The organism is Bradyrhizobium sp. UFLA05-109, assembly GCF_054185165.1.
On the sequence record NZ_JBBIAR010000002.1, the window covers coordinates 55,070 to 168,052 of the forward strand.

Annotated in this window: 107 protein-coding genes and 1 tRNA gene (2 of these 108 only partly in view); 68 read left to right on the forward strand and 40 right to left on the reverse strand. The window is 64.0% G+C overall.

Annotated features, from left to right (window positions below; translation table 11 throughout):
• The 3 genes in view from Q3C01_RS01580 to Q3C01_RS01590 are tightly spaced (at most 10 nt apart) and all read left to right on the forward strand, a layout consistent with a single transcriptional unit that may run on beyond the window.
• Nucleotides 1-194, forward strand: partial view of a hypothetical protein gene (locus Q3C01_RS01580; RefSeq protein ID WP_458143292.1) — the 3' portion only. 103 nt of this gene lie to the left of the window's left edge; only the last 194 of its 297 coding nucleotides appear in the window; the start codon falls outside the window, past its left edge; its stop codon occupies nt 192-194.
• Nucleotides 191-379 (forward strand): CbtB domain-containing protein, encoded by a 189-nt coding sequence (locus Q3C01_RS01585; protein WP_458143294.1) that lies wholly within the window; start codon nt 191-193, stop codon nt 377-379. Before Q3C01_RS01580 ends, Q3C01_RS01585 begins: the two co-directional genes overlap by 4 nt.
• A gap of 10 nt (nt 380-389) precedes the next feature.
• The gene (locus Q3C01_RS01590) at nt 390-1,154 is read left to right on the forward strand and encodes a CbtA family protein (RefSeq protein ID WP_458143295.1); all 765 of its coding nucleotides are present in this window, start codon (nt 390-392) and stop codon (nt 1,152-1,154) included.
• A 32-nt stretch (nt 1,155-1,186) separates the two neighbouring features.
• Here Q3C01_RS01590 and Q3C01_RS01595 read toward each other — a convergent pair whose 3' ends face one another.
• The gene (locus Q3C01_RS01595) at nt 1,187-2,083 is read right to left on the reverse strand and encodes an alpha/beta hydrolase family protein (protein ID WP_458143296.1); all 897 of its coding nucleotides are present in this window, start codon (nt 2,081-2,083) and stop codon (nt 1,187-1,189) included.
• 183 nt (nt 2,084-2,266) lie between these two features.
• Here Q3C01_RS01595 and Q3C01_RS01600 point away from each other — a divergent pair, with 183 nt between their 5' ends.
• The 3 genes from Q3C01_RS01600 to Q3C01_RS01610 all read left to right on the forward strand — a co-directional run bounded on the left by Q3C01_RS01600 (nt 2,267) and on the right by Q3C01_RS01610 (nt 5,944).
• Nucleotides 2,267-3,655 carry a class II 3-deoxy-7-phosphoheptulonate synthase gene (locus tag Q3C01_RS01600; RefSeq protein ID WP_458143297.1) on the forward strand — a complete coding sequence of 463 codons (1,389 nt, stop codon included), beginning with the start codon at nt 2,267-2,269 and terminating at the stop codon, nt 3,653-3,655.
• Between the two features lie 4 nt (nt 3,656-3,659).
• The gene (locus Q3C01_RS01605; RefSeq protein WP_458143299.1) at nt 3,660-4,013 is read left to right on the forward strand and encodes a diacylglycerol kinase; all 354 of its coding nucleotides are present in this window, start codon (nt 3,660-3,662) and stop codon (nt 4,011-4,013) included.
• A 173-nt stretch (nt 4,014-4,186) separates the two neighbouring features.
• The gene (locus Q3C01_RS01610; protein ID WP_458143300.1) at nt 4,187-5,944 is read left to right on the forward strand and encodes an NAD+ synthase; all 1,758 of its coding nucleotides are present in this window, start codon (nt 4,187-4,189) and stop codon (nt 5,942-5,944) included.
• 226 nt (nt 5,945-6,170) lie between these two features.
• Here the strand turns inward: Q3C01_RS01610 and Q3C01_RS01615 are convergent, their stop codons facing one another.
• Both Q3C01_RS01615 and Q3C01_RS01620 read right to left on the reverse strand, forming a co-directional pair.
• Nucleotides 6,171-7,358 (reverse strand): DUF2865 domain-containing protein, encoded by a 1,188-nt coding sequence (locus tag Q3C01_RS01615; protein WP_458143302.1) that lies wholly within the window; start codon nt 7,356-7,358, stop codon nt 6,171-6,173.
• Nucleotides 7,359-7,483: 125 nt separating this feature from the next.
• Nucleotides 7,484-7,789, reverse strand: coding sequence for a hypothetical protein (locus tag Q3C01_RS01620; RefSeq protein WP_458143303.1), 306 nt, complete (start codon nt 7,787-7,789; stop codon nt 7,484-7,486).
• Nucleotides 7,790-8,080: 291 nt separating this feature from the next.
• Here Q3C01_RS01620 and cysS point away from each other — a divergent pair, with 291 nt between their 5' ends.
• The 4 genes from cysS to Q3C01_RS01640 all read left to right on the forward strand — a co-directional run bounded on the left by cysS (nt 8,081) and on the right by Q3C01_RS01640 (nt 12,051).
• The gene (gene cysS, locus Q3C01_RS01625; protein ID WP_458143305.1) at nt 8,081-9,478 is read left to right on the forward strand and encodes a cysteine--tRNA ligase; all 1,398 of its coding nucleotides are present in this window, start codon (nt 8,081-8,083) and stop codon (nt 9,476-9,478) included.
• Nucleotides 9,478-9,969 carry a GNAT family N-acetyltransferase gene (locus Q3C01_RS01630; protein WP_458143306.1) on the forward strand — a complete coding sequence of 164 codons (492 nt, stop codon included), beginning with the start codon at nt 9,478-9,480 and terminating at the stop codon, nt 9,967-9,969. Before cysS ends, Q3C01_RS01630 begins: the two co-directional genes overlap by 1 nt.
• A complete protein-coding gene (cimA, locus tag Q3C01_RS01635; RefSeq protein WP_458143307.1) occupies nt 9,966-11,564 on the forward strand; it encodes a citramalate synthase in 1,599 nt (532 codons plus the stop codon). Before Q3C01_RS01630 ends, cimA begins: the two co-directional genes overlap by 4 nt.
• A gap of 109 nt (nt 11,565-11,673) precedes the next feature.
• A complete protein-coding gene (locus tag Q3C01_RS01640) occupies nt 11,674-12,051 on the forward strand; it encodes a VOC family protein (protein ID WP_458143308.1) in 378 nt (125 codons plus the stop codon).
• 3 nt (nt 12,052-12,054) lie between these two features.
• On the opposite strand, the gene Q3C01_RS01645 is transcribed toward Q3C01_RS01640, so the two are convergent.
• A complete protein-coding gene (locus Q3C01_RS01645; protein WP_458143310.1) occupies nt 12,055-12,660 on the reverse strand; it encodes an LOG family protein in 606 nt (201 codons plus the stop codon).
• A 202-nt stretch (nt 12,661-12,862) separates the two neighbouring features.
• Between Q3C01_RS01645 and Q3C01_RS01650 the strand changes: the two genes are divergently transcribed.
• The 12 genes from Q3C01_RS01650 (at nt 12,863) to Q3C01_RS01705 (ending at nt 27,020) form a co-directional block, all read left to right on the forward strand.
• The gene (locus tag Q3C01_RS01650) at nt 12,863-14,821 is read left to right on the forward strand and encodes an ABCB family ABC transporter ATP-binding protein/permease (protein ID WP_458143311.1); all 1,959 of its coding nucleotides are present in this window, start codon (nt 12,863-12,865) and stop codon (nt 14,819-14,821) included.
• Between the two features lie 78 nt (nt 14,822-14,899).
• Complete coding sequence (locus Q3C01_RS01655) at nt 14,900-15,604, forward strand: phosphatidylserine decarboxylase (RefSeq protein ID WP_458143567.1); 705 nt, start codon at nt 14,900-14,902, stop codon at nt 15,602-15,604.
• An 84-nt stretch (nt 15,605-15,688) separates the two neighbouring features.
• Entirely contained in the window at nt 15,689-16,570 is an 882-nt protein-coding gene (locus Q3C01_RS01660) for a CDP-alcohol phosphatidyltransferase family protein (RefSeq protein ID WP_458143312.1), read from the forward strand.
• Between the two features lie 118 nt (nt 16,571-16,688).
• Nucleotides 16,689-17,408 (forward strand): RraA family protein, encoded by a 720-nt coding sequence (locus Q3C01_RS01665; RefSeq protein ID WP_458143313.1) that lies wholly within the window; start codon nt 16,689-16,691, stop codon nt 17,406-17,408.
• A 13-nt stretch (nt 17,409-17,421) separates the two neighbouring features.
• A complete protein-coding gene (locus Q3C01_RS01670) occupies nt 17,422-18,246 on the forward strand; it encodes an SDR family NAD(P)-dependent oxidoreductase (RefSeq protein WP_458143314.1) in 825 nt (274 codons plus the stop codon).
• 218 nt (nt 18,247-18,464) lie between these two features.
• Nucleotides 18,465-19,238: a motility protein A gene (locus Q3C01_RS01675; protein ID WP_458143315.1), complete on the forward strand. Its 774-nt coding sequence runs from the start codon at nt 18,465-18,467 to the stop codon at nt 19,236-19,238.
• Nucleotides 19,239-19,259: 21 nt separating this feature from the next.
• Nucleotides 19,260-20,090: a flagellar motor protein MotB gene (locus Q3C01_RS01680; protein WP_458143316.1), complete on the forward strand. Its 831-nt coding sequence runs from the start codon at nt 19,260-19,262 to the stop codon at nt 20,088-20,090.
• A 169-nt stretch (nt 20,091-20,259) separates the two neighbouring features.
• Nucleotides 20,260-22,158: a potassium transporter Kup gene (locus Q3C01_RS01685; RefSeq protein ID WP_458143317.1), complete on the forward strand. Its 1,899-nt coding sequence runs from the start codon at nt 20,260-20,262 to the stop codon at nt 22,156-22,158.
• Between the two features lie 142 nt (nt 22,159-22,300).
• Nucleotides 22,301-24,229, forward strand: coding sequence for a potassium transporter Kup (locus Q3C01_RS01690; protein WP_458143319.1), 1,929 nt, complete (start codon nt 22,301-22,303; stop codon nt 24,227-24,229).
• 157 nt (nt 24,230-24,386) lie between these two features.
• A complete protein-coding gene (locus Q3C01_RS01695; RefSeq protein WP_458143321.1) occupies nt 24,387-24,713 on the forward strand; it encodes a rhodanese-like domain-containing protein in 327 nt (108 codons plus the stop codon).
• 9 nt (nt 24,714-24,722) lie between these two features.
• Nucleotides 24,723-25,904, forward strand: a complete 1,182-nt coding sequence (locus tag Q3C01_RS01700; protein WP_458143322.1) for an aminotransferase — start codon at nt 24,723-24,725, stop codon at nt 25,902-25,904.
• 6 nt (nt 25,905-25,910) lie between these two features.
• The gene (locus tag Q3C01_RS01705; protein WP_458143323.1) at nt 25,911-27,020 is read left to right on the forward strand and encodes a polyamine ABC transporter substrate-binding protein; all 1,110 of its coding nucleotides are present in this window, start codon (nt 25,911-25,913) and stop codon (nt 27,018-27,020) included.
• A gap of 124 nt (nt 27,021-27,144) precedes the next feature.
• On the opposite strand, the gene Q3C01_RS01710 is transcribed toward Q3C01_RS01705, so the two are convergent.
• Entirely contained in the window at nt 27,145-27,621 is a 477-nt protein-coding gene (locus Q3C01_RS01710) for a hypothetical protein (protein ID WP_458143325.1), read from the reverse strand.
• 178 nt (nt 27,622-27,799) lie between these two features.
• Here Q3C01_RS01710 and Q3C01_RS01715 point away from each other — a divergent pair, with 178 nt between their 5' ends.
• Nucleotides 27,800-29,530 (forward strand): winged helix-turn-helix domain-containing protein, encoded by a 1,731-nt coding sequence (locus tag Q3C01_RS01715; RefSeq protein ID WP_458143327.1) that lies wholly within the window; start codon nt 27,800-27,802, stop codon nt 29,528-29,530.
• A 339-nt stretch (nt 29,531-29,869) separates the two neighbouring features.
• The gene (locus tag Q3C01_RS01720; RefSeq protein ID WP_458143329.1) at nt 29,870-31,642 is read left to right on the forward strand and encodes a phosphatase PAP2 family protein; all 1,773 of its coding nucleotides are present in this window, start codon (nt 29,870-29,872) and stop codon (nt 31,640-31,642) included.
• A 181-nt stretch (nt 31,643-31,823) separates the two neighbouring features.
• On the opposite strand, the gene Q3C01_RS01725 is transcribed toward Q3C01_RS01720, so the two are convergent.
• From Q3C01_RS01725 to Q3C01_RS01755, 7 genes are all read right to left on the reverse strand, one after another.
• Nucleotides 31,824-32,756, reverse strand: a complete 933-nt coding sequence (locus Q3C01_RS01725) for a lipid A biosynthesis lauroyl acyltransferase (RefSeq protein ID WP_458143331.1) — start codon at nt 32,754-32,756, stop codon at nt 31,824-31,826.
• 8 nt (nt 32,757-32,764) lie between these two features.
• Nucleotides 32,765-34,042 (reverse strand): beta-ketoacyl-ACP synthase, encoded by a 1,278-nt coding sequence (locus Q3C01_RS01730; protein WP_458143332.1) that lies wholly within the window; start codon nt 34,040-34,042, stop codon nt 32,765-32,767.
• 51 nt (nt 34,043-34,093) lie between these two features.
• On the reverse strand, nt 34,094-35,299 hold the full coding sequence (locus Q3C01_RS01735) for a beta-ketoacyl-ACP synthase (protein ID WP_458143333.1): 1,206 nt from the start codon (nt 35,297-35,299) through the stop codon (nt 34,094-34,096).
• Nucleotides 35,296-35,766, reverse strand: a complete 471-nt coding sequence (locus Q3C01_RS01740; protein ID WP_458143335.1) for a 3-hydroxyacyl-ACP dehydratase FabZ family protein — start codon at nt 35,764-35,766, stop codon at nt 35,296-35,298. Before Q3C01_RS01740 ends, Q3C01_RS01735 begins: the two co-directional genes overlap by 4 nt.
• A 10-nt stretch (nt 35,767-35,776) precedes the next feature.
• Entirely contained in the window at nt 35,777-36,064 is a 288-nt protein-coding gene (locus Q3C01_RS01745; RefSeq protein ID WP_254094404.1) for an acyl carrier protein, read from the reverse strand.
• 220 nt (nt 36,065-36,284) lie between these two features.
• Nucleotides 36,285-36,632: a hypothetical protein gene (locus tag Q3C01_RS01750; protein WP_458143336.1), complete on the reverse strand. Its 348-nt coding sequence runs from the start codon at nt 36,630-36,632 to the stop codon at nt 36,285-36,287.
• A 114-nt stretch (nt 36,633-36,746) separates the two neighbouring features.
• Nucleotides 36,747-37,658, reverse strand: a complete 912-nt coding sequence (locus Q3C01_RS01755) for an ion channel (protein ID WP_458143338.1) — start codon at nt 37,656-37,658, stop codon at nt 36,747-36,749.
• 107 nt (nt 37,659-37,765) lie between these two features.
• Here Q3C01_RS01755 and Q3C01_RS01760 point away from each other — a divergent pair, with 107 nt between their 5' ends.
• Complete coding sequence (locus Q3C01_RS01760) at nt 37,766-38,389, forward strand: ParB-like protein (protein WP_458143340.1); 624 nt, start codon at nt 37,766-37,768, stop codon at nt 38,387-38,389.
• Nucleotides 38,390-38,532: 143 nt separating this feature from the next.
• On the opposite strand, the gene Q3C01_RS01765 is transcribed toward Q3C01_RS01760, so the two are convergent.
• Complete coding sequence (locus Q3C01_RS01765) at nt 38,533-38,688, reverse strand: hypothetical protein (RefSeq protein ID WP_458143341.1); 156 nt, start codon at nt 38,686-38,688, stop codon at nt 38,533-38,535.
• A gap of 416 nt (nt 38,689-39,104) precedes the next feature.
• Between Q3C01_RS01765 and Q3C01_RS01770 the strand changes: the two genes are divergently transcribed.
• Nucleotides 39,105-39,260, forward strand: a complete 156-nt coding sequence (locus Q3C01_RS01770; RefSeq protein ID WP_458143342.1) for a hypothetical protein — start codon at nt 39,105-39,107, stop codon at nt 39,258-39,260.
• Nucleotides 39,261-39,497: 237 nt separating this feature from the next.
• Nucleotides 39,498-40,361 carry a hypothetical protein gene (locus Q3C01_RS01775; protein WP_458143343.1) on the forward strand — a complete coding sequence of 288 codons (864 nt, stop codon included), beginning with the start codon at nt 39,498-39,500 and terminating at the stop codon, nt 40,359-40,361.
• Nucleotides 40,362-40,460: 99 nt separating this feature from the next.
• Here Q3C01_RS01775 and Q3C01_RS01780 read toward each other — a convergent pair whose 3' ends face one another.
• The 3 genes from Q3C01_RS01780 to Q3C01_RS01790 form a co-directional block, all read right to left on the reverse strand.
• Nucleotides 40,461-40,961, reverse strand: a complete 501-nt coding sequence (locus tag Q3C01_RS01780; protein ID WP_458143568.1) for an MgtC/SapB family protein — start codon at nt 40,959-40,961, stop codon at nt 40,461-40,463.
• The gene (locus Q3C01_RS01785) at nt 40,961-41,542 is read right to left on the reverse strand and encodes a peroxidase-related enzyme (protein WP_458143345.1); all 582 of its coding nucleotides are present in this window, start codon (nt 41,540-41,542) and stop codon (nt 40,961-40,963) included. The genes Q3C01_RS01780 and Q3C01_RS01785 overlap by 1 nt, the downstream gene beginning before the upstream one ends.
• Nucleotides 41,543-41,737: 195 nt before the next feature.
• Complete coding sequence (locus Q3C01_RS01790) at nt 41,738-43,474, reverse strand: ATP-binding protein (protein ID WP_458143347.1); 1,737 nt, start codon at nt 43,472-43,474, stop codon at nt 41,738-41,740.
• Between the two features lie 451 nt (nt 43,475-43,925).
• On the opposite strand from Q3C01_RS01790, the gene Q3C01_RS01795 reads away from it, so the two are divergent.
• Nucleotides 43,926-44,894 carry a catechol 2,3-dioxygenase gene (locus Q3C01_RS01795; RefSeq protein ID WP_458143349.1) on the forward strand — a complete coding sequence of 323 codons (969 nt, stop codon included), beginning with the start codon at nt 43,926-43,928 and terminating at the stop codon, nt 44,892-44,894.
• A gap of 56 nt (nt 44,895-44,950) precedes the next feature.
• Here Q3C01_RS01795 and Q3C01_RS01800 read toward each other — a convergent pair whose 3' ends face one another.
• Together Q3C01_RS01800 and Q3C01_RS01805 are read right to left on the reverse strand one after the other, a co-directional pair.
• Nucleotides 44,951-48,475: a molybdopterin cofactor-binding domain-containing protein gene (locus tag Q3C01_RS01800; protein ID WP_458143350.1), complete on the reverse strand. Its 3,525-nt coding sequence runs from the start codon at nt 48,473-48,475 to the stop codon at nt 44,951-44,953.
• Entirely contained in the window at nt 48,475-48,957 is a 483-nt protein-coding gene (locus tag Q3C01_RS01805; RefSeq protein WP_458143352.1) for a (2Fe-2S)-binding protein, read from the reverse strand. Before Q3C01_RS01805 ends, Q3C01_RS01800 begins: the two co-directional genes overlap by 1 nt.
• A 249-nt stretch (nt 48,958-49,206) precedes the next feature.
• Between Q3C01_RS01805 and Q3C01_RS01810 the strand changes: the two genes are divergently transcribed.
• The 8 genes from Q3C01_RS01810 (at nt 49,207) to Q3C01_RS01845 (ending at nt 57,458) form a co-directional block, all read left to right on the forward strand.
• A complete protein-coding gene (locus Q3C01_RS01810; RefSeq protein ID WP_458143354.1) occupies nt 49,207-50,664 on the forward strand; it encodes a 6-hydroxynicotinate reductase in 1,458 nt (485 codons plus the stop codon).
• On the forward strand, nt 50,661-51,560 hold the full coding sequence (locus tag Q3C01_RS01815; protein WP_458143356.1) for a UPF0280 family protein: 900 nt from the start codon (nt 50,661-50,663) through the stop codon (nt 51,558-51,560). The genes Q3C01_RS01810 and Q3C01_RS01815 overlap by 4 nt, the downstream gene beginning before the upstream one ends.
• A gap of 27 nt (nt 51,561-51,587) precedes the next feature.
• Nucleotides 51,588-52,172, forward strand: a complete 585-nt coding sequence (locus Q3C01_RS01820; RefSeq protein WP_458143357.1) for an amino acid synthesis family protein — start codon at nt 51,588-51,590, stop codon at nt 52,170-52,172.
• A gap of 81 nt (nt 52,173-52,253) precedes the next feature.
• Entirely contained in the window at nt 52,254-53,456 is a 1,203-nt protein-coding gene (locus tag Q3C01_RS01825; protein ID WP_458143359.1) for an ABC transporter substrate-binding protein, read from the forward strand.
• A gap of 151 nt (nt 53,457-53,607) precedes the next feature.
• On the forward strand, nt 53,608-55,497 hold the full coding sequence (locus tag Q3C01_RS01830; RefSeq protein WP_458143360.1) for an ABC transporter permease: 1,890 nt from the start codon (nt 53,608-53,610) through the stop codon (nt 55,495-55,497).
• Nucleotides 55,494-56,285 carry an ABC transporter ATP-binding protein gene (locus Q3C01_RS01835; protein ID WP_458143362.1) on the forward strand — a complete coding sequence of 264 codons (792 nt, stop codon included), beginning with the start codon at nt 55,494-55,496 and terminating at the stop codon, nt 56,283-56,285. The genes Q3C01_RS01830 and Q3C01_RS01835 overlap by 4 nt, the downstream gene beginning before the upstream one ends.
• Complete coding sequence (locus tag Q3C01_RS01840) at nt 56,282-56,986, forward strand: ABC transporter ATP-binding protein (RefSeq protein ID WP_458143363.1); 705 nt, start codon at nt 56,282-56,284, stop codon at nt 56,984-56,986. The genes Q3C01_RS01835 and Q3C01_RS01840 overlap by 4 nt, the downstream gene beginning before the upstream one ends.
• Before the next feature lie 16 nt (nt 56,987-57,002).
• Nucleotides 57,003-57,458 carry a MarR family winged helix-turn-helix transcriptional regulator gene (locus Q3C01_RS01845; RefSeq protein ID WP_458143364.1) on the forward strand — a complete coding sequence of 152 codons (456 nt, stop codon included), beginning with the start codon at nt 57,003-57,005 and terminating at the stop codon, nt 57,456-57,458.
• Nucleotides 57,459-57,597: 139 nt separating this feature from the next.
• On the opposite strand, the gene Q3C01_RS01850 is transcribed toward Q3C01_RS01845, so the two are convergent.
• Nucleotides 57,598-58,794 (reverse strand): amidohydrolase family protein, encoded by a 1,197-nt coding sequence (locus Q3C01_RS01850; protein WP_458143366.1) that lies wholly within the window; start codon nt 58,792-58,794, stop codon nt 57,598-57,600.
• A gap of 150 nt (nt 58,795-58,944) precedes the next feature.
• Here Q3C01_RS01850 and Q3C01_RS01855 point away from each other — a divergent pair, with 150 nt between their 5' ends.
• The 4 genes from Q3C01_RS01855 (at nt 58,945) to Q3C01_RS01870 (ending at nt 61,944) form a co-directional block, all read left to right on the forward strand.
• The gene (locus Q3C01_RS01855) at nt 58,945-59,718 is read left to right on the forward strand and encodes a ferredoxin--NADP reductase (protein WP_458143368.1); all 774 of its coding nucleotides are present in this window, start codon (nt 58,945-58,947) and stop codon (nt 59,716-59,718) included.
• Between the two features lie 207 nt (nt 59,719-59,925).
• A complete protein-coding gene (locus tag Q3C01_RS01860; RefSeq protein WP_458143569.1) occupies nt 59,926-60,246 on the forward strand; it encodes a hypothetical protein in 321 nt (106 codons plus the stop codon).
• Between the two features lie 89 nt (nt 60,247-60,335).
• Nucleotides 60,336-61,601, forward strand: coding sequence for a cytochrome P450 (locus Q3C01_RS01865; RefSeq protein ID WP_458143370.1), 1,266 nt, complete (start codon nt 60,336-60,338; stop codon nt 61,599-61,601).
• A 112-nt stretch (nt 61,602-61,713) separates the two neighbouring features.
• Nucleotides 61,714-61,944, forward strand: coding sequence for a hypothetical protein (locus Q3C01_RS01870; protein WP_458143371.1), 231 nt, complete (start codon nt 61,714-61,716; stop codon nt 61,942-61,944).
• Between the two features lie 4 nt (nt 61,945-61,948).
• Here Q3C01_RS01870 and Q3C01_RS01875 read toward each other — a convergent pair whose 3' ends face one another.
• The 3 genes from Q3C01_RS01875 to Q3C01_RS01885 all read right to left on the reverse strand — a co-directional run bounded on the left by Q3C01_RS01875 (nt 61,949) and on the right by Q3C01_RS01885 (nt 65,052).
• Nucleotides 61,949-63,196, reverse strand: coding sequence for a DUF763 domain-containing protein (locus tag Q3C01_RS01875; protein WP_458143373.1), 1,248 nt, complete (start codon nt 63,194-63,196; stop codon nt 61,949-61,951).
• Nucleotides 63,197-63,269: 73 nt separating this feature from the next.
• Complete coding sequence (locus tag Q3C01_RS01880; RefSeq protein ID WP_458143374.1) at nt 63,270-64,073, reverse strand: ABC transporter substrate-binding protein; 804 nt, start codon at nt 64,071-64,073, stop codon at nt 63,270-63,272.
• A gap of 1 nt (nt 64,074) precedes the next feature.
• The gene (locus Q3C01_RS01885) at nt 64,075-65,052 is read right to left on the reverse strand and encodes a tripartite tricarboxylate transporter substrate binding protein (RefSeq protein ID WP_458143375.1); all 978 of its coding nucleotides are present in this window, start codon (nt 65,050-65,052) and stop codon (nt 64,075-64,077) included.
• Nucleotides 65,053-65,165: 113 nt separating this feature from the next.
• Here Q3C01_RS01885 and Q3C01_RS01890 point away from each other — a divergent pair, with 113 nt between their 5' ends.
• From Q3C01_RS01890 to Q3C01_RS01925, 8 genes are all read left to right on the forward strand, one after another.
• Nucleotides 65,166-65,876 carry a TetR/AcrR family transcriptional regulator gene (locus Q3C01_RS01890; protein ID WP_458143376.1) on the forward strand — a complete coding sequence of 237 codons (711 nt, stop codon included), beginning with the start codon at nt 65,166-65,168 and terminating at the stop codon, nt 65,874-65,876.
• A gap of 72 nt (nt 65,877-65,948) precedes the next feature.
• Complete coding sequence (locus Q3C01_RS01895) at nt 65,949-66,911, forward strand: amidohydrolase family protein (RefSeq protein ID WP_458143378.1); 963 nt, start codon at nt 65,949-65,951, stop codon at nt 66,909-66,911.
• A 9-nt stretch (nt 66,912-66,920) separates the two neighbouring features.
• Nucleotides 66,921-67,796 carry an amidohydrolase family protein gene (locus tag Q3C01_RS01900; RefSeq protein ID WP_458143379.1) on the forward strand — a complete coding sequence of 292 codons (876 nt, stop codon included), beginning with the start codon at nt 66,921-66,923 and terminating at the stop codon, nt 67,794-67,796.
• The gene (gene dctA, locus Q3C01_RS01905; protein WP_458143380.1) at nt 67,793-69,094 is read left to right on the forward strand and encodes a C4-dicarboxylate transporter DctA; all 1,302 of its coding nucleotides are present in this window, start codon (nt 67,793-67,795) and stop codon (nt 69,092-69,094) included. Before Q3C01_RS01900 ends, dctA begins: the two co-directional genes overlap by 4 nt.
• A gap of 68 nt (nt 69,095-69,162) precedes the next feature.
• Nucleotides 69,163-69,876, forward strand: a complete 714-nt coding sequence (locus Q3C01_RS01910; RefSeq protein ID WP_449378815.1) for a PIG-L deacetylase family protein — start codon at nt 69,163-69,165, stop codon at nt 69,874-69,876.
• The gene (locus Q3C01_RS01915) at nt 69,873-70,556 is read left to right on the forward strand and encodes a 4-carboxy-4-hydroxy-2-oxoadipate aldolase/oxaloacetate decarboxylase (protein WP_458143382.1); all 684 of its coding nucleotides are present in this window, start codon (nt 69,873-69,875) and stop codon (nt 70,554-70,556) included. The genes Q3C01_RS01910 and Q3C01_RS01915 overlap by 4 nt, the downstream gene beginning before the upstream one ends.
• A gap of 24 nt (nt 70,557-70,580) precedes the next feature.
• Nucleotides 70,581-71,450, forward strand: coding sequence for a substrate-binding domain-containing protein (locus Q3C01_RS01920; protein WP_458143383.1), 870 nt, complete (start codon nt 70,581-70,583; stop codon nt 71,448-71,450).
• Nucleotides 71,450-72,373: a DUF1932 domain-containing protein gene (locus tag Q3C01_RS01925; RefSeq protein WP_458143384.1), complete on the forward strand. Its 924-nt coding sequence runs from the start codon at nt 71,450-71,452 to the stop codon at nt 72,371-72,373. Before Q3C01_RS01920 ends, Q3C01_RS01925 begins: the two co-directional genes overlap by 1 nt.
• Here the strand turns inward: Q3C01_RS01925 and Q3C01_RS01930 are convergent.
• Complete coding sequence (locus tag Q3C01_RS01930; RefSeq protein ID WP_458143385.1) at nt 72,357-73,631, reverse strand: amidohydrolase family protein; 1,275 nt, start codon at nt 73,629-73,631, stop codon at nt 72,357-72,359. The genes Q3C01_RS01925 and Q3C01_RS01930 overlap by 17 nt on opposite strands.
• 149 nt (nt 73,632-73,780) lie before the next feature.
• Between Q3C01_RS01930 and Q3C01_RS01935 the strand changes: the two genes are divergently transcribed.
• Nucleotides 73,781-74,200 carry a nuclear transport factor 2 family protein gene (locus Q3C01_RS01935; RefSeq protein ID WP_458143386.1) on the forward strand — a complete coding sequence of 140 codons (420 nt, stop codon included), beginning with the start codon at nt 73,781-73,783 and terminating at the stop codon, nt 74,198-74,200.
• Nucleotides 74,201-74,215: 15 nt separating this feature from the next.
• Here the strand turns inward: Q3C01_RS01935 and Q3C01_RS01940 are convergent, their stop codons facing one another.
• The 10 genes from Q3C01_RS01940 to Q3C01_RS01985 all read right to left on the reverse strand — a co-directional run bounded on the left by Q3C01_RS01940 (nt 74,216) and on the right by Q3C01_RS01985 (nt 83,669).
• Nucleotides 74,216-74,503, reverse strand: coding sequence for a YciI family protein (locus Q3C01_RS01940; protein ID WP_458143387.1), 288 nt, complete (start codon nt 74,501-74,503; stop codon nt 74,216-74,218).
• A 59-nt stretch (nt 74,504-74,562) separates the two neighbouring features.
• Nucleotides 74,563-75,537 carry a sugar ABC transporter substrate-binding protein gene (locus tag Q3C01_RS01945; protein WP_458143388.1) on the reverse strand — a complete coding sequence of 325 codons (975 nt, stop codon included), beginning with the start codon at nt 75,535-75,537 and terminating at the stop codon, nt 74,563-74,565.
• Between the two features lie 46 nt (nt 75,538-75,583).
• Complete coding sequence (locus Q3C01_RS01950; RefSeq protein WP_458143389.1) at nt 75,584-76,561, reverse strand: ABC transporter permease; 978 nt, start codon at nt 76,559-76,561, stop codon at nt 75,584-75,586.
• Complete coding sequence (locus tag Q3C01_RS01955) at nt 76,558-77,508, reverse strand: ABC transporter permease (RefSeq protein ID WP_458143391.1); 951 nt, start codon at nt 77,506-77,508, stop codon at nt 76,558-76,560. The genes Q3C01_RS01950 and Q3C01_RS01955 overlap by 4 nt, the downstream gene beginning before the upstream one ends.
• Entirely contained in the window at nt 77,501-79,003 is a 1,503-nt protein-coding gene (locus Q3C01_RS01960; protein ID WP_458143392.1) for a sugar ABC transporter ATP-binding protein, read from the reverse strand. The genes Q3C01_RS01955 and Q3C01_RS01960 overlap by 8 nt, the downstream gene beginning before the upstream one ends.
• A 65-nt stretch (nt 79,004-79,068) precedes the next feature.
• Entirely contained in the window at nt 79,069-79,953 is an 885-nt protein-coding gene (locus Q3C01_RS01965) for an intradiol ring-cleavage dioxygenase (RefSeq protein ID WP_458143393.1), read from the reverse strand.
• Nucleotides 79,954-79,968: 15 nt separating this feature from the next.
• Entirely contained in the window at nt 79,969-80,871 is a 903-nt protein-coding gene (locus Q3C01_RS01970) for an NAD(P)-dependent oxidoreductase (RefSeq protein WP_458143395.1), read from the reverse strand.
• Between the two features lie 20 nt (nt 80,872-80,891).
• A complete protein-coding gene (locus Q3C01_RS01975; protein ID WP_458143396.1) occupies nt 80,892-82,265 on the reverse strand; it encodes an amidohydrolase family protein in 1,374 nt (457 codons plus the stop codon).
• Nucleotides 82,266-82,269: 4 nt separating this feature from the next.
• Nucleotides 82,270-83,349 (reverse strand): maleylacetate reductase, encoded by a 1,080-nt coding sequence (locus tag Q3C01_RS01980; protein ID WP_458143397.1) that lies wholly within the window; start codon nt 83,347-83,349, stop codon nt 82,270-82,272.
• Entirely contained in the window at nt 83,346-83,669 is a 324-nt protein-coding gene (locus Q3C01_RS01985; protein ID WP_458143399.1) for a Dabb family protein, read from the reverse strand. Before Q3C01_RS01985 ends, Q3C01_RS01980 begins: the two co-directional genes overlap by 4 nt.
• A 108-nt stretch (nt 83,670-83,777) precedes the next feature.
• Between Q3C01_RS01985 and Q3C01_RS01990 the strand changes: the two genes are divergently transcribed.
• Together Q3C01_RS01990 and Q3C01_RS01995 are read left to right on the forward strand one after the other, a co-directional pair.
• The gene (locus tag Q3C01_RS01990) at nt 83,778-84,728 is read left to right on the forward strand and encodes a LysR family transcriptional regulator (RefSeq protein ID WP_458143400.1); all 951 of its coding nucleotides are present in this window, start codon (nt 83,778-83,780) and stop codon (nt 84,726-84,728) included.
• A 144-nt stretch (nt 84,729-84,872) separates the two neighbouring features.
• A complete protein-coding gene (locus Q3C01_RS01995; RefSeq protein WP_458143402.1) occupies nt 84,873-85,781 on the forward strand; it encodes an amino acid ABC transporter substrate-binding protein in 909 nt (302 codons plus the stop codon).
• 9 nt (nt 85,782-85,790) lie between these two features.
• Here Q3C01_RS01995 and Q3C01_RS02000 read toward each other — a convergent pair whose 3' ends face one another.
• Nucleotides 85,791-87,017, reverse strand: coding sequence for an MFS transporter (locus Q3C01_RS02000; RefSeq protein ID WP_458143404.1), 1,227 nt, complete (start codon nt 87,015-87,017; stop codon nt 85,791-85,793).
• 93 nt (nt 87,018-87,110) lie between these two features.
• Between Q3C01_RS02000 and Q3C01_RS02005 the strand changes: the two genes are divergently transcribed.
• The 4 genes from Q3C01_RS02005 to Q3C01_RS02020 are packed head-to-tail and all read left to right on the forward strand — an operon-like array spanning nt 87,111 to nt 90,698.
• Entirely contained in the window at nt 87,111-87,584 is a 474-nt protein-coding gene (locus Q3C01_RS02005; RefSeq protein WP_458143406.1) for a MarR family winged helix-turn-helix transcriptional regulator, read from the forward strand.
• Nucleotides 87,585-87,586: 2 nt separating this feature from the next.
• Nucleotides 87,587-89,632: an FUSC family protein gene (locus tag Q3C01_RS02010; protein WP_458143408.1), complete on the forward strand. Its 2,046-nt coding sequence runs from the start codon at nt 87,587-87,589 to the stop codon at nt 89,630-89,632.
• Complete coding sequence (locus Q3C01_RS02015) at nt 89,629-89,835, forward strand: DUF1656 domain-containing protein (protein WP_254094511.1); 207 nt, start codon at nt 89,629-89,631, stop codon at nt 89,833-89,835. Before Q3C01_RS02010 ends, Q3C01_RS02015 begins: the two co-directional genes overlap by 4 nt.
• Nucleotides 89,832-90,698, forward strand: a complete 867-nt coding sequence (locus Q3C01_RS02020) for an efflux RND transporter periplasmic adaptor subunit (RefSeq protein WP_458143410.1) — start codon at nt 89,832-89,834, stop codon at nt 90,696-90,698. The genes Q3C01_RS02015 and Q3C01_RS02020 overlap by 4 nt, the downstream gene beginning before the upstream one ends.
• Here the strand turns inward: Q3C01_RS02020 and Q3C01_RS02025 are convergent, their stop codons facing one another.
• The gene (locus tag Q3C01_RS02025) at nt 90,699-91,820 is read right to left on the reverse strand and encodes an asparaginase (protein WP_458143411.1); all 1,122 of its coding nucleotides are present in this window, start codon (nt 91,818-91,820) and stop codon (nt 90,699-90,701) included.
• Between the two features lie 282 nt (nt 91,821-92,102).
• Between Q3C01_RS02025 and Q3C01_RS02030 the strand changes: the two genes are divergently transcribed.
• From Q3C01_RS02030 to Q3C01_RS02040, 3 genes are all read left to right on the forward strand, one after another.
• Complete coding sequence (locus tag Q3C01_RS02030; protein WP_458143412.1) at nt 92,103-93,962, forward strand: flavin-containing monooxygenase; 1,860 nt, start codon at nt 92,103-92,105, stop codon at nt 93,960-93,962.
• Between the two features lie 5 nt (nt 93,963-93,967).
• Entirely contained in the window at nt 93,968-94,762 is a 795-nt protein-coding gene (locus tag Q3C01_RS02035) for a shikimate dehydrogenase family protein (RefSeq protein ID WP_458143414.1), read from the forward strand.
• Nucleotides 94,763-94,914: 152 nt separating this feature from the next.
• The gene (locus Q3C01_RS02040) at nt 94,915-95,718 is read left to right on the forward strand and encodes a lytic murein transglycosylase (protein ID WP_458143415.1); all 804 of its coding nucleotides are present in this window, start codon (nt 94,915-94,917) and stop codon (nt 95,716-95,718) included.
• Nucleotides 95,719-96,158: 440 nt separating this feature from the next.
• On the opposite strand, the gene Q3C01_RS02045 is transcribed toward Q3C01_RS02040, so the two are convergent.
• On the reverse strand, nt 96,159-97,754 hold the full coding sequence (locus tag Q3C01_RS02045) for a M14 family metallopeptidase (RefSeq protein WP_458143417.1): 1,596 nt from the start codon (nt 97,752-97,754) through the stop codon (nt 96,159-96,161).
• 108 nt (nt 97,755-97,862) lie between these two features.
• Nucleotides 97,863-97,936 (reverse strand) — tRNA-Gln (locus Q3C01_RS02050).
• A 313-nt stretch (nt 97,937-98,249) separates the two neighbouring features.
• Between Q3C01_RS02050 and Q3C01_RS02055 the strand changes: the two genes are divergently transcribed.
• The 6 genes from Q3C01_RS02055 to Q3C01_RS02080 all read left to right on the forward strand — a co-directional run bounded on the left by Q3C01_RS02055 (nt 98,250) and on the right by Q3C01_RS02080 (nt 103,470).
• Nucleotides 98,250-98,615 carry a DUF1428 domain-containing protein gene (locus Q3C01_RS02055; RefSeq protein ID WP_458143418.1) on the forward strand — a complete coding sequence of 122 codons (366 nt, stop codon included), beginning with the start codon at nt 98,250-98,252 and terminating at the stop codon, nt 98,613-98,615.
• 233 nt (nt 98,616-98,848) lie between these two features.
• Entirely contained in the window at nt 98,849-100,102 is a 1,254-nt protein-coding gene (locus Q3C01_RS02060; protein WP_458143419.1) for an ABC transporter substrate-binding protein, read from the forward strand.
• Between the two features lie 63 nt (nt 100,103-100,165).
• Nucleotides 100,166-101,029, forward strand: a complete 864-nt coding sequence (locus Q3C01_RS02065) for a branched-chain amino acid ABC transporter permease (RefSeq protein WP_458143420.1) — start codon at nt 100,166-100,168, stop codon at nt 101,027-101,029.
• Nucleotides 101,029-102,000: a branched-chain amino acid ABC transporter permease gene (locus Q3C01_RS02070; RefSeq protein WP_458143422.1), complete on the forward strand. Its 972-nt coding sequence runs from the start codon at nt 101,029-101,031 to the stop codon at nt 101,998-102,000. The genes Q3C01_RS02065 and Q3C01_RS02070 overlap by 1 nt, the downstream gene beginning before the upstream one ends.
• Nucleotides 101,990-102,754: an ABC transporter ATP-binding protein gene (locus tag Q3C01_RS02075; protein ID WP_458143423.1), complete on the forward strand. Its 765-nt coding sequence runs from the start codon at nt 101,990-101,992 to the stop codon at nt 102,752-102,754. The genes Q3C01_RS02070 and Q3C01_RS02075 overlap by 11 nt, the downstream gene beginning before the upstream one ends.
• Nucleotides 102,751-103,470, forward strand: a complete 720-nt coding sequence (locus Q3C01_RS02080; RefSeq protein ID WP_458143425.1) for an ABC transporter ATP-binding protein — start codon at nt 102,751-102,753, stop codon at nt 103,468-103,470. The genes Q3C01_RS02075 and Q3C01_RS02080 overlap by 4 nt, the downstream gene beginning before the upstream one ends.
• Before the next feature lie 12 nt (nt 103,471-103,482).
• Here Q3C01_RS02080 and Q3C01_RS02085 read toward each other — a convergent pair whose 3' ends face one another.
• Genes Q3C01_RS02085 through Q3C01_RS02095 form a run of 3 tightly spaced genes read right to left on the reverse strand, consistent with a single transcriptional unit; the run spans nt 103,483 to nt 108,422 of the window.
• A complete protein-coding gene (locus Q3C01_RS02085) occupies nt 103,483-104,049 on the reverse strand; it encodes an invasion associated locus B family protein (RefSeq protein ID WP_458143426.1) in 567 nt (188 codons plus the stop codon).
• 60 nt (nt 104,050-104,109) lie between these two features.
• Entirely contained in the window at nt 104,110-107,253 is a 3,144-nt protein-coding gene (locus Q3C01_RS02090; protein WP_458143428.1) for a multidrug efflux RND transporter permease subunit, read from the reverse strand.
• Nucleotides 107,250-108,422, reverse strand: coding sequence for an efflux RND transporter periplasmic adaptor subunit (locus Q3C01_RS02095; protein WP_458143429.1), 1,173 nt, complete (start codon nt 108,420-108,422; stop codon nt 107,250-107,252). The genes Q3C01_RS02090 and Q3C01_RS02095 overlap by 4 nt, the downstream gene beginning before the upstream one ends.
• A 402-nt stretch (nt 108,423-108,824) precedes the next feature.
• Here Q3C01_RS02095 and Q3C01_RS02100 point away from each other — a divergent pair, with 402 nt between their 5' ends.
• From Q3C01_RS02100 to exbB, 4 genes are all read left to right on the forward strand, one after another.
• Nucleotides 108,825-109,064, forward strand: a complete 240-nt coding sequence (locus tag Q3C01_RS02100; protein ID WP_458143430.1) for a hypothetical protein — start codon at nt 108,825-108,827, stop codon at nt 109,062-109,064.
• Between the two features lie 309 nt (nt 109,065-109,373).
• Nucleotides 109,374-111,929, forward strand: a complete 2,556-nt coding sequence (locus Q3C01_RS02105) for a TonB-dependent receptor (protein ID WP_458143432.1) — start codon at nt 109,374-109,376, stop codon at nt 111,927-111,929.
• A 19-nt stretch (nt 111,930-111,948) separates the two neighbouring features.
• Nucleotides 111,949-112,638 (forward strand): Fe2+-dependent dioxygenase, encoded by a 690-nt coding sequence (locus Q3C01_RS02110; RefSeq protein WP_458143434.1) that lies wholly within the window; start codon nt 111,949-111,951, stop codon nt 112,636-112,638.
• Nucleotides 112,635-112,983, forward strand: the beginning of a protein-coding gene (gene exbB, locus Q3C01_RS02115; RefSeq protein WP_458143436.1) for a tonB-system energizer ExbB. The gene runs 638 nt beyond the window's last position; the window shows 349 of its 987 coding nt (coding positions 1-349); the start codon lies at nt 112,635-112,637; its stop codon lies off the right edge, out of view. Before Q3C01_RS02110 ends, exbB begins: the two co-directional genes overlap by 4 nt.

The following is a 112,983-nucleotide window of genomic DNA, read 5'->3' on the forward strand; positions in this document are numbered from 1 at the left end:
TGCTTGGCGCGGACCCGTCACCGGCGGAGTGCCTCGGCTATTTCGAACGCTTTGAAGATGCATTCAGGTCGGCAGCGAGCGCCAAGGTCGTGCAAAAACGCATTCCGGCCGGCAGAAACCTGCATCTAACCAGTCGCGACATCGCGCGGAAGCTGCTAGAAGGCGGTCAAATCAGAGGTGGAGCACAGCCATGAGCCAGTCACACGCACAGGTCACGCACTTCCCGGTCGCTGCCGCGCAGGCCGGGCGGCTGACCCAGGCCATGATGGCGATGGTGCTCGGCCTCTTTATCGTCGGTGTCGTCGGTTTCTCCCATATCGACGTCGTCCACAACGCCGCGCACGACGTCCGGCATTCGAACGCATTTCCCTGCCACTGACCGGGGTGGCATGAGCACGTTTCGCTCGATCGTCTTTTCGTCGGTCATTTCGGGTTTCATCGTCGGCCTGATCGTCACGGCCGCGCAGCAGTTCGGCACGGTGCCCCTCATCCTGAAGGCGGAAGTCTTCGAGAAGGCGGCGGAAACGCACCATCACGAGGCCGCCGCGGCACCACAGGACGCGGCAACCGGCCACGATCACGCCGACCACGACCACGCCGGCCACGATCATGGCGCGGAGGCCTGGGAGCCGCGCGACGGTTTTGAGCGGAACGCCTATACGGCGGCCGCGAATGTGCTGACGGCGATCGGCTTTGCGTTGCTTCTCGCCGGCTTCTTTGCCGTCCGCAGCGGCGCGACGGGCGGGCCTGTCTCCTGGCATGAAGGATTGATGTGGGGGCTTGCGGGCTTTGCCGTGTTCACGATCGCCCCGGGCCTCGGCCTGTCGCCGGAACTGCCGGGCGTGCCGGCCGCGCCGCTGCTGTCTCGCCAGATCTGGTGGACGGCAGCAGTGCTCGCGACGGCCACGGGCCTGGCGCTGATCGTGTTCCGCCGCTCGGTGCCGGCGGCCATCGCCGGCGTGATCTTGCTCCTGTTGCCGCATCTGATCGGCGCACCGGAGCTCGAGCACGTCGAGACCAACGTGCCGTCCTCCTTGTCGCATCAGTTCGTGGTCGCCGTCACGCTCACGAGCCTGGTCTTCTGGTCTCTGCTGGGGGCGGTGACGAGCGCCGCGTTTGCCCGCTTTGACACGGGCGCTGGCGGGCGCCCGTAACGCTGCCATTTTTCTCCAGGGCTGCAGCCGGATCACTCTGCCTGGATCCACTCGGCCCCGCCGCGCCAGAGCGTGTCGCGGTGGTCGGGGCGGAAGAAGCCGAAATGGCCTATTCCCTTGATGCCGACGTCGGACGGTTTGACCGTGAGCACTTCCGCCTTGGTCGCGGTGAAGCCGGAGCAGAGCAGTTCGACCGCGGGCCGCGTCGCCCAGGGATCGTCGGAGAAGGTGAGGGCGCGCAGCTCGCCCTTGTAACTTGCGAAGTTTGCCAGCGCCGGCAACCCGGAATCAAAGAGGTGGCGTGGGCTGCTCACCCATTTGGCGCCTTGCAGGAACACACCCTTGGGCAAATCTTCGCCGATGCCGAGCCAGCCTGGCGCGTAGCCGAGCAGATGAGCCACGGGCACGCCAATGAAGTTCATGAACGCGAACACGCGGTAGTTTTCCGGCGGCGGGATCAGTTTCCACGTCGCGGCTTGCGACGCCACGAACAGCGCGCGCGAAATCTCGCTGTTGTTCGCGATCAGCCCGAGCGCCTGGCCACCGAAGGAATGGCCGACATAGCTGAGGGGCAGCGTGTGATAGCGCTCTCGCATCCATTTGACCGCCGCCGTGACGTCGAGCGCGGCCCAGTCGGACATCGAGGCCTCGAAGCCGACCAGCGATTTCCGCTGGTTATAGCCGACCAGCGCCGGCAGGCGGGAGTCGCCGATGCCGCGATAGTCGTAGGTGAGGACCGCAGAGCCGCGGTTGGCCAGGTAGGAGGCAAAGCCGCGATAGATCTTTCGCGGGACACCGGTGGCAGAATTGATCAGGACGGCATGACGCTCGGCGCTACGCGGCAGGAACAGGGTGCCGCCTAGCGAATACCCGTCGACGGCCGGGAAAGTGATGTCGTCGATAAAGACGTCGTCGAGTGCCGCGTCCATGGGCAACGCATATCCCGCAGTTTTCTCCCGCAGAGCCAGCAAATGCGAATTCGGCTGTGCCCGCAAGGGCTTGCATGCGAAAATGGATTTACGACTGGCGAGGCGATGCTAGCCTGTGTATAAGGCGGCTCGCGCAACCCACAGATCAGGTTGCAGTTTTCGCTTTAGGAAAGAGGATTTGCGATGTCCGAGCGGTGGACACCCGAGAGCTGGCGCAGCAAGCCCGTGCTGCAGGTCCCCGACTATCCCGACGCCAAGGCGTTGGCCGATGTCGAGGCGCAGCTTGCGAGCTTTCCGCCGCTGGTGTTCGCGGGCGAAGCGCGCAATCTGAAGAAGGCGCTGGCCCGCGTCGCAGCCGGTGAGGCCTTCCTGCTCCAGGGCGGCGACTGTGCCGAAAGCTTTGCCGAGCACGGCGCCAACAACATCCGCGACTTCTTCCGCGTACTGCTCCAGATGGCGGTCGTGCTCACCTATGCGGGCGCCGTCCCCGTCGTGAAGGTCGGCCGCATCGCCGGGCAGTTCGCAAAACCGCGCTCCTCGCCGACGGAGAAGGTTGATGGCGTCGAGCTGCCGAGCTATCGCGGCGATATCGTCAACGACATCGCCTTTACCAAGGAAGCGCGTGTACCCGATCCGCAGCGGCAGTTGATGGCGTACCGCCAGTCGGCGGCGACGCTGAACCTGCTCCGCGCGTTCGCCACCGGCGGTTTCGCCAATCTCGGCAGCGTGCATCAGTGGATGCTCGGGTTCCTGAAGGATTCTCCGCAGTCCCGCCGCTACAAGGAGCTGGCCGACCGCATCTCGGACGCGCTGAACTTCATGCGCGCCTGCGGCCTCGATCTCGAAAGCCATCCCGAGCTGCGCGCGACCGATTTCTACACCAGCCACGAGGCGCTGCTGCTCGGCTATGAGCAGGCGATGACCCGCGTCGATTCCACCACCGGCGACTGGTACGCGACATCGGGCCACATGATCTGGATCGGCGATCGCACCCGCCAGCTCGACCACGGCCATGTCGAATATTTCCGCGGCATCAAGAACCCGATCGGGCTGAAGTGCGGCCCGTCGCTGAAGGCCGACGAACTGCTCAAGCTGATCGACGTGCTCAACCCCGACAACGAGCCCGGCCGGCTGACGCTGATCGGCCGCTTCGGCTCCGACAAGGTCGGCGAGCATCTGCCGAACATGATCCGCGCCGTGCAGCGCGAGGGCAGGGTGGTGGTCTGGTCCTGCGATCCCATGCACGGCAACACCATCACCTCGACCACCGGCTACAAGACACGTCCGTTCGACCGCATCCTGTCGGAGGTGAAGTCGTTCTTCGCGATCCACGCGGCCGAAGGAACGCATGCCGGCGGCGTGCATCTGGAGATGACCGGCAAGGACGTCACCGAATGCCTCGGCGGCGCGCGCGCGATCACGGATGAGGATCTCAACGACCGCTACCACACGGTCTGCGATCCCCGCCTCAATGCCGAGCAATCGATCGACATGGCTTTCCTGGTCGCGGAGCTGCTCAAGCAGGAACGCGTCGGCAAGGCCAAGCCGATGCCGTTCGCAGCGGGGCTCTAAGACCTTGCTGCGGATTTGGAAGGCCACGATCAATTCCCGTAACGGTCTGGCCTTTGCGTTCCGCTCGGAACAGGCCATCCGCGAGGAGATCTTTGCGCTCCTGCTGTCGCTGCCGCTCGCCTGGTTCATCGGCGCGACCGCGATGCGCGCAGTCGAGCTGGTCTGTGCCGTCGGGTTCGTGCTGGTGGTCGAGCTGCTCAATACCGCGATCGAGAAGCTCGCCGACCGCCTCACCATGGACCACGACAAGCAGATCGGCCGGGTCAAGGATATGGGTTCGGCCGCGGTCGGCGTGGCGCTGCTGATGGCTGGCGCCTTCTGGATCTTTGCGCTCGTCGAGCGATTGGGTTTCGTCTAATGCGCGATGAGATTAGGATGATCGTCATCGCGCTTTAGGTTGTTGTCTGCGCATGATCTCCGCGCAAACGCGTTCCGCGTTTGTCGCGAGGGAAAACCGCTTCGCACTTTGCGCTAACGCGGCCCTTCGGGTCCGGATCATGCTTTAGCCACAGGATTGGACAACGGGCGACCATGACCGAACGTCTCAACGAATTCGCGGTCACGCTCGCCCAGCTCAATCCGACCGTGGGCGACATCGAGGGCAATGCCGCGAAGGCGCGTGCCGCGCGCGTGCAGGCGATCGCCGACGGCGCCGATCTCGTGCTGTTCCCGGAATTGTTCATCGCCGGCTATCCGCCGGAGGACCTGGTGCAGAAGCCGGCCTTCCAGGCCGCCTGCCGCGCAGCGATCGAAAAACTTGCGCGCGAAACCGCCGATGGCGGCCCCGCCATGCTGGTCGGCACCCCCTGGGTCGAGGACGGCAAGCTCTACAATGCCTGCGCGCTGCTCGACGGCGGCCGTATCGCGGGCCTGCGTTTCAAGGCCAACCTGCCGAACTACGGCGTGTTCGACGAGAAGCGGCTGTTTGCGCGCGGCCCTGCGGCGGGCCCAGTGACCGTGCGCGGCGTGCGGATCGGTGTGCCGATCTGCGAGGACATCTGGCTGGAGGAATCGGAGGACTACGAAAACGTCGTCGAGACGCTGGCCGAGACCGGCGCCGAGATCATCCTCGTGCCCAACGGCTCGCCTTATGCCCGCGACAAGGGCGACGTTCGCTTGTCGGTCGCGGTTGCGCGCGTGACCGAAAGCGGCCTGCCGCTGGTGTATCTCAATCAGGTCTGCGGCCAGGACGAGCTGGTGTTCGACGGCGCTTCGTTCGCGCTGAACGGCGATCTCTCACTTGCCGCGCAACTGCCGGCATTCGAGGAGAGCGTCACCACGCTGCACTTCACCAAGACCGGCGACGATTGGCGCTGCACGGGTCCGATTGCGCAACTGCCCGAAGGCGACAGGGCCGACTATGCAGCCTGCGTGCTGGGCCTGCGCGATTATGTCGGCAAGAACGGTTTCCCCGGCGTGCTGCTCGGCATTTCCGGCGGCATCGACTCAGCCCTGTGCGCGGCGATCGCCGTCGATGCGCTCGGCGCGGATCAGGTGCATGGCGTGATGCTGCCTTATCGCTTCACGGCGCCGAGCTCGATCGCGGATGCCGGCGAGCTCGCAGGCCACCTCGGGATACGCTACGAGGTGCTGCCCATCGCAGAGGCGGTGAACGGTTTTGGGACCATCCTCTCCGACATCTTCAAAAATTTGCCGCCTGATATCACCGAGGAAAACCTCCAGGCGCGCACCCGCGGCACGCTGCTGATGGCGATCTCCAACAAGACCGGCCTGATGGTGGTGACCACCGGCAACAAGTCGGAAATGTCGGTCGGCTACGCCACGCTCTATGGCGATATGAACGGCGGCTTCAACCCGATCAAGGATATCTACAAGACGCAGGTATTTCGGCTGGCGGCCCTGCGCAATGCCTGGAAGCCGGACGGCGCGCTTGGCCCCTCCGGCGAGGTCATTCCGCCCGACATCATCACGCGCCCACCGACGGCGGAGCTGCGCGAGAACCAGCTAGATCAGGATTCGCTGCCGCCTTACGATCTGCTCGACGCGGTGCTGGAACGCCTGGTCGAGCGCGAGGAGCCGCTGGAAGAGATCATCGCCGCCGGCTTCGATCGCGCGATGGTGACGCGGATCGATAACCTCCTCAACATTGCCGAATACAAGCGCCGCCAGGCCGCGCCGGGCGTGAAGGTGACGCGCAAGAACTTCGGCCGCGACCGCCGCTATCCCATCACCAACCGCTTCCGCGACAAAGGCGAGCCCTTGCCCGCGCCGGACGAGACGCTCGTCTCGCGCGGCAGCCGCGCCTCGATCGACGCGTTCGAGGGGTGAGGGCGAGCGCAAGCTGGACGGGCAGTCGCGCCGTTTAGAGCGCTGTCATCATCCGCGACCCGGCTACGCCAAGGCTTCGCCAGGCTGAGGTCTAGGCGCGCCGAAGCTTTAGCGTAGGCGGCAGGCGGATGATCCAGTACTCCGCGGCGGACGTTGTCGGAAACGACTTCTGCCGCGGAGTACTGGATGCCCCGCCTTCGCGGGGCATGACGGTGCTGGATCAGCCTTACTTCTGCTGCTGCGGCAGGAAGGTCGGCCCGACCGAGCGGATCGGTTTGTTCTCGTTCGTGGTCGTGGTGTCCGCAGGCGCTGTTGCGGCTGGCGCAGTCGCTGTCGTCTCCGGCGGCGGCGTCGCGCCCTTCTTGCTGCTCGTCGGCGCCCCCTTGGTGAGCTGCCGTTGCTGCATCTTCTTGGCGCTCTCCTCGGTGACGATGATGTCACCCTGCTGCTGGACTGCCGCCTTGTCGTCGGCCGATTTCAGCGCATCCGCCCAGCTCTGGCCGGCGGCCTTGCACGAGCAGGACGGGTTGAACTCGCTGCGGAATTTGAAGGCGTTCGGTAGCGCGGTGTAGGGCTGGCCGCTGACCGAGACTGCCGCATTCATGTCCTCGCCGGGATTGCGATAGGCGTAGAGCGCAGCGTCCGCCGCCGGGCACAGCGCCTTGCAGGTCTTCTCGTCATCGGGGAAGCGCGCCGGGACGGTGGCGAACGAAACCGGGAAGTAGGCGCCGTCGCAGGTACGGACACAGACCGTACGATACGTGCCAGATTGCGGGCCAAGATCTGCGGGCGGCGCGCCGGGCGGAGGATTATTAGGGTTGTTGCCGCCGCCGAACAGATTGCTGAGGAAATTGCCGGCGCCTTGCGACTGCGCGGCGTTGGCATATTGCGGGCCGCAATTGTTCTGCGCAAGCGAGACCAGCACCGAGCGGCGCTGGTTGTCGCGGTCCGGGTTGTAGCTGCCCGGGCCGCCTGCACGCAGCCGCTCAAGGTTTGAGGTGATCTGGTCGAGGTTGGCCCGCATCTGCTGGATCTGGGTGTTGACCGGACCGCATTGCGCCGACTGGTTGTTGAACAGCGAGAAGAAGCCGGAGCTGTCGCAGCCCATGCGCTTGGCCTGCGCCGTCACGCGGTCGAGCTCGGCCTGCTGGCGGGTCGCCGAATCCTGGTAGCGGCGGATCTGGTCGTCCTTGGCCGGATCGCCGCTTCCGCCGCGGTCGAGCGCGGCAAGCTGGCCCTCCAGCCGCGAGCAGATCGGGTTCGCTCCGGGTGCGGCTTGCGCGGGCGGCGGCGGTCCCGGGGGGCCTGCTTGTGCGAGAGCGTCAGTACCGAGGGCGAGCGCGCTGATCAGCGCTGCGCTGGCAAGGATCGAACGGGAGCGAGAGAGAGATAAAAATTCCGGCATATCCGCCATTCTAGCGATGTCACGGCCCCAACCAGGGGGCCGATGCGCGCCCTCCAATACCCGCTTCTCGGGGCATCGTCACGTCGTTTTCGGGAACGTAGATCGGGCCTAAAGTCAGCCAGTTCCGAGCGAATTCAGCGCTGGCAGGTGATTGCGACATATTCGTCGCAATGGCCATGGGAGCAGTTTGCGCCGGATTTGGGGACGGAGCCGGTAATTTCGTCGGGATCGACCCGGCGATAGGACGAGGCCTGGGCAAAGTCGCGGGACTGGCAATAGGAGCGCGCGGCGTGCGCGCCGCACTGTTCACCCTTGGCCAGGCACTGATCGACGCCGTAGCCGTCTGCCTGGTTGGCGATGATGAAGACGCGGGTCTCCGCCGAAGCGCTGGAGGCGGCGACGATGAAGGCACAGCAAAGGAGTGCCGGGAGAGATCGCATGACATGCACCGTAGCTTGGGAGGAACCGCCATCACACGAATAAACTCAAAAGCTTAAGGATGATTAACCCTGATGGCGGGACGCGGGCGCTTTGAGCAGAGAAAGCGGCTTTTTCGCGGCTCACTTGACGGCAGGCCCGCTTGTGGCCCATATGTTCCGCATGAACGGTCTCCTCGCCATTTGTGCCATTTGCCGCGAGATTACGAGCTAGCGATTCGCTGGCTGGAGCCGTCTTTTCTCAAAACACATTGAGAGCACTGGACGCCCGGCCAACAGCCGATGGGTATCCATATGGAATTGCGTCTTTACGATACGCTGACGAAGGAAAAGCGCACATTCGTGCCGCTGAACCCTCAAGACGTCCGCATGTATGTCTGCGGACCGACCGTCTATGACTTCGCGCATATCGGCAATGCGCGGCCAGTGATCGTGTTCGACGTGCTGTTTCGGCTGCTCCGCCACCTCTATGGCGAGGCGCACGTCAAATATGTCCGCAACATCACCGACGTCGACGACAAGATCAACGACCGCGCTGCGCGGGATTTTCCTGGCCTGCCACTCAACGAGGCGATCCGCAAGGTCACCGAGGAGACGGGCCGGCAGTTTCACGCCGACGTCGACGCGCTCGGGAGCTTGCGGCCGAGCGTCGAGCCGCGCGCGACCGAGCATATCGGCGAGATGCGCGAGATCATCGAGAAACTCGTCGCCGGCGGCTTTGCCTATGTCGCCGAGGACCACGTGCTGTTCTCGCCGCAGGCGATGAACGCGGCTAATTCCGAGCTGCCGCGCTATGGCGCGCTGTCCAATCGCTCGCTGGACGAGATGGTCGCCGGTGCCCGTGTCGATGTTGCGCCCTACAAGCGAGGCAACACGGACTTCGTGCTTTGGAAGCCGTCAAAGCCCGGCGAACCGTCATGGCCGTCGCCGGCCGGCATCAAGGCAGAGGGGCGTCCGGGCTGGCACATCGAGTGCTCGGCGATGGCCTGGAAGCATCTCGGCACGCATTTCGACATTCACGGCGGCGGCATCGATCTCGTGTTTCCGCATCACGAGAACGAGGTCGCGCAGACCTGCTGCGCGTTCCACCAGTCGCGCATGGCGAACTACTGGATGCACAACGGCTTCCTGCAGGTCGAGAGCGAGAAGATGTCGAAGAGCCTCGGCAACTTCATCACCATCCGTGACCTGCTTGCGGACTGGCCCGGTGAGGTGCTGCGCCTGAACATGCTTAAGACGCATTACCGCTCGCCGATGGACTGGACCTTGAAGTCGCTGGAGGAGAGCGGCAAGACGCTCGACGACTGGTATCGCGTTGCCGCGGACAGTCCGGCAGGGAAGCCGGCTGCGTCGGTGATCGAGCCGTTGCTGGACGACCTCAACACGCCGCAGACGATCGCGGCGCTGCATGGTCTGCGCAACAATTCCGATGCCGACGGCTTGGCGGCGTCGCTGCGGCTGCTCGGCTTCCTCTCCGAAAGCGCGGCGCAGTGGGAGGGACGGAAGCGGCAGGCAAGCGGCGTCGATGCGGGCGAGATCGATCGTTTGATCGCGGAGCGCACAGCAGCGCGGGCGCGCAAGGACTTCAAGGAATCCGACCGCATCCGCGACGAGCTCGCCGCCAAGGGCGTCGTGCTCAAGGACGGCAAGGACGCCGACGGCAAGCCGGTGACGACGTGGGAGCTCGCGTGATGGCCCGAGCACTTCCCAAGCCCGCGCTGCGGCCATTCCTGCCGGCCGACCTGCCGGTCCTTGCCGCGATCTTCGCATCAGCGATCGAGGAATTGACCGGCGACGACTACAGCGAAGCGCAGCAAGAAGCCTGGATGGGGGCAGCGGAGGACGACGAGTTCGGCCGCCGCCTCGCCTCCGACCTGACGCTGGTCGCAACGCTGGACGGCTCGCCCGTCGGCTTTGCCTCGCTGCGCGGCAATGATCACATCCGCATGCTCTATGTGCATCCGGCCGTGGGCGGGCAGGGCATCGCGACCCTGCTGGTCGATGCGCTGGAGAAGCTTGCCGGCGGCCGCGGTGCCACGAGCCTGACGGTCGATGCCAGCGACACCGCGCAGGGCTTCTTCGCCAAGCGCGGCTACACCGCCCAGCAGCGCAACAGCGTCACCATCAACGACGAATGGCTCGCCAACACCACCATGAAGAAGACGCTCGGAGCGCCACAATGAGCAAGGAGCGCCTGTATCTTTTCGATACCACGCTGCGCGATGGCGCGCAGACCAATGGCGTCGACTTCACGCTGGCCGACAAACAGGTCATTGCGCAGATGCTGGACGAGCTCGGCATCGACTATGTCGAGGGCGGCTATCCCGGCGCGAATCCGCAAGATACGGAATTCTTCGCCGGGAAGCCGAAGTTCGAGCACGCTTGCTTTACCGCGTTCGGTATGACGCGGCGGGCGGGGCGGTCGGTCTCCAACGATCCCGGTGTTGCCGCGCTGCTGGAGGCGAAGGCCGATGCGATCTGCTTCGTCGCAAAATCCTCCGCCTACCAGGTGCGCGTCGCGCTCGAGACCACGAAGGAGGAAAACCTCGCCTCGATCCGCGACAGCGTCAGCGCCGCGAGGAAGGCCGGCCGTGAGGTGATGCTCGATTGCGAACATTTCTTTGACGGTTACAAGGAAGACGCGGCCTTCGCGCTCGCCTGCGCCAAGGCAGCCTATGAGGCCGGCGCGCGCTGGGTCGTGCTCTGCGACACCAATGGCGGCACCATGCCGAACGAGGTCGAGAGCATCGTCACTGAAGTGATCAAGCACATCCCCGGCGATCACGTCGGCATCCACGCCCATAACGACACCGAGCAGGCGGTGGCGAACTCGCTCGCTGCCGTGCGCGCCGGGGCGCGGCAGATCCAGGGTACGCTCAATGGGCTCGGGGAACGCTGCGGCAACGCCAATCTCTGTTCGCTGATCCCGACGCTGAAGTTGAAGCAGGAATTTGCTGATATCTTCGAGATCGGCGTGACGGGTGAGAAACTTGCGAGCCTCGTCAAGGTCTCGCGCACGCTCGACGACATGCTCAACCGTGCGCCGAACCGGCACGCGCCTTATGTCGGCGAGAGCGCCTTCGTTACCAAGACCGGCATCCATGCCTCCGCCGTGCTGAAGGACCCGCAGACCTATGAGCACGTGGCGCCGGAAGCCGTCGGCAATCATCGCAAGGTGCTGGTGTCCGACCAGGCTGGGCGCTCCAACGTGATCGCCGAGCTCGACCGCGCCGGCATCGCCTACGAGAAAAGTGATCCCAAGCTGACGCGCCTCGTCGAGGAGCTGAAGGAGCGCGAGGCCCTGGGTTACGCCTATGAGTCTGCCAATGCGTCGTTCGAACTCCTGGCGCGCCGCACGCTCGGCAAGGTGCCGCACTATTTCGAGGTCGAGCAGTTCGACGTCAATGTCGAGCAGCGCTACAACGCGCTCGGCGAGCGCGTCACCGTCGCGCTGGCGGTGGTCAAGGTCGACGTCGCCGGCGAGCACCTGATCTCCGCGGCAGAAGGCAACGGCCCCGTCAACGCGCTCGACGTTGCCTTGCGCAAGGACCTCGGCAAATACCAGAAATACATCGAAGGCCTGAAGCTGATCGACTACCGCGTGCGTATCCTCAATGGCGGTACCGGCGCGGTGACGCGCGTGCTGATCGAGAGCGAGGATGAGAACGGCGATAGCTGGACCACGGTCGGCGTGTCGCCCAACATCATCGACGCCTCGTTCCAGGCGCTGATGGATTCGGTGATCTACAAGCTCGTGAAATCAGGCGCGCCGGCGTAGGGCTGGCGCTGTCATTCCGGGGCGATGCGTTAGCATCGAACCCGGAATCTCGAGATTCCGGGTTCGCGCGATGCGCGCCCCGGAATGACAGGGAGAGAGAAGCGCAAAAATGATCGATCACATCTCCGTCGGAGTCAGCGATCTCGATCGCTCCGCAAAATTCTACGAGGCCATGCTCGCAACGCTCGGGCTCGCGCGGCTCGTCACGCGGCCGGGGACGGTCGGTTTCGGCAAGGCCTATCCGGAGTTCTGGATCAACTATCGCGCCGGCATGCCCCGCGTCTCGCCTGGGAGCGGTGTCCACATCTGCCTGCGGGCGAAGACGACTGCGGAAATCGATGCGTTTCATGCCGCGGCGCTTGCGGCAGGCGGCGCCTCCGACGGTGCGCCGGGCCTCCGCCCGCACGACCGCGTGCGCTATTACGCGGCCTTCGTCACCGATCCCGACGGCAATCGCATCGAGGCGGTGACGTTTCCGAGCGAATAGAGGTTAGAGCTTCCGAGCAACCTCGGGCGCGAGGTTCTTCTCCGCCTCGGCGACTTGCGCCGCGGCCGTCTTCAGCATCGGCATGATATCCTCGACGTGGTCGGCCTTGAGGACGTCGACGTTGAAACTGGCGCGGATGAATTCCGTCTGGCGCATGTGCGACAACAGCGAGAACAGCGGCTCCCAGAAATTGTCGATATTGGCGAGCAGCACAGGCTTGGCATGACGGCCGAGCTGCTTCCAGGTGAGTTGCTCAACCAGCTCTTCGAGCGTACCGACGCCGCCCGGCATCGCCACGAAAGCGTCGGAGCGTTCGAACATCAGCCGCTTGCGCTCGTGCATGTCGGGCGTGACGACCATCTCCTGCACGCGGGTCAGCGCGTTCTCGCGCATCCGGAGGAAATCAGGGATGATGCCGGTGACGGTGCCGCCGTGATCGAGCACGGAGGTCGCGACTGCGCCCATCATGCCGACCGAGCCGCCGCCATAGACGAGCCGGACGTTGTTCTCGGCGAGCGCCTTGCCGAGCGCCTTGGCGCTTTCGATGAAACGGGGATTGGTTCCTGGGCCGGAGCCACAATAGACACAGACGGTTTTGATAGTGCTCATTGAACCCATGATGCATTGCAGCGAAAGGGCGTCAAGTCCAATCGGTGATTCGCAAGCCCCCGTGAGTCTACCGGTAAATCACGACAAACAATCGAGAATAGCCGTCTGGCGGGGTGCGCGGCCGGCCCGAAGCCTCTATATGACAGACGAAATCGGCTAATCGCAAACGGGCTCGCAACCGGCGGGCGTTCCAAGGCTGTCTATGGCTCACCCTCATTCGTCCCCCGCCGGCGGCGACGTCCTTGATGCCGCGCGTAACTCCGCGGAGCGGGCGACCCTCGCCGGAACGCTGGCACATCTGTGGCCCTATATCTGGCCGAGCGACCGCTTCGACCTGAAGATGCGCGTGGTCTGGTCGATGGTGCTGCTGCTCATCGCCAAGCTCATCACGCTGTCGGTGCCGTTCACCTTCAAATGGGCCACCGATGCGCTGACCGGCGCAAACACGGCGCCCGTGGAAGCCTCCAACTGGCATCTCTGGGTGATCGCTTCGCCACTGGTCCTCACCGCAAGCTACGGCGCGACGCGTATCCTGATGGCGGTGCTGACGCAGTGGCGCGACGGCATCTTTGCCCGCGTCGCCATGCACGCGGTGCGCAAGCTCGCGACCATCACCTTCGTCCACATGCACGAATTGTCGCTGCGCTTTCACCTCGAGCGCAAGACCGGCGGGCTGACGCGCGTCCTGGAGCGCGGCCGCGAGGGCATCGAGGTGATCGTGCGCATGGTGATCCTTCAGCTCATCCCGACCATCGTCGAGGTGTCGCTGCTGATGGGCGTGCTGTTCTGGCAGTTCGACTGGCGCTACGTAGTCGCGACCCTGATCACCGTCGTGATCTATATGTACTACACCTACATCGCGACCGAATGGCGGATCGGCATCCGCCGCAAGATGAACGATTCCGACACCGAGGCGAACACCAAGGCAATCGACTCGCTGCTCAACTACGAGACCGTGAAATATTTCGGCGCCGAGGCGCGCGAGGCGCAGCGCTACGACAGGTCAGTCGAGCGCTACGAGGAGGCGAGCGTCAAGACCTACACCTCGCTTGCGGTGCTCAACACAGGGCAAGCCGTGATCTTCACGCTCGGGCTCACCGCGACCATGCTGATGTGCGCGATCGGCGTACGAAGCGGGCGCAACACTGTCGGCGATTTCGTGCTGGTCAACGCCATGATGATCCAGCTCTACCAGCCCCTGAACTTCATGGGCATGGTCTATCGCGAGATCAAGCAGGCGATCATCGACATCGAGAAGATGTTCAACGTGCTGTCGCGCGAGGCCGAGATCAAGGACGCCCCGGACGCCAAGCCGCTGGTGGTGTCTGCAGGCTCGGTCCGCTTCGAGGACGTGCGCTTTGCCTATGAGACGGCGCGGCCGATCCTCAAAGGCATCAGCTTCGAGGTGCCGGCCGGCAAGACCGTCGCGATCGTCGGGCCATCAGGGGCTGGCAAGTCGACGATCTCGCGCCTCCTGTTCCGCCTCTACGACGTCTCCGGCGGCAAGATCCTGATCGACGGCCAGGACATCCGCGACGTCACCCAGGGCTCGCTGCGCGCCTCCATCGGCATGGTGCCGCAGGACACCGTGCTGTTCAACGACACCATCCGCTACAACATCCGCTACGGCCGCTGGGACGCGAGCGATGCGGACGTCGAGCAGGCGGCGCGGCTCGCGCAGATCGACAATTTCATCCGCATGGCGCCAAAGGGCTATGAGACCCAGGTCGGCGAGCGCGGCTTGAAGCTTTCCGGCGGCGAGAAGCAGCGCGTGGCGATCGCGCGCACCGTGCTGAAGGCGCCGCCGATCCTGGTGCTGGACGAGGCGACCTCGGCGCTCGACAGCCATACCGAGCACGAGATCAAGGGCGCGCTCGATCGTGTCTCGAAGAATCGCACCTCGCTGGTGATCGCGCACCGGCTTTCGACCATCGTCAGCGCCGACGAGATCATCGTGCTCGACCAGGGCCGCATCGCGGAGCGGGGGACGCATGCCAGCCTGCTGGCGTTCGGCGGGCTCTATGCCAGCATGTGGAACAGGCAGCGCGAGGCGCAGGCCGCGCGCGAAAAGCTCGCCAAGATCGCCGAGTCCAGCGAGGCGCCGAACCGCGAGCCGCCGCCGGTCGATGACGTCCTCACCACACCGGCGGCCGCCGAGTGACCTTGTCTATGGTCCCAACTCTGGCCTAAACCTCTCCCGCGCGCGAGGTGACCGCGCGCCATCAACCCCAGGCGGCAGATAGCGATGTCCATTCTCGATTCGATCCAACGGCAGATCCCGCCGATCCACAAGGAGGGCTATCCCTTCATCGGCATCTTCGCGGCGGTGAGCTTCTTCCTGTTCTGGCTCTGGTCGCCCCTGGGGTGGATCGGCACCATTCTCACGGTGTGGTGTGCGCTGTTCTTCCGCGACCCTGTCAGGGTGACGCCGGTGCGCGAGGGGCTCGTGGTCTCGCCGGCCGACGGGCGGGTCTCGATGATCACGATGGCGCTGCCGCCGGCCGAGCTCGGGCTCGGCGACCGGCCACTGCCGCGGGTCTCGATCTTCATGAGCGTGTTCAACTGCCACGTGAATCGCGCTCCGATCGCGGGGCGGATCGACCGCATCGCCTACCGGCCTGGCTTGTTCATCAATGCCGAGCTCGACAAGGCGAGCGAGGACAATGAGCGCAACTCGCTGGTGATCTCCTCGGCGCAGGGCCGGATTGGCGTCGTCCAGATCGCTGGCCTCATCGCCAAGCGCATCGTCTGCTTCGTCAAGGAGGGCCAGTCGATCGGCGCCGGCGAGCGGTTCGGCCTGATCCGCTTCGGCTCGCGGCTCGACGTCTATCTGCCGCTCGGCACCCGGGCGCTGGTCTCGGAAGGCCAGACCGCGATCGCCGGCGAGACGATTCTGGCCGATATCGTCGCAGAGGACACCGTCCGATCCTATCGCGCCAGTTAACTATTACATCGGCGAAAGGTCCCTCGAGCGCATTGGCGGGAGGCGGGGCGGCTTGCTATATCTCGGGGAAGCGAGGCCAAAGCCATGACGCCCTACGACTTCAAGAACCCTGACGTGCGCCGCCGGCGCTTCCGCCCGATTCCGGTGCGGATGCTGGTGCCCAACGTCATCACGCTGCTGGCGATCTGCGCCGGATTGACCTCGATCCGGCTCTCGATCGAAGGGCGGATGACGCTTGCCGTCTATGCGATCGTGTTCGCCGCGGCGCTCGACGGCATCGACGGCCGCATCGCGCGGCTGATCAAGGGCCAGTCGAAATTCGGCGCCGAGCTCGACAGCCTCGCCGACTTCGTCAATTTCGGCGTGGCGCCCGGTCTGATGCTGTATTTCTGGCAGCTCCATGAGCTGCGCAACGCGGGCTGGATCGCGGCCATGGTGTTCGCGATCTCAATGGGCTTGAGGCTGGCGCGCTTCAACGCCACCTTGGACGATCCCAACAAGCCGCCTTTCGCGTCAAACTATTTTACTGGCATACCGGCGCCCGCCGGTGCGATTACCGTGCTGCTGCCGATCTATGCGGCGTTCCTGGATCTCGGGCGCTGGCCCGCAGCAGTGACGGCAGGCTACACGCTGCTGATCGCCTTCCTGATGGTGTCGCGGCTGCCGGTGTTCTCCGGCAAGTCGGTGCGCATGCGCGTGCCGCCGGAGCTGGTGCTGCCGATGTTCGTCGGCGTGGTCTTCTTCATCGCGCTCCTGATCAGCTATCCCTGGTACATCCTGCTGGCTGGCTCGGTGCTTTATCTCCTGGCCCTGCCATTGGGCTGGAGGTCCTATCAGAAGCAGGCGCGCGCATTCGCCGCGGCCTCACCCGCGCCGGTTGGCGTCACGCCGCCCGGACCCGCGTCGACGCTGTCGCCGAACCTGCCGGAACCCCCGCACGACGACCGGCCCGAGCGGCTGCATTAAGCCGCGCGTACGGATATCAGCCATGAAGGTGCGCGCGTTGGGTTGACGCCCGATCTCGGCTATATCGCGTTGGGTCTGCGGCTTGCGAACAGCCGCGGCCAACAGGGGAGAGAACGCCGTGACGACATCCGCAACCGGGCCGCTGCCTGCATCCGTCCTCGAAGCGCTTGGCCGCTACGACACGCCCACGATCTGCAATGCCATGGAGCTCGTGGCGCCCGAGCGGCGGCTGATCGGCTTCACCACCAAGCCGCTGGTCTGCCCGTTCCCGGATCTGCCGCCGATCGTCGGTTATGCGCGCACGGTGACGATCCGCTCGGTGCTGAAATCATCGCTTCCTGCTGAGGAGCAGGCCAAGCGCCGCATCGAGTATTACGAGTATGTCGGCACGGGCCACGGGCCCCGCATCGCAGTGATCCAAGATATCGACGGTGCCGACGTCGGCTACGGCGCGTTCTGGGGCGAGGTACAGAGCAACGTGCACAAGGCGCTCGGCTGCCTCGGTGTCGTTACCGACGGCTCGATCCGCGATATCCCGCAATGGGCCCCGGGCTTTCAGGCGCTCGCCGGCTCGATCGGCCCGTCGCATGCCTGGGTGCATGCCGAAAGCTTTGGCGGCGAGGTGAGGGTCGCCGGCATGACCGTGAAGTCCGACGATCTGATCCACGCCGACCAGCACGGCGCGATCGTGATCCCGCTCGATGTCGCCGCAAAACTGCCGGAGGCCGCCGAGCTCTGCGGCCGCCGCGAAACGCCGATCCTGGAGATCGCGCGCAGCCCCGACTTCTCGCTGGAGAAGCTGAAGGCCGCGCTGAAGCGCTCGGCGGAGATTCACTAGCATGGAGTGAGCCATGGACATGCGCGGCAAGACGGTGCTGATCACGGGCTCGACCGACGGGGTCGGTCGCTATGTCGCAAGCCGTCTCGCCGCCGAGGGCGCGAAAGTCCTCATCCATGGGCGCGACGCCGCGCGTGCGAAAACGCTGATCGACGAGATCGTGAAGGCCGGCCACGCTGCGCCGACCTTCTACCGAGCCGACCTGTCGTCGATGGCGGGCACGCAGGAGCTCGCGGCGGCTGTGGCCGTTAATCATCGGCGTCTCGACGTCTTCATCAGCAATGCCGGCATCGGCTCGCAGACGGGCGGACCGCAACGGCAGGAGAGTGCAGACGGCTACGAGCTACGTTTCGCCGTGAACTATCTCTCCGGTTTCCTTCTCGCGCACCTCCTGCTGCCGCCGCTGGAGGCTGCAGCACCTTCGCGCATCGTGAACGTTGCTTCGCTCGGCCAGCATCCGATCGATTTCGACGATGTGATGATCACGAAAGGCTACAACGGCTCGCGGGCCTATGCGCAGAGCAAGCTCGCGCAGATCATGTTCACCATCGATTTCGCGGAGGAGCAGAGGGTCAGAGGCATCACCGTGAATTCCCTGCATCCGGCGACCTACATGAACACCACGATGGTGCGCGCCGGAGGCATCACGCCGATCTCAACGGTGGAGCAGGGCGGCGACGCGATCCTGCACCTTGTGAGCGGTGACGACGTCGCAGGCAAGAGTGGCCGGTTCTTCAACGGCATGAACGAGGCACGCGCCAATCCGCAGGCTTACGACGCGGAGGCACGCAAGCGCCTGCGCGCGCTCAGCCTGAAGCTGACGGGGCTGTCGGGATAGCTCGCCCCAATTATGGTTAGCGAAATCTTGAGATCGCTATCGCGGCGCGGCAATTCGCTCGCGCGATGAACCCTGCGATGTGGCCCGATCGAGGCAGGCCGCACTTAACCTTTACGCGTCTTTAATGGCAGCTCTTTAGGGTTCCTCCCACGCGGTTCGGGGTTGGGCTGCGCCGCCGGCCAGGACGGCCGGTGTGTGGCGTGCGGTTGGAGTCTCCCATGGATATCATGACGGGCGTTGGGCTCGTGGCCGGCCTCATCGTCATCTCGGTGATGATGATCATGGGTGGCGATCTCCACATGTTCATCTCCGAACATGCGATGATCATCATCTTCGGCGGTTCGATCTCCGCCACCATGATCCGCTTTCCGCTCAGCGCGCTGATGCACGGCCTTCCGCTCGGCGCCAAGTTCGCCTTCACCATGAGCCGGCTGTCGGCGCACGATCTCGTCGACGAGCTCGCCCGCATCGCCGAGATCGCCCGCAAGCAGGGCCCGGTGGGCCTGGAAAAGGTTGAGACCGACGAGCCGTTCCTCGCCAAGGGCATCCGCTACGTCGCCGACGGTTACGACCTCGACTTCATCCGCGACAATCTCGAGCGCGATCGCGACAACTTCCTCATGCATCTGGACGAGGGCAGCAAGATCTACCGCGCCATCGGCGACTGCGCCCCGGCCTTCGGCATGATCGGCACCCTGATCGGCATGGTGCAGATGTTCGCCAACATGACCGACCCCTCCAAGCTCGGCCCGTTCATGGCGACCGCGCTGCTCGCCACGCTCTACGGCGCGCTGGTCGCGAACCTGTTCTGTCTGCCGATCGCCGACAAGCTGCACGGCAAGCTGCTCGACGAGGAGACCAACCGCACGCTGATCATCGACGGCATCCTGATGATACGCGACTCCAAGAGCCCGACCCTGGTGCGCGAAATGCTGCTGGCTTACCTGCCGGAGAAGCATCGCCATGCCGAGGGCGAGCCGGTGCCGGCCTGATCGCCACGCCGGGTCTAGGACATGGCCAAGAAGAAGCGCGGCGATGCACATGGAGGCGGTCACGGCTGGTTCGTGACCTTCGCCGACCTGATGGGCCTGATGATGAGCTTCTTCGTGATGCTCGTCGCGTTCTCCACGCAGGACGCCAACAAGCTCAAGATCGTCGCAGGCTCCATGCGCGACGCCTTCGGCATCCAGAGCGAGGCGCGCTATGCCGGCATCATCGAATCCGACGGCCTGCCCACCCGTCCCAAGCTGAAAAACGTCGACCACATCGAGCCCGAGGAAGCCTCCAACACGCCGACTCCGGATCAGCAGGATCGCGACCGCACCTCGGGCGCGAAGATCAAGGTCGATCGCGACTTCGCGCTTGCCGCGGCCTCGCTCCGCCAGGCGCTCCAGGATCTGCCCGAGCTCACCGAGATGTCCAAGCACATCATGTTCGAGGAGACCAAGCAGGGCCTCAATCTCGAGATCGTCGACCAGGATGGCCGCTCGATGTTTGCCGACGGCTCCAAGGTGCCCTACGACCGCACCCGCCGCCTGATCGAGAAGCTGGCGGTCCCGCTCAAGGCGACGCCGCTGCGCGTCTCCATCGTCGGCCATACCGCCGCGGGCTTCGTGCCGAGCCGCAGCGACTACGGCGCATTCGACCTCTCGGCCGACCGTGCCAATGCGGTACGCCAGATCCTCGAGCGGGAGGGGCTGCCGCCCTCGCACATCTTCGCCGTCTCCGGCAAGGCGGACACCCAGCCGCTGTTTCCTGACGATCCGTCCCTGGCCGCCAATCGCCGAGTGACCATCACCCTGATGCGCGAAGATCCGCCGCTGCCGCCGAATCTGAAGCCGTAACTCCCTTGCGTTACCATCTTACCTGAGGCATGTCGTCGCGCGGCGACGAACGTGGCTGCGCCGTCACAGCATCCGCGCCGGTGCCTGCTATGTTGGAGCGATTGACAGGCGTGCAGGAAGCGTCAGAAGGCGCCGGATCAATTCCTGGGAAGAAGCGTTTTCCACCCTCATGACCGCGAGCATCACCACGACTGAAGGCCAGGAGGCGACGGCCCATGCGGGCTTTTGGGCCCTGACGCTCGGAAGCATCGGCGTGGTCTTCGGCGATATCGGCACCTCGCCGCTCTACGCATTCCACGAGGCGGTCAGGGGTGCGGCCCATGGCGAGCCGGTCACGCGGATCATCGTGCTCGGTGTGCTCTCGCTGATCCTGTGGGCGCTCCTGATCGTCGTTACCGCCAAATATGTCCTGCTGCTGCTGCGCGCCGACAACAACGGCGAGGGTGGCACGCTTTCGCTGATGGCGCTCGGCCAGCGTGCGCTGGGGCGTCGAAGCTGGTTCCTGCTGGCGCTCGGCGTCGTAGGCGCCTCCATGTTCATCGGCGATTCCATGATCACGCCGGCGATCTCGGTGTTGTCGGCCGTCGACGGTCTGAAGCTTGCGACGCCTGCCTTCGAGCACTACGTCGTGCCGCTCACCGTCTTCATCCTCGTGGTGCTGTTCGCAGTCCAGAGCAAGGGCACCGCGCTGGTCGCTTCCGCCTTCGGGCCGGTGATGGTGGTCTGGTTCACCTGCCTCGCGGTGATGGGCCTCGTTCACATCGCCGACGATCCGTCGGTGCTGGCGGCGATCAATCCCTATTACGCGCTGCAATTCCTGCTGACGCACGGCACGATCGGGCTTGTGACCCTCGGCGCGGTCTTTCTCGCGGTCACTGGCGGCGAGGCGCTCTACGCCGATCTCGGCCATTTCGGCCGCAAACCGATCCAATCAGCCTGGCTGTTCTTCGTGCTGCCCGCACTGCTGACCAACTATTTCGGACAGGGCGCACTGGTGCTGTCCGATCCCAGCGCGATCGAACATTCCTTCTATCGCATGGTGCCCGAGCATCTGGTGCTGCCGCTGGTCGGACTTGCGACCGCGGCGACCGTGATCGCGAGCCAGGCCGTGATCACGGGCGCTTATTCGCTGGTCTATCAGGCGGTACAACTTGGCCTCTTGCCGCGCTTCGCGGTCCGCTACACCTCCGAGTCTCACGCCGGCCAGATCTATCTGCCGCGCGTGAACCGGTTGCTGCTGATCGGTGTGATGCTGCTGGTGCTGCTGTTCCGCACCCCCGGCGGGCTCGCCTCGGCCTATGGCATCGCGGTCTCCACCACCATGGTGGCCGACGGCATCATGGGCTTCGTCGTGATCTGGAAACTCTGGAACTGGCGCGCCGCAACTGCGGCGGCGGTGATCCTGCCCTTCGTTGTGGTCGACATGACCTTCTTTGGCGCCAATCTGCTCAAGCTGCTCGAAGGCGCCTGGGTGCCGCTGTTGTTCGGCGTCTGCATGGCCGCAACGATTTGGACGTGGCGGCGCGGCACGGGAATTCTGCTCCAGAAGACTCGCCGCATCGAGGTGCCCTTGGACGACCTGATCCGGAGCCTGGAGAAGCGGCCCCCGCACATCGTCAGGGGTACCGCAGTGTTCCTCACCAGCGATCCCGCCTTCGTGCCGACCGCGCTGCTGCACAATCTCAAGCACAACAAGGTGCTGCACGAGCACAACGTGATCCTGACCATCGAGACCGCGCACACGCCGCGGGTCGATCTCTCGGAGCGGTTCCGGATGGAGAAGATCAGCGACAAGTTCTCCAAGGTGCGGCTGCGTTTCGGCTTCATGGAACAGCCGAACGTGCCCAAGGCGCTGGCGATTGCGCGCAAGCAGGGCTGGCAGTTCGACATCATGTCGACGTCGTTCTTCGTGTCGCGCCGGTCGCTGAAGGCCTCGGCGCAATCGGGGATGCCACTGTGGCAGGACCACATGTTCATCGCGCTCAGCCGGTCCGCCAACGACGCCACCGATTACTTCCAGATTCCGACTGGACGGGTGGTTGAAGTCGGCACCCAAGTCACTATTTGACCCAAATTGGCGGGCCTATGCGATTTTTGCATGGCAAAGCCCCAAAATCGCGCTAGGCTATGCCGGTAGCGCAGGACTATAAGCCCGCGCGCTCTGCCGCCATTGTGCAGTGAAGCATTTTTAGAGGCCAGTAGTCTCTCCCATGACAAGTGAAGTCGCAGTTCCCGCCCCGGAAACGGTGGCGGCCAATGGGCATGCGGATGCCCACACCACCGCCGGTTTCGGCGCCTTGACGCTGGGCAGCATCGGCGTCGTCTATGGCGATATCGGCACCAGCCCCCTCTATGCGTTCCGCGAGGCGGTGACGGCGGCATCGGGAGCGGAGGGCGCGCCGACAATCGCAGCCGTGCTGGGGGTAGTCTCGCTGATCCTGTGGGCGCTCGTCATCGTGGTGACCCTGAAATACGTCGTGATCCTGCTCCGGGCCGACAATAATGGCGAGGGCGGCACGCTCGCCCTGATGGCGCTGGCCCAGCGCGCGGTCGGCACCGGCGGGGCGACCATCGTCATGCTCGGCATCATTTCCGGCGCCCTGTTCTACGGTGATGCCGTGATCACGCCGGCGGTCTCGGTGCTGTCAGCCATCGAAGGTATGAAGGACGTCACGCTGACGTTCGAGCCCTACATCGTTCCGCTGACCGTGGTGATCCTGGTCTGCCTGTTCGCCGTGCAATCGCGCGGTACGGCCCGCGTCGCGGCCTTCTTCGGTCCGGTGATGTGCATCTGGTTCGCGGTGATCGCGGTGGCGGCGATCGGTCCGATCATCCGGCAGCCGCAGGTGCTGTTCGCGCTGAATCCGCTCTACGCGGTGTCCTTCATGCTCCACCACGGCATCATCGGCTTCGTCACGCTGGGTGCGGTGTTCCTGGCGGTCACCGGTGCCGAGGCGCTCTATGCCGACCTCGGCCATTTCGGCAAGCGGCCGATCCAGACCGCCTGGCTGTTCATCGTACTGCCGTCGCTGGCGCTGAATTACCTGGGGCAGGGGGCTCTCGTCTTGGATGATCCCGGGGCGATCGTGAGCCCGTTCTTCCAGCTGTTTCCGCAAGGCTGGCTCCGCGGCAGCATGGTCGTGCTTGCCACTTTGGCGACCGTGATCGCCAGCCAGGCCGTCATCACCGGCGCTTATTCGCTGACGCGGCAGGCGATCCAGCTCGGGCTTCTGCCGCGATTTGAAATTCGCCATACCTCCGAGGCACATTCCGGCCAGATCTTCATCCCGCGCATCAATCAGCTCCTGCTGGTTGCCGTGATCCTCATGGTGCTTTTGTTCCGTTCTTCCAGCGCGCTGGCGTCAGCCTATGGCATCGCGGTCACCGGCACGATGGTGGTCACGGGGATGATGGGTTTTGTCGTGATCTGGAAGGCCTGGAGATGGTCGCCGCTTGCCGCCGCAGCACTGATCGCCCCGTTCCTGTGCCTCGACCTGACCTTCCTGGCGGCGAACCTGCTCAAGGTGTTCGAGGGTGGCTGGGTGCCGCTCGCGCTCGGCGCCCTCATGATCCTTCTGATGTACACGTGGCGGCGCGGCAGCCGGCTCTTGTTCGAGAAGTCGCGCAAGCTCGAGTTCCCGCTCGCCGACCTCGTGGCGATGCTGGAGAAGCGGCCGCCGCAGCGGGTGCCAGGCACCGCCGTTTTCCTCACGTCCGATCCGCTCAGCGCCCCGACAGCGCTCATGCATAGTCTGAAGCACTACAAAGTGTTGCATGAGAAGAATGTCATTCTCACCATCGAGACCGCGACGACGCCGCGCATCGATCCGTCCGAGCGCGTCAAGCTGGAGCAGGTCAGCCCGACCTTCTCGAAGGTGACGCTAAAGTTCGGCTTCATGGAATCGCCCAACGTGCCGAAGGCGCTGGCGATTGCCCGCAAGCTCGGCTGGCAGTTCGACATCATGTCGACCTCGTTCTTCCTGTCGCGCAGGGCGCTGAAGCCCGCCGCGCATTCCGGCATGCCGCGCTGGCAGGATCGCCTGTTCATCTCGCTGAGCCGCTCGGCGAACGATGCCACCGACTATTTCCAGATTCCGAGCGGGCGGGTGGTCGAGGTCGGTACGCAGGTAACGATCTAGACTGACGATCCCAAAGCGCTTCAATGCCCTGCGATTTAGCTTTAAGTTCCGGGATATCGCTCAAGCCTTTGTAGCGCTTGATTTTCGCGAGCCGAGAGGCGAGGTTGCCGCCGGCCGGGGCAGCCCGGCCTAACACGCGGCCGTTCTGGAGGATGAAGTGGCAAACCAGGTGCAGGATCTGACCCCGGACGAGGTCGCCAAGGGTGTGAGCGAGGGGCGCTATCTGCTCGTCGACGTGCGTGAGCCCAACGAAGTTGCCGTGGAGGCCTACCCCTATGGGGTCGTCGTGCCGCTCTCGACCTTCGATCCCAACGCAATCCCCGATCCGCAGGGCAAGGACGTCGTGTTCGCCTGCCGCTCCGGCAAGCGCTCGGTGACGGCGTCGCTCGCCGCGCAGACGGCGGGACTTGCCTACGACAAGCATCTTGCGGGCGGCATGCTCGGCTGGAAGGCTGCAGGACTCCCGACCAAGGTCGGTGGCTGATCTAAGCCGATGACGTCCAAGAGCTCCTCCTTGAACAAGGTCTTCGCCGACCTGCCCGTCACCATCTTCGAGGCGATGTCGCAGGCTGCGCGCGACAATAGCGCCATCAATCTCGGCCAGGGTTTTCCTGACGATCCCGGCCCTGAGGACATCCGCCGCGCCGCGGCCGACGCCTCCGTGAACGGCTACAACCAGTACCCGTCGATGATGGGCATCCCAGAGCTGCGCCAGGCGATCGCGACGCATTACGGGCACTGGCATGGTCTGAAGCTCGATCCGATGAGCGAGGTCATGGTGACCTCCGGCGGCACGGAGGCGCTGACCTCGGCGATCCTCGCGGTGGTGCAGCCCGGCGACGAGGTGGTCTGCTTCCAGCCGGTCTATGATTCCTACCTGCCGATCATCCGCCAGGCCGGCGGCATTCCGCGCCTCGTACGGCTCGAGCCGCCGCACTGGCGACTCAATGAGGACATGCTGAAAAGCGTGTTCAATTCAAAGACCAAGGCGGTCCTGTTCAACAACCCCTTGAATCCCTCCGCCGTCGTCTTTCCGCGCGAGGATCTCGAACTCCTGGCGCGCTACTGCCAGGAGTTCGACGTCATCGCGATCTGCGACGAGGTCTGGGAGCACGTCACCTTCGACGAGCACAAGCACATTCCGCTGATCACTATTCCCGGCATGCGCGAGCGCACCATCAAGGTCGGCTCGGCCGGCAAGATCTTCTCGCTCACCGGCTGGAAAGTCGGCTTCGTCTGCGCGGCGCCGCCGCTGCTGCGGGTCGCGGCCAAGGTGCACCAGTTCCTGACCTTTACCACCGCGCCCAATCTCCAGGCCGCAGTCGCCTATGGCCTCGGAAAGCCGGACGAGTATTTCGTCTCGATGCGCAAGGATCTGGCGCGGAGCCGGGACCGTCTGACGAAGGGGCTCGAAAGCCTCGGCTTCCCGGTGCTGAAGTCGCAAGGCACATACTTCCTCACCGTCGACCTGTCGCCGCTCGGCCTCAACGAGAGCGACACCGAGTTCTGCTGGCGGATCGTGAAAGACTACAAGGTTGCGGCGATCCCGGTCTCGGCGTTCTACGAGCAGGATCCCGTGACCTCGGTGGTGCGCTTCTGCTTCGCCAAGAAGGACGAGACGCTCGACACCGCACTGGAGCGGCTGTCGGACGCGGTGCGCGGGCGCAAGAGGTAGACGAAGATGACGAACGTCAGCCGCTCGAGGTTTTGCCTCAGTATTGCAATCGCCGCGCTGACGTTGCTTTCGCCTCCGGCCGGGGCCGAGGAGCGCGTCGTCAACTTCTACAACTGGTCCAACTACATGGCGCCGGATGTCCTTGAGGCCTTCACCAAGGAGACCGGCATCAAGGTGGTCTACGACACCTTCGACGCCAACGAGACGCTGGAGACGCGCCTGATGGCCGGCAAGTCCGGCTACGACGTCGTGGTGCCCACGGCCTACTTCCTGCAGCGCCAGATCAAGGCGAACATCTTCCAGAAGCTCGACAAGTCGAAGCTGCCGAACCTCGCCAACGCCTGGCCGATGGTGAACCAGCACCTTGCGACCTACGATCCCGGCAACGTCTTCGCAGCCAACTACATGTGGGGCACGACGGGCATAGGCTACAACGTCAAGAAGGTGAGGGAGATCCTCGGGCCGGACGCGAAGATCGATAGCTGGGACATCGTCTTCAAGCCGGAGAATCTCGCCAAGTTCAAAGACTGCGGCGTGCACATGCTCGATTCCGCCGACGACATCTTTCCGGCGGCGCTGAACTATCTCGGGCTCGATCCGAACTCGACCAAGCAGGCCGACCTCGAGAAGGCCGCCGATGTCGTGACAAAAGTTCGCCCGTCCGTGCGCAAGTTCCACTCTTCCGAATATCTGAGCGCGCTCGCGACCGGCGAGATCTGCTTCGTGGTCGGCTGGTCCGGCGACATCATGCAGGCGAGGGCGCGTGCCGCCGAAGCCAAGAGCGGCATCGAGATCGGCTATGCCATCCCGAAGGAGGGCGCGCAGATGTTCTTCGACAATCTCGCGATCCCCGCGGATGCCAAGAACGTCGCGGAAGCCTATGAACTGATCAACTATCTCTACCGCCCGGATGTCGCGGCAAAGAACTCCGACTTCCTGTCCTACGCCAACGGCAACCTCGCCAGCCAGAAGTTGATCGACCCAAAGATCCTGAACGACAGGAACATCTATCCGGACGAGGCGACGCTCGCAAAGCTGTTCGTCATCACGGCCCGCGACCCCGCGACCCAGCGCATCATCAACCGGCTCTGGACCAAGGTGAAGACGGGGCGCTGAGGGGCGGTGGTCCTTCCCAGGATCGACCCGGCAAGTCATTTCTGCAAAACAACCCCATGCACAGTAGAACCGCCACCTGCTGGTTTACCGGGGCGGCGGCGCCTAAGTTGCGATGAAGCTTGGCTTAATCGACGCGCGGGCGCAAAACCTGAAGAACGACAGCTGATTGGTGTTGGTGATGAGCGTTGCCGGCCGTGCCGCTGTCGAACTCGAGCACGCCGTTGTTTGTGATGGTTGCGCTGCCACCGTTGATGGTGATGCCTGCGCCAAGGAAGGTCAGCGAGGCGGTGACGTTAAAGGTGTAGTTCGAGGCGCCTGTATTGAAGGTCCAGTCGTAGGCCGACGAGGCGCCCGAAATCGACAGGCTGGTGGTGTTCGAGGTGCTGAAGGAGGCAAAGCCCGCCGGGACAAAGCCGCCGCTCCAGTTGGAGCCGGTGCCATGGTCGTTGCTGCCGGGAGAGGCGAGCCAGGTGCCATTCGACACGGCGCGCGAGGGCGCGGCCGGTAGCATCCAGGCCAAGACCAGCGCCGACGACGTCAGCAGTGCGGCCCGCATGCAGCGGGTCGCCACGAAACAGTCTTTCTTCAACTCGTCCCCCATTCCGCGATCGCGAGTCCGTCTCCGGCACGACTCTTCTCATTGGCTGGGGGTGGTGTCCTGATAAGCGGTCGGCAAGTTTCTGAAAGTTTCTGATATTTCCGTTTCAGACCCGCTTTTCGGGCATTTTCGACAGACTTCCGCTATATGAGCGGGCCGGAGAGACGCTTTGGGGGATAACGTGCTTCGTTTCGCCGGCTTCGAGCTGGACCGGCCGCGCGCGGAGCTGCGCGGGGCCGATGGTGTCGCGATCAAGCTCCGACCCAAGACCTTCGAGATGCTACGGGTTTTCGCCACCAGCGGCGGCCGGGTGCTCAGCAAGCAGGAGCTGATGGAGGCGGTCTGGCCGAACGTCCATGTCGGCGAGGACAATCTCTTCCAGTGCATCCGCGAGCTTCGCACCGCCCTCGGCGACGAGCGACGGCAGCTGATCAAGCTCGCCTCTGGCGGCGGCTATCTGCTGACGGCGGAGGTTGAAGCAGAGGCGGAGGTCACGGCGGACGCCGAGGAGCCTTCGCTCGCCCAGGCTGCGGAAGCCGGGCCTGCGACGCCGGCTGAAGGTGTTCCGCTGCAGGTGAGCTCGCAGCGCTCCATCTTCGGCTTCAGCCGGCGGGCCATGGTCGCCGCAGTGGCCGTGACAGGTGTGATCGCCATGGGGCTTGCTGTGGCCGCGCCGGTGCTGAAGCCGGACCTCCTGTTCCGGCGAACGCCGCCTCGCATCGCCGTGATGCCGATCGTTGATGCCAGCAACGACCAGGGCGGCGCAGCGATGGCGGAGGAGGTCACCGGTCGCCTCACGGACGGCTTTGCGAAGATCCAGAGTATCAGCGTGGTTGCGCCGCGATCGCCAGCGCTCGCGGGCGTCGAAAGCACAAGTGCGCTGGCCGCATCACCCGATTACGAAATCCGCGGTGAGTTAGCGCACGGTGATCAATCCTGGACGCTGCGGGCGCGCATGATCAAGATAGCCACCGGCGAGGTTCAGTCGGTCGCTACCGCTTCGGTCAACGCGGATGAGGCGGATGCGCAGCTTGCGCAGTCGCGGCTTGCCGCGGGCGTGGGTCACGTGCTTGCGCGCCGCCTCAACGACATGCTGGAGCCCAGCGCGTCTTCGAGCCGCCGACAGTCCGCGGGCGGCGACAAGGTCGCCGTCGAGCAGGCGCTCGCCTCGATCAACCAGACGACGCGCGAGCGTTTCGGCGTGGCACAGACCATGCTGCAGAAGGCGCTGACTGACGATCCTGACAATGTCGATCTCGCCGTCGCGCTCGCCTCGCTGCAGATGCGCGGCATCCAGATGGTCTGGTTCAGCCCGGAGGAGGCGGTCGCGGTCGAGGCGAAGGCCAATGCGACGCTCGAGCGGGCATTGCGGTCGAAGCCGAATTCCATTCCGGTGCTCGAGGCCACTTGCCGCTTCCTCAGCGCGACCAACCATTTCGTGGAAAGTCTCGTCACCTGCGCCAAGGCACTGAGCTTCGATCCGTGGAACGGGTCCGCGCTCTATCTGATTGGCCTCGGCCAGATCTATCTCGGCCGCTTCGACGATGCGCTCGCGACATTCCTCCAGTCCGATCGTTACGACACGCCGCCGGCCTCGCGCTGGACCTGGCTGCTCGGCGCGGGCCTGGCGAATCTCGCGATGGGGCGCGACGAGGAGGCACTGCCGTGGCTGCAGCGTTCGATCGCCATCACGCCAGCGACCGGGCGCTCGCACCTGCTGCTCGCCGCCGCCTACCAGAGATCGGGCCGGTTCGAGGAGGCGAGGGCGGCGATCGCGGAGGGACTGAGGCTGCGGCCCGGCACGACCAGGCTCAGCGTCTGGCCGCCGATGAAGAACGCAAGTCCGGTTTGTATCGCAGCCTGGGATCGCATCGTTCAGGCCGAGGTCGACGCAGGGTTGCCGGAGCGGTGAGGGCGAAAACTCGCTGTCATGCCCCGGCTTGACCGGGGCATCCAGTACGCCGCGGCTTCTCCGTATTCGTTACCGTCTCTGAAATACTGGATCGCCCGCTTTCTCGGGCGATGACAGCGGAGTATGAGGAAAACGCGCTCCGAACCTGATCCAGCTCTCGATGCGCCACGCAATCGCACGACGCTCTCGTTATCATGCCGCATCACGCTCTCGTTATCAGAATGTAACGATCGAGAAATACTCCAAGCGCGGGGACGGCATCAGACAGTAGGGCTTGCCCCCACCCGTATGCGTGCGCACCGGGTGCATTCAGCAAGCGTAGGGTCTGGGGCCTTTCACATGACATACTCGCCGTCCTCAAAATTCTGGAGATATGCGGCGCTCGGCGCTGCTCTGCTGCCGGTCGCCGCGCACGCCCAGGTCATTCCTACGACCCCGCCGGTGAATTTCACCAACAGCTCCAGCGCGTCGGTCGGATCTACGATCGTCAATCTGCTGGATGCATACGCTCGTCTCATGCTCGTCGATCCCAAGCTGAGGAATGGTGCGGGGGTCATGGAGCACAACTATCAGACTGTCATCAGGATGACGCAAGAACGTACGCAGGCGCAGACGCTCGCAGCGATCCACGACGATCGTACCTCGCAGCCCTACAGCGTTCTCAACGGCCTCGGTCCGCTGACGTCATATTTCATGACGGGAATCGGGTCTTCCACGACGGCGACGCCGCCAACCAGCCTGACGCCGACCTCGTACGTGGTCACCACTTTGCAGGACTACGATACGGCCGCGCACGGCATCAACTATCTCAACAGCGCGACCATCGGCTTTTCGAACTTCGGTGACGGCACCGCAACGCCATTGGCCGATGCCGCGAACTTCCTCAACAACACCATCCGCAACAACGCCTCGACCGAGCCGCCGAAGCGCACGTTCGAGCGCTACATGGGCTCGACGGCTCCAGTCGTAAATCCCGCTTCAATCACCGCCGGCACGATCAGCCCGTTGGATGCGCGCTACGGCAACTACAATGCGGTGAGCAACAAGGCCGGTCTCACCGCTACGGACACCGCGCAATTCGTCGTTCCCACCTATCTCAGCAGTTTTTCAGTCCCGACCGCCTACTACAACACCGTCAACTGGGTACGCGGTTATACCGTGACGGCAGCCCTGGTGGCCGCCAATGGAGGCCAGCCGATCACGGTCCCCGATGTCGGAAGCTTCGACGCGGCGGGCAATTTCACGCCCACTCAATTCAATGCGGGTGACTACGTCCCTGGCATCGGCACGGCGCCGCGTCCGTTCAGACTCTCGACCAAAGTCAAGGTTCCGACGCTGCTCTGGCAGATCGCAAACGGCACCAACCCCTACGGCGACGGCGCCTTCGTCAGTGGCCACACCAATCTGGCTTACAATCAGGCGCTCGGGCTGGCCTTCCTGGTACCGCAGGAATATGAAAGCCTCCTGGTCCGCGCTGCCGACCTCGGCAACAATCGCATCTTTGCCGGCATGCATTCGCCGCTGGATGTGATCGGCGGCCGTATGGAGGCGACCGCGATCGTCGCGACCAACATCTACGGCGCGCTCTATGGTCAGTATGGCAATCGGTTGGATTGGACCAACCCCGCCAATGCCTCCGCCTATGCGGTCTATCAGGCCTACACGAAAACCCAGAAATATCTGGCGCAGGCGTGCGGCGAGAGCACGCTGGAAGCCTGCCTCAAGCGAGCGGGTGGTGGTCGCGACGACGATCGTGACCATCGCGACGGTCGGGATCATGACCGCGATGACCGGCACGGACGTGATTTCAACCTCGATCCGGATGACATCAAGGGTTACACCTATCGCATGACCTACGGGCTCGCCTTGGCGGCGGCATCGATGAAATTGCCCGAGACCGTTCCGGTGCAGGCGCAGGTGTTGCTGTTGACCCGATTCCCCTATGCCACCGATCAACAGCGCACGGAAATCCTGCGGAACACGGCGCTACCATCTGGCTTCGCATTGCTCGACGGCAATACCTGGGATGGGTGGGGTCGGCTCAACCTGTATGCCGCCGTCAAGGGGCAAGACTCGTTCTTCCGCGCCGTCAGGGCAGCAACGGCGCAGTGACGCCCGAAGCTTGGCGCTCGGGATCGTCAGCGGTCCCGAGCTGAGAAAGAGTGACCCTCGCCCTGAGGAGCGCGCCCTTTGTGCGCGTCTCGAAGGGCGAGGCCACTAGCCGGGCCTTCAGCCTTCGAGACGCGCGTTCCGCGCTCCTCAGGATGAGGGGCTGGCAGATCAGAACTGTTCGCTACCGCCACCTTCGATGCAGCCACAGCCACTGCTCCGGATGCTCGCGCACCCAGCCTTCCACCACGTTGGTGATTGCCTGCGTCGTGCCCTGGACGTCGATCTTGCCCTCGGCGTCGCGCACCGGCGGGATCTCCTCGGTCAGCTCGGCGCGGAAGCGATAGCCGGGCAGGCGGATAATGCGCACGCCGTGGATGGGGCATTCGACCTGGCGCAGGAGCCGCGCCAGCATCGGGTTGGCGCGGGTCTTGCGGCCGAAGAAGGTGACCTCGACGCCGCCGGTCAGATACTGGTCGACCAGCATGGCGACGTGCTGGCCGTTCCTGAGCGCTTCGCCAAGACGGAACGGCGCGTCGCGCCCCGCAGGGATCAGCGTGCCCATGTTGACCTGGCGCATCTCCTGGATGATGCGGTCGGCAGACGCAATGTTGGGGCGGCGATAGAGGATCGCAGCGTCGAGGCCGTGAGCGACGGCGGCGAGCGCCGGTAGTTCCCACATGGCAAGATGGGAGGTGAAGATCAGCGCCGGCTTGCCATCATCCCTGATCTGGTCGAACAGCTCGATTGTCCGCGGCGGCAGCTCGATGCGGCTGTTCTCCGGGTGGGCGCGATCATAGTCCCAGACTCGATCGATATGGGCGAACTCGGCGCCGTAGCGACCGAGACTGTCCCACACGCCCATCAGGATTGTTTCGATCTCCTCGGGCGATTTCTCCGGGAAAGCCGCCGACAGATTGGCACGCGCGATCTTGTGCTCGCGCAGGCGAGGGCCGATCAGGCGGGTGACGCGCGAAAAGAAATTCGAGGTCTTGAGCGGATCGAAATAGCGCGTGGTGCGCAGCATGCCGACGGTCGCGGCGCCGATCAGGCTCCCGCTGATCGATTTCGCAGCCTCCCGCGCGCGGGCCTTCGTGCTCGCAGGAAGCAGCGTCATGCGTCGGATCAGGCCGGTTCGCGGGTCAGAATCAGCGAGGCGTTCTGGCCGCCGAAGCCGAACGAGTTCGACATCACCGCGGTGACGCGGGCATCGCGCGCGGTGTTGCCGACGACGTCGAACAGGATCGTGGGATCCGGATTGTCGTAGTTGATGGTCGGCGGGATGCGCTGATGCTCGAGCGTGAGCAGCGAGAAGATCGCCTCGACCGCGCCGGCGGCGGAGATGGTGTGGCCGACCATCGACTTGTTGGATGTGACCGGGATCTTTTGCGCGAGCTCGCCGAACACGGCTGACGTCGTGTTGAATTCCATCTTGTCGTTTTCGGGCGTCGCGGTGCCGTGGGCATTGATATGGTCGATCTGGTCCGGCGTCATGCCGGCATCGGCCAGTGTCTTGTTCATGCAGCCGATGATCGGCTTCCCATCCGGAGAAGAGCGGGTACGGTGGAAGGAATCGGTGAGCTCGCCGCAGCCGGCGATCACGCCGAGGATTTTTGCGCCGCGCGCGGTCGCAGCCTCGTAGCTTTCGAGCACGAGGGCGCCTGCACCTTCAGCCATGACGAAGCCGTCGCGATTCTTCGAGAACGGACGCGAGGCGGCCTGCGGCGGTTCGTTCTGGGTCGAGAGCGCGGAGAGCAGCGAGAAGCGCACCAGCGCTTCCGGATTCACGGTGCCGTCAGTCGCCACGCACAGCGCAGCATCGGTCTCACCGCGGCGGATCGCCTCGACGCCGAGCTGGATCGAGGTCGCGCCCGAGGCGCAAGCCGTCGACAGCGAAATCGGCGAGCCCTTGGTGCCGAAGGTCTCGGCGAGATGCGCGGCCACCGAGCCGAACATGAAGCGGTGATGATAGGCGTTGTACTTGCCGCCGCCGGAGATGCGCAGCAGATCATCATAGGTGAAGTCGGGCTTGCCGACGGCGCGGCCGAGCTCGCGGCGCTGCGGCCATTCCACCTCTACCGGCGCGACCGCGAGGAAGAGGGGGCCCGGGAAGTCGTCCCTCGCGCCGATGCCGGCCTGATCCAGCGCTTCCTCCGTGACCATCTCGGCCATCCGCTCGGAGAGGCCGGTGGAGGAGAACGGATCGACGCTGACGAAATCGACCGTGCCGGCCATCGTCGTCTTCAGCCCGTCGGTCGGAAAGCGCGTGATGGTGCGAATGCCGGATTGCCCGGCGACCAGCTTTGACCAGTTGTCGGCCTTGCCGGCGCCGAGCGAGGTCATGATGCCCATGCCGGTGACGACGACGACGGGCCGTCCGAATTTATCGCGTGGTGCTGTCATGTTTTCCCCCGCTCGTCTCAATCGTATCAAACAATCAGCCGAACGCGCGGTTCAGCTGACCGCTTCCACCAGCGCCATGCCTTCGCCGCGCCAGTGTCCGGCTCCCACCACCACAATCTGGGTCGGAGCCGACTGCATTTCAATCTCGAGGCCAGTCGAATCGTTCGGCGGGAACAGGGCTCCGCGCGAGAGCGACAGTGCGGCGAGCGCAATTCCGAGCGGGAACTGCGTCTCCATGGTGTGGCCGAACATGGTACCGGTGGCGCGAACCGGGAAGTCCGCATGGCTCTCGAGGAAGGCACGCTCCTCGGCTGTCGCCGGCTCCGCGCCGGTTACCCCCGTGATGATCGCGCCCTTGCCCTCGCGCCTGGGCAGGTTCGACCACAGCTTCTCGAGCGTCGCGGTCAACTCGCCCGGCTGCTTGCGCCTGGCCAGATCGGCCACCACGCTCGTCAGCTTCGCGAACGGTTTTGCGCCGCGCGCTTCCGCATGGGCCTTCGATTCCAGCACCAGGAACGCGCCCGCCGAGCCGAGCGCGAAGCCGGCGTGGTCCTTGCGCGCCCAGACGGGAGCGAACTTGTCCTTCAGGTTGAAGTCGCCGAACTCGTAGAGGACCATGAGGTCCTTGCGCTCGCCATTATGCGAGCCGCCGACCAGCGCAATGTCGCTCTCGCCCGAGGCGATCCGTGCCAGCGCGATGCGCGTCGCATCCGCGCCCGCTACCTCTTCACCCATGAAGGTGCGCGAGGTGCCCCCTAAGCCATGCACGATGGCGATGTTGCCGGCGAGCAGGTTGGAGAGCTGGGCCAAAAACAGCGTCGGCCGCAGATCGCTCATCAGCCGCTCGTTGAGGAAGCCGGGCGCATTGGCGCCCTTGGCCTCGGCCGTGAGCACGCCGGTATCGACGTTGAGATCGCGCTCGCCACCGCCGGCCGCGACCACCATGTCGATCTTGGACAGGATGTCCTTGTTGCCTTTAATCCCGGCCGAGTCGAGCGCCAGCCCCGCGGCATAGGTGCCGATGCGCTGCCAGGCTTCCATCTGGCGCTGGTCGCCCTTCTTCGGGATCTGGCTGTCGAAACTGACCGGCATCAGGGGATGCACGATGAAGGGGGCAAACCCCTTCTCGTCGACGTTGATACGCCGCTCGCCGAGTGCGGCCCAGTTGGCGTCCAGCCCTTCGCCGAGCGAAGTGGCGAGCCCAATACCGGTGATCCAGACTTCCGTCTGGCCGGGCTTCGAAGCAGTCTCAGTCATGACGATGCGGCCTGTTGCGGAAAGCCGATGCGCTTGGCGAACGCGTCCATGTAGCTGCGCATATCCGCATTGGGGAAGGGAATCTGCGTGAAGGTGAGCGTCGAATTCGCACGCAGCTTGCCGCCGACCCTGATCCTGGCTTCGGTCATGGCATAGCCCGAGCCCTCATGGGCGAGGGTTGCCTCGATGCTCATGAGATCGCCGGGGAAGACGGAGCCGCGGACCTTGGCCTCCTTCACGGCGGCGAGGATCGGCATGCGCTCGAACTTCAACACGCCGAGCTGCAGCCAGCCTGAGGCCTGCGCCATCGATTCGATCAGGAGCACGCCGGGCATCAGGGGATAGCCCGGAAAGTGTCCCTCGAAGATGGTGCTTTCCTTCGGGACGAGCGCCTCGACGACGATCCGCTTCTCGTCGACGTTGAGGTCGACGATGCGATCGATCATGTGGAAGTATTCGAGTTGCATGGTCGCGCGATCAGGTGCTCGCGCCTTTGGCTGCCACCAGCTCGTCGATGCGCGCACACAGGTTCTTCAGCACGAAATATTGCTCGGTGGTCGCCTTGCCGTCGTTGACCTCTTGGGTCCACTTCTCCAGCGGCAGCTTGATGCCGAACTGCTTGTCGATCGCGAACGCGATGTCCAGGAAATCGAGACTGTCGATGCCCAGATCGTCGATGGCGTGGCTATCCGGCGTGATCGTGTCGCGCGGGATGTCGCAGGTTTCAGCGATGATCGTGGCGACCTGATCGAATGTGGAGGACATCACTAAGCCTTTGATATATTGCGGGTATTTTTCAGATGTTCCAGAGGGGCACGGTGGGCGGGCATCGCGCCCCGAGTGATGCCCTCAAACGCCCTCTGGCCGGGTCGAGTGCCCGTATATCGGAGGGCAGCCCTGAGTTCAATGGAGCCGGGCAGGGCCCAAGAACAGGGCTGGGGATGCCGGTCGGAGCCCCGCGAACCGGGGTCTTGGGGCTGGGTGCCTAGATATGCGGCGTTGCGATCTTCACGCAGTCGCGCCGGCCCATCAGCACGCAATCCTGGGTCCGGCGCAGGTCCGCAATGCTGACCGCGAGCCAGATCCCGATCGCGGTGAGCGCGATGGTGAAGGCGAGGGCTGCGATGTTGGCGAGCATGCGGTGGCGGAAGTCGTCCGGCTCGTCGCGGGGCTGCTCGTAACGCGAGAGGTCGAGCGGTTCCGGCGCGGGCTGGGCGTGCAGCGGCTGTACGGTCCCGTTCTCCCGCCGGGGCGCGGCCTGGAGCTGGCTGCGCGGCCTGAACTGGAGCACCCGGTGCTCGCCGTCCGAGGTTATGGGCCGCTGGGTTTTCATGCCAAAGGGATCGGTCGCGGATCAGCTTTCAAAGCAGCGAAATTTAGATAGCACAGGGCTGCGAAGCGTTGCAGAAAATCTTCACGAGTGCAGCGTGCATCTCTTGCTTCGGAATTATGCTTCGCCGGTCGTTTCCAGTGTCTGGTGGAACTTGCCGTAGTCGATGCGCAGCCGTCCATCGTCCTGCGTATCGAGGATATCGGCATAGCGGTGGCCGAACCTGATCTCGAAATGCTCGTAGGATTTGCGGGCATGGACGGTTTGCGCTGCAACAACATCATGGCCCGACAGCACCACGATGAGCGCGACGGTCGCAGCTTCCATGTCTTCCGCCGACAAGCCATGCAACGGGCTCGTCTCGTCCAGCGAGTGATAGAGCGTCCAGCTCAAGGCAAGGCCGGGTATCTCGTTGCGGTCGAGCGCAAGCTCGTAAAAGCGCCGCAGCGGCTGGCCTTCCTTCGTCACCACGCTCTTGAACGCCCAGACGCGCGCATTGGCATTGGCGATGATGTTGTGCCGCTCGTTGGCAAGGCGGATCATCAGCGTCGGCTTGCCCTCATGCAGCGAGATCACCGGATTTTCGGCGAACAGCAGCCGCGCGCTTGGCCGCGAGAAGCGGGCGAAGATCAGCCCGGTCATCAGCGACATCGAGAAGATACCGGTAAATAATTCGACGGTCGCAATGAGGTGGCCGTAATGGCTCTGCGGGTGCATGTCGCCATAGCCCGCGGTCGAGAGCGTCTCGATCGAGAAATAGAAATAGTCGATATAGGCACCACCGGGGACGTTCGAGATCGGCAGGTCGCCGATCCAGTAGAAGAAGGCGAAGAACGCATTGAAGGCGAGAAAGACCAGCGCGGCGCTCGCGATGAAGACCGGCCAGGACGCCGTCATGCAGCGATGGCTGATGTCGGCCCAGAAATTCAGCGTCAACCCCTCGGCGATGATCTCGCGCCCGCCGAGCCTGACGACCCGCGCCTTGCCGGTCCGTCCATTGGCCGTCCGTTCATTCTGGATTTTAAGCATCCGCTTTTGGTCTCTCCGCGCCGCATCGGCATTTGCCGTCCCGGCCGTCATGGCATAATCGTACGGAGTTCAGGACGTTCTTTGCAACCGTAGAGAGGTTTTCGACCATGACCAACACGCGCGAGCCCAGAGTGCACCCGGTGCCGATTCTGTCGCTGAGGCCGACGCAGATGACGGTCGGCATGCGCGAGGTCAAGGAGAAGCGCAAGCGCTGGCGTGAGCAGGACAAGGAGAAGCAGGCGGACACGCTGGGCAGGCACATGATCCCCGTGGTCTACGGGCCGGACCAGCGCTACTACGTCATCGACCATCATCATCTCGCCCGCGCGCTACATGACGAAGGCGTCAAGGACGTGCTGGTCACGATCGTCGGCGACCTCAGGATGGTCGAGCGCGAGGCCTTTTGGGGCGTGATGGACAACAAGCGCTGGGTCTACCCCTACGATGCCAAGGGGGAGCGGCGGCATTTCAAGGATCTGCCGAAATCGGTCGCCGATCTCAAGGACGATCCGTTCCGCAGCCTCGCCGGCGAACTCCGCCGCATGGGCGGCTTCGCCAAGGACACCACGCCGTTCTCGGAATTCCTGTGGGCCGACTATTTGCGCCGCAAGCTGTCGCGCAAGGCCGTCGATGCCAATTTTGACAAGGCGCTGGAGAAGGCGCTGTCTGCCGCAAAGATCAAGGACGCGATCTATCTGCCCGGCTGGTGCGGACCTGCGGCGGACGACTAGGGCGCGACGCTCATACTAAAGCGCGATGAGACTGGGATGAATCGTCATTGCGCTTCGAGGCTTTGTTTGAGCATGATCTTCGCGCAAACGCGTTCCGCGTTTGTCGCGAGGGATAACCGCTTCACACTTTTCCGGATCATGCTCTAGTTGCGCTCGAAGATCTTGGCGCCGGGGTAGACGCGTCGGGCGTAAGTCACGACCAGCTCGCGATCCTGGGTTTCCAGGAAAGGAGTTCGGATGTGACACGACCCGACGATCAGGTGCCACAGGCCATTGAGCTTCTGAATGACGATGTTCATTTGAGCATTCCTCGAAGACCCTGCACTCCAGCAAGCTGCCTGTCGCGGCAGTCTTGCGATTCACTACCGTGGTCCCGAGCGCAAAATTCCCAACACGACTCCCGCCAACTGTAAAACGACCGTGACTATTGTTAGGTGCGCCGTTCGAGCGTGAAGTTCGCGCGGTTCATTCGTCGCTTCGGACTAGTCGCGAGCATAGGGATCTCTCGCCGTTGCTCAATTGTACGAGCTGATGCGGAGGCCATAAGAAGGGATGAGCGCCCTAAACTAAGGTATTCCGTTGTCTGCCGGAGTGCCCTTGCCGACCGGACCTCATCACGGTCTCTTGAGCGAAGTCATTTTCCGGCCGCACGAAAAGGTCCTGAAACAAAGCCGTTCCATGCTTTGGCGTAGTCGAGCCCACAAAGGAGGGAGGAATGCGTCGTCTGGTTTTCGCCGCCGCCTTGCTCGCGGTCGCCGCAGTAGGGTTTCACAGTTTCATCGCGGCTTCACTCGCTGCAGCTCGCGAAGCCAAGGCAGCGACGTTTGCCGAACGCTTTGCTCCGGTGCTCGAGTTGAGGACGAAGCACTGATGATGCAGCGCTAAAGCGCCGGAAGAGGCCCTTGCCCCGCGCGCCAAGAGGAAGGGCGCGATCAATCTGTCCGGCTGGTGCCGATCAAGACTCCCGCTTGTGACCGAGGACGACATCAAAGCGAAGGCTGGCGGTTAGAGGAGCCGGAGGTTCCGATTTACCGGGCATTCACCACGGTTCAGGGGAAACCGGGACCTTTACTTCGCTAAAAGGGAGCCGATTTTATGGTTCGCAACCATGAATTGCGATCCAGAGAGTGTCGAAAATTCGGTCGCCGCACTACGACGCGAAGCCACCGTCCTCGCGGGAGGGCTCCGCGACCTCGCTCAACGAGCGAGTGTCTACCATCATCTGTTTGAACACTCCGGGGCTAATCATTGTTTCCCGCTGCTTGCCGCGCACGGCGCGCTTTGGGCCGGCGGTTATTTCAGATCAGGAATGCGCCTTGGAGCCGTTATCGCATGGGGTCATGCCCTCGCAGGGCATCATCAGATCCGCCAAGAGCTGATGAGGCGACTAGCAAAGTTTGCTGATGACTTTCGCGATATCAATCGGCGTGTCTGTGTAGAGACGTACTTCATCTACCATCTCAGCGGCACGGATTTCCTGGCGTCTGCGGCGCAAAGGTCGATTCCGCCCGATCTCCTGGATCACATGGCGCGCTGTCATGCGGCACGTCGGTCGGGGCGAACCATGTCTCATCGCGAGCGCCGCTCGCTTTTCGAGGCCTTCTTCCTGTGGGAACAGGCAACCATTGTCGGGCCCGCCGTCCATCGGGCGTTTGCCGAATTCGATTGGCCCGCCATCAAGGCAATGGCGCTCAGACCCAAAATTTCGTTCGCATACTTCCCCCGTTCCTCACCGTTGGCGTTCTCCGATTTCTCCGATACTGAGGAGCGCATTGAAAAGGGCATCCAGGCATTTGATCTTGCTGCATCGGTGGGGTGGAAAAACGTCGAGGTCAAACTTCGTAGCTACGGAATCTTGCCTTCGGGATTCTCCAGCGATCCGCAGCGTCATTTCAGCAATCTGGTTCGTAGTCTCGGATTGTTTGAGCGGGCCCGCGGCGGAGGACTAGCGTATCCGCTCCTGGATACCTGAAATCGATTTGAGGCGCAGAGCCGTACGCGGTCGGCCGTCAGGCTCCGGGCGGCGGCGATGATGGCATCTTGCGGAACGTCGGCAGCCCCTCGGCCGAGGCTAGCGCTCCCGCGCGTCTCGCCGGGCCGTTGTCTCGGCATCATGCGGCTCCTCCTCACCGCCGAGCGCGCGGTGCAGCCAGTTCTCGGTGCGGTTGCCCATCGTGAGGATCAGGAACGCCAACGCCAGCGCAGTGCCAACGATGAGCCACTCGCCTGCACCGCAGGCGATGCCGAGGCAGGCGGCGAAGAAGGTGCAGGCGGCGCTGGTGAGGCCGCGCACCCGAATATGCTGGCTTTCGTGGACGATCACGCCGGCGCCAAGAAAGCCGATGCCGGTGAGTATGCCCTGGATGACGCGGCTGGTCGCGTCCGAGATCTTGCCGGGCTCGGCGAACTGGACCGCGAGCAACACCACGGTCGCGGTCGACAGGCCGACGATGCCGAGCGTCTTCAGCCCGATCGGCTTGCCTTGCAGGTCACGGTTCAAGCCGATGGCGCAGCCCGCCAGCGTGGCGGTGCCGAGCCGCAGTACGATCTCCGGCCAGTCGAGCGGCGCGATCATTGTTTCGGCAGGCGTCCCATCAGATAAAACTCGTCGTTCGGTCGCATGCCCGTGAAGTTCGCGAGGCGGTTCGACAGCGCGAAGAACGCCGAGATCGCGGCAATATCCCAGATGTCGTCGTCGCTGAAGCCGTGGGGGGCAAGCGCGGCGAAATCCTCCTCCGAAATCCGTTGTGCGTCGGCCGAGACCTTCATCGCGAAATCGAGCATCGCTTTCTGCCGCGGCGTGATGTCGGCCTTGCGGTAGTTCACCGCGACCTGGTCGGCGATGAGCGGGTTCTTGGCGCGGATGCGCAGGATCGCGCCGTGCGCGATCACGCAATACTGGCACTGGTTGGCCGCCGAAGTCGCCACCACGATCATTTCGCGATCGGCCTTGGTGAGTCCGGAGTCCTTCTCCATCAGCGCATCGTGATAGGCGAAGAAGGCGCGAAACTCGTCGGGCCGGTAGGCCAGGGTCAGGAACACGTTCGGCACGAAGCCGCTCTTCTCCTGCACGGCGAGCAGGCGCGTGCGGATGTCCTCGGGCAGCGTGTCGAGGGCCGGCGCGGGAAAGCGATTTGAAGATGGCTGGGTCATGGGCATCATTCCTGGTCGGGGGTGGCAACCATAGTCGATGCGAGAGAGACGCTCCAGAGGCGCCGCAAGGTCTCGTGCCCCGGACGCAGCGCAGCGCTTCTGTAGCGGTGCGCTGCAGAGACGGGGCCCATGCTTGAGAGAGTGCAGTTTGTGTGTGGGGCGTGGGTCCCGGCGCGTCCGGGACACGAGAGTGCGTTACCGCAGCGGCTTCTTCAGCAGGGAGAAGCGGTCGGGGTCGAGCCCCATCGATGGCTGGAGCATCGGAGCGTCGAGGCTGGAGAGCGCCTTCGCAGGCGGCGCCGAGAACACCGGATCGTTCGGCGTGTCGCGCTGCGAGGTGGCCCCGCGCCAGCGCTCGAGCACGGCGCCGACGAAATGCATGTCGTGACCGGCGGTGACCGAGGGAACGCTGCTGATGGTCGCCTCGCCGCGCGGCAATTGATGCGGCGGCACCTCCTTGAAGCGCAACCGCGTCGGCAGTGCTACGCCTTCGCCGAACGCCAGCACCTCACGGGTGCCGAGCGAAGGCACGAAGGAGAGCAGGTTCGCGGCTGCATCCGACACCGCGGCGCGGAGCAGCGCCTGGTCGCGGTCGTTGGCCAGGCGCATCGTGAACAGCGTGTTGCACTGGGAGATGATGGTGGCGTCGAGCTCGGCCGGGCGCTGGGTGATGAGACCGAGATAGACACCGTATTTGCGGCCTTCCTTGGCGATGCGCGACACGGCCTTGCGGGTCGGCCCGAAACCGATGTTGCGGTCGGCGGACGCATAGCGATGCGCCTCCTCGCAGACGAAGAGCAGCGGCGAGACGCCGTCGCTCCACAGGCCGAAATCGAAGGCCATGCGGCAGAGCACCGAGACGACGGAGTCGATGACCTCGGCCGGAAAGCCGGCGAGCTGCATCACCGTCATCGGCTTGCCGTTTGCCGGCAGGCGGAACAGATGGCTGATCACCTCCGCCATGGTGTCGCCGCCGACATTGGCGTTGTCGAACATGAAGGCGTAGCGCGGATCGTTGCGCACCGCCTCGATGCGAGAGATCAGCTTGTGATAGACGATGCGCGAGGAGCGGTTTTCCAGCTTGCCCATGCGCTCGTCGATCAGCGAGATCAGATCGACCAGGCGGTACGGCACGGGTGTGTCGACGGTGAAGCCAACCTGCTTGGGATCGACCCGCTTCAAGCCGATGCGGTCGGCGTTCTGATACTGCGTGTAGACGCCCTTGGCGATCGGGATGACCTCGGCGAGGATGTCGAGCTCCTCGGGCACGCCGGGCCGGCCGCCGAACAGCACGTCGACGATTTCCTCGAAATTGAACAGCCAGAATGGCAGTTTCAGGTTCCGCGGATTGAGCACGAGCGCGCGGTCGCCGAAGCAGCGGCCATATTCGTTGTGGACGTCGAGCAGGAAGATGCGAAGGTTCGGGCGCGCTTTCAGGATCTCGTTGAGCAGCAACGACACGCCGGTCGATTTGCCGACGCCGGTCGAGCCGAGCACCGCAAAATGCTTTGAAAGCATCTCTTCGACGTCGACATAGGCGACGACGGAACGGTCCTGTTGCAGGAAGCCGACATTGATCTGGTCCGCGCCGGTCGGCGCATAGATCGTGCGCAGCTCCTGGCTCGTGATGAGGTCGACCGCATCGCCGATGGTCGGATAGTTGGTAACGCCGCGCTGGAACTTGGCCTTGTCGCTGGCATTGAGGATCTCGCCGAGCAGGTCGACGGAGGCGATGGCAATGTAGTTGTCGTTCGAGAGGTTCTCGCAGGAGACCTCAGTGATCATGGCCACGATGATCGAGCTGCCGCAGCGGATGCTGACGAAGCGGCCGACGGTGGCGCGCACTTCCGAGATCGGCATCCGGCCTTCCGCCAAGAGCCCGACCCGGGCAAGCGATCCGCGTACCGAAATCACGCGTCCAAAGGATGTCACGATGATGAACCTGGCAACAACAAGGATTTGTTCGCAACTATGCGCAGCCGTCACTGCACAAACGGTTAAATGCGAGGCGCCGCCGCTTTGTTAAATCCGCGACAATTCGGTGGGGAGACTTGTACCAAAGTGCATGCGTTCAGCGAAAAGCGGTACGAAATTGCCGCTTACCTGGCTGGTCGGCGGCTCGGTGCGTAAGGAAGGATTTACCATGCGGAAAGGCCGCTCGACCCGGTGGGGAAAATGAAAGCGGCGCGGAGCGGTGCAGCCCAGTGCGAGAAGAGGGCGCTTCTATTTGTTGACGAGACCTAATCATTTGTACATTAGTACAAATGAACCGGCGGCCGGCAGGGCCGCTCGCGCGCCTGCAGGTTCCGCCGTGCGTCCGCAAGCCCGCGTCGAAATTCCAGGATCCGCGAAACGGATCGTCCGTCATGCCATGGAGGAAATGATGCAGCCCGAACCGATCCTCGATCTCGCCCATCTCGGCCATATGGAGCTGTTGACGCCGAAGCCCGACGAGAGCCTGAAATTCTTCGTCGACGTCATGGGCATGACCGTCAGCGGACGACAAGGCGAGTCGGTCTATCTGCGCGGCTGGGACGACTATGAGCGCTATTCGCTCAAACTCACGGCGTCGAAGACCTCGGGCATGGGCCACATGGCGCTGCGCGCGCGCAGCCAGCAGGCGCTGGAGCGGCGCGTCGCAGCGCTCAAGGGGTCCGGCTTCGACATCGGTTGGATCGACGGCGACATGGGGCAGGGGCCGACCTTCTGCTGCCGCGATCCCGACGGCCATATCGTCGAGCTCTATTACGAGACCGAATGGTATCAGGCTCCGCCCGAGCTGAAGCCCGCTCTGAAGAACCAGGCGCAGCGGTTTCCCGCGCGCGGCGTCAATGTGCGCCGCCTCGATCATCTCAACTGCCTTGCGGCCGACATCAAGGCCAACCGCGAGTTCTTCGAGAACTATCTCGGTTGCCGCCTCACCGAGCAGATCGTACTCAACGACGGTCGGGAAGCCGCGATGTGGCTGACGATGTCGAACAAGAGCTACGATTTTGCCTATTCGCTCGACCATTCCGGCGTGCCTGGCCGCTTCCACCACGTCACCTACGCGCTCGACAGTCGCGAGGAGATCTTGCGCGCTGCCGACATCTTCCTGGAGAACGGCGTCTACATCGAGACCGGCCCTCACAAGCACGCAATCCAGCAGACCTTCTTCCTCTACGTCTATGAGCCCGGCGGCAACCGCGTCGAGGTCGCCAACGCCGGCGCGCGCCTCATCCTCGCGCCCGACTGGAAGCCGATCGTGTGGACGGAGGAGGAGCGCAAGAAGGGGCAGGCGTGGGGCCTGAAGACGATCGAATCCTTCCACACCCACGGCACGCCGCCGGTGGAGACGAAGAAGCACGCGTGAGCATGACCCGGAAAAGTGCGAAGCGGTTTTCCGACAAGGTCATGCTCCAATAAAAGCTAGGGCGCGGAGCCGCGCACGCGCGCGATCGTCTCGCTCACGCCCGTCCATGCCGGCTTGTCCGGCGCAAATTGCTTGCGCAGGAACGTGACGAGCGCCTCGACCTGCGCGTCGCTCATGCTGTTCTTGAACGCGGGCATGTAGCCGAGGTCGCTTGATGCGGGCTCGGTGATGCCATGCAGGATGACCTGCACGAGGTTGTTGGGCGATGCGCTGTGCAGGTTGCTGTTGAGTGACAGTGACGGCCGGCTCCCGAACAGCGGCAAGCCGCCGACCTCGTGACAGACGGCGCAGGCGCCCTGATAGAGCCGCGCGCCGGTGGATGCGGCGACTGTGACCTGCGTTGCGCTCTCGAGCCTGGTCGCGAGCGCGTTCTGCGCCTGCAGGTCGGTCGCAGTGTCGTTGAACGAGCCGAGATAGACCGCCATCGCGCGGATGTCCTGATCGGGCAGGGCGGCAAGATCCCGCACAATCGGCGCCATCGGGCCCGCGGCCACGCCGTGGAAACGCGAATGGCCGGTGCGCAAATAGGCGTAAAGCTCCTCCTCGCTCCAGGGGATCGGTGCCTGCGACAGCGACGTCAGCGCCGGCGCCTCCCAACCCTCGGCAAAGCCGCCGGCGAGATAGGCGCTCTGCTGCTCGGCGCCGAGCACATTGCGCGGCGAATGGCAGGCGCTGCAATGGCCGAGGCCTTCAACGAGATAGGCGCCGCGATTCCACTGCTCGGATTTGGTCGGATCCGGCTTGAGCGTGTCGGTCTGATGGAATAGCGCATTCCAGCCCGCCAGCAAGGGCCGAAGATTGAACGGGAAGCGAAGTGCGTTGGTCGGTGTGGTCGCACGCACCGCGGGCTGCGCCATCAGGTACGCGTACAGCGCCTGCATGTCGGCGTCGCTCGTCTTCGCAAAGTGCGTGTAGGGGAATGCGGGATAGAGCTGCCGGCCATCGCGATGCAGTCCCTCGCGCATCGCGCGCTCGAAGGCTGGATGGGACCAGGCGCCGATGCCGGTCTCGACGTCTGGCGTGATGTTGGTGCTGTAAATCGTGCCGAACGGCGTTTCCAGCCCACGACCTCCGGCGTTCAGGGCGCCGCCCATGGTCGTGTGGCACTCGGCGCAATTGCCGAGCGCGGCGAGCTCTGCGCCGCGTGCGATCGTCGCAGCGGAATAGACTGATACATCGGGCCGCGCGATCGGCGTGATGGCGCGGCCCGGCAGCATGGCGGCGCCGATGCCGATCGCGGCCGTGCAGAGCGCGGCCATCGCCGCGAAGATGCCGGTGCGTTTTACAAACGGATTTATCCATGAACGAGCCGGAGGGATGGCCGGCGCAGGTAGCGCCTGGGGCTCGGCCGGCACGTCGCCACGCAAGCCCCTGAGAATGCGCTCCGGCGTGAATGGCGGCTCGCGGAAGCGTACGCCGGTGGCATCGAAGATCGCATTCGCGATGGCCGCAGCACTCGGCACGGAGGCGGACTCGCCGACACCAAGCGGCGGCTGGTCCTGACGCGGCAGCATCAGCACGTCGATCTTGGGCACGTCGGGGAAGGGGATGATCGGGTAGGCGCCCCATTCGCGCGCCGCCACCGCACCGCGCTCGAAGGATACCTCCTCCATCAGCGCGCGGCTGGTCGATTGGATCACATTGCCCTGGATCTGGTGGCGTACGCCGTCCGGATTGATCATCAATCCGGAATCCTGGCCGGCAACGACGCGCGTAACGCTGACATCGCCGGTCGCCTTGTTGACTGCGACGTCGGCGATCCAGGCCGACCACGCCGCACCATAGCCGGGGAACTTGCTGTGGACATAGAGCGCATAGGCGAAACCGCGCCCGTGCACGACATCGCCGTCCTTGTCCTGGCGCACTGGCCGCGGTGTCCAGCCGGCGCGCTCGGCGACCGCATTGACGAGATCGACCGCGCGCTGGTCCTTCAGGTAGCGCAGGCGGTATTCGATCGGATCGACACCGGCTTCGGTCGCAAGCTCGTCGATATAGGATTCATGCGCAAAGGTATTTGGCAGCGCCGATACGCCGCGAAGCCAGGAGGCACGCACGATCGGAGGCATGTCGTGCGCGACAACGCGCATGTGGTCGTAATCGTAAGGTGGAATCGCTGTGCGGTCGCCCATTTGAAGCACGTCGGGCTCGGGCGAGATCCGGCCAGTGAGAAGCAGCGCAAGTGTCGGCGCGGCGTTCGACGGATAGCGCGTGGCGAGATCATAACCGGCGACGCCGCCGTCGGCGTTCAATCCGCCATTGACGTCGATGAGCTGCGCGGTGCCCTTCGGCTCCCAGGCGTGTTCCTGCTCCCGCGTCAACTGCACCCGCACCGGCCGGCCGACCGCGCGCGAGAGCAGCAATGCGTCCGCGGTGACGTCATCGGCGCAGTTGCGGCCGTAGCAACCGGCGGCCTCCAGCCGGATCACCTCGATCTCGGTCTCGGGCCGCTCGATCAGCAAGGCAAGGTCGGTGCGCAGGATGTGCGGGTTTTGCGTTCCCGACCAAACCCGGATGCGACCGTCCTGAAAATCGGCAACGGCACAGGACGGCCCGATCGAGGCGTGCATCTGGTAGGGCCAGACGTAAGTGCGCTGCATCGGCTTGGCGGCGCCGGCGATTGCCGCGTTCACGTCGCCCTTGTCGATCAGCGTGCGCGGCGTTGACGGGTTGGTGCGCAGCGCGGTCTCGAGATCGGCGAGATCGGGCAGGGTGGGCGTCGGCTTCCAGCTCACCTTGAGCTGGCTTGCGGCCAGAATCGCATTCTCCTCGCGTTCGGCGACGATGCCGACGAAGTCTCCGATGCGCACGATGCCGACGAGGCCGGGAATATCGCGCACCGAGGATTCGTCCACCGCGATCAGGCTGGTAAAGACGAACGGTCCGGCATCGATGCCGGCATAGGGCGGACGCACCACGCGGCCGTGCAGCATGCCGGGAACGCGGATGTCGTGCACGAAGGTTAGCTCGCCTGTCGCCTTCGCCGGCAAGTCGACGCGCGGCACGGACTGGCCGACGATGGCATACTTGCCGACGGGTTTCACGGCGACATCATCGGCAAGCTCGAGACGGATGATCTCATCGCCGATCAGCTCACCAAAGCTGATGTTGCGGTTGTGGCCGCGAACCAGCCCGTCCTCAATGCTGAGATCCCCGGCCGACAGCTCCAGCCGTGCGGCCGCGCGCGCGATCAGAAAATGCCGCGCCTGCGCGGCGGCCTTGCGCAGGGGAACGGCGGTGATCTGGATCGTCTCGCTCGCAATCGTCGCGCCCTGGTTCGGCACGACGGCGGTATCGCCGAGCACCACGACGACGCGGGCAAAGGACACGTCGAGCTCTTCGGCAACGATCTGGCCGAGCGCGGTGCGGATGCCGGTGCCGAGATCGACATGGCCGTTATAGGCGTTGACCGAACCGTCCGCGGTGATCCGGACGAAGGTCTCGGAGTTGCCATCGTCCAGCGCGCGGGCGACGACGAGCGAACCGGAGCGCCGCTCAGTTCCATTCGACACGGGGGAGGCCATCAATCACCGGCCTCGGCAAGCTGGCCTGATGCGCGCATCACGGCGCGCAGGATTTCGACATGCGTGCCGCAGCGGCAGAGATTATAGCGCAGCGCCGCCATCGCCTCCTGCTCAGTGGGCCGTGGGTTGATCGCAAGCAGCGCCTTGGTGGTCATGATCATGCCGTTGAGACAGTAGCCGCATTGCGCGGCCTGCTCGTCGATGAAGGCCTTCTGCACGGCGTCGGGCTTGTCGCGCGTTCCGAGCCCCTCGAGCGTCACGATGTCGCGCCCCACACAGCCGTTGATCGGAATGACGCAGGAACGCGCGGCGGCGCCATCGAGCAGGACAGTGCAGGTGCCGCATTCGCCGAGGCCGCAGCCATATTTCGGGCCGTTGAGCGCGAGGTCGTTGCGCAGCACGTATAGTAGCGGCGTCTCCGGCGCGGCGGCGACGTCATGGATCCTGCCATTCACGGTGAGGCGGATCATTGTCTGCGTCATCTCTGGTCCCGGCGCGGCGCGCGCGTGTCGAATTGCGAAGCCCGACGATACCGTTTGTACACAAGCGTGCAAGCACCGCATGCCGCAGTGCAGCGCGGTTGCCCGCTTTGTGGACAGAGCGGGCAGGCAGATGAGGTTTTATTCGGCAGCCTCACGGTTTTGCCGGTGGCGCCGCTTGACAGCTTCCGGCATCGCGCGCAACATCGTTCGTATACGAATGATAAGCCCCTGTGATCCGCTGGCTTTGACATGGTGACTGAAGCGACGAGCGTAGCCTCCGACAAGATCCGCTGCGATGCCTGTCCGGTGATGTGCTACATCAAGCCCGGCGCGGCGGGCGCCTGCGACCGCTACGCCAATCACGACGGCAAGCTCGTCCGCGTCGATCCGCATATCATCCTCGAGCGCACGGTGTCGCACGGCGGCAAGCTGGTGCCGTTCAGCCGGTCAGAGGATTGGGACGGCAAGATCGTCCATGAACCCTCGACCTTCGTCACTGCGATCGGCGCGGGCACGACCTATCCCGACTACAAGCCGGCGCCGTTCATCGTCTCATCGGAAGTCGATGGCGTCGACATGGTCACCGTCGTGACCGAAGGCATCTTCTCCTATTGCGGCGTCAAGGTGAAGATCGACACCGACCGCTATCTCGGTCCGGAAAGCGCGGTCGTGCGTGTACAGGGTGAGGCGGTCGGCCACGTCACGACCAGCGAATACGGCTCGCAGATGCTGTCGCTCGGCGGCGTGCATCACCTGACCGGCGGCTCCAAGAAGGAAGGCCGCGTTACCTGCGACACGCTGATGGACCTCTCCAACTGCAAGCCGGTCGAGTTCACGATCGACGGTGGCGCGACGGTGGTCGTGCAAGCGGGGGAGCCGCCGATCGTCAACGGCGTGAAGGAAGAACGCATGCGTGTCGGCTGCGGCTCGGCGACGATCGGCATGTTCGCAAAGCAGTGGCACGGCAAGGTCGATGAGGTCGTCGTGGTCGACGATCACATCACCGGCGTGCTCAGCGAGCACCAGGCCGGCAAGTTGCTCGATATTGCCGATACCGGCATCAAGATGAAGGGCCGGCGCTCGACGCCCGGCCGCTATTTCCAGGTCGCCGATCCCGGCACGGGTTGGGGCGGCACGAACATCTCCGATCCGCTGTCGATCCTCGGTCCCTTCGATGCCAAGGAAGCCAAACCCGGCCTGACCATGCTGATGGTCTCCACGACCGGCGAGCACGCGTCCTACTATGTGCTCGACGATGCCTTGAAGCCGGTCGAGACCGAGATGCCGGCGGACTTGCGGTTCTCGGTCGCGCGCATCCAGGAAAATTGCGAGCCGGCCTTGTGCACCGTGCTGTTCATGGCGGGCGCCGGCGGCTCCTTGCGCGCTGGCGTCACCGATAATCCGGTGCGTCTGACGCGCTCGGTGAAGGATGCGCTGACACGCGTCACCAGCGGCGGTGCGCCGGTTTATGTCTGGCCTGGCGGCGGCATTACCTACATGGTTGACGTGACGCAGATGCCGGCCGGTGCATTCGGCTATGTGCCGACGCCGGCCCTTGTCGCGCCGATCGAGTTCACGATGAGGCTGTCCGACTATGCCGCGCTCGGCGGCCACATGGACCATGTGCGGCCGCTTTCCGAGGTCCAGGAGAGCGATGATATTCGCCAGGTGCCGTGGCAGAATCCGATCCCGGGGCGGCGCGCATGAGGAGGCTCCCGCAAATCGCATTGCTGTCTGATGGCCGGCGGCTGCATTTGCAGGATGGTCCGATTGATCTGATCGTGGAGGCGAGGGGGGATGCGGGCGACGTCCGCGCTGCCTATGAGGTGGCGGCACGGCGTTTCATCGGCCTTCTCGACGAGCTCTGCGTCGAGCTGACGGAATTGCGCAAGGCGGCGCAGCCGGCGCTATGTTCCCTGAAAGGTGTCGTCGCGCGGCGCATGTCCGCCGCCGTTGCTCCCTATGCCGGCGATTGCTTCATCACGCCGATGGCCGCTGTCGCTGGCAGTGTGGCGGAGGAAGTTCTCGGCGCCATGCGCGGTGCGGCGCGGCTCGACCAGGCCTATGTGAACAATGGCGGCGACATCGCGCTGCATCTCGGCGAAGGCGAGCGGTTTACCGTCGGCCTGATGGACCGGCCCGACCGCGACGGCATAATGCGGACGCTGACGATCGAGGAGCCCGATCCGATCCGCGGCATCGCGACCAGCGGGCGCCATGGCCGCAGTTTCTCGCTCGGAATCGCGGATGCAGTGACGGTGCTGGCTGCGACAGCCTCGCAAGCCGATGCCGCAGCGACCGTCATCGCCAATGCGGTCGATCTGCCCGGCCATCCGGCGGTCAAACGCCGTCCGGCGAACGAAATCCAGCCCGACAGTGATCTCGGCGCGCGTCTCGTCACCCGCGAGGTCGGCGCATTGTCGCAGGCAGAAATTCGCGAGGCTCTCGAATCTGGCGCGGAACGTGCACGGCAATTGTTCGATCGCGGACTGATCGAGGGTGCCGTGCTCAGGCTTTGTGGTGATATGCTCGTCATCGGGACCAAGGATATTGAACGGCGACGATCGCGCCCGTCTGTATTGGAGAACGCGGTCCATGCCTGATCAGGAAGCGAACCCAAGGAAACCGACATGAGCGCGATCATCCGCAAGATCGTCACCGTCGTCGAAGAGACGCAAATGGAGATGGGAAGGACCGTGTCGCCGCCGACCCGGCGCGCCGCGGCAATCGCGGTCATTGAGAATCCGTTCGCCGGAAAATACGTCGAAGATCTTTCGCCGTTGATCGCGATCGGCGAGGAGCTCGGCGATCTCTTGTCAAAGCGCGCAGTGGCGGCGCTCGGGATCGAGGGCTCGAAGGTACAGAGCTATGGCAAAGCGGCCGCCGTAGGTGAGAATGGCGAGCTGGAGCATGCGGCTGCGATCCTGCATCCGAAGATGGGCGCGCCGGTGCGCAAGGTCCTGAGCAAGGGCGCGGCACTGATTCCGTCGTCGAAGAAGCGCAGCGGCCCCGGCACGACGCTCGACGTTCCCCTGGGCCACAAGGACGCGGCCTTCGTGCGCAGTCATTTCGACGGCATGGAAGTGCAGATCAATGACGCGCCGCGCGCCAACGAGATCATGGTCGCGGTGGCCGTCACCGACAGCGGCCGCCCGCTGCCGCGGGTTGGCGGGTTGACGGTTGCCGAGATCAAGGGCGAAGACGGGCTGCGCTAGAGCATGATCCGGAAAAGTGGGAACCGGTTTTCCGATAAGATCATGCTCAAGAAATAGAGTTTTCAAAAACTGGAGGTTGGGATGCGAGCAAGAAACTATTTTGTCGGCGCGGCCTTCGCGCTTCTGGCCGGCGGCATGGCTCATTCGGCCATGGCGCAGGAGATCAAGATCGGCGAGATCAACAGCTATTCGCTGCTGCCTGCATTCACCGAGCCCTACCGCAAGGGCTGGCAGCTCGCCGTCGAGGAGATCAACGCGGCCGGCGGCATCAACGGCAAGAAGCTTGTCGTGATCTCCAAGGACGACGGCGGCAAACCAGCCGATGCGCAGACCGCGGCCAATGAGCTCGTGTCGAGCGAAGGCGTGGCGATGCTTGCGGGCACGTTCCTGTCGAACATCGGCCTTGCGGTGAGCGACTTCGCCAACCAGAAGAAGGTGTTTTTCCTCGCGGCCGAACCGCTGACGGACGCCGTCACCTGGTCGAAGGGCAACAAGTACACGTTCCGCCTCCGCCCGTCGAACTACATGCAGGCCGCGATGCTGGTGGAAGCGGCCGCTAAGCTGCCGGCAAAACGCTGGGCGACGATCGCGCCGAACTATGAATACGGCCAGTCGGCGGTTGCGGTGTTCAAGAAGCTGATGTCGGAGAAGCGTCCCGACATCCAGTGGGTCGACGAGCAGTGGCCGCCGCAGGGCAAGATCGATGCCGGTCCGGTGGTGCAGGCGGTTGCCGCCGCCAATCCGGAAGCGATCCTCAACGTCACCTTCGGCGCCGATCTCGTGAAGCTGGTGCGCGAAGGCAATACCCGCGGCTTGTTCAAGGGACGCGAGGTCGTTTCGTTCCTGACCGGTGAGCCGGAGTATCTCGATCCACTCAAGGACGAGACGCCCGAGGGCTGGATCGTGACGGGTTATCCCTGGTACTCCATCAAGACGCCCGAGCATGATGCGTTCCTGAAGGCCTACCAGGCCAAGTACAACGACTATCCGCGTCTGGGCTCGATCGTCGGCTACCAGACGATCAAGTCGGCGGCCGCGATTTTGGCCAAGGCCAACTCGACCGATCCGGAGAAGCTGATTGCGGCAACCGAGGGCCTCTCTGTCCCGTCGCCGTTCGGCGAGATCACCTTCCGCAAGATCGATCACCAGTCGACGCTAGGTGCGTTCGTCGGAAAGACTGCGCTGAAGGACGGCAAGGGCGTGATGGTGGATTCGTCCTACAAGAAGGGCGCGGACTATCTGCCAAGTGATGCTGAAGTCGAGAAGCTGCGCCCGAAGGATTGATGTGATCGAAGCCGGGGCCTCATGGTTCGAGACGCGCGGCGTTGCCGCGCTCCTCACCATGAGGGTCCCGGACCTCATCCTGAGGAGGCGCGAAGCGCCGTCTCGAAGGATGAAGCCCGTCTGCTGAGACTATTGTGAACCCGGACCGCCGATGGCCTTTTACGTCGTACAGTTTCTGACCGGACTTGCCAGCGCAGCGTCGCTGTTCCTGGTGGCCTCGGGCCTGTCGATCATCTTCGGCGTGACGCGGATCGTGAATTTCGCGCATGGCGCGTTCTACATGATCGGTGCCTACATCGCCTTCACGCTGACAGACCGCTTGTCCGGCGCGTTCGGTTTCTGGGGCGGCATCGTCGTCGCCGCGCTTGCGGTGGCACTGATCGGTGTCCTCGTCGAGATGGTGCTGCTCCGGCGTATCTATCACGCGCCCGAGTTGTTCCAGTTGCTCGCGACCTTCGGCCTGACGCTGATGGTCGAGGACATCGTGGTACTCATCTGGGGTCCCGACGATCTGCTCGGCCGCCGCGCGCCGGGCTTCAAGGGCGCGGTCGACTTCTTCGGCCAGAACATCCCGAGCTACGACCTGTTCCTGATCGTGCTCGGACCCGTGGTGCTCGGCATCCTTTGGCTGCTGTTCCGGCGCACGCGCTGGGGCGTGTTGGTGCGCGCAGCGACGCAGGATCGCGACATGGTCGCAGCGCTCGGCGTAAACCAGAAATGGCTGTTCACGTCGGTGTTCGCGGTTGGCGTCTTCCTCGCAGCGCTCGGCGGCGCGCTGCAGATCCCGCGCGATGCCGTGCATCACGCCATGGACCTGCGCATCATCGTCGAGGTCTTCGTCGTCGTCGTCATCGGTGGCCTCGGCAGCATCGTCGGCGCCTTCGTTGCGGCGGTGCTGGTCTCCGAGCTCAACGCCTTCGGCATCCTGATTTTCCCGAAGATTTCCATCATCCTGGTCTTCCTGGTGATGGCGGTGGTGCTGATCGTGCGGCCCTGGGGCTTGTTCGGCAAGGCCGAGGCGCCCGCGCGTCGCACGCCGGGCCTCACGGTCAATCCCTGGCGTCCGCTGACGTCGAACGGGCGGCTGGCTGCGCTTGCGGCTCTCGTTTTCGCGGCAGCGTTGCCGCTGTTCGCCGGCAGTTACGCGCTGACGGTCGGCTCGGAGATCGCGATCTTCGTGATCTTCGCCGTCAGCCTGCACTTCCTGATGGCGGTCGGCGGCCTCGCATCCTTCGGACACGCGGCCTATTTCGGGCTCGGCGCCTATGGCGTCGCGTTCCTCGCCAAGATGGCGGGACTGCCGATGATCGTTTGCCTGCTGCTGGGGCCGCTGCTCGGCTGCCTCGGTGCCGCCGTGTTCGGCTTCTTCGCCGTGCAACTTTCCGGCGTCTATTTCGCGATGCTGACGCTCGCCTTTGCGCAGATCGTGTGGTCGATCGCGTTCCAGTGGGTCAGTGTCACCGGCGGCGACAATGGCATTCTGGGCGTCTGGCCGGAAAAATGGGCGGCGAGCCCGTCGCATTTCTACTGGCTGGCGCTCGGTGTGGCTGCGCTGGTGACCATCGCCCTTCGAGTCGCCGTGTTCTCGCCGTTCGGCTACGCCTTGCGCGCCACGCGTGACTCAGCGCTGCGCAGCGAAGCGGTCGGCATCAACGTCAAGCGCATGCAGTGGACGGCGTTCGTCATCGCGGGAACGACGGCCAGCATCGGCGGTGCGCTGTTCGCCTACCTGAAGGGCAGCGTCTTCCCGGATAATCTCGGCATCTCGCTCTCGGTCGATGCACTCGTCATGGTGCTGCTCGGTGGTGTCGAGACGGTGTCGGGCGCGGTGATCGGTGCGATCGTCTACAAGGCGCTGAACATCTGGCTGGTCAGCCAGACCGACCTGTCAAAGCTCGTGCTCGGCGCCTTCATCGTGCTGATCGTGGTCGTCTTTCCGAAGGGGATCGTCGGCATGCTGGAGATGCTTGTGCAGCGGCGCAAGGGATCATCGCCGCCGGGTTCGACATTGCTCGCCAAACCGATCGGGTCCACCGAATGAGCGTCGCACCCACACTTCTTGCGGTCGAAGGTCTGGCCAAGTCCTATGGCGGCATCCATGCCGTGCGCGGCGTGTCGTTCGAGCTGCGCGCCGGGGAGATCCTTGCGCTGATCGGGCCAAATGGCGCGGGCAAGAGCACCTGCTTTGACATGCTCAACGGCCAGAACACGCCGGATGCCGGGCGCATCCGCCTGCTCGGCGAGGACACGACGGGCAAGAAGCCGCGCGAGGTCTGGCGCCTCGGGGTCGGCCGCACCTTCCAGATCACGGCGACGTTCGCCACCATGACGGTGCGCGAGAACGTGCAGGTTGCGCTGATCTCGCATCAGCGCCAATTGTTCAATCTCTGGGGCTCGGCGCCGCGCTTCGATCGCGACGAGGCTGTGCGTCTCCTGGAACTCGTCGGCATGGGCGGCTATGCGGATCGTCCCTGCGGCGAGCTCGCCTATGGCGACCTCAAGCGGCTCGAGCTTGCGATTGCGCTCGCCAACGAGCCTAAGCTCCTGCTGATGGACGAGCCGACCGCCGGCATGGCGCCGCGCGAGCGCATCGACCTGATGCGGCTCACCGCGCGCATCGCGCGGGAGAAATCCATCGGCGTGCTCTTCACCGAGCACGACATGGACGTGGTGTTCGAGCATGCCGACCGCATTATCGTGCTCAACCGCGGCACGCTGATCGCCGAGGGGTCGCCGACGGAAGTGCGGGGCAATCCGCAGGTGCAGGCGGTCTATCTCGGCGAGGGCCTCGTCTACGACGCCCGTCATCGCGAGGGGGCCTCAACATGAAGCTCACGGTCGAGGGACTCAACAGCCATTACGGCCCGGCCCATATCCTGTTCGACATCGCCCTCGAGGTCGGCGACGGCGAGGTGGTCGCCTTGCTCGGACGTAATGGTGCCGGCAAATCGACGACGTTTCGCTCCATCGTCGGCCTCGTGGCGCAGCGCTCGGGCCGCATCATGTTCGAGGGCAAGGACGTCTCGGCCCGGCCGACGCATGAGATCGTGCGTGGCGGGCTCGGCTATGTGCCGGAGGAGCGCCGCATCTTCACCGACCTCACGGTCGAGGAGAATCTCGAAGTCGGCCGTCAGCCGAAGCGGCCGAACGCGCCATACTGGACGCGCGAAAAGCTGTTCACGCTATTCCCGAATCTGAACGAGATGCGCAACCGGCCGGGTGGTCGCATGAGCGGCGGCGAGCAGCAGATGCTGACGATCGCACGTACGCTGATGGGCAATCCGTCGCTGGTGCTCCTGGACGAGCCATCCGAGGGACTGTCGCCCAAGATCGTGGAGCAGATGGTCGATGCGATCCTGACCATGAAGAAGGAAGGCGTCAGCATCGTGGTCTCCGAGCAGAACCTGCATTTTGCAAAGCTGATCTCCGATCGGGCCTATATCATCGAGCGCGGCCGAATCTGTTTCGGTGGTACGATGGCCGAGCTCGATGCGCGCCCGGATATCCGCGACGCGCATCTGTCATTGTGAAGGGGACGGGGCGGGAATGGCGAGAGGCGTTGCAGCCAAGAAGAGCGTCAGGCAGGCCAAGCCGCCTTACGTACTCGACGAGCAGGTCGGCTTCATCCTGCGCCAGGTCTGGCAGCGTCACAGCGCGATCTTTGCCCGCGACATCGGCACCAATCTGACGCCGACGCAATGGGCGGCATTGTCGAAACTTGCCGAGACCGGCCCGTGCTCGCAGAACCAGCTTGGGCGCCTCACGGCGATGGACGTCGCGACCATCAAGGGCGTGATCGACCGGCTCAGCGCGCGCGGCCTGACGGAGACGAGCCAGGATCCGGAAGATGGCCGGCGGTTGCTGGTCAGCCTCACGCGCGCAGGTCAGCAGCTCGCCGAAAAAGTTGCGCCGAACGCGCTCGCGATCACGCGCGAGACGCTGGCGCCGCTCGATGCGAAGGAGCGCGAGCTGCTGATGGCGTTGCTGGACAAGTTGCGGTGAATTCGATCTCGCAGGGTAGGCAAAGTGCTGTAGGGTGGGCAAAGCGAAGCGTGCCCACCACTTCTTTCTGAAAAAAACAGAAGTGGTGGGCACGGCGCTTTGCGCCTTTGCCCACCCTACGATGCCGTTTAGATGGCGCCTACTTCGCCACCACCTCCGGCACATTGCCTGCGGGCGGGGTGTTGCGGCTGCGCTGGGTGCGGACGATGCCGTCGATGATCGTCATGCCGATGCCGGGGAGGTCACCGAGCTGCACGCTCTCCAGGATGTTCTTGCCCGGCGAATGCTGAGCCTTGTCCATGATCACGAAATCGGCTGAGCGGCCAACTTCAATGAGGCCGCAGTCGAGCTCGCGCATCCGTGCGGTGTTGCCGGTCGCAAGGCAGAACGCGATCTCGGCCGGCAGTTCGCCGAGCGAGGACAGCATCGAGACCATGCGCAGGATGCCGAGCGGCTGCACGCCGGAGCCGGCCGGCGCGTCCGTGCCGAGGATGACGCGGTGCAAGTCGCCCATCTCGCGCGCGGTGCGCAGCGTGAACAGGGCGGAGCGCTCATTGCCGTTGTGAACGAGCTCGAGCCCGCGCTTGCAGCCCTCGCAGATGCAGCGGATCTGGTCGTCGGGCAGCGCCGTGTGGCCGCCATTGATGTGACCGACCACATCGGTATCGGCCTCCAGCACCACGTCCTTGTCGATCAGGCCGGAGCCGGGGATCGAGGGACCGCCGGTGTGGATCGTGCTCTGGATGCCGTATTTGCGTGCCCAGCCGACCATCTTGCGCGCAGTGGGGCCGTCCTTGACGCCACCAAGGCCGACTTCGCCGAGCAGCTTGACGCCGGCGGCGGCCATCTCCTTGAAATCTTCCTCGACCATCTCGCATTCGATGACGGGCGCGCCGGCGTGAACTTTCACGCCGCCCGGACGCAGCGTCCAGAACGCGCGCTGGGCGAAAATCGCCATCGCCTTCAGGCCGACGACATCGCGGGGACGGCCAGGCATGTGCACCTCGCCGGCCGAAATCATGGTGGTGACTCCGCCATGGAGATAGCTGTCGATCCAGTTGATCTGGTTCTGCCGCGGCGTCCAGTCGCCGGCGACGGGGTGGACGTGGCTGTCGATCAGGCCCGGGGCAACGGTGGTGCCGTTGGCGTCGACGATGGTGGTCGCACCTTCCGTGTTGACGTCCTTGAACCGGCCGATCGCGGTGATCTTGCCGTTCTCGGCGACGATGGTGTCGCCATCCAGGATCGGCTTCTCCAGCGCGCCCGACAGCATCAGGCCGATATTGCGGATCACGAGCTTCGAAGGCCCGGTGGCCTGGGGTGCGTCATGCGCCATGGAGAGGCTCCTTATTCCTAACTGCAACGCTCGCGATCTTGGGCAGCCTTGACCAAAGGATCAAGCAGGATTATTCATTTGTATACGAACGATCGTATACGAATGACGCATTGCTGACAATCGCCTGCGCACCGGCGAGGGAGGGGTGAGATGAGCAATTTCAACCAGGAAAGCGTCCTTAGCGTCCACCACTGGACCGACACGCTGTTCAGCTTCAAGACCACGCGCAGCCCGACCTTCCGTTTCCGCAACGGCGAATTCACGATGATCGGGCTCAAGGTCGGTGAGAAGCCGCTGCTACGGGCCTATAGCGTCGCCAGCGCCAACTACGAGGACACGCTCGAATTCTTCTCGATCAAGGTGCCGGACGGCCCGCTGACCTCGCGGCTCCAGTACCTGAAGGAAGGCGACGAGATCATCGTCAGCCGCAAGGCGACCGGCACGCTCGTGATCGACAATCTGGAAGAGGGGCGCAACCTCTACCTCATCGGCACCGGCACGGGTCTTGCGCCGTTCCTGAGCGTGATCAAGGATCCCGAAACCTATGAGCGGTTCGAGAAGGTGGTGCTCCTGCATGGCTGCCGGCACGTCCGGGAGCTCGCCTATGGCGAGATGATCACCGAGACGCTGCCGAATGACGAACTGCTCGGCGACTACATCCGCGACCAGCTGATCTACTATCCGACCGTCACCCGTGATCCCTTCCGCAACCGCGGCCGCATCACCGACCTCATCACTTCGGGCAAGCTGTTTGCCGATATCGGCCTGCCGGCGATTGAGGCGGCCCACGACCGCGTCATGATCTGCGGCAGCCCGGCGCTGGTCACTGATACCCGCGTGCTGCTGACCGCGCGTGGCTTCGTCGAGGGCAATCACGGCGAGCCGGCCCAGTTCGTGGTCGAAAAGGCCTTTGCCGAGCGCTGAATAGGGGATTTTGTTGGGCATGATCTCCGCGCAAACGCTTTGCGTTTGTCGCGAGGGAAAACCGCTTTACACTTTGCGCTAACGCGGCCCTTCGGGTCCGGATCATGCCCTCCGCGCAATAAAGCCGCATTTTTGCCGCCCGCCGCCCGTTGCGGCGTCGATTCGGCAGGCGATATTATGGGAACGTCGAATCAGCGGAGTTCCTACATGGTTGCGGACAACGATAGCAACATCGCCTGGCACCGAGTTCAGGTGAAGAAGAACCGCGCCGAGTTGAAAGCGCTCGAGACCGCGCGCTTCACCATGGGCGAGGTCGCATCATCCAAACGCAACGGAGACACGGAAAAGGCGATCGTGGAACTCAAGCGCAAGATCGCGCAATCCGAACGCACGATTGCTGACTACGAGAAGCGCACGCGCCGTCCGCTCGCGACCGACCTGCAAAGCCTCAGCAATGGCAGCTGGAGCCATTGGGACGCCTACACCAACCAGCGCAAAGCGGGGCCGCGGTCGCCCGGGCGCGGCTGATCGCCTTCTTTTGATCGACGTTCCGGCCCTTGCGCCGGCGACTGCGCGCACCATCTGGTTGAGGCGCCATCAATAAGGGCGGTGACCCCATGACACCGCGCATCGATTTCACGAGCGAAGCCTTCTTTCGCGATCCGCCCAGGGGAATCGCGAAGCTGCGCGCCTCCGGGCCCGTGGTCGCGACCCGTTTTCCGCTCATCGGCGATGTCTGGGTCACCACCACCCACGATGCGACGGCGGAGGTGCTCAAGGACGGCGCGACGTTCACGCTGCGCAGGGAGGACGGCAAGGTCGCAGGCCTGCGCTGGTGGATGCCGAAACTCGTCACGACCATTGCCAGCAACATGCTGACGATGGACGAGCCAGATCACACGCGGCTGCGCAGCATCGTCGACGAGGCCTTCCGCCGCCGCGCGATCGTCGCGATGGAACCGCGTATCCGCGCCATCGCTGATGGACTTGCGGACGAGCTGTTCGCGGCGGGAAGCCCGGCCGATCTCGTCCAGCGCTACGCCCGGATCCTGCCGCTGTCGGTGATCTCCGAGCTGCTCGGCCTGCCAATGGCCGATCGCCCAAAATTCATTGCCTGGGCCAATGCGATGTCCTCGCTGACGAATGTCGTCAGCTTCTTTCGGCTGCTGTTCGCGTTCCGCAAGATGCGCGCCTATCTGGAGGAGCAGCTGGGGATCGCACGTGTCCAGGGCGGTGAGGGCCTGATTGCCGAGCTCATCGAGGTCGAGCGGGAAGGCGGCCGCATTTCGCCGGACGAGATGGTGTCGATGGTGTTCCTGTTGCTGGCCGCGGGCTCGGAAACGACCACGCACCTCATCAGCGGCTCCGTCTACGAGCTCCTCAAAAACCCCGACCTGCGCGATTGGCTGGAAGAAGACTGGACTCGCGCCGGCCTTGCCGTCGAGGAATTCCTGCGCTTCGTCTCGCCAGTGCAATTCTCAAAGCCGCGCAATGTGCGACGCAATCTTGAGCTCGAGGGTGTACGTCTGAAGAAGGGGGACCGTGTCATGGTCATGCTGGCCGCCGCCAACATGGATCCTGCGGTGCATGATGCTCCCGAGCGGCTCGACCTCGAACGCAAGCCCAACCGTCACATCTCATTCGGCACGGGAATCCATTTCTGCCTCGGGCATCAGCTTGCGCGAATCGAGGCGGCTTGCGCGCTCCAGGCCTTATTCACGCGCTGGCCGCGGCTTGGTCTCGCCGTCGACGCGTCGCAGATTCACTGGCGCAAGCGTCCGGGCATCCGCGCCATCGCGAAACTGCCGGTCGTGGCCGAGGATGGCGGGAACCGCGAAGCCAAATCCCGCCCGGCCGACGTCGAGCGATTGCTTGCAAATTGACATCGCCTGCCGGTGACACCGGAACTGCGTCGCGACGAACTTGCCGCGTACCCGCGAAACAATCGCTGCCGGGCAGGCGTTGGCTTAGGTGCGGATAGCAAGGGAGCAATCCATGCCCAGCGGAGGCAAGACGCATATTGGATCAGGTACGCATGGCAAGGGCGCGGGGAACGGCGCTTTCACGGAGGTTTCGAAAGACAAGATCGGCGACAACATGATTCTGTCGAACCGCGACAAGGCGCAGCATTCCGACATTCGCGGCATGGATGGAAAATATATCCAGACCGAGCAGTACCAGGACCACTCGGCTAACCGGCTCGCGGAGGACGAGGACGAAAGTTAGAAACTTACGAACCGGTCAGCTTCTTCGACGCAAGGAGGTCGCGCTCCCAGCCGAACACGGATCGGCCATCGAGCTGCGGTGAAGCCGCGCGCTCGGCCGCGATGAAGGCCTCGACCGATGGACCGCGCGCGGTGCGCTCCAGCCGCCGCGCCTGGTCGTCGAGGCGTTTTATCGCCTGCATTTCCTCCTCGCGCCCAAGCCTTGCGTTCTCGATCGCGCCTTTGAGCACGCGAATGGTCTCGTCATAGACCTTGATCGGAACGGGGTAGGGGTGGCGGTCCTTGCCGCCATGAGCGAGCGAGAAGCGCGCCGGGTCCTTGAAGCGATAGGGCGCGCCGTGCACGACTTCAGCGACCATCGCGAGCGAGCGCACGGTGCGCGCGCCGACACCGGGCGTCAGCAAAAGCTCGGGAAAATCGACCGGACCGCGCTCGGCGGCCGCAGCCAATGTGCCGTGCAGGCGACGCGCGAAGACATCCTTCGGCCGTACATCGTGATGCGCTGGCATGATGAGGTGCGGCAGCATGGCTTGTGTGGGTTCGACACCGCTCAGACGTTCGAATTCGGACACGATGCGATCGGGGCCGAGATCGGAGAGCAGCTCGAGTTGCGCCGAGCGCGAGACGTCGGCACGGTGGTCGGTGAGGTTGACGATCTCCCCCTGCGCGGGGCCGTCGATCGCGCTGTGCGGCGCATCGACGAAGCTCTTCAGCGCCTCGGAGTGCCAGTGATAGCGGCGGGCCTGCCGCTTCTCGCCGTTCATGCCCTGTTGCACCACCGTCCATTTGCCGTCGTCGGTGACGAAGAAGCCATGCAAATAGAGGTCAAAGCCGTCCTGCACCGCGGCACTGTCGACCTTCGCAACGAGGCGGCTCGCGCGCGTCAGTTTGGCACCGTCGAAGCCGACGCGGTCGCCGAGCGACAGAAGCTCATCCGGCGTCTTGCGCGAATGCTGGCCACGCCCGCCGCAAACATAAATGCCGAGCTCGTTCTGGAGTGGGGCAAGCCCGCGTTTCAGCGCGCCGATCACGGAGGTGGTGATGCCGGAGGAGTGCCAGTCCATCCCCATCACGGCTCCGAACGACTGGAACCAGAACGGATGCGACAGCCGCTGCATGAACTCGTCGCGGCCGTAGTGGTGGACGATCGCCTGTGTGACGATCGCGCCCAGCGACGCCATGCGGCTTGCGAGCCACGGCGGAACCCGTCCGGTGTGGAGAGGAAGATCGGCGCTGCCAGTGCGTCGGGTCATGCCTTCTTTGATAGCCGGATTCTGCCCCGGTTGCACGACGGGAAATGCTGTGAGGCAGGCGCGCAGTTGACGCCTACTGGTGCGCCGCCTTGACCGCGCCTCTCAGGCCAGCCCGCTGTTGAATCGCCTCCAGCTCACCCCCGGACTGCTCTTGCTCCACGAAATGGTTGAGGAAGGGCAGGGCAGCCTCGCGCCCCTTCGGGATTGCGATCGCCATGTGCTCCAGGCCCCAATTGCCGTCCAGAATGCGCGAGCCCGGCATCTGGTCGGAGATTTCGAACAGCGTCGGCTTGTTGGTCGCATAAAGATCGATCTCGCCGCGACCAAACATCGCGACCGCGACCTTCACGCTCTCGGCGGGCACGATGGTCGCGCTCCTGAATTTCTGCGGAAGCGTCCGCTCGGACGTCGAGCCTTTTGTCACCCCGATCTTCACACCCGGCCGGTCGATGTCCTCCACCTTGCCGATAGACGAGTTGGTCGGCACCAGGAAGCCGAGCTCGATCGCGAGCACGGGGTTGGTGAAGCTGACGTCGTTGGCGCGGACAGGCGTCGCGTTGGTGACGGTGAAGTCGACCTTGCCGTCATGGATCGCGGTGACGATGTCGGCCACGCGCTCGAACCGGACATAATCGACGGGTACGCCGAGGCGCTTTGCAAGCTCACCGCCGAGGTCGTAGCTCACCCCATGAGGCTTTCCGTTCGTGTCGGTCACCATCGAGGTCGGGCTTCCCGGATAGATGCCGACATGCAACGTGCCGGACGGCGCAAGAATTTGCGCCTCGCCGTCAGCCCGAGCGGTCGCGCCGGCAAGGCCGGACGCGACGACGGCAACGAGTGCAGTGCGTGCAAGGCACGTCAGACCAAGGCCGGTCATGTCATTGCGCCCGGATGTTGGCGGCCTTCAGCACCGGCTCCCATTTGGCCGCCTCCGCATGCATGTAGGCATCAAACTCCTTCGACGACGAGCCGACCGGCGAGGCGCCGATCTTGTCGAGGGTCGACAGTACGCCCGGGTCTTGCAGCGCCGTCTTCAAATCGGTTTCGAGCTTCGCCACGATCTCCGGCGGCATTTTCGCAGGGCCCAAAAATCCCCACCAGACCGAGACGTCATAGCCTGGTACGCCGGCCTCGGCGACGGTCGGAACATCGGGCAGGGCCTTTGACCGCTGCGCCGACGTCACGGCGAGTGCACGCACCGGGCCGCCGTCGAGCTGACCAATCGCTTCGGCAAGTGGGTTGAGGCTGACGGGGATTTCGCCCGCGATGACCGCGGTCAGCGCCGGTGCGCCACCCTTGTAGGGAATAGAGACGATCTTCACGCCGGCCATGTACTTCAACAGCTCGCCGGCGAGATGCGCCGAGGTACCGTTGCCGGACATCCCGTAGGAGAGCTTGTCCGGTTCGTTCTTCGCAGCAGTCAGGAGATCGCCGAGGCTCTTGTATGGGCTGTCCTTGGCGACGACGATGGCGAGTGGCGAGGAGGCGACCTCGCCGATCGCGGTGAAATCCTTGAAGGTGTCGTAGGGCACGCTCGGATAGATGAACTGGTTGAGCGGATGGCCGCTGGCGACCAGGATCAACGTATAGCCATCGGGCGGCGCCTGCGTCAGCGCCTGCGAGGCGATGATGCCGCCGGCGCCGGGGCGGTTGTCGATCACCGGCTGCTGGCCCCAGCTCTTGGCCAGCGCCTGGCCGATCGTGCGGGCGAGCACGTCGACGGCGCCTCCGGCGGCATAGGGCACCAGAATGTGGACCGGCTTGCTCGGGAAATTGTCGGCCTGGGCGCCACTTGCGGCCAGCAGCAGGCCCGTGCCCAGCAATAGGCGTCCGATTTTCTTGTTCAAGCCCAGCATCTTTTAGCGCTCCTCGGGGCGAATGTCCGTCCGGGCGGCCATCTCGGACCGCCGGGCGCCGCCCATCGTTTTTGTTGACGAGACCTTATCTTTTGTACGATAGTACAAATCACATGGTACGCAAGCCCACCAGCAAAGACACGGCCCGCAAGCCGAACATGCGCGAGGCGATCCTCGCCGCGGCGGAAGAGTTGTTCGCGACCAACGGCTTCAACGCTGTCTCGGTACGCGACATCGCGCAGGCCGCCGGGGCCAACCCCGGCAGCGTCACTTATCATTTCAAGACCAAGGACGGTCTGCTGCTGGAGATCTATCGCCGCCATTGCGGTCCGATGAATCTCCGCCGGTCCGAGCTGCTCGCGGCCGCCAAGCGCGTGCGCGATCTCCAGGACCGGCTGGAAGCGATCGTGCGCGCCTATGTCGTGCCGGCCTTCACTTCGGGCAGCGATCTCGCCGGCGGCGGGGCGCGGTTCACGCGGCTTCGTGCCGTGATGTCCGCCGAGGGTAACGAGGTGGCGCGGCGCATCATCGCGCAGACCTTCGACGACACCAGTCACGCCTTCATCGACGCGATCCACGAGAGCCTGCCGCATGTGCCGCGCACCGAAATCGTCTGGCGCAGCCATTTCCTGCTTGGTGCACTCTACTACTCGCTGGTGACGCCGGAGCGCGTCTCACGCCTGTCGCGTGGCGAAGCCGACGGCAGCGATGCGGCTGCTGCGATCGAGCAACTCGTTCAGGCGACAGTGGCGTCGTTCCAGGCGCCGGCACTCGATCAGGCCGCGCCGGCGCGTCGGCGAGCGGCGGCAAGCAACAAGACGTAGACGACCGCCGGCGGACGAGGAGCGTCAAGCTCGCGTTGTCCGCAACCGGCGGCATTTGACTGGGGATGCGGGATGAACAGGCGTGACTGCTTGCAACTCTTGACAGGCGCCTCGATGGCCGCCTGGGCTTCGAGCGCGCGCGGGCAGGCGGCAGAGCCGGCCAAAGCGATCCCGACCATCGATCCGCCGGACCCGAATCCCAAGACGCCGGCCTTCAGGCTGCCGCCGAAATCCTGCGACGCGCACACGCATATCTTCGGGCCGGCAGCCAAGTATCCGTTCTCGGACCATCGTCCCTACAACACGGCTGATGCGCCGCTGGAGGCCTTCCGGGCCGTGCACGAGAAAATCGGTGTGGATCGCTGTGTGATCGTCAACGCCACGGTGCACGGCACCGACAACCGCGTCGTGACCGATTCCATTGCGCAAAGCGAGGGGGCCTATAAGGGCATCGCCAACGTCAAGGATGAGATGTCCGATCACGAGCTCGAGGCGCTGGACAAGGGCGGCATCTGCGGTTGCCGCTTTGCCTTCCTGAAGCGGCTCGGCGGCGTCGGTGACATGACCAAGTTTCAGCGCATCGTGCATCACGTCGCCGAACTCGGCTGGCACGTCGACGTCTATTTCGAGCCGGGCACGATCGCCGAATTCGCGCCGATCCTGACCGCGCTCCCGACGCGCTACGTCATCGATCACATGGGCACGGTGCAGGCGGGCAAGGGGCTCGATGATCCAGGCTTCACCGCGCTGCTCGATCTGCAGAACAAAGACGAGAAGTGCTGGGTCAAGATCACCGGCCTTGAGCGTGCATCCGCCGTAGGCAAGCCGTTCCACGATGCCGTGCCGTTTGCGAAGAAGCTGATAGACAACGCGCCCGATCGCGTGATCTGGGGCACCGACTGGCCGCACCCCAACGTCAAGGTCATGCCCAATGACGGCGAGATCGTCGATCTGATCCCGCTCTACGCACCCGATGCCGCGATCCAGCAGAAGCTGCTGGTCGACAATCCCGCGCGCCTGTTCAAGTTCACCTGAAGACACCAGATGTACAAGCCGACCATTCCGCCGCCCGATCCGAACACGCGCACGCCGAAGTTCAAGCTGCCGGCGCTCGCTTGCGACGCGCATTGCCACATCTTCGGTCCGGGCTCGAAATATCCGTACGCGCCGGACCGTTCCTACACGCCGCCCGACGCGCCGCTGGAGGATTTTCGCGCGTTGCACGCCAAGCTCGGCATCCAGCGCGCCGTCATCGTCAATGCCAGCGTGCACGGCACCGACAACACCGTTGCGCTCGACGCGATCGCGCAGAGCAACGGGGCCTATCGCGCAGTCGCCAATATCGACGACACCATTAGCGAACGGGGCTTGCGCGAACTGCACGAAGGGGGCTTCCGCGGCTGTCGCTTCAATTTCGTCCGCCATCTCGGTGGCGTCCCGGACAAGGGCGTGTTCGACCGCGTGATCGAGATGGTCGCGCCGCTCGGCTGGCACATCGATCTGCATTTCGACGCGATCGACCTGCCGGAATATGCCGCCATGCTGGCCAAGCTGCCGGTGCGCTACACCATCGATCACATGGGACGGGTGAAGGCGTCCGAGGGGCTCGACCAGCTTCCGTTCAAGATCCTGATCGACCTGATGCAGCGCGATGAGAAATGCTGGGTCAAGATCTGCGGTTCGGAACGCGTTTCGTCCTCTGGTCCGCCGTTCACCGATGCCGTGCCGTTCGCGCGCAAGATCGTCGAGACAGCGGTCGACCGCGTCATCTGGGGCACGGATTGGCCGCATCCCAATGTCAAGGTCATGCCGAATGATGGCGACCTGGTCGACTTGATTCCGTTGTTCGCGCCGGAGGCGGAGTTCCAGCAGAAGATTTTGGTCAGCAATCCGGCCCGCCTGTTCGAGTTCGGGGAATGACAGCGCTCTCGATCGACAAGCCGCGGGGCCGCGCCTGGTGGAAGGAGCTCTGGGTCCAGGTTCTCCTTGCCATGGCGGCCGGTATCGCGCTCGGTATCGTCAATCCCGAACTTGGCGCAAAGATGCAGCCGCTGGGCGACGCCTTCATCAAGGCGATCCGCATGCTGATCGCGCCAATCATCTTCTGCACCGTCGTGCACGGCATCGCGCATATGGCCGACATGGCCCGGGTCGGGCGGGTCGCCATCAAGGCGATCCTCTATTTCGAACTCATGACGACGGTCGCGCTGGTGATCGGGCTTGTCGCGATCAACCTGCTGAAGCCCGGTGTCGGCATGAACATCGACGCCGCCAGCATCAACACCAGCGCCATCGAGCCCTACGTCAAGCAGACCGGGGCGATCGGCTTCGTACCATTCCTGATGAACGTCCTTCCCGGCACCTTCGTCGGCGCCTTTGCTGAAGGCAACATCCTCCAGGTGCTGTTCATCTCCGTGCTGTGCGGCTTTGCCCTGGTGCAGCTCGGCGAGCGCGGAGCACCGCTGGTCAACCTGATCGACGTCGCTTCAAAGATGGTATTTGCGATCGTCGGCTTCGTGATGTGGGTGGCGCCGGTCGGCGCATTCGGCGCCATTGCGTTCACGGTCGGCAAGTTCGGTGTCGGCTCGCTGGCCTCGCTCGGCAAGCTGCTCGGCGGCTTCTATCTCACCTGCCTTGTGTTCATCGTCATTGCGCTCGGCCCGGTCGCGTGGTTCTGCGGCTTCAGCCTGCTGAAGCTGATCCGCTATATCTGGGAAGAGCTGTTGATCTGCATCGCCACGACGTCGTCGGAGACCGTGCTGCCGCGGATGCTCTCGAAGCTCGAAAACGCCGGCTGCGAGCGCAGCGTGGTCGGGCTCGTCATCCCGACGGGCTATTCCTTCAACCTGGACGGCACTTGCCTCTACCTCGCTGCCGCCTCGGTCTTCCTGGCGCAGGCGACCAACACGCCGCTCGGGCTCGCAGAGCAGGTCGAGCTGCTGCTGATCCTGCTCGTGACCTCCAAGGGCGCGGCGGGAATTGCGGGCGCCGCCTTCGTCGTGCTGGCGGCAACGCTGTCGGCCACCGGAACCATTCCGGTCGCGAGCGTCGCGCTGGTGCTCGGGATCCATCGGCTGATGTCGCAGGGGTTGACGCCGACCAATCTGATCGGGAACGCGGTCGCGACCATCGCGATTGCAAGATGGGAAGGCGCGCTCGACGCAGATCGGTTGAAACGCGTGCTCGACGGCGAGTCGGTACCGGCCGCTGGGGTGTGATGAATTGGCTGCTTGCGCTTCGCTAGAAGCAGGTCAAGCTTCGAAGAGATGAAAGGGGAGTTTGTCCCATGAAGACAGGTCTTGTAATTACCGCCCATCCCGGCGATTTCGTCTGGCGCGCGGGCGGCGCCATCGCGCTGCATGCCAAGAAGGGCTACCGGATGAAGATCGTCTGCATGTCCTTCGGCGAGCGCGGCGAGAGCCAGTTCGCCTGGAAGGAAAAGGGCGCGACGCTCGAGTCGGTGAAGGCCGGTCGCAAGGACGAGGCCGAGCGCGCGGCAAAACTCCTGGGCGCCGAAATCGAGTTCTTCGATTGCGGAGACTATCCGCTCAAGCTGACGGAAGCCCATTTCGATCGCATGGTCGACATCTACCGCGAGCTCAACCCGAGCTTCGTGCTGACTCATGCACTGGAGGATCCCTACAATTTCGACCACCCGAATGCGGCGCATTTCGCGCAGGAGACCCGCGTGGTCGCGCAGGCCATGGGCCACAAGCCGGGTGCGCAGTACAAATATGCCGCGCCGCCGGTGTTCCTGTTCGAGCCGCATCAGCCCGAGATGTGCAATTTCAAACCGAACCTGATCCTGAAGATCGACGAGGTCTGGAAGGAGAAGTACGAGGCGTTCCAGATCCTCGCCGCGCAAAAGCATCTCTGGGGCTACTATGAGCGCGTCGCGCTCAACCGCGGCATCCAGGGCAGCCGCAACACCGGCGTGCCCATGACCTATGGCGAAGCCTATCAGCGCCTGTTCCCGACTGTCGAGGAGGTCTTGGCATGAAGCCCGTCGTCGTTCGCAACATCAAGCGCGCCGAACCCGCCGGCATGTCGGCCTATGGCGTCTCCACCGTACACGAGGCGATGGGCCGTGTCGGGCTGATGAAGCCGTATATGCGGCCGATCTGGCCCGGCGCGCAGATTGCTGGCCCTGCGGTCACCGTGCTCGCGCAGCCCGGCGACAACTGGATGATCCATGTCGCGGTCGAGCAATGCAGGCCGGGCGACATCCTCGTGGTCGGCTGCACCACCGATAATACCGACGGCATGTTCGGCGAGCTGCTTGCGACATCGCTTCACGCGCGCGGTGTGCAGGGGCTCGTCATCGACGCCGGCTGCCGTGACGTGAAGGCGCTGCACGAGATGAAATTCCCGGTGTGGTCTCGCGCTATCTCGGCCAAGGGAACGGTCAAGGCGACGCTGGGCTCGGTCAACGTTCCCGTAGTCTGCGCCGGCGTCAATGTCGAGCCCGGCGATATCGTGGTCGCCGACGACGATGGCGTCGTGGTGGTGCCGAAGCGGCTCGCGGCCGAGGTTGCCGAGAAGGCAAGGAAGCGCAACGCGGACGAGAGCGGCAAGCGCAATCGTCTTGCCTCGGGCGAGCTTGGCCTCGACATGTACAACATGCGCGAGGCTCTGGCGAAAGCCGGGCTCGTCTATGTCGACAATCCCGAGGACGTCTGAGCAGGCGAAAAGCGGAGCGGGCTGATGGATCGTCTCAAGCTGCGGACCGTGCTCGGGTCGCATCCACATGTGCAGACGTTGAAGAGCGGAGAGCTTCGCTCCGACAGCTTCGATCTCGACTTCATCGAGTACACGCCGACCAACACGGCGTTCAAGCCGATGGTGCGCGAGCAGGCGTTCGACGTCTGCGAGATGGCGATCGTCACCTATCTGATGGCGAAAGCCCACGGCAAGCCGCTCGTGCTGTTGCCGGCGACCATGCTCGGCCGCTTCCAGCACGCTTACGCGCTGTATAATCCCGAGCGCGGCACGCTCGGCCCGTCCGATCTGGAAGGCAAGCGCGTCGGCATTCGGTCGTTCACGACCACGACCGGTGCCTGGATCAGGGGAATTCTCGCCAATGACTACGGGGTGAATCTCGACAAGATCAGCTGGATCACCTTCGAGGATCCGCACGTGGCTGAATATATCGACACCACCGAGCGCGCGCCGAAGGACAAGAAGATCCAGCAAATGCTGCTCGATGGCGAGCTCGACGCCGTGCTCGGCGAGACATCGAACGATCCGCGCCTCAAGCCGCTGTTTCCCGATCCGGCCGCGGAGGCCGCGAGTTGGTACGCCCGGCGTGGCGTGGTCCCGGTCAACCATCTCGTGGTCGTGACCGAGGCTCTGGCAAAATCGCGCCCCGACGTCGTCGCCGGCGTGTACGATCTTCTGACAGCCGGAAAGGCGAAGGCGGGCGCGGCGGCGTCGCCCGATCTTCTGCCCTTCGGGATCGAAGCCAATCGCAGGCCGCTGGAGCTGATCATCGACTACGCCTACCAGCAGGCGCTGATCCCGCGCCGCTTTGCGGTCGAGGAGCTCTTTGACGACACCACGCGAGGGATGAACTGATGTCCGGCGATCCCAGGCGATGGCAGATAGGACTTGTCGGTTATGGCGAGGTTGGCAAGATCCTCGCGGAGGACCTGCGCCAGCAGGACATCAAGGTCGCGGCCTTCGACCTCAAGCTCGGGAACGAGCAGGGCGCGGCCTTGCGAGATCACGCCACGAAGCGCGGCGTTGCGTTGGTTGCCTCGCACGCTGATCTGACCGCAAAATCCGACCTCATCGTCTCCGCTGTCACCGCAAGCCAGGCTGTCTCGGTGGCGCAAGCCTGCGCAGGCGCGATCAACCAGGGGGCCTGGTTCCTCGACTTCAACTCGGCCTCGCCCGGCGCCAAGCAGCGTGCCGCCAAGCTGATCGACGACGCCGGCGGACGCTATGTCGAGGGCGCGGTGATGACCTCTGTGCCGCCTTATCGTATCAAGGTGCCGCTGCTGCTCGGTGGCCCCGGCGCACGGGAGCTCGAGCCGCTTCTCAATGCGATCGGCTTTGCCGCCAAGGTCGCGAGCGACAAGCTCGGCGTCTCCTCGGCGGTGAAGATGTGCCGGAGCATCATGATCAAGGGCCTGGAAGCCATGGTCATCGAGAGCTTTACCACGGCGCGCGCCTATGGCGTCGAGGATGCAGTGCTGGCGTCGCTCGCGGAAACCTTTCCGGGCATCAACTGGGAGAAGCAGGGCGCTTATTTCTTCCAGCGCGTGATCGAGCACGGCCGCCGTCGCGCCGAGGAAGTGCGCGAGGTTGCCGAGACCGTGCGAGAGGCGGGGCTGACCCCATGGTCGGCCCAGGGCACCGCCGAGCGGCAGGCCTGGGTCGCCGATCTCGCCGACGAAGGCCTGTTCGGCACCAGGGGCTCCAAGGAATTCGCCCGCAGCGCCGACTGGCGCACAGAGGCGGACCGCATCCTGGCAAAGATCAAGCGTGAGGGATGACGGCGCGCGGTTTGCCCGAGTTTGAGGGCGGAAACAGGACGGCTTGTTGCCGTTCAAAGACCGGCCGGCCGTTCTTGAAGCCCATCATGATCTCCGGCAGTTCGGCGACTGCAAAGCGGCCGTCGCGCGTATCGAGCACGACGAAATCGGCCGGGTTGCCGTTTTTGAGGCCGTAGTTTTTCAAGTTCATCAGTCGCGCCGGCAAATCGGTGACGAGATCGAGGCAGGTGTCGAACTCGCCGACTGATGCATGCGCGACGTTGGCGTAGAAGTTCGCCATCCGCAGCAGCGACGCATCGCCGAACGGCGTGAAGGGATTGAGCACATTGTTGGTCGCAACGGAGCACAGCACGCCGCTCGCGACGAGCTTGTGGGCCACCGTAATGCCGCGCGGCACGTTGTGCGTTGCATCACGGCCCATCAGATAGAGATCGGTCGCCGGCAGCACCGTCACGGCGACACCGGTTTTTGCGAGCCGTTCGACCACTGGTCTCAGGCGCTCCGGCGCTAGCGCGGAGAGCTTTGTGACATGGCCGATCGAGACGCGGCCCTGATAGCCGCGCTGTTCGGTCTGCAGGCACACTTCGTCGAGATGCGACCAGGACGCATCGAGATCGAAGTCGAGATGGAGATCGACATCGACATCGAATTCCTGGGCGAGGTCGAAGATGCGCTTAAGATGCGCGTTCGGATCGGTGTCGGTATAGGGACAGCCGCCAATCACATCGCCGCCGTCGCGCAGCGCCTGGACCAAGAGCTCCTCAGCTCCGGGATCGTTGGTCAGCCCCTCCTGCGGAAAGACGCAGAGCGACAGATCGAGCGCCCAGGCATAGTCGCGCCTCAGGGCCTTGACGGCCTCGAGGCTGCGCAGGCCGATTCGCGGATCGATCTCGACATGGGTGCGCATCCGCGTCGTGCCGTGCACGATTGCGCGTTCCAGGACTCTGGCGCCGCGGGCATAGACGTCCTCAACCGTGAAATCGCGCTTCATCGCCGAGACGGCGCGGATGGCGTCGCTGAGACTGCCGTGGTCGTGCCCGCAGCGGCCGAGCAGGCAGGCCTTGTCGAGGTGGATGTGGGTGTCGACGAAGCCGGGCAGCACGAGCCGACCTTGGAGGTCGATCTCGACGGCTTCGGCCTGAAGGCGCGGCTCGATCGCGGCGATCTTGCCTTGGGAAATGCCGATATCGGCGGGAGCGGTGGCGCCGCGCATCAGCGCGTTGCGGAAGATCAGGTCGAAGGCGGTTCGGCTCGTCATGGCACCAGCACTCTACGGCGTAAGCGTACGGGAGCGTGCCCTGCGGGGGCACCTCCAGATATCCAGCAAATGAGTGCGGGAATGTTCAAATTATATGCATGCAATCCAGCAGCCCAGGGTTAGTATCCCGCATCTCTCGGAGAAGCGCCATGTCCGTTGCCGCAAAAGTCCCAAGCAAAACCATGTCCGACGCCGAGATCGTCGAAGCCTATCTGACGGCCTCGATGATTCCCGACCCGGAGGCCGCGGCGGTCTACATGGCGCCGGGTACGGTGATCACCTTCACCGGTGGCCGCGAATTCGACCATCCGCGCGGGCCGACTGGCTTCAATGCCAAGCGCTATCGCTGGGTCAAAAAGAAGATGGACCGGTTCGACGTCTGCCCGGGCGAGGGCGAGACCGTTGTCTACAGTGTCGGCACGCTCTACGGCGAATGGCATGACGGCACACCTTTCGAAGGCAATCGCTACGTCGATCGTTTCGTAGTGCGGGGCGGCAAGATCACCAAGATGGACGTCTGGAACGACAGCGCCGAGCGCATCCTGGTTCAGCGCGGCATCGACGCCTGAGTCGTCCGGCGCCCGTCAGCCCTGCCGCCGCAGGAATCCCGTGATGGTGACCTTCTCCCAGATGCCGGCTGCGGCAAAGGGATCGGCGCCGTTAAAGGCCTCGACCTCGGCGCGTCCGGGCGCCTCGATCAGGAACAGGCTGCCGATCATCTTCTCGCCGTCGTCGGAGACGAGCGGGCCAGACATGACGATTTTGACCCCGAAGCGCGAGGTGTCGTTCAGGAACACTTTGTGCGCGTCGTAGTTGGCGAGCCGGGTCGGCAGCGCGCCGGCGCGGTCGACGGCGTGGATAGCGAACAGCATGATATCTCCGGTATCTTGGGACGGCCGTTCTGACGACCGTCCCTGATTGTCAACGATGCCTATTTCGAGCCGAGCTTTTGCGCTTCTTCCCACGTCGGGCAGGTTCGCTGCTCGAGCGGTTGATCGAAGGGCTGGTAGTTGTCCTTCGTGATCACGGTGGGCTTGAGCACGATCTCGGCGACGACGGGTTGCTCGCGCAGATTACGGATTGCCATCATGGTGCCGAGGCAGCCCTGCGCAAAGCCGTTATAGTCACCGCTCGCGAGCAGCTTGCCGGACTTGATGGCGTCGATGGCTTCCTTGGTGCCGTTGATGCCGATCACCTGCGCCTTGCGATTGGCGCCGTCCAGCGCCTCGATCGCTCCGACCGCCATGGCGTCGTTGGCGGCGAGCACGCCGTCGATCTGCGAGTTGGACTGCATCAGGTTCTCCATCACCTGGAGGGCTTGCAGCCGCTGGTAATTGGCGGGCTGCGAGGCCAGCAGCTTTGCGCCCGGAGCTTCCTTGATCGCATCGTTGAAGCCTCTGATCCGATCGACATTGGTCAGCGAGCCCTTGACGCCCTCGATGATGACGATGTTCCTCTTGCCGCCGAGCGTCTTCAGCAGATAGCGCGCGGTCTCGAGCCCGAGGCTGTAATCGTCGGCGCCGACGAAGGAGACGAACTTGCCGCCGGCGGAACGGTCGGTGATGTTAACGACGGGGATCTTGGCGTCGTTGATCTTCTCGACGCCTGGCACCATGGCCTTGTAGTCGACGGGAATGAAGACGATGGCGCTCGGCTTCTTCACCACGACGTCCTCGATCTGGCTGAGCTGCTCGGGAATCGAGTCCGGCTTGGTCGGGATGTAGTGCAACGTCTTGGCGTTGAGCGCCTTGGCTGCGACGTCCGCCCCGACGCGCACGGTCTGGAAGTAGGGGTTGGTCTGGTTCTTTGTGAAGACCGCGATGGTCTCGCCGTCGGCGCGGGCCTGCGTCGTGAACGCGGCTGCCATCAGAATCGGTAGTGCGAGGTGGCCCAATTTCGATTTCATGTAATCTCCATCCTCATTTTGGTTTGTTGGATTTTCGCGAAAGAACTCATTGCGTGCGGCGGCGTGTCTTCATATCGAGCCAGACCGCGAGAACGACGATGACGCCGGTGACGAGCGGCTGCCAGTTGGCACTAACCGAGAGCAGGTTCATGCCGTTGAGCACCAGCGTCAGGATCAGCGCGCCGACGAAGGTGCCGAATACCGTGCCGACGCCGCCGAACAGCGACGTGCCGCCAATCAGCACGGCCGCGATCGCCGGCAGCGTCAGGCTTTCGCCGATGTCGGCCTCGGCCGAATTGAGCCGCGACAGGAAGATGATCGACGCAAGCCCCGCCATGGTGCCGGAGACGGCGTAGACCAGCAACAGCCGGCGCGCGACCGGAATTCCGGAGAGCCGCGCGGCAATCGGATTGGCACCGATCGCATAGATCTCCTGGCCCCAGATTGTCCGCTGCGCGAACAGTGTGCCGATCGCAAGGAAGATCAGGAGCAGGTAGACCGGGATCGGCAGGCCGAAGAGATAGCCGCTGCCGATCTGCCGGAAGCCGGCGGGGAAGCCGTGAATGGTGTCGCCGGCCATGTACCAATAGGTCAGGCCGTTCAGCACCCAGAGCATGCCGTAGGTGGCGATGAAGGAGGGGATGCGCAGCGCCGTCACCATGACGCCGTTAAGGAGACCAACGACGCCACCGGCCACCAGCGCGGTAAGGATGCCCAGCGCTGGCGAGCCGGTTTGATGGATCACGGTGCCGGCAAGGCAGGCTGAGAGAGCGACATTGGCGCCGACGGAGAGATCGAGCCCGGCGGTCAGCACCACCAGCGTCAGGCCCGAGGCAATGAAGAAGGTCAGGCTCGCCTGCCGCAGCACGTTGAGGATGTTGCCGAGGCTCAGGAAGGAGTCGCTGAGGACCGCGAGCACCGCACAGATCAGCAGTGCCGCGAGCAACCGGTAGAATACCTGGATCGCATCCTGCGACAGGAAGGAGCGGGGCGGCGAGATGGCCTCCTTGGTGATGTCGGTCATGAGCGGCTCCTGATGCCGTCCAGGAACAGCGCGACGATGACGAGGACGCCGACGCTTGCGACCTGCACAGAGGATGGCAACGAGATCAGATTGAGGCCGTTGCGCAGGACGCCCACCGCGATCACGCCGAGCACGGTACCGAGCAGCCAGCCATTGCCGCGCTCGAATGAGGTGCCGCCAACCGCAACCGCCGCAATCGCATCGAATTCCAGTCCGAGACCGGCGGTCGGGTGGCCGGAATTCATGCGCGCGGTCATCAAGAGCCCCGCGACGCCGGCCATGGTGCCGCCAATCGCGTAGACCGCGATCAGCAGCCGGTTCGGCGAGCGGCCGGCATATCTCAGCGCCTCGCGATTTCCCCCGAGCGCGAAGATGTAGGTGCCGAAGCGGGTGTGATAGAGCAGGGCATGAAAGAACGCGTAAGTCACGAGTGCCATCACGATCGGCACGGGCACGCCGAGCAAGGTGGATGAATAGATATCACGCACACTGTGGGGGATGCCGACGACGCTCTGGCCGTCGGAGACGATCAGCGACAAGCCCTGCGCCATGCCGAGCGTGCCGAGCGTCGCGACGAAGGGCGGAATCCCGAGAACGGCGACCAGCCAGCCGTTGATGGTGCCAAAGGCGGCGCCGACCAGCACGCCGGCGCCTAGCCCAAGCAGCATCGACTTGGTCGCGAGCGACACGATGGCGACGCAGAGGGAGGTCAGCGTCAGCACTGCGCCCATCGAGAGGTCCAGGCCTTCGGTCATGATGATCAACGTCATCGGCAGCGCGAGCATGGTCAGGATCGTCGACTGCACCAGCACGTTTGAGAGATTCGCGACCGACAGGAAGCCGGGTGCGACCGCCCCGAACAGCGCGATCAGGAGCACCAGCACGACAGCGACGCCGGGAATGCGCTGGAGCGGATTTGGTTGCGAAACGACTGCGGCCTCACGCATGATGCATTCCCAGTCGCACGATGTTCTCCTCGGTCAGCTCAGTGCGCGACAGATGCCCGGCGATGCGGCCCTCGCGCATCACATAGGCGCGGTCGCAGACATGGCAGATCTCGACCTGCTCGGACGAGATCATCAACGCAGCTGCGCCCTCGGCGACCAGCCGGTCGATCAGCGCAAAGATCTCTGACTTGGCGCCGATGTCGATGCCGCGCGTCGGCTCGTCGAAGATGAAGAGCTTTGCACCCGCGGCGAGCCATTTGCCGATCACGACCTTCTGCTGGTTGCCGCCGGACAGCAGGCCGACGGTCTGCCGGGCACTCGGCGTGGCGATCCTGAGTTGCCGGATCAGATTGTCTGACGTGCGCTGTGCGCGGCGTTGATCGAACAGGCCAATCGGGAACAGCCTTCTCAGCGCCGACACCACGAGATTGTCGCCGACCGAGCGGAGCAGAGCGAGGCCCTCGCTCTTCCGGCTCTCAGGAATCAGGGCGATGCCGCGTCGCGCGGCGACGTCGGGCTCACCGGAGATCGTCTTGCCGTCAAAAACGATCTCGCCTGATGTCACGGGATCTGCGCCGAAGATGGCGCGCGCGACCTCGCTGCGGCCGGAGCCGACGAGGCCGCAGAGGCCGACGATCTCGCCCTGACATACCTCGATGTCGATGTCGGAAATGCCGGTTGGCGAGGTCAGGCCCTTGACGCTTAGCAACACCTGGCCGGGCTTGTCGGCGAAGTTGCGCGGATAAGTCATGTCGACGGTGCGGCCGACCATCATGCGCACGAGCTGGTCGGGCGTGACGTCGGCCGGCCGGACGCCGTCGATACGCCGGCCGTCGCGAAGGATGGTGATGCGGTCGCCGAGCGCGAACACCTCGGCCATGCGGTGCGAGATGTAGACGATCGCGACCCCGTCGGCCTTCAGCCGCGCGATCAGCGCGAACAGGAGCTCGGTCTCGCGGTCTGACAGCGCCGCGGTCGGCTCGTCCATGACAAGGATGCGCGCGTTCTGGCTGATCGCCTTCGCGATCTCGACCATCTGCTGCTGGGCGACGCCGAGCTTGTCGATGGTGATGGAGGGATCGATGTCGAAGCCGATGGTATCGAGCACGCGCTTGGCATCGGACAGGATCTTGCGGCGGTCGATGGTGCCGGGGATGCGGCCCTTCGGCTCGCGGCCGAGGAAGATGTTTTGAGCGATGTCGAGATAGGGGACGAGCGAGAATTCCTGGAAGATGACGGCAATGCCGAGCTTCTGCGCGTCGGCGGTCGACGACATCGCGACCTTCTTGCCCTTGTAATAGAACTCGCCTGCATCGGCGCGGTAGGCGCCGCACAGCACCTTCATCAGGCTAGACTTGCCGGCGCCGTTCTCGCCGAGCAGCATGTGCACCTCGCCGGGAAACACGGCGAAGGACACGTCGTCCAGCGCCTTGACGCCCGGAAACTCCTTGCTGATGCCGCGCAGCTCGAGCAGCGGTGTGTCAGCCTCCTCCATCGTCCGTCCTCTCCAAAAAGCTCGATTTGCCGGACTCTTGTCGGTCCTTTCAGCCGTGATCCGGCTTAAGCAGCTCTTGCGTTGCTCGCAACCTGCTTCAAGCCGAAATCATAGTTGAGATGAAAATACTCAGCCCCCACCATGCGGCCATCCGGCGCACGACCTGGTGGATGACGGACGAACTCGCGGATCAGGCTGTCCTTGACGCCGAACACCACGTCGCTGTCGAGGTACTTGTCGCCGGCGACGAACACATGCGTCACGAGCTGTTCGAAGCCTGGCGCGGAGATCATGAAATGCACGTGTGCCGGGCGCCAGGGATGGCGGCCCTGCGCCTCCAGCATCTCGCCGACCGGCCCATCATGCGGAATTGGGTATGCGGCGGGCTTGATCGACCAGAAATGGAAGCGGCCGTCGGCATCGGTGTGGAAGCGCGCGCGCATCGCGAGATCGCCGATCTCATCGAGTTGCTGCACGTCATAATATCCATCGTCGTCGGAATGCCAGACATCCACCACTGCGCCCACCAGCGGCCGGCCGTCCACGGCCGAGACGGTGCCTGTGACCAGCATCGGATCACCTTCCATGGTGCCGGAGATGTCCTCGCCGCTGTTTTTCTCCGGGGCGGCCTGCACGAAGAAGGGGCCGAGCACCGTGGTCTCGGTCGCGCCCTCCGGCACCGGATGATTGATGGCGTCGACCAGCATGGAAACGCCGAGCGTATCCGATAGCAGGATGAACTCCTGGCGCTTGTCATCGCACATGTGGCCGGTGCGGGTGAGGAAGTCGATGCCGTACTCCCATTCCTTCTGGGTCGGCCGCACCTCGCGCACGAAGGCATGAAGGTGGCGCACCAGCGCCTCGCTCACTTGCTTGATCCGCGGATCGGTCGCGCCCTCGATCCGCTCGAGCACGGCGTCGGTGATCGTGTTCTCATTGAAGTTACGCAACGTTGCCTCCGTTGATCAGAGTTTTGGTTCGCCAAGCCCTGACAGTCGTTCGAGATGCTTGACGGTCGCGATGAAGTCGGTTTCACCATCGCCTTGCGCAACCAGTGAGCCATAAATCTCGCGCACCTGTGCCGCGAGCTGGAGCGGCACGCCGACGGCGTGGCCGGCGCCGAGGATGAGATCGAGATCCTTGGCCATCTGCTTGCAGGAGAAGGTTGATTCGAAATCGCGCGTCCTGAGCGGCGCGGTCTTGTACTTCACCATGGGAGAGGCAACCGCGCTGTCGTCGAGCACCTTCAGAATGTCATGCCAGGCGATGCCGCCCTTTCGAGCGAGCGCCAGGCTCTCGGCCATCATGGCGGCCGACACAGCAATCATCAGGTTGACGGCGAGTTTTGCGTAGCGCGCTTCTTCACCGGGCCCGAGATAGGTCTGCGCGCGCGTGAAGGTTGCGAACAGCGGCTTTGCGGCCCCGAAGACGTCCTTCGGCCCCGAGACGAAGCAGGTCAGCGCGCCCGTGTGGACGATGCTGGCGTTACCGGAGACCGGCGCGCGCAGATAGGCGACGCCGCGCGCCCGTGCGGCGGCATCGACCTCAGCGGAGGCTTCCGCGCTGACTGTGCTGGTTTCGATCAGCACGGCTCCCGGCGCCATCGCGCCGATCAGACCGGTTGGGCCGAGCATCACAGCGCGCAGCGCGCCATCGTCAGGCAGGGAGGTGATCACCGCAGCCCGGCCGCTGACCGCGTCGGCCGGTGAGGCCGCAATGGCGATGCCCTGTTCGCGTGCGGCAGCGATGCGAGCCGCACTTGGGTCGAAGGCGGTCACGGCATAGCCGGCCTTGGCGACGAGTGCCGACATCGGCAGGCCCATCTTGCCGATGCCGATGAAAGCGATGTTTTTCGAAAGGTCCGTCATTCTTGTTGTCCGTTGGCGCCTCAGGCGGCGCGTCCCTGTCGTTCGATGTCCTGCACCAGCCGCCGCCCCGATTGTGCGAGCAGCTCCTTCTTCCGCTCCAGTTCGTCAACCAGCAGCCTGCCGTTCCGCTTCTTCCAGACGCCGCCGATCATCACGGCCTCGATATTGGCAAGGCTCGTCTGCATCACGACGGTGGCGACGGGATCGTGGACCGGAAAGAGATTGAGATCGGAGGCATTGATGACCACGAGGTCGGCGAGCTTGCCCGGCATGAGCGAGCCGATCTGGCCGTCGCGGCCGAGCATACGGGCGCCCTCGAGCGTGATCCAGCGCAGCGCCTCGCGCGCCGGAATCGTCGTCGTCGCTGGAATCGTGCCGCTGGCGTTGCGCGACTCGGCATTGTCGAGCGCCCGCTGCATCGATAGAGCGACGCGGGCGGCAGAGAAGAGATCGCCGGCCAGCACGGATTCGAGATCAATGCCGATCGTCGGTCGAACGCCGCGCTTCAGGAGCCGGCCGGTGATCGGAAAGCCGTGGCCCTGGATCATCTCGTTCTCCGGTGTCACCGAGAACGACACGCCGAGATCGACCAGGCGTTGCAGGAGGTCGTCGGAGAGGTCGTTGCCGTGAACGATGTTGACATTGGTCCCGACGAGGCCCGCCTCGATCAGCTTCTCCCAGCCGTCCGCCGTCTTGGCCGGACCGCCGCCCTGATGCATCGATGCGATCAGGTTAAGCTCTCGCGCCAGGCGGAAGTCACGCGTGGCGACGTCGAGCGTCGCATAATGCGGGCCGAGAATGGCAAGTCCAAGCGTGACAAGGCCGTTACGATCGGCGAGGGGACCCGCCAGCAATCGCTCGACCTCGCGGCGCGGATGCGGGATCTCCGAGAAATGCGGCTCGCCGGGCTTTGGCTCGGGTTTCGGCGAGCCATGAAAGAAGGCCGCGCGAATACCGCTCTCGATCAGGCCGCGCACGGCTGCGTCGGTGTGTTCAGGTGTCGGATTGTTGTGGCACCAGTCAACCAGCGTCGTGGTGCCGCAATTGATCTGGTTCAGCGCGCCGACCAGCGTTGCGATATAGATGTCGTCGGGCCGGAACACGGTTGCCAGCCCCGCATGCATGCGGCGGAAATATTCGAGCAGCGTCCAGTTCGCGGCAAACCCGCGCAACGCCGTCTGCCAGGTGTGCATATGGGCGTTGATCAGACCCGGAATGACGATACGCCCCCTGCCGTCGATGACCTCAGTCTCGGCCGCTCCGCTGCCAAGCTCGATGCCGGGGCGCACGTCAACGATCCGGTTGCCCTCGACCAGCACGTCGCCGGTAGGCAGATCGCCAACCGCATCATCCATGCTGATGATGGTTGCTGACTTGATCAGCGTGCGCCGCATTGCCTCAGGCCACCGCTTTGGTTGCGGCCGGCGGCTCGCCCGCCCAGGCGCGCGCGATCAAGTCGCAGATGGCGTTGCGCTCGAGGGGGCGCGGATTCCAGTAGGCGTTAGTGACCGCGAGATCAGCCGCCTTGTCGATGCCGCCCTCGGGCATGCCGATATCGCGCAGCGCCAGCTTTGCATTCAGCCGCTTCGCAAGGTCGTAGAGTCCCCGCGATGCATCGGCCGCGCCGATCGCACGCGAGATACGCATCATCGCATCGGGCACGGCGGGCGCATTGTAGGCCAACGCATGCGGCAGCACGATGGTGTGGGTCTCAGCGTGCGGAAGATCGAATGTGCCGCCGAGCGTGTGGCAGAGCTTGTGATGCAGAGCCATGCCGACGGTGCCGAGGCAGACGCCGCAGAGCCAGGCGCCATACAGCGCTTCGGTGCGGGCCTCGCGGTCATCGCTCTTCGCGGCGATGGCGGGCAGGGCACGGGCGAGCGCACGGATGCCTTCTTCCGCCATCAGCGAGGTCACGGGATTGGCATCGCGCGCGTAAAGCGCTTCGACCGCGTGCGCAATCGCATTGATGCCGGAAGTCGCTGCCAGGCCGACCGGCAGCGTCAAGGTCAGGTCGACATCGTAGATCACGGTCTCCGGCAGCACGGCCGCATCGCGCACCGTCGTCTTGAGGCCATTCTCGGTCTGGCCGACGATCGGCGTCATCTCGGAGCCGGCATAGGTGGTGGGGATGCAGAGCTGGTTGACGCCGGTGCGTAACGCCAGCGCCTTGCCAAGGCCCGTGGTCGAGCCGCCGCCGAGCGAGACGACGCAGTCGGCGTCACAGGCCTTCATCGCCGCGAGCGCCTTCGCGGTGACCTCGACGGGGGTGTGCATCGTGGCGCCGGCAAAGAGGCCGGCATAGAGCGGGCCGAGTGCAACGCCGAGGTTTTTGCCCTGCGCCTCCTGCTGCGGCGTCGTCAGCACCAGCGCACGCTTGCCGCCGAGCCGCTCGACCTCGGCCTTGGCCGCCGCAAGCGTTCCGCTGCCGAATACGACGCGGCAGGGGAGGTTTTCGAAGGTGAACGAACCGATCATGCGCCGGTCTCTTTGATGGGATAATCGACCTGGAAGCGGCCGATCCGCAAGTCGCCGAGCTCCTCGCGGACGCGCAGGTGCTCCGGATGGGTTGCATAGGCCTGAAGCGCGGCCTGGTCGGCGAATTCGGAGAACAGCACGACGTCGCAGGCGTAGTCGACATCGCTGACGTCGAGGCCGACCTCAATATGGATGAGGCCGTCGATCTGCCCCTTCAGGCCCTCGAAAAGGGTTTTGACCTTGAGCCGGGCAGCGGAGCGCTCCGCAGGCGTCTCCCCGCGCAGCCGCCACATCACGATGTGCCTGATCGGGCCCGACATTTTCCTGATTTCCTCGCCGGTCATCTTGCTTTGTTGGAGGCATTTTGCCTTGCAGAAATCGGAAATAAAGGCCAAAAATCGTAAGTCTCTTTTCCGAGTTTCGCAAAAATGGACCGCCTTCTCCAGCTCGAAGTCTTCTCCAAAACGGCCGAACTTGGCAGCCTTTCCAAGGCGGCCGAGACGTTGCGGATGTCGAATGCGGCGGCGAGCCGGCACCTCAGCGCGCTGGAGGAGCGGCTCGCGGTGAGGCTGATCGAGCGCAATACGCGCCGGCAGTGGCTGACGGAAGCAGGGCAAGAGCTGTTGCAACGTTGCAGTACGCTCTTGAACGAACTCGCCGAAGCCGAGGACGCAGTCTCGGACCGCGCGCTGTCGCCGAAGGGCATGCTGCGGGTCACGAGCTCACTGTCGTTTGCCATGATCTATCTCGCACCGATGCTGCCGGCGTTCCGCGCGCTCTATCCAAAGCTCAACGTGCAGATCATCACCGCCAACCGCTATCCCGATTTCATCGAGGCGGGCATCGACGTCGCGATCCGCACCAGGGAACACGAGCCCGACTCCAACATCGTCGTCCGTCGCATCGGCCAGATGCGGCGCGTGCTGGCGGCAGCACCGTCCTATCTGGCAAGGCAAGGACGGCCGGAGCATCCCGCCGATCTCGCGCGCCACGACATGCTGATCTACAACCTCGCCAACGATCCCTATTCGCTGCGGCTCAGCAAGGACAATGTGGTCCAGACCGTCCGCATTGCGCCGACGCTCGACAGCAATGACGGCCAGGTGATCCGCGGCGCCGCGCTCGCCGGCCTCGGCATCCTCATCCAGCCACTTTATATCGTGCAGGGCGACATTTCCTCCGGCCAGCTCGTGCCGCTGTTGATGGACTGGGAGCTGCCTTTGCTTACGATGAACATCGCCTACCAGAACCGCGTCAGGCTCCCCGCCAAGATCAGGGTGTTTTCCGACTTCCTGGTCAACCACATCCGCGAGCATTCGCAGGCGGGAATCTGGATCGACGCGAAGGAGCGCTCGTCCGATTCGTCCAGCGCAATATAAATACGCGATAGCAGGTAGAAACAGCCGCTCGTACTCATCGCAGCCGATGTGGGCTACGATACACAGAGAATTGCGTATCGGCTCAGGGGCTCGTCGCGGCCTGGGCATAGATGCCCGAAGTCGACACGACGCCAGGAGAGATTGATGCGCCTCAGTGCCGTGCTTTTCGTCCTTGCCCTTGTGACCGGACCGGTTGCAGCCGAAGACCTCGGAGGCACGCTCGAGAAGGTCAAGGAGACGAAGAAGATCACGCTCGGCTACCAGGAAGCGTCCATTCCCTTCAGCTATCTGGACGGCGACCAGAAGCCCGTCGGCTTCGCGCTCGATATTTGCCTTAAAGTCGTCGATGCCGTGAAGAAGCAGCTCGGTCTGCCCGAGATCGCCGTCGAGTTCACGCCCGTGACGTCATCGAACCGTATCCCGCTGATGGTCAACGGCACGCTCGATCTGCACTGCTCGGCGACCACCAATAACGCCGACCGCCAGAAGCAGGTGGCCTTCACCAATACGCATTTTCTGAGCGCGACGCGGTTCGCGGCCAAGAAGGCGGAGAAGCTCAATACGATCGATGATCTCAAGGGCAAATCCGTCACAGCGGTGGCCGGATCGGTCAATTTGAACCAGCTCGCCAAGGTCAATACGCAGCGCAATCTCGGAATCAATATTCTTCCGGCCAAGGATCAGGCCGAGGGTTTTCTGATGCTGGAGACCGATCGCGCGCAGGCCTATGCGCTCGACGACGTGCAGCTCGCGGTAGCGATCGCGCGTTCGAAGGAGCCGTCGCTCTACATGATCAGCGACGAGAGCTTCTCAAAGGCTGAGCCATTCGGGATCATGCTGCGCAAGGACGACGCGCCGTTCAAGGCGCTCGCCGACCGCGCTACCGCCGAGCTCTACCAGAGCCCGGAGATCGAGGTGCTCTACAAGAAGTGGCTGCAATCGCCGGTGCCGCCGAACGGGATCAATTTCAACGTCCCGATGTCACCAGCGCTCCGCAACGCCTTCAGGAAGCCGAGCTCGAGCTACGATCGCGACGTCTACGAAGCCAACTGAGGCAGGCGCCTAGCGCGCCCGGGGCGAGGCGGGCAATCGGTAGGTCAGTGCCGCTCCAATTGCCGCGATGGCTGCCATCGCGAGCGCCCAGACGACGTAGAGCCGATGACCGATCAGCACGCCGCTCAGGAGCGGCGCGGTGATGTTGGCGCCCGACATCAGCGACTGGTTGAGGCCCATGATCATGCCTTGGCGGTTGATCGCGGCGCTGCGTGACAATTCCGCCGTCAGCGTGCTGCGGGTGAACATGGTGCCGATGATGATCAGGGTCAGGAATATGGCGAACAGGCTGTTGCTGTTTCCGATCGCGAGGCCGGAAAATCCGAGCGCCATGCACGCGAACGCCAGTAGTACGATGCCGCGGTCGGATGCAAAGCGGTTCGCGCGCGTAATCAGCAGGCCTTGAACAACCATGTTGATGAAGCCGGCATAGGCGAACACCCAGCCGAGCTCGCGCGCGCCGAAGGGATGCCCGTCCCATGAGAACCGCGCCGACAGAAACAGGCCGATCTGCGACAGGAACATCGAGTTGACGAAGAAGAACACGATCAGGAGACCGAGCACCCGCCACGCATGACGCATGCCGACGATCGCACGCGTCACCTCGGCTTGGGGTACGCGGTGATGATAGAGCGGCTCGGAGGCGGGATGGTCGGGCGGCAGCAGGCTGACCGTCGCCAAAATGCTGATGAGCGATAGTGCCGCGGCGGCCCACACTGGCGCGGTGTCACCGTAATGGACGAGAAAGCCGGAGAGCGCCGGTCCCAGCAGCAGGCCCGTTCCAATCGCTCCGCTGGTCATCCCGAGCGCCTGCTTGCGCGTCGACGGCGCGCTGTGCTCGGCCGCATAGGCATGCGCCACTGAGATGTTGCCCGAGGTCAGACCGTCGGTGATCCGGGCGAGAAAGACCAGGGTCAGGTTGGTTGCCAGCGCGAGCAGAGCAAAGCCGACGAACGTACCGATCTGGCTGACGAGCAGGACCTTGCGGCGGCCGTAGCGGTCCGAGAGCATGCCCACCACTGGTCCGGCTATGAGCTGGCAGACAGCGTAGGCCGAGATCAGCATGCCCAGCACGAACGGTGTTGCGCCGAGCCGCTGCGAGTAGAATGGGAGCAGGGGCAGGATGATCCCCAATCCCGTCGCATCCACGGCCACCACGACGAAGGTCGGCACGAGCGACAGGCTGCTGCCGCGTTGCAGCGCCTGGCCTGCCTCCGTCGTGGAACCCGCGCTCATGATGTGGTCGGTCTCGTTCGCTTTCCTGTGATTGGTCGCAATATCCCGGTCTATATAGTTGCCTCCTAATAGTTTGTGTCCTATCTAATTTGCATGGCCCCCTCGCAGTCCCATATCCACGCCGAGATCGGTCGGCTGATTGCGCGCCTTGGCCGCATCTGGCGCCGCGAGTCGGACCAGGCGCTGTCCGATCATGGGCTGTCCTATGCGACCGCGATTCCGCTCCTGCTGCTGTCGCGGCAGGGAACTTCGGTGCGCCAGGGCGTGCTCGCCGACGAATTGGGGATCGAGGGCCCCTCGCTGGTGCGGCTGATCGATCTTCTGCAGGCCGAGGGTTTCGTAGAACGCCGCGAAGACCCGACCGACCGACGTGCCAAAACGCTACATCTCACAGCAACGGGCGACGCCAAGGTCGAGGAGATCAACCGTGTGATGCGGCGGGTGCGGGCGAGCCTGCTCAAGGATATCGGAGCCGAGGAACTTGCGATAACCTTCGCGGCGCTCCAGCGCATCGAGCAGCGCGCCAGCCGCCTGCATGACGCGAAGACTGGTTCAGAGGCGAAATAGTCATGCGCGCTGATGAGCCGTTCCTGGTCCGCCACGCGGGCCTCATCTTTGCCTTGAAGACGTTTGCCGCGTCGATGCTGGCGCTCGTCATCGCGCTATGGATCGATCTGCCGCGGCCCTATTGGGCGATGGCGACCGTCTACATCACCTCGCAGCCGCTCGCCGGCGCGACCAGTTCGAAGGCATTCTTCCGTGTGATGGGGACGCTCATCGGAGCCACCGCGACGGTGGCCATGGTGCCCAATCTCGTCGACGCGCCGGAACTGCTCTGCCTCGCAATCGCGCTTTGGGTCGGCCTTTGTCTTTATGTCTCGCTGCTCGATGGCACGCCGCGAAGCTATCTCTTCATGCTGGCCGGCTACACGGTTGCGCTGATCGGCTTTCCCTCTGTTTCCGACCCCGGAAACATCTTTGACGTCGCGATTGCGCGCGTGGAGGAGATCTCGCTCGGCATCATCTGTGCAAGCCTGGTCTCGACCATCGTGTTTCCCCGCAGCGTCGCCCCGGCTGTCGCGGCGCGGGTCGACAACTGGCTCAGCGACGCGCGCCGCCTCAGCAACGACACATTGCTCGGTCGCGGCACCGACGAAGCACGCCGCGCGCTCCGGCTGCGCCTTGCCACCGACATCGTCGAGATCGGCACGCTTGCGGTCCATCTCAGCTATGACCGCGTGGCGGACGCCGAAGCCGTGACCGGCCTTCGTGAGATCCGCGTGCGGATGCTGATGCTCTTGCCGGTGATCGCCTCGATCGAGGATCGGCTGGCCGCGCTTGGCGAACGGGGCCTTCAGGCACAGCCCGAGCTGAAACGCCTGCTCGAGGATCTCGGCACGTGGGCCTCGGAGGACGCGCGGCTGCCGGCCGACCCGATCCGCGCCACGATCGAGGCGCGGCAGGCGGCGCTCGACGGCAACGCCTCCTGGGAGCGGATCATCACGACCAGTCTCCTGTCGCGGTTGCGCGAGCTCGTCGATCTCTCCTGTGACTGCCGCGCGCTGAGCGAGGCGATCGCTGCCGGCCGCAGGATTTCCACGGTCGATCTGGCCTTCGATCCCGAGGCTGGTGTTGCGCCCATGCGGCATCGCGACAGCGGTCTCGCGCTCTGGTCGGCGGCCGGCGCCGTCATCGCTATCCTGATCTGCTGCGCCTTCTGGATCGGGACCGGCTGGCCGGATGGCGCCTCGGCGCCGATGATGGCGGCAGTTGCCTGTTGCTTCTTTGCCGCCCAGGACGAGCCCGCGCGATTCATCCGCAGCTTTGGCCTGTGGTCGCTGGTCGCGATCGTCGTGGTCGCGATCTATCTGTTCGCGCTGGTGCCCGCGATCTCCCATATCGAGGTCCTCATCGCCGCGCTGGCACCGACCTTCCTGCTCTACGGCCTCCTGATCGCGCGGCCGGCGACCGCAAGCAGCGGTGCGGCGCTCGCGGTCAACACCGCGACGCTGCTCGCGTTGCAATCCACTTACAGCGCGGAGTTTGGCGCCTTCGCCAATTCCACCATTGCCTTCTTTCTCGGCATCGTCGCCGCGGAGGTCGTGACCAGGATCGCGCGCGGGGTGGGGGCCGAGTGGATCGCCAAGCGCCTGGTGCTGTCGAGTTGGAAGACGCTCGCGGTTGCTGCCGAGCGCCGCGGCAAGCATGATCGCGCGGAATTCGCAGGTCTCATGCTGCACCGGATGGGATTGCTCGTGCAGCGTATCGCCTTCGTCTCGGAGGCCGACCGTCGCGACACCGAGAGCCTGGCCCAGCTTCGCATCGGGCTCAACATCATCCACCTTAGGCGGGCTCGCTATGGCCTAGCCGCGTCCACGCTCTTCGTTCTCGACGACATGCTGGACCAGCTCGCCGTCGCATTCCGCAGCTATACCGGCGGCGGCATGCCGACTGAGCTGCTGACGCGCATCGACGCTGCGCTCGCCGCGGCCGTCGAGGATCCCAACCCGCAGGCGCGGGAGGACGCGCTGCTCGGGCTCGTCGGCATCCGGCGCGGGCTGTTTCCGCTGGCGCCAGCCTATCGTCCGCAACGAGGGGAGAGCTTTGCGGCATGAGGTACGAGATCGACATTTACGGCGTGCTCGTTCCGGCGCTGCTCTTGTGGCTGATCGTGGCCTTTGCGCTCAGCGCTCTCTTGCGCCGGCTGATGCAGCGCTTCGGCCTCTACCGGCTGGTCTGGCATCGCGCGCTGTTCAATTTCGCGCTGTTCGTCTGCATTCTCGGCGGCGTCGTCTATCTTTCGGAGTTTCTGCCATGAAAGGGAGTTTTGGGTGGCTCGGTCGTGTGGCTCTGACCGTGCTGGTCGTCGTCGCGGCGCTCGCCGTCGGCCGCGGGCTTTGGGCCTACTACATGGAGTCGCCCTGGACGCGCGACGGGCGCGTCCGCGCCGACGTGGTCCAGGTTGCGCCCGACGTGTCAGGTTTCGTGACGGAGGTTCTGGTCAAGGACAACCAGAAGGTCCATCGCGGGGACGTCCTGTTCCGCATCGACCGCGAGCGCTTTGCGCTGGCGCTGCAGCAGGCGGACGCTGCGCTCGCCGGCCATCGCGCGACACTCGACCAGGCCAATGCCGACCTCAAGCGCTATAGCGCGCTCACCACCGACGCGGTCTCGCAGCAGAAGCAGGAGCAGGTGCTCGCCACGCAGTTGCAGGCCAAGGCGGCCTACGATCAGGTGGTCGCCGACCGGGCAGTGGCCCAGCTCAATCTCGATCGCAGCGACGTGCGGGCCTCGGTGAACGGTGTCATCACCAACATGGACCTGCGGCCGGGCGCGTATGTGACGGCCGGGAAGGGCGTGATGGCGCTCGTCGACACCGACACGCTGCATGTCGAAGGCTATTTCGAGGAGACCAAGCTCGCGCGCATCCGCATTGGCGACAAGGTGCAGGTCCGCCTGATGGGTGAGCCTGCCAGGCTCACCGGCCATGTCGAAAGCATCGCGGCCGGCATCGAGGATCGCGACCGCGCGGCGGGTGCGAATTTGCTCGCCAACGTCAACCCGACGTTCAGCTGGGTGCGTCTGGCGCAGCGCGTTCCCGTGCGGATCGCGCTCGACCAGATCCCCGACAACGTCGCGCTGGTCGCCGGTCGCTCGGCGACCGTCGAGGTGCTGAACTAGCTACCAGGTCGCGGTGAAGGCCTTCTGAAGCTCGGCCGGAGCGGTGACGCCGCTCGCGATGAGGAGCTGGGTGAGGACGCGCGCCTTCTGCGGGTTCAGGTCCTCGGAGACGACGAAGCCGTTCTTGTCGTCATCCACCTCGACATTGCGTGTGACGAAGCCCGAGCGGACGCGCGTGGCGCGGACGATGATGATGCCCTTCTTCGCAGCCGCCTCGAGCGCGTCGAGCGCGGGCTTCGACGTGTTGCCGTCGCCGACGCCAGCAAGCACGATGCCCTTTGCGCCGTGCGAAATCGCATCCTCGATCGGAACGGCATCCATATTGGCATGGGAGTAGACGATCTCGACGCGGGGTAGTGGATCGCTTGCCGGCAGCGTATAGGCCTTACGGTTCGCACTCGGCGCCTGCGCCATGAAGCGAACGCCGCCGGCGGTGTCGACATAGCCGATCGGCCCGTCGTTGGGTGACATGAACGTCTCGACGCTGGTGGTGTTGGTCTTGGTCACCGACCGGGCGCTCTGGATCTTGTCGTTCAACACGGCCATGACGCCGCGCCCGCGCGAGCGCGGATCGGCGGCGACCTGGAAGGCTTCATAGAGATTGCCGGGGCCATCCGCGCTGACCGCCGTGGCCGGACGCATCGAGCCCACGATGACGACCGGCTTGTCGCTCTTGACCACGTTGTCGAGGAAGAACGCAGTCTCCTCCAGCGTATCCGTGCCGTGGGTAATGACGACGGCATCGGCCTCGTTCTTGTCGAACGCCTGCTCGATGCGACGGGCCAGCGCAAACCAGACCTTGTCGTTCATATCCTGCGAGCCGATCGACGAAATCTGTTCGGCATTCACGCTCGCGAGCTTATCGAGGCCCGGGACCGAGGCGACCAGTTGTTCGCCGGTGATCTGACCGGATTTGTAGGCGCCGGCTGCCCGTGGATCGGCTTGGCCGGCGATCGTCCCGCCGGTCGCCAGCACGAGAACGCGTGGCAGATTGCCCGACTCTGCGGCATGTGCCGCCGTATCGATCGTGAATGATGATGCCGCCAGCGCGATCGCCGGAATGGAGAGCATCGCGATCAGGCTCTGCCGGCGGCTTGCCGATGTCAGGGTGTCCTTCGTCATTGAAATGATCTCCCGTCAAGGCTTCGATGCCTGAATGGTCCCGCCAGCGCCCATCATGTTTTCCATCCCGCGACATTTTGTCAATCGATGATTGCTTTCCGGGACTGGTACCCGTCGCGACGAAGGCGGGTGCATGTCGGAATACGACAGCACGACGTCCTCGAATGGGATCGATGATCCTTTCGCTGCGCAAAAACCGCGCCCGCGTTGCACATCCCGCCCTTTGTGGGCTAACTGGCATCAGTTGTCGGAAGAGCAACGTCCGCCCCGGAGGAAGCATCGATGTCATCGGACAATCACCGGACCGGTACAGCCGGCGCATCCGACATCGACATCGCGACGCTCCGGGCGCGCTATCGGGACGAACGCGACCGGCGTTTGCGCGCTGAGGGCAAGGCGCAATATGTCGAGGTGATCGGCGAATTCGGCCACTATCTCGACGACCTCTGGGCCGACCCCGGCTTCACGCGACAGGCGATCAGCGAGGAGACGGAGGTTGTCGTCGTCGGTGGCGGCTTCGGTGGCCTGTTGTGCGGCGCGCGCCTACGTGAGGCCGGCATCGACGATTTCCGCATCGTGGAAAAGGCCGCGGATTTCGGTGGCACCTGGTACTGGAATCGCTATCCGGGGGCTGCCTGCGATACCGAAAGCTACATCTATCTGCCGCTGCTGGAAGAGACCGGCTACATGCCCGTGCGCAAATATGCGCGCGCGCCCGAGATTTACGAACACTCGCGCCGGATCGGCCGTCATTTTGGCCTCTACGAGCGTGCACTGTTTCAAACCGTCATCTCACGGATGGAATGGCGGGAAGAGGAGGCGCGCTGGCTGGTCGAGACCGATCGCGGCGACGAGATCCGTGCGCGTTTCGTCATCCTCGCCGGCGGTCCGCTGAGCCGGCCAAAGCTGCCGGGCATTCCCGGCATCGAAACGTTCAAAGGTCACAGCTTTCATACCAGCCGCTGGGACTACGCCTACACGGGCGGCACCGCGGACGGCGGGCTCACGAGACTGGCCGACAAGCGCGTCGGCATCATCGGTACCGGCGCGACTGCCGTGCAATGCGTGCCGCATCTCGGCCGCGCGGCAAAGGAGCTTTATGTCTTCCAGCGCACGCCGTCCGCGATTGGCGTGCGCGACGACCGGCCGACGGATGATATTTGGGCGAAGAGCCTGAAACCCGGCTGGCAGCGCGACCGCATGGACAATTTTACGGCGGTGATATCAGGCGAGCCGTTCGAGGAGGATCTGGTGCAGGACGGCTGGACAGGCCTGCTCGGCGAAATCCTGCTCGCGCCGCGCCGTCAGCCGGAGCCGGTCACATCCCTCGAACAGGCGCTCAAGGTGATCGAGCAGGCTGACTTCCGGAAGATGGAGGAGATCCGCGCCCGCGTCGATGCGTTGGTGAAGGACCCCGCGGCGGCCGAAGCACTAAAGCCCTGGTACAAGGCGTTTTGCAAGCGACCGTGCTTCCACGACGAATATCTCGACACCTTCAATCGCCCCAACGTGCATCTGGTCGATACCAGAGGCCACGGCGTCGAGCGCATCACCGAAGGCGCCGTCATCGTCGATGGCAAGGCTTTTGAGTTGGATTGCCTGATCTATGCCAGCGGTTTTGAAGTCGGCACCGATTATGCCCGCCGCATGGGGTTTGAGCTCTATGGCCGAGGTGGCCTCAGCCTGACCGAGCGTTGGCGCGAGGGCGTGAAGACGATGCACGGCTTCTACAGCCGCGGCTTTCCCAACTGCTTCCTGATCATGACGGTGCAGGCCGGCCAGAGCGCCAACTTTCCGCATATCATCGACGAGCAGTCGCGCCACATCGCCTATGTGATCAACGAGGCGCGAAAGCGCGGCGCGAGAACGCTGGAGCCGACGCTCGCAGCCGAAAACGCCTGGGTCGAGGAGGTCGTCAAGGCCGCGATCGGCCGGCAGACCTATCTCGCTGAATGCACGCCGGGCTATTACAACAACGAAGGTGTGTTCGATCCGATCGCCGCGCGCAACAGCCAGTATTGGCGCGGTCCGGTGGCCTTCCTGCGGCTACTCGCCAGGTGGCGCAAGGAGGGCAATCTGGAGGGACTGGAATTGACCTATGGGACCGCTGCCGAGACCGGCGGCTCTGTGGTGCCGGCTTGAGTGGCGTGCCTTTGACGCTCAGCGGCGCGACGCGGCTCCATGTCATCGTCGGCGACCCAATCGCCCAGGTGCGCTCGCCAGCAGGGCTCACGGCCGCCTTTGCTGCACGTGGTCATGATGGCATCCTCGTCCCCGTCCAGGTCGCGCCAGCCGATCTGCTCGATTTCCTCGCGGTGGCGACGCGGCTGAAGAATCTCGACGGCATCGTTGCAACCATTCCGCACAAGTTCGCCTGCTACCAGGCCTGCGCCAGCGCCACCGACCGCGCGCACTTCCTGCGCACCGTGAACCTGATGCGCCGCCGTGCGGATGGCGCCTGGCATGGCGACATGGTGGACGGGCTCGGCTTCGTCGGTGCGGCGCGCGCCAAGGGGATCGACCCTGAGGGGATGCGCGCGCTGCTGGTCGGTGCTGGCGGCGCGGGCTCGGCGATTGCGCTCGCGCTGGTCGAGGCTGGCGTCCGCGAGATCGCCGTTCATGACGCGTCACCTGAGCGGCGCGACGTGCTGATTGAGCAGCTCAACAGGCTCGGCAAGGGCCGCGCGCTGGCCGGCTCAGTCGACCCCACAGGTTTCGACTTCGTGGCCAACGCCACGCCCGCCGGCATGCAGGAAGGCGACCCGCTGCCGGTCGACGTCGCAAAACTGGTGTCGTCGACCTATTGCGGCTGTGTCATCACCAAGCCGGAGGTCTCGCCCTTCATCGCAGCCGCGCGAACGATCGGCTGCGTCACGGCGACCGGCACCGACATGTACCAGCAGCACCAGGGCATCATGGTGGATTTTCTGCTCGGCGGATGACATCGCGATTGTCAAGCGCCGGGCCACGCGTTGTTTGGGCGCGGCGGGGCTTGAGCGATCCGAGCTGGCGTAGGATCATGCCGTGAAGGCAGGCGAATGCCGGCCGTCGGTTGGTTGCGAGCAGGGCGCATGCCCCGAACAGAGGAATGAAAATGAACAGGGGCAGCATCATTGCAACGGCCGCGCTCGGCGCGATCGCACTGTTCGCACATCTCGGGACGGCCAGCGCCGCGCAGTGTGGCAGCGGGCCCGGCGGCTTCGAAGGCTGGAAGCGCGAGTTCGGCGAGGAGGCCCGTGGCAAGGGCATCGGCGCGACCGGCGTCGGCGCGTTGATGCAGGCCAATTACGCCAGCGCGACCATTGCGGCCGATCGCAGCCAGCACAGTTTTTCGCTCTCCCTCGACCAATTCCTGGCCAAGCGCGGCGCCGCGACCATCGTGGCGCGGGGACGCTCGCTGAAGCAGTCACAGGCTGCTTTGTTCGCCTCGATCCAGCAGCGTTACGGCGTGCCGCCGGGGCCGCTGATCGCGATCTGGGGGATGGAGACGGGCTTCGGCAGCCAGCGCGGCAATCAGAACATGCTGTCGTCGATCGCGACGCTCGCCTATGACTGCCGCCGGCCAGAGTTCTTCACCGACCAGCTCTATGCGGCCCTGAAGCTGATTGATCGTGGCTCAATGTCGCCCGGCCAGCGCGGGTCCATGCATGGCGAGGTTGGCCAGACCCAGTTCATGCCCAAGAACATCCTGGCCTATGGTACCGGTAATCTCGACAACGCCGCCAATGCGTTGAGCTCGACGGCGAACTTCCTGAAAGCGCATGGCTGGCGCGCCGGCTCCGGCTACCAGCCGGGCGAGCCGAACTTTGCGGCGATCGAAGCTTGGAACGCCGCCGGCGTGTACCAGAAGGCGATCGCGCTGATGGGGCGGCAGATCGATGGGGAGGGGGCGCGCTAGCGCCCCGTCTCAAGAGTGCGAGGTGCGGTAGGCGTCGAGCGCGTGCGCTGCAAAAACGCCAATGCTGCAAAGGGCGAGGAAAGCGGAGATCAGCTCGATCATAGCTCATCCTCCCGCTCAGGCAGGGCAACGAGGTATTGGCCGCAGGAATAGTCCCAGATCAGCTCGAGGAAGAATTGCATGGTGGCCGTCCCTGTATGATTTTGACGGCCAGCATAGGGGGCGGACTGTTTCAGGCGTGTTTCGCCGGTTCAGGAAAGGGTTTCGTCGGAACCGCCGAGACGCCGCGAGTTGCGCGGGCTTGGCCAACCGTTAATTACGCTATTACAGGTTGTGCCGTCAGGGCGTCTCACCGCGCCAGTGAACGAACTCCTCCTGATGGGGCTAGGAGCTTGGTCTTCACTTGTCCCGTCTCGCCGCGCAACGAAGGACTGAATGCGTTACGGCGCGCGATCGAGACGCGAAATCGACAAGACTTGTCCGTTGGTGGCTGGAACAAACTTGTTGGCGACCAGACCCGCGTCGCTTTCAGGCTCCAGCAGTGCGACGGCAAGGCCTGATAGGGGCTGATTGAACGGAATGAAGACATCGTCTGGCGTTAAAACGATGTCGGCTTTCTCCAGCGCAAAAGTCCCCTTGATGATCGCTCCGGCACCTGTGTCGTCGCCGCGCACATCTTCCTTCGCTCCCGAAGTAACGTCGGTCACCCGATAGTGCTCGCCTGGAACCACCGCAGCATTCGCAACGATCTGAAAGGTCAGGCCAGCCCGCTTGATAGCATCGATGGCCTGGGTGTTATCACGGCTGACGAGATAGCCGGCTGGTCGGGGACGAGTCAGCGCCGGGTCGATCTTCAGCGCGGAGACCCACGTTACCGTGACGGGTTTATCCGCACCGGTCTTGGGATCGACGAACACCATCTCTCGCGATTCGTGATGTCCATGCGCGACGACGACGACGGGCTTGTCGGACGTCGTGGCCTCGATTGAAGCCTGCTTCGACAACTGCATGAATGCGCCGGGATCCTTGGCCGCCAGTTGCAGGATGGCTTCGGCCGCAACGACATGCGTCTCGACCCGCCGCGCCAGATGCGCGCGCCCAAGCCCCACGCCGCGGGTTTCCAGCAGGAAACTGACGGCATTGCGCAAGCCGGCGACGTTGCGCCCGGTATCCGGTCCGATTCCGCCCATCGCGATGGGCGAGTCGCGACGACTGCCGTCGGTCGTGTGATACCAGTCATGCGTCAGGCCATGCGTATCGAAGGCCTGCAAGATCGCCGGAAGGAAAAGCTGGGATTCGGCCTTCTCCAGGCTCGGCGGAAGATTGGGGACCGTGGCGTATTGGATCATCGCGTCGATGCGTTGGACGCCGCCGACTTTCTCGATCCAGCGGCCGCCCACGGTGAATTCATGGCAATCCAGCACAAGTTGCGGATGGAATTGGTTGAACAGAGCGCCGATCGTCTGGATTTCCGGTGTTCGCAGCAGCGTATGATCCCGGTTGGCGTCCATGCCGTTCGCCAGTCCGCGGACAAATGCTTCAGCACCATCCGGATTGGCGCGCGGGACAATGATGACGTCGATCGCGGAGAGGAGATCGGCAAGATCGCCGGTGCCGAGGCGCTGCGCCAGAACCAGGGCCGCTTCACCGCCGGCAGGTTCGTTGCCGTGCTGTTGGCCGATGATGAGAACCACCGGCTTCGCTCCATTGCCTAGCGCGTTCTGATCGCGGGAGAAGAACAGGACGGGCAGCACGCGTCCTTGCTGGGAGCGGGCGTCAATCTTCATCCGCATGTTCGGCGACTTGGCAGCGAGCGTCTCCAGGAAGGCCATCAACTCGTTATGCGAGGTGAAGTCCTGCTTTCCGGGCGCAAAGGCCGGCGTGGTGTAGTGCACCTCCGCATCGGGATAGCGCACGGCGACTTCCGGAGCCTCCTGATAGACGGATGCGGGATTGAATCCCGCAAGCGACATGGCGGAAGAGGCCAGAAAGACTGCTCCGGCGAACGTGCCGCGAACATAGCGCCGAAAAAACATTGATCACCCCCAGCGACATCGCAACTCTAAAGCAATTGCCGCAGCAGCGCGCCGGGTGACGCGCGAGCCATTCTCGGCAGCATCTCTGACTAAATTGAAGAATTTCGCTGGCTGGGGAACCTGGATTCGAACCAAGACAAACAGAGTCAGAGTCTGTTGTGCTACCGTTACACCATTCCCCAACGGAATTGCCTAACGAATTCAATGATTTATTGAACTGTCGGGCGACGGCCGAAGGCGCGCGCGGCGCAAATCACGGCTCAGGCGTGGTGGGGTTCTACCCGCTCGCCTCCAGCCTTGCAAGCGCTGCTGTGGAGGGGATTTTCGTGCCGCTCCAAGGGCGCGAACCCAGGTAACCAAAGCCGCGGCCGGCGCGGGCAGGCAAGGTGGCGGCGCGCGCGACGGTTTGCCCCATCTTCAAACCCTGAGAGCCGGGTCGGGACGTCGCCTCCTCGATCGTCCTCGGGTGAGGCAACTCGCAGAAGGAGATTTGGGATGGCCTATGTCGATGGTTTTGTGCTCGCCGTGCCAAAGGACAAGATCGACGCCTACAAGGCGCTGGCGCGAACGGCGTGCGAGGTCTGGATGGAGCATGGCGCGCTCGACTATGTCGAATGCATCGGCGACGACGTTCCCCATGGCGAGGTCACTTCCTTTCCGCGCGCGGTGATGGCGAAGGAGGGCGAGATCGTCGTGTTGTCGTGGATCGTCTACCGCGACCGGGAGAGCCGTGACGCCATCAACAAGAAGGTGATGGAGGATCCCCGGCTGAAGAACGCCGGCATGCCCTTCGACGGCAAGCGCCTGATCTTCGGCGGCTTCGAAACGTTCATCGAGGTGCATCGAGCGGTGCCGGCCTGACCGCCGGCAAAGATCGAACGAAACGCACCGCAAGCGCGAAGGCGTCTTCGCGATGGGGGCGGGCATGATCTGCATTTGCCAATGCGGCATTGTGCAATCGCGTTTCACCTTGCTGGTTCCAGACTGCCATGCCATCCTCCGCGCGCCAGGAAAATCAAATGGAAGCAGGCTGCTCGCCGAAGCTTCCAAGCCTTAAGAATCTGGTCGGGGAAACCCTTTGGGAGGTCTGGTTCATGACATGGAAGCTCGCTGCCCGGCTGCTTTGCGCGGCCGCGATGTCCGTCGTGCTTGCGGGAGGCGCGCAGGCTGAGGACAAGGCCGTCAAGATCGGAGTCATCTTGCCGATGTCCGGCAGCACGGCGTCGATCGGTGCGCATGCCAAGGCCGCGCTCGAAGTCGCGACCGACATCATCAACAACGCCCATCCCGAGCTAGACAAGCTGCCGCTTGCGAAGAACGCCGGGCTCGCAGGCCTCGGCGGCGCCAAGGTCGAGATTGTCATCGCCGACAACCAGGGCAGCCCGGCCACCGGGCAAAACCAGGCACTGCGCTTGATCACGGAAGAGAAGGTAGTCGCGATCCTCGGCGCCTACCAGTCCGGCATCACGCTGACATCGAGCGCGATCGCCGAGAAATATGGCATTCCGTATCTGACGCCGGAATCGGTCGCCGCCAATCTCACCGAGCGCGGCTTCAAATGGTTTTTCCGCACCACGCCGATCGCGCCGGACTTCGTTCGCATCTACGACGATTTTTTGACCGACATGAAGGCGGCCGGAGCCAAGACCGACACCATCGCAGTGGTCCATGACAACACCGAATACGGCACCTCCGTTGCCAACACGATCGCCACTGGCTTCAAGGCGAAGGGGCGCACCGGTGTCATCGACGTCGCCTATGCCGTCAACGCCACCGACTTGCAGGCGCAGGTGCTGCAGCTCAAGGAGAAGAAGCCCGACGTCGTGCTGATGATCTCCTACACGTCGGATGCGATCCTGTTTGCGAAAACCATGCAGTCGCTCGACTACAAGCCGCCGATGCTGCTGGCTGATGATGCCGGCTATTCCGATCCGTCCTTCATCAAGGCGGTCGGAAAGCTCTCGCAGGGCGCGTTCAACCGCTCGTCCTGGGCGGTTGGCCCCGCCGGTTCGCCCACTGCCGTCATCGCCGACATGTACAAGAAGAAGAGCGGCGAGGAGATGGAGGACACGGTCGGGCGCGAGATGCAGGGCTTCTTCGTGCTGGTCGACGCCATCGACCGCGCGGGCTCGACGGATCCAGCGAAAATCCAGGCGGCGCTGAAGGCGACGGACCTCAAGCCCGAGCAGCTCATCATGGGCTACAACGGGGTGAAGTTCGACGAGAAGGGGCAGAACGTGCTGGCGTCGGCCTACATCATCCAGCTTCAAGACGGCGAGAATTACGCCTCGGTGTGGCCGAAGGGCAATGCCGAGAAGGCGCCGGCGATGCCCTACAAGGGCTGGTGACGATTTCGGAGGCGGGACCGGCGGTCTCGCCTTTTTCGTTGGCTTGATAGAGCAGCGCGGCTCATGTCCTTTGTCCTCGTGCAGGTGATCGTCGGCGGGCTCCTGCTCGGTGCCGTCTACGCCCTGTTTTCCTCCGGCCTCACCCTGGTGTGGGGCGTGATGAACATCGTCAATTTCGCGCACGGCGATTTCGTCATGCTCGGCATGTACGTCGCCTATGTCGTCTACACCCTGATGGGCGCCGGGCCGCTTCTGGGCGCGCCGCTGGCGGTGCTGGTGCTGGCGACGCTGGGTGTCGTCGTCTATTTCGGCCTGATCCGCGACATCATGAAGGGGCCGATGCTGGCGCAGATCCTCGGCACCTTCGGTCTCGCATTGCTTCTGCGCTATTCCGTGTTCTGGTGGTTCGGTGCCGACTTCAAGTCGTTGCCGCAGAATATCGTCGGCGGCACCTATGCGGTGGCGGGGCTGCGCCTCGAGGCCTCGCGACTGCTCGCCGGCGTCGTCGCACTGCTCGTGACGCTCGGCCTGCACCTGTTGCTCACGCGCACCTCGCTCGGCTCGAAAATGCTGGCGGTGGCGGAGGATGCAACCGCGGCCCAGCTCATGGGCATCCGGCCCGACACCATGCAGGCGATCGCCTGGGCGATTGCTGCGGGCGCGACAGGACTTGCCGGCGCGCTGATCGCGAACTTCTTCTACATCGTGCCGACGGTAGGCGAAACGCTCGGCATCGTTGCCTTCGTCACGGTCTCCCTCGGTGGCTTCGGCAGTGTGCCGGGCGCGCTGGTCGCAGGCCTTCTGATCGGCGTCATCGAGTCGCTGTCGGGATTTCTGATCGGCGCGGTCTACAAGGATATCATCGTCTACATCCTGTTCCTGTTCTTCCTATGGTTCCGGCCGCAGGGCCTGATGGGGAAGATGTGATGCGGCGCTTGCTCTGGCTGTCGGTGCTGTCAGCGGTCGCGATTGCCTATCCTTTGCTGCTGTCCTCGCCGTTCCAGCAGCGCCTCGGCGCGCTGGTGCTGCTCTATGCGATCGCGGCCTCGGCCTGGAACATCGTGGGCGGTTATGCGGGGCAGGTCTCCGTCGGCCATGTCGTGTTCTTCGGCTGCGGCGCCTATGCGGCGATGGGGGCCTACGCCAAGTTCGAGCTGTCGCCGTTGTTCGGCATCCCCGGTGGCATCGTGATTGCGGTAGCACTGGCGGCCGTCATCGGTGTGCCGACGCTGCGCCTGTCTGGCCACTATTTCAGCATGGCGACGATTGCGGTTGCCGAGACGATGCGGCTGATCGTCACCAACACGGACTATCTTGGCGCGGCGGTGGGATTGAGCGGCCCGACGGTCGCTCGCAACATCTTCGATCTCTCGTTTATCTCGTCGCTGCCATACTACTATCTGTTCCTCCTGGTCCTTGTGGTCACGCTCTTCATCACCTGGCGGATGACGAACAGCCGGACGGGATTTTATCTGCGTGCGATCAAGGATTCCGAGCGAGCCGCGCGCTCGCTCGGTGCGCCCGCGAGCCGCACGAAACTTTACGCGTTCATGCTGAGCGCCGCGCTGACGAGTGTCGCCGGCGCGCTCTATGCGATGATGTTTGGTTTCGTCGACCCTGAGTCCGGCCTCGGCATCCTGATCTCGGTGAAGATCCTGATCATGGCCGCGCTCGGCGGGGCAGGGCTTCTGTTCGGTCCGCTGGTCGGCGCCGCAATCCTTGTGCCGCTGGAGGAAATCTCCAACAGCGTGCTTGGCGGCAAGGGCGCAGGCCTCACCTTCGTGGTCTACGGCGCGATCATCGTGCTGATCGCGCGCTTCCAGCCCGGCGGCATTTTGAGCCTCTTCAAGCGACGAACCAAGCCGGGAAACGCAGCGGGAGCGCCTCATGCTCCTTGAAGCGCGCGGCATCACAAAGGCCTTCGGCAACTTCAAGGCGGTCGATGATGCCTCCGTGACGTTGGAGCAGGGCGATATCCTGGGCCTGATCGGGCCGAACGGCGCCGGCAAGTCGACCTTTTTCAACTGCCTCACCGGCGATCTCAGGACGACCTCGGGCTGCGTCCTGTTCGAAGGCCGCGACATCACCGATCTCGCGCCGGAGCGGCGCGCGCAGCTCGGGCTCGCGCGGATCTTCCAGGTGCCGCAGACGTTCGAGGGCATGACAGTGCTCGAGAACGTCATGATCGGTGCCTTTCTGCGCGCCACGCATCGTGCCGAAGCCGAGGCCAAGGCACGCGCGGTGCTTGAGCGGGTCGGGATGATCAGGCTAGCGGATGCGCCGGCGCGCTCGCTCGGCACGCCAGGCCGCAAGCGCCTGGAGATTGCCCGCGCTCTTGCGACCGAGCCGAAGGTGCTGCTGCTCGATGAAGCCATGGCGGGCCTCAATGGGCACGAGGTCAAGCTTGCGATCGACCTCGTGCGCGACATCCATCGCGCCGGCATCACGCTCGTCATCGTCGAACACATCATGGAAGTGATCATGTCGCTGGCGAGCCGCGTGATGGTGTTTCACCAGGGCAAGGAGATTGCCCACGGCAGCCCGCGTGACGTAACGGCGAACCCGGCGGTGATCGCGGCCTATCTCGGCACGCGCGCCGCCAAAGCGGCCGCCGGCCACACGCCGATTGAATTGATGGGCGGCCCCACATGAGCGGGCTTTTGCTTCGGATCGAGCACCTCGAAGTGCGCTATGGCGACCTGATCGGCGTGTCCGACGTGTCGCTGGAGGTGCCCGAGGGCAGCATCGTCGCGCTGCTCGGCTCCAACGGCGGTGGTAAGACCACGACGCTGAACGCGATCGCAGGCCTGATCCCGGTACACGCCGGCACGATCAGCTTTCGCGGCGAGGCGATCGCCGGGCAAAGTGCCTTTGCGATCGTGCGCAAGGGGCTTGCACTGTCGCCGGAGGGCTGGCGGTTGTTCGTGCAGCAGAGCGTCGAGAACAATCTTCTGCTTGGCGCGACGCCCTTGCAGGATAAGTCACGCAAGGCGGCGCTGCTCGAGCGCGTCTACGAGATTTTTCCGCGGCTGCGGGAGCGCCGCAACCAGCGCGCCGGGACCATGTCCGGCGGCGAGCGGCAGATGCTCGCGGTCGGCCGCGCGCTGATGAGCGACCCAAAACTGTTGATGCTGGACGAGCCGTCGCTCGGGTTGGCGCCAGCGGTCGTGGAGTCCATGTACGAAACCTTCGGCCGCCTGCATCGCGAGGGCCTGACGATCCTGCTCGCCGAGCAGTCGATCGAGCTCGCTCTCGAAGTCTCCGATTTCGCGACGGTGTTGCAGGTGGGCAGGAGCGTCTTGGCCGGCACCGCGACGGCGCTGGCGAACGATCCGCAGGTGCAGAAGGCTTATCTTGGCGGTGGGTGAGAAGACAGCCCGTTACTTGATCTTGTCGTAGGCGGCGGCAAAATCATTCAGTGGCATCGGAATGTTGATGGTCTCCTTGGACATGTTCTGGAAGGAGACCTTCAGCTGCTTGCCGGATTTCAGCGCCGCGAGCAGGTCTGCGGAGATCGGCGTCGAGACATAGCAGCCGCGATTCTCGCAGGTCTGGATTGGCAGATCGACCGTCTTGCCCTCGTCGACCTGGAGCTTGGCGCCGACGGGGATATTGAGGCCGAGCGGCAGCTGGATCAGAGCCGTGGGTATGCGGGTGTCGGCAGGCACGCGGATGTTGATCAGCACGATGAGCTGTCCGGTCTTGGTCAGCACCGCGTTCTGCTCGATCGCGCATTCCAGCGGGGCCTCGCGGCTCGCGCTGGTGCAGCGCGCGGCCCAGCCTGCTTGCGGCGCCGGCGCAACATCGGTCTGCGGCTGCGCGGCAGGAGCCGCGGGCTGCGCGGCCTGGGGCGAGGCAGCCTTGGATTTGGTGCCCTGCGCGTATGCGGATCCGCTCCACAACAAGGCAACCGACAGGAGGGCGGCAAGATTGGAGCGCAGGGACATGAAATATCGCTTTGGCTTGAAAGGAGGGAAACGCGCCGGAATTGGGATCGCGGCGCTGGCTTACTCGGCCGCTTCCTTGACCGTGCCATGTTCGGTCGTCTCGTGCTCGCTCTCCTTGGAACGGCCCCAGCCTGAGAACCAGTTGGAGAGTTCGTCGAGATAGAGATAGACCACGGGCGTCGTGAACAAGGTCAGCGCCTGGCTGACGATCAAGCCGCCAACCATGGCATAGCCGAGCGGCTGGCGGATTTCGGCGCCGGTGCCATGCCCGAGCATCAAGGGCACGCCACCGAGAAGGGCCGCCATCGTCGTCATCATGATCGGACGGAAGCGGAGCAGGGCGGCCTGGCGAATCGACTCCGCCGGCGTCTTGTGCTCGTCGCGTTCGGCCGCGATCGCGAAGTCGACCATCATGATGCCGTTCTTCTTCACGATGCCGATCAAGAGGATGATGCCGATCAGCGCGATCAGGCTGAAGTCGAAGCCGGCCGCCATCAAGATCAGCAGCGCGCCGACGCCGGCCGACGGCAGGGTCGAGAGAATCGTGATCGGATGGATGTAGCTCTCGTAGAGAATGCCGAGGATCAGATAGACCACGACGAGGGCGGCCAGGATCAGCAGCGGCACGGTGCCGAGCGACTGCTGGAACGCCTGCGCGGTGCCCTGGAAGCTCGAATTCAGCGTCGCCGGCGCGCCGAGATCGGCCATCGCCTTCTGCACGGCTTCCGTGGCCTGTCCCAACGCCACGCCTTGCGCGAGGTTGAAGCTGATCGTGATCGCGGGGAATTGGCCCTGATGGCTGATCGAGAGCGGGCGCACCGGATCGGTCGTCCAGGTCGCAAACGTCGACAGCGGCACCTGGTCGCCCGTTAGCGGCGACTTCAGGTACAGCTTGTTCAGGCTGTCGAGATTACCCTGCATCTCCGGCAGGATCTCGAGGATCACGTGATAGCTGTTGAGCTGCGTGAAGTACTGCGTGACCTGGCGTTGCCCGAATGCATCGTAGAGCGTGTCGTCGATCAACTGCGGCTGGATGCCGTAGCGCGAGGCGGTGTCGCGATTGATCTTGAGCTGAACCGTGGTGCCCTGGGTCTGCTGGTCGGTCGCGACGTCGCGCAGTTCCGGCAGCGTCTGCATCTTGGCGAGGATCTTGGGCGCCCAGCCATTGAGCTCGCCGAGATCGGCGTCCTGCAACGTGAATTCGAATTGCGTGCGCGTCGGCCGGCCGCCGAGCCGAACGTCCTGGGCCGCCTGCATATAGAGGCGGGCGCCCTCGACCTTCTCGAGCTTCGGACGCAACCGCGCGATGACCTGCTGCGCCGACGCCTCGCGGGCGTTGCGGGGCTTCAGAGTGATGAACATGTTGCCGTTGTTGCCGGCCCGGCCGCTGCCACCGATGTTCATCGCGATAGAGGCGACGTCAGGATCAGCCATCACGATCTTGCCGAGTTCCTGCTGCTTCTTCTGCATCTCCGCGAACGAGATGTCCTGCGATGCCTCGGAGGTCGCGGTGATCAGGCCGACGTCCTGCTGCGGGAAGAAGCCCTTCGGGATCAGGATGAAAAGGTAGACCGAGAGGGCGAGGGTGGCGAAGAAGATGGTGAGCGTGGTGCGGCGCCAGCTCAGCGCGTGGTCGAGGATGTATTCATAGCCGCGCAGCATCGCGTCGAAAGCGCGCTCGCTCCATGCATAGAACTTGCCGTGTTTCACCTCACCATGGGCGCGCAGGAAGCGCGAGGCCATCATCGGGGTCAGCGTCAGCGACACGAACATCGAGACGAAGATCGTCATCGCGAGCACGACGGCGAATTCGCGGAACAGGCGCCCGATGATGCCACCCATCAGCAGCAGGGGGATCAACACCGCGACCAGCGAGATGCTGATCGACACGATGGTGAAGCCGATCTCCTTGGCGCCCTTGTAGGCCGCGGCGAGGGGCGAATCGCCGTTTTCGATGTAACGCGTGATGTTCTCGAGCATCACGATGGCGTCGTCGACGACGAATCCGACCGCGATCGTGAGCGCCATCAGTGACAGATTGTCGAGCGAATAGCCGAACACCCACATCAGGGCGCACGCGCCGAGCAGCGCCAGCGGAACCGTGACGGTGGGGATGACGGTCGCCCAGAAGCTGCGCAGGAAGACAAAGATGACCATGACCACCAGGATGATGGTCAAAAGCAGCGTGAACTGGACGTCCTCGACCGCGGCGCGGATGGTCGTGGTGCGGTCGCTGATCACCTCGATCTTGATCGCCGGCGGGATCGCCGCCACCAGCCGTGGCAGGGTTGCCTTGATCCGGTCGACGGTCTCGATGACGTTGGCGCCGGGCTGCTTGAACACCACCAGGAACACGCCGCGCTTGCCATTGGCCCAAGCGGCCTGCTTGGCGTCCTCGGGCCCGGTGACTGCCTGGCCGATATCGCGGATCCGCAATGGGCCGCCGTTGCGGTAGGCGATGATGACGTCGTTCCAGTCCTTGGACTGGAGCAACTGGTCGTTGGCGTAGATGGTGTAGGCGCGTCTCTCGCCGTCGATGTTGCCCTTGGGGCTGTCGACCGTCGTGATCGCGATAGCGCTGCGGACGTCCTCCAACGACAGGCCCTTGGCGACCAGTTTCGCCGGATCGATCTGCACGCGGACCGACGGCTTCTGCTGGCCTCCGATGAAGACCTGTGCGACGCCCGAGATCTGGCTGATCTGCTGGGCGAGCTGGGCGTCAATCGCATCGCTGACGGTGGTCAGCGGTAACGCCTCGGACGTCGCGGATAACAGCAGGATCGGCGAGTCCGCCGGGTTGACCTTGCGATAGGTCGGCGGCGAGGGCAGGTTTTTCGGCAACTGGCCGCTGGCCGCGTTGATGGCGCCCTGCACGTCGTTGGCCGCGCCGTCGATGCTGCGATTGAGGTCGAACTGGATGGTGATCGAGGCCGTGCCCAGATAGCTCGTCGACGTCATCTGGGCGATGCCGGGAATCTGGGCGAATTGGCGCTCTAGCGGCTGGGCGACCGAGGAGGCCATCGTCTCCGGGCTGCCGCCGGGCAGGTTCGCGGTGATCTGGATGGTCGGGAAGTCGACCTGCGGCAGCGGTGCGACCGGCAGCAGGGGGTAGGCGACGAGGCCGACAAAGAGAATGCCGGCCATCAGCAGCGAGGTGCCGATGGGATAACGGATGAAAGGTGCCGAAATCCCGCCGTCGTTCATTCCTGTCGAACCTTGTCCTGGCCCGGATTCGAACTCGCGACCGCCGTGGAGACGAGGCTTCCGGGCTGCACCTTGAACTGACCGCCGGTGATCACTTGTTGTCCCGGGGTAAGTCCTTCATCGATCACAGAGCGTCCATCGATGGAGTAGCTGACCTTGAGCTTGCGCAGTTCAGCCTTGTTCTCCTGATTGACCGTATACGCGTAGAGGCCGTTGGTCGAATGCTGGACCGCGTCGTCGGGGACCACCGTGGCGTCCTTCAGCGTTCGGATCAGAAGACGTGTCGAGACCGATTGGCCCGGCCACAGCGTGTGGTCCTTGTTGTCGAACACCGCCTTCAGCCGAATAGTCCCGCTGGTCGTGTCGACCTGATTGTTGATGACGGCGAGCTTGCCTTCCGCGAGCGTCTTCTTGCCGTCGGTCGTCAGCGCGATAACCTTGAGCTCACCGGTCTTCTGGCCCTCATTGATATAGGGCAACTGGTCTTCGGGCGCAGTGAAGATCACCGTGATCGGCTCGATCTGGGCAATCGAGACGATCGCCGTCTGGCTGGAGGCATTGACGATATTGCCGATATCGACCTGGCGCAGACCCGCGACGCCCGTGATCGGCGACTTGACCTGGGTGTAGTCGAGCTGGGTCTGGGCATTGAAAATCGCGGCCTCGTCGGCAGCGATCTGCGCGGTGAGCTGGGCGACAGTGGAGCGCTGGGTGTCGGTCTGTTGCCGGGTCGCGAATTCACCGAGCTTGGTATAGCGCTGGAGGTCGAGATTGGCGTTGGCGAGGTTCGCCTCATCCTGCTGCTTCTTGGCTTTGGCCTGATCGAGCACAGCCTGGAAGGGGCGGGGATCGATCTCGACCAGCAGGTCGCCCTGGTTGACGATCTGGCCCTCGGTGAAGGCGATCTTGTCGATCTGGCCATCCACCCGGGTCCGGACCTGTACGGTATTGAAGCCCTGAACCGTGCCGAGCCCGGTCAGATAGACCGGAAAATCAGCCTGCTGGACCGGTGCGATCGTGACAGGAACTGCGATCGGCCGCGGCGGGCCTTTCTGTGCGGTCTGGGTCTTGGCGGCCTCGGGACCATAAAAGCGTTGCCAGCCGAAGTAGCCTGCCACGGCCACGGCTGCGATGAGGGAAAACCACAGAATCGGCCGCGACTTTTTCATATTGGCTTCGTTATCGGCTCGTTTGCCCAAAAGGTTGAATTATGGGTCTTTGAAAGGGTTCCGGCGCGGAGCCTGTATAATACACGCCAAGTTCCAGTGTAAACAACACTGTCGCTTGAGAATCCTAAACAATCGGAAAGCTTTGCATCCGATCCGGGCGGCGTGCGCACGTCTTGAACAGCCGTTCTCTTGGAGAGCCTGTCGGGCAGGAGCATCGATCAACGTGCAAAGGTTTCGCGAGTCGCGTACCGCGTGCGCGATCCGCTGCGCCGCGCAAAAGGTGAGGCCTCTGAATGTGGTCGCACCGTCCTCGCAAGAACGGTTCTAAGTTGATCGCGCCGTGTTTCCGTTGTCAGCACATCCGACGTCGTCCATATCACCGCCGCACAACGGGAGCGCATGATGGACGAGTTGAACGGCAAGCTGATCGCGTGTCAGATTCTGATCACGGGCTTGATCGCGCGCGTCGCCAACGAGCAGGGCGATCCCTTGCGCTTCCTCACCGACTTTCGCGACGAGATCAAAGCCGTCGTAAAGGGCGTCAACATCGCCGGCATGGACAACACCGATCGCGTCCGTTCGGTCGCGCAAGCGACAGTCGACGAGTTGTTCTCGCTGATGAAGCCGCCGAGCAGCGACTGATCGGCTGCTACATGTGAGTGTGCAAACGCAAGATGCGCATCGGCCTGCTGCATCACTTTGTCGCGCGCACCGCCATCAACGATCGGACGATGTGAAGGAGAATTCGGCAGACATTTCATCAGCCGGTTTAGAACGCTTACAAACTCCAGTTTAGAAGCGTTTCAAACAAAAGTTTAGAATCGTTTTGATCTGGATGGATTCAAAGAGCTCTCCGCCGTGATCGCGTTGACCCTCTCATCCCCGCTCGATACCAACATTGCGTCGCGTTGTCGCAATGCGACAAATTGCAGAAACAAAGTGGGGCGTGGAATGGGCACGGCAAAGGCTCCGCGGTCGTTGCGATCGACTGCGGCACGAACTTCATCCGAAGGGAACCTCGAAAGCGCAACCGGCAAGACCGTCTCGGCGGTGGCGAGCCTGATCGCGGTCGCGTCGGTTTCGAGCGGCGCGCAGGCGCAGCAATCGAACCTGCCTCCCGTGTCAGTCGAGGCGCCCGTCGAGCGACCGCGTCCGGCGGCGTCAAAGCCCTCGCCCGAACAGGTCCGCGCGCGCACCGCGTTGCGACGCGCGGCGCAGCGCCAGCAGGCGCAGCAGGGGCCGGTGCCCCTTCCCAGCGCAGGCGGCTTGGCCGCGGACCGCGATCCTTACGCGAATCCGGCTGCGCCATACATGGCCACCCGGGTGCAGGCATCAAGTAAATTTCCCGAGCCGATCCTCAACACGCCAAAATCGATCACCGTGCTCACGAAGGATGTCCTGGAGGACAAGAACGCGACCACGCTGAAGCAGGCAATTTTGAGCACGGCGGGGGTGACGCTGGGGACGGGCGAGGGCGGTAACGCCTTCGGCGATCGCTTCTTCATCCGTGGTTTCGACGCTCGCAACGACGTCTTCATCGATGGCGTCCGTGACTCCGGCGTCAGTGTTCGCGAGAACTTCTTCACCGAACAGGTCGAGATCCTGCGCGGTCCCGGCTCCTCGTTCGCCGGCCGCGGCACCACGGGTGGTGCGATCAACATCGTAACCAAGCAGGCCACCACGGCAGGCAACTTCTACAACATGGACACCACGTTTGGCACCGACCGGACCAAGCGCGTGGTGCTTGACGTCAATCAGGTGATCAATCCGACCCTTGCGGTGCGTGCCGGCGGGCTCTTCCAGGATGCGGGTGTCGCGGGTCGCGACTACGTGAAGGACAATCGCGACGGCGGGTTTGTCGCCACGACCTGGAAGCCGGTGGATGCAGTCAAAATCACTGCGGGCTATATCCACACTGAGTTGACAGGCCTCCCGGATTTCGGCGTGCCTTACTACCGGCCGAGCACAGCCAGCACCGCCGGCGGTCCTTTCCCGGATTTCGGCGCGAACCGCAACAATTGGTATGGCTTCGTCAACCGCGACTTCTATCGGACCGGCCAGGACATCGGTTCGCTCAATGCCGAAGTGCAGGTCACGCCAGACCTGCTGATCACAAACAAGTTCCGGGATTCACACTCCACCCAGAACTACATCGGAACGCTGCCTGAATCGCCGGTCCTCACGACCCCGCTATCGGCCTCGACGCTCACCGCCAATCCGCAGAGCCGCTACCAGGCGACCGACGTCATCGCCAACCAGACTGAGGCGACCTACAAGTTCAACGACGGAGCCGGCTTTAGGCACACTGCGCTTGCCGGCTTCGAATATGATCACGAGACGTCGTCGATCGATAAATATGTTGGCTTGAGCTCGGAAGTCCTTCCTGGGGGATTCACCGGGGCGGGGTCCTTGACCGGCGTGAGCGTCTTCAATCCGCAGTTCACGAACATCCCCTTTGGGATTCCTGGTGGTCTTTCTGGATTGCCAACGAACATCAAGATCGACACTAAGTCGGTCTACGTGCTGGATTCGGCGAACTACAATGATTTGCTGATCCTCAACGGTGGCGTCCGCTATGACGACTACAACATCAAGGTGAACGGTTACGGCACGGTCAACGGCGTCGCCAATGTCTTCGGTCAGCAGCAGCAGGACTACGGGATGCCGAATTTCAACCTCGGCCTTACCCTGAAGCCGTTGCCGAATGGAAGCGTCTATGCCGCCTACGCGACTTCATCTAATCCGGTAGGCGCGGAATTCGACGGGACAAGCGTCCAGTACGGCGGCCTCGCGCCGGTGCTGAACGGAAACGTTCCTCAGATCTTCGGTCCGGAAAAGAACAAGGCCATCGAAGTCGGTACCAAGTGGGAGCTGTTCGACAGACATCTGTTGTTGACGGCTGCACTTTTCCAGACCGAGAAGGAGAATGCACGCGAGTCCCGGAACATCACCGCCGCGACTGCGACCGCAACCTGTCCTTATCCTGCCGGTACGACAGGGACCGTCTCCTGCATCACCGCCGGAGCAGCCTATCGCATCCGCGGCATCGACCTTGGCGTGGGTGGCAAGATCACGGACAAGTGGAGCATTTTCGGCGGCCTTGTATTGATGCAGTCCGAGGTCACCAAGTCCCTGGTCCCGCCGGCCAACACTACACTGTATACGACGAACGTCGGTTTGCCGCTCTCCAACGTCGCTCACCAGTCTTTCAGTTTGCTGACCAAGTACCAGCTCACTGATGTTTGGGAGCTGGGCGGTCAGGCCGTCTATCGCTCAAAGATCTATGGTGGCACGTTCCTCGCAGCCAACCAGGGCACGTCGATCCCAAGCTACTGGCGTTTTGACGCGTTCGCGGAAGCCAAGATCAACAAGAACTGGCAGGTCAAGCTGTTCGTCAACAACATCTTCGACAAGCGCTACTACGACGCGTTGTACCAGAGCGCTGCGCCATTCGTGCTGGAAGCACCGGGACGCGCCGCCTATCTGGTGCTATCGGCCCGTTACTGAGGAGACGACGCGAGGTGCCATGCTGACATGCATAGAGGGCGTCCTGAGCAAGGATGATGTGGCGGATTTCCGCCGCATCATGGACGCCAGCGATTGGGAAGACGGGCGTTCCACCGCGGGTGCGCAGTCGGCGATGGTCAAGCGCAACGAGCAACTGCCGCCGGACGGCGAGGTCGCGCGCAAGCTAGGCAACCGCATCATCTCGGCGCTGACGTCGAACCCGCGTTTCCTGGCGGCGGCGATCCCGCTCCAGATCTTCCCGCCGCTGTTCAACCGCTATGTGGCAAGCGGCGGGCACCATTTCGGCCTGCACGTCGACAATGCGATCCGCGGCGATCGCCTGACCGGCCTTCGCATGCGCACCGACCTGTCGGTCACGCTGTTCCTCGCCGAGCCGGAGGAATACGACGGTGGCGAACTCGTGATCGAGGACACCTACGGTTCGCACGAAGTTAAGTTGCCGGCCGGCGACTGCGTGCTGTATCCCTCGACCAGCTTGCACCTCGTCACGCCGGTGACGCGGGGGGCGCGGGTGGCGTCTTTTTTCTGGCTGCAGAGCATGATACGGGATGACCAGGCCCGCAGCCTGATCTTTGACCTCGATACCGCCATTCAGGCGCTGGCGCAGCGGCTTGGACGCGACGACCCCGAAACGGTCAAATTGACGGGTATCTATCACAACCTCATTCGCTACTGGGCCGAAGTATGAAGACCACATTTTTCCGGACAAGCCTTGCCGTATCCGTGATGATCGCGGCCGTCGGGCTCGCGATCCCCGTTTCGGCACAGCAGCAGCCGGCAACGCCGCCGGTGGCATCTCAGCCGAGCAATCCGGCGCCGGCAGCAGCGCCCGTGACTGCTGCGCCCGCAAGTGCTGCTCCGGCTCCTGTGGCTGCCGCCCCGGCAGCGCCAGCCCCTGCGACAGCTTCACCCACGGCGGCTGCGCCGGATGCGGCATCGGCGGATGCCGGCCGCGCGCCGAAATCGACCGGGCCCGTGATGAAGGAACTGTCGCCCTGGGTGATGTTCATGTCGGCGGACATCATCGTGAAGG

Coding starts and splice junctions, on each gene's coding strand:
- Q3C01_RS01885 (WP_458143375.1), bottom strand. CDS start 65,052: ATGCTGGGCTTGAACAAGAAAATCGGACGCCTATTGCTGGGCACGGGC.
- Q3C01_RS01680 (WP_458143316.1), top strand. CDS start 19,260: ATGGCCAAGAAGAAGCGCGGCGATGCACATGGAGGCGGTCACGGCTGG.
- Q3C01_RS01990 (WP_458143400.1), top strand. CDS start 83,778: ATGGACCGCCTTCTCCAGCTCGAAGTCTTCTCCAAAACGGCCGAACTT.
- Q3C01_RS01685 (WP_458143317.1), top strand. CDS start 20,260: ATGACCGCGAGCATCACCACGACTGAAGGCCAGGAGGCGACGGCCCAT.
- Q3C01_RS01985 (WP_458143399.1), bottom strand. CDS start 83,669: ATGTCGGGCCCGATCAGGCACATCGTGATGTGGCGGCTGCGCGGGGAG.
- Q3C01_RS01800 (WP_458143350.1), bottom strand. CDS start 48,475: ATGGCCTCCCCCGTGTCGAATGGAACTGAGCGGCGCTCCGGTTCGCTC.
- Q3C01_RS01840 (WP_458143363.1), top strand. CDS start 56,282: ATGAAGCTCACGGTCGAGGGACTCAACAGCCATTACGGCCCGGCCCAT.
- Q3C01_RS01875 (WP_458143373.1), bottom strand. CDS start 63,196: ATGACCCGACGCACTGGCAGCGCCGATCTTCCTCTCCACACCGGACGG.
- Q3C01_RS01690 (WP_458143319.1), top strand. CDS start 22,301: ATGACAAGTGAAGTCGCAGTTCCCGCCCCGGAAACGGTGGCGGCCAAT.
- Q3C01_RS02110 (WP_458143434.1), top strand. CDS start 111,949: ATGCTGACATGCATAGAGGGCGTCCTGAGCAAGGATGATGTGGCGGAT.
- Q3C01_RS01645 (WP_458143310.1), bottom strand. CDS start 12,660: ATGAGCACTATCAAAACCGTCTGTGTCTATTGTGGCTCCGGCCCAGGA.
- Q3C01_RS01960 (WP_458143392.1), bottom strand. CDS start 79,003: ATGGAGGAGGCTGACACACCGCTGCTCGAGCTGCGCGGCATCAGCAAG.
- Q3C01_RS01615 (WP_458143302.1), bottom strand. CDS start 7,358: ATGGCGGATATGCCGGAATTTTTATCTCTCTCTCGCTCCCGTTCGATC.
- Q3C01_RS02105 (WP_458143432.1), top strand. CDS start 109,374: ATGGGCACGGCAAAGGCTCCGCGGTCGTTGCGATCGACTGCGGCACGA.
- Q3C01_RS01980 (WP_458143397.1), bottom strand. CDS start 83,349: ATGATCGGTTCGTTCACCTTCGAAAACCTCCCCTGCCGCGTCGTATTC.
- Q3C01_RS01850 (WP_458143366.1), bottom strand. CDS start 58,794: ATGGCGCATGACGCACCCCAGGCCACCGGGCCTTCGAAGCTCGTGATC.
- Q3C01_RS01995 (WP_458143402.1), top strand. CDS start 84,873: ATGCGCCTCAGTGCCGTGCTTTTCGTCCTTGCCCTTGTGACCGGACCG.
- Q3C01_RS02040 (WP_458143415.1), top strand. CDS start 94,915: ATGAACAGGGGCAGCATCATTGCAACGGCCGCGCTCGGCGCGATCGCA.
- Q3C01_RS01675 (WP_458143315.1), top strand. CDS start 18,465: ATGGATATCATGACGGGCGTTGGGCTCGTGGCCGGCCTCATCGTCATC.
- Q3C01_RS01795 (WP_458143349.1), top strand. CDS start 43,926: ATGCAGCCCGAACCGATCCTCGATCTCGCCCATCTCGGCCATATGGAG.
- Q3C01_RS01955 (WP_458143391.1), bottom strand. CDS start 77,508: ATGCGTGAGGCCGCAGTCGTTTCGCAACCAAATCCGCTCCAGCGCATT.
- Q3C01_RS01975 (WP_458143396.1), bottom strand. CDS start 82,265: ATGCGGCGCACGCTGATCAAGTCAGCAACCATCATCAGCATGGATGAT.
- Q3C01_RS01910 (WP_449378815.1), top strand. CDS start 69,163: ATGAAGACAGGTCTTGTAATTACCGCCCATCCCGGCGATTTCGTCTGG.
- Q3C01_RS01890 (WP_458143376.1), top strand. CDS start 65,166: ATGGTACGCAAGCCCACCAGCAAAGACACGGCCCGCAAGCCGAACATG.
- Q3C01_RS01855 (WP_458143368.1), top strand. CDS start 58,945: ATGAGCAATTTCAACCAGGAAAGCGTCCTTAGCGTCCACCACTGGACC.
- Q3C01_RS02005 (WP_458143406.1), top strand. CDS start 87,111: ATGGCCCCCTCGCAGTCCCATATCCACGCCGAGATCGGTCGGCTGATT.
- Q3C01_RS02090 (WP_458143428.1), bottom strand. CDS start 107,253: ATGAACGACGGCGGGATTTCGGCACCTTTCATCCGTTATCCCATCGGC.
- Q3C01_RS01705 (WP_458143323.1), top strand. CDS start 25,911: ATGACGAACGTCAGCCGCTCGAGGTTTTGCCTCAGTATTGCAATCGCC.
- Q3C01_RS01830 (WP_458143360.1), top strand. CDS start 53,608: ATGGCCTTTTACGTCGTACAGTTTCTGACCGGACTTGCCAGCGCAGCG.
- Q3C01_RS02080 (WP_458143425.1), top strand. CDS start 102,751: ATGAGCGGGCTTTTGCTTCGGATCGAGCACCTCGAAGTGCGCTATGGC.
- Q3C01_RS01720 (WP_458143329.1), top strand. CDS start 29,870: ATGACATACTCGCCGTCCTCAAAATTCTGGAGATATGCGGCGCTCGGC.
- Q3C01_RS01750 (WP_458143336.1), bottom strand. CDS start 36,632: ATGAAAACCCAGCGGCCCATAACCTCGGACGGCGAGCACCGGGTGCTC.
- Q3C01_RS01860 (WP_458143569.1), top strand. CDS start 59,926: ATGGTTGCGGACAACGATAGCAACATCGCCTGGCACCGAGTTCAGGTG.
- Q3C01_RS01770 (WP_458143342.1), top strand. CDS start 39,105: ATGCGTCGTCTGGTTTTCGCCGCCGCCTTGCTCGCGGTCGCCGCAGTA.
- Q3C01_RS02015 (WP_254094511.1), top strand. CDS start 89,629: ATGAGGTACGAGATCGACATTTACGGCGTGCTCGTTCCGGCGCTGCTC.
- Q3C01_RS01940 (WP_458143387.1), bottom strand. CDS start 74,503: ATGCTGTTCGCTATCCACGCCGTCGACCGCGCCGGCGCGCTGCCGACC.
- Q3C01_RS02045 (WP_458143417.1), bottom strand. CDS start 97,754: ATGTTTTTTCGGCGCTATGTTCGCGGCACGTTCGCCGGAGCAGTCTTT.
- Q3C01_RS01970 (WP_458143395.1), bottom strand. CDS start 80,871: ATGACGGACCTTTCGAAAAACATCGCTTTCATCGGCATCGGCAAGATG.
- Q3C01_RS01590 (WP_458143295.1), top strand. CDS start 390: ATGAGCACGTTTCGCTCGATCGTCTTTTCGTCGGTCATTTCGGGTTTC.
- Q3C01_RS01825 (WP_458143359.1), top strand. CDS start 52,254: ATGCGAGCAAGAAACTATTTTGTCGGCGCGGCCTTCGCGCTTCTGGCC.
- Q3C01_RS01935 (WP_458143386.1), top strand. CDS start 73,781: ATGTCCGTTGCCGCAAAAGTCCCAAGCAAAACCATGTCCGACGCCGAG.
- Q3C01_RS01945 (WP_458143388.1), bottom strand. CDS start 75,537: ATGAAATCGAAATTGGGCCACCTCGCACTACCGATTCTGATGGCAGCC.
- Q3C01_RS01920 (WP_458143383.1), top strand. CDS start 70,581: ATGGATCGTCTCAAGCTGCGGACCGTGCTCGGGTCGCATCCACATGTG.
- Q3C01_RS02070 (WP_458143422.1), top strand. CDS start 101,029: ATGCGGCGCTTGCTCTGGCTGTCGGTGCTGTCAGCGGTCGCGATTGCC.
- Q3C01_RS01915 (WP_458143382.1), top strand. CDS start 69,873: ATGAAGCCCGTCGTCGTTCGCAACATCAAGCGCGCCGAACCCGCCGGC.
- Q3C01_RS02100 (WP_458143430.1), top strand. CDS start 108,825: ATGGACGAGTTGAACGGCAAGCTGATCGCGTGTCAGATTCTGATCACG.
- Q3C01_RS01660 (WP_458143312.1), top strand. CDS start 15,689: ATGACGCCCTACGACTTCAAGAACCCTGACGTGCGCCGCCGGCGCTTC.
- Q3C01_RS01900 (WP_458143379.1), top strand. CDS start 66,921: ATGTACAAGCCGACCATTCCGCCGCCCGATCCGAACACGCGCACGCCG.
- Q3C01_RS01845 (WP_458143364.1), top strand. CDS start 57,003: ATGGCGAGAGGCGTTGCAGCCAAGAAGAGCGTCAGGCAGGCCAAGCCG.
- Q3C01_RS01810 (WP_458143354.1), top strand. CDS start 49,207: ATGGTGACTGAAGCGACGAGCGTAGCCTCCGACAAGATCCGCTGCGAT.
- Q3C01_RS01670 (WP_458143314.1), top strand. CDS start 17,422: ATGGACATGCGCGGCAAGACGGTGCTGATCACGGGCTCGACCGACGGG.
- Q3C01_RS02060 (WP_458143419.1), top strand. CDS start 98,849: ATGACATGGAAGCTCGCTGCCCGGCTGCTTTGCGCGGCCGCGATGTCC.
- Q3C01_RS02020 (WP_458143410.1), top strand. CDS start 89,832: ATGAAAGGGAGTTTTGGGTGGCTCGGTCGTGTGGCTCTGACCGTGCTG.
- Q3C01_RS01820 (WP_458143357.1), top strand. CDS start 51,588: ATGAGCGCGATCATCCGCAAGATCGTCACCGTCGTCGAAGAGACGCAA.
- Q3C01_RS01765 (WP_458143341.1), bottom strand. CDS start 38,688: ATGAACATCGTCATTCAGAAGCTCAATGGCCTGTGGCACCTGATCGTC.
- Q3C01_RS01725 (WP_458143331.1), bottom strand. CDS start 32,756: ATGACGCTGCTTCCTGCGAGCACGAAGGCCCGCGCGCGGGAGGCTGCG.
- Q3C01_RS01755 (WP_458143338.1), bottom strand. CDS start 37,658: ATGCTTAAAATCCAGAATGAACGGACGGCCAATGGACGGACCGGCAAG.
- Q3C01_RS02065 (WP_458143420.1), top strand. CDS start 100,166: ATGTCCTTTGTCCTCGTGCAGGTGATCGTCGGCGGGCTCCTGCTCGGT.
- Q3C01_RS02000 (WP_458143404.1), bottom strand. CDS start 87,017: ATGAGCGCGGGTTCCACGACGGAGGCAGGCCAGGCGCTGCAACGCGGC.
- Q3C01_RS02025 (WP_458143411.1), bottom strand. CDS start 91,820: ATGACGAAGGACACCCTGACATCGGCAAGCCGCCGGCAGAGCCTGATC.
- Q3C01_RS01895 (WP_458143378.1), top strand. CDS start 65,949: ATGAACAGGCGTGACTGCTTGCAACTCTTGACAGGCGCCTCGATGGCC.
- Q3C01_RS01815 (WP_458143356.1), top strand. CDS start 50,661: ATGAGGAGGCTCCCGCAAATCGCATTGCTGTCTGATGGCCGGCGGCTG.
- Q3C01_RS01805 (WP_458143352.1), bottom strand. CDS start 48,957: ATGACGCAGACAATGATCCGCCTCACCGTGAATGGCAGGATCCATGAC.
- Q3C01_RS01630 (WP_458143306.1), top strand. CDS start 9,478: ATGGCCCGAGCACTTCCCAAGCCCGCGCTGCGGCCATTCCTGCCGGCC.
- Q3C01_RS02085 (WP_458143426.1), bottom strand. CDS start 104,049: ATGTCCCTGCGCTCCAATCTTGCCGCCCTCCTGTCGGTTGCCTTGTTG.
- dctA (WP_458143380.1), top strand. CDS start 67,793: ATGACAGCGCTCTCGATCGACAAGCCGCGGGGCCGCGCCTGGTGGAAG.
- Q3C01_RS01865 (WP_458143370.1), top strand. CDS start 60,336: ATGACACCGCGCATCGATTTCACGAGCGAAGCCTTCTTTCGCGATCCG.
- Q3C01_RS02095 (WP_458143429.1), bottom strand. CDS start 108,422: ATGAAAAAGTCGCGGCCGATTCTGTGGTTTTCCCTCATCGCAGCCGTG.
- Q3C01_RS01735 (WP_458143333.1), bottom strand. CDS start 35,299: ATGACTGAGACTGCTTCGAAGCCCGGCCAGACGGAAGTCTGGATCACC.
- Q3C01_RS01950 (WP_458143389.1), bottom strand. CDS start 76,561: ATGACCGACATCACCAAGGAGGCCATCTCGCCGCCCCGCTCCTTCCTG.
- Q3C01_RS01640 (WP_458143308.1), top strand. CDS start 11,674: ATGATCGATCACATCTCCGTCGGAGTCAGCGATCTCGATCGCTCCGCA.
- Q3C01_RS01730 (WP_458143332.1), bottom strand. CDS start 34,042: ATGACAGCACCACGCGATAAATTCGGACGGCCCGTCGTCGTCGTCACC.
- Q3C01_RS01775 (WP_458143343.1), top strand. CDS start 39,498: ATGAATTGCGATCCAGAGAGTGTCGAAAATTCGGTCGCCGCACTACGA.
- Q3C01_RS02075 (WP_458143423.1), top strand. CDS start 101,990: ATGCTCCTTGAAGCGCGCGGCATCACAAAGGCCTTCGGCAACTTCAAG.
- Q3C01_RS01620 (WP_458143303.1), bottom strand. CDS start 7,789: ATGCGATCTCTCCCGGCACTCCTTTGCTGTGCCTTCATCGTCGCCGCC.
- Q3C01_RS01925 (WP_458143384.1), top strand. CDS start 71,450: ATGTCCGGCGATCCCAGGCGATGGCAGATAGGACTTGTCGGTTATGGC.
- Q3C01_RS01585 (WP_458143294.1), top strand. CDS start 191: ATGAGCCAGTCACACGCACAGGTCACGCACTTCCCGGTCGCTGCCGCG.
- Q3C01_RS02055 (WP_458143418.1), top strand. CDS start 98,250: ATGGCCTATGTCGATGGTTTTGTGCTCGCCGTGCCAAAGGACAAGATC.
- Q3C01_RS01610 (WP_458143300.1), top strand. CDS start 4,187: ATGACCGAACGTCTCAACGAATTCGCGGTCACGCTCGCCCAGCTCAAT.
- Q3C01_RS02030 (WP_458143412.1), top strand. CDS start 92,103: ATGTCATCGGACAATCACCGGACCGGTACAGCCGGCGCATCCGACATC.
- Q3C01_RS01740 (WP_458143335.1), bottom strand. CDS start 35,766: ATGCAACTCGAATACTTCCACATGATCGATCGCATCGTCGACCTCAAC.
- Q3C01_RS01870 (WP_458143371.1), top strand. CDS start 61,714: ATGCCCAGCGGAGGCAAGACGCATATTGGATCAGGTACGCATGGCAAG.
- Q3C01_RS01710 (WP_458143325.1), bottom strand. CDS start 27,621: ATGGGGGACGAGTTGAAGAAAGACTGTTTCGTGGCGACCCGCTGCATG.
- Q3C01_RS01880 (WP_458143374.1), bottom strand. CDS start 64,073: ATGACCGGCCTTGGTCTGACGTGCCTTGCACGCACTGCACTCGTTGCC.
- Q3C01_RS01650 (WP_458143311.1), top strand. CDS start 12,863: ATGGCTCACCCTCATTCGTCCCCCGCCGGCGGCGACGTCCTTGATGCC.
- Q3C01_RS01745 (WP_254094404.1), bottom strand. CDS start 36,064: ATGTCCTCCACATTCGATCAGGTCGCCACGATCATCGCTGAAACCTGC.
- Q3C01_RS01595 (WP_458143296.1), bottom strand. CDS start 2,083: ATGGACGCGGCACTCGACGACGTCTTTATCGACGACATCACTTTCCCG.
- Q3C01_RS01785 (WP_458143345.1), bottom strand. CDS start 41,542: ATGACCCAGCCATCTTCAAATCGCTTTCCCGCGCCGGCCCTCGACACG.
- Q3C01_RS01760 (WP_458143340.1), top strand. CDS start 37,766: ATGACCAACACGCGCGAGCCCAGAGTGCACCCGGTGCCGATTCTGTCG.
- Q3C01_RS02010 (WP_458143408.1), top strand. CDS start 87,587: ATGCGCGCTGATGAGCCGTTCCTGGTCCGCCACGCGGGCCTCATCTTT.
- Q3C01_RS01835 (WP_458143362.1), top strand. CDS start 55,494: ATGAGCGTCGCACCCACACTTCTTGCGGTCGAAGGTCTGGCCAAGTCC.
- Q3C01_RS01700 (WP_458143322.1), top strand. CDS start 24,723: ATGACGTCCAAGAGCTCCTCCTTGAACAAGGTCTTCGCCGACCTGCCC.
- Q3C01_RS01600 (WP_458143297.1), top strand. CDS start 2,267: ATGTCCGAGCGGTGGACACCCGAGAGCTGGCGCAGCAAGCCCGTGCTG.
- Q3C01_RS01930 (WP_458143385.1), bottom strand. CDS start 73,631: ATGACGAGCCGAACCGCCTTCGACCTGATCTTCCGCAACGCGCTGATG.
- cysS (WP_458143305.1), top strand. CDS start 8,081: ATGGAATTGCGTCTTTACGATACGCTGACGAAGGAAAAGCGCACATTC.
- cimA (WP_458143307.1), top strand. CDS start 9,966: ATGAGCAAGGAGCGCCTGTATCTTTTCGATACCACGCTGCGCGATGGC.